Source organism: Kineococcus sp. NPDC059986 (assembly GCF_040702905.1).
In the GTDB taxonomy this organism is placed as follows: Bacteria; Actinomycetota; Actinomycetes; order Actinomycetales; family Kineococcaceae; genus Kineococcus.
In genome coordinates, this window is sequence record NZ_JBFBND010000008.1 from 57,672 (window position 1) to 160,500 (window position 102,829).

Below are 102,829 nucleotides of genomic sequence, written 5' to 3' on the forward strand. Positions count from 1 at the left end.
CTGCCGCGCCACAGGGCCTTGATGGCGTCGGCCACGGCCGCGCGGTCGACGACCTCGCCGTCGCGGACCGCACCTTCGGGGAGGGCGACCTGCCCGAACTTCTCGAGCGTGACGCCGGTCTTGTCGTAGGACAGCTCGGCGGCGCGAACGCCCGACGTCCCGATGTCGAGGCCGATGGCGGTACGTCCGGGCACGTCGCCTCCTTCTGGTCTGTCCGGCGTCCGCCGGATGGTGGTGTGGTCGACTTGCGTCGAAGTCCCTGGTGTGTGGATCGGACCCTCGGTGATCCGCCTTGAGCCGTTGGAGAGCGGGTCCTGGGGCTGTCACTCAGACAGCCGCAGAGAGCCCGACCACTCCGAGGTACCACTGGGCCACCGGGGTGGCGACGGCGAGCGCCAGGAGCGCCGCCGCGAGCATGAACGGGCCGAACGGGATCCTCGTCTTGCGGCCGGCGCGGCCGACGAGGAGGAACGGCAGGGTGACCACACCGCCCAGGACGAAGGCGGCGAACGCCCCGACGACCAGGGCGTCCCAGCCCCACCACCCCAGGTACAGGCCGAGGACACCGGCGAGCTTCACGTCGCCCAGCCCCATCCCCGTGGGGTAGAGGAAGGCCAGGACCCGGTACAGCAGGTAGAGGGCCGCACCGCCGACGGCCGCCCTGAGGAGGCGCGACCAGTCGCCGTCGCCGGCGCTCGCGACGGCGAGCAGCACCACCGCGACGGGGTAGGACGGCAGCACGATGGCGTCGGGGAGGCGGTGGACGTCGAGGTCGATGAGGCTCAGGGCCACGGAGATGGCCGCGAGGTAGAGGTAGGCCGGCAGGGCCCACGTCGGCCCCACGACCCAGGTGACCGCAGCGAAGAGCAGACCGGTCGCCGCTTCGACGGCGGGGTAGCGCCAGGAGATGGGGGCCGAGCAGTCGCGACACCGGGCCCGCAGGACGACCCACGAGAGCACGGGGACGTTGTCGTGCCACCGGATCGGGTGCCCGCAGCGGGGACACGCCGATGCGGGCCGCACGACGGATTCCCGCCGGGGGACCCGGTGGGCGACGACGTTCAGGAACGACCCGATGAGCAGCCCCACCACGCCGGACAGGACGCTGACGAACGGTCCCCAGGGGACCGTGTCGAGGCCCGTCACGGCGTCGTGGTGTCGTAGGTCGACTCACGGATGCCCGTCACGGCCGCCACCCGCTTCTCCGGGGGCGCGTTCCACTTCTGCGAGGAACCGCCGTTGCAGGTCTGCATGACGATGGTCGTGAAGGGCTCCTCGTTCCCCTGCCCGGCCATGTAGTTCGGGCCGATCCCGATGCAGCGGCCGTAGGTGTCCTTGAAGGTGTAGCTCTTCGCGTAGTCCGGGTCGTCGTACGTGCGGACGAACTTCTGGTTCGCCGCGCCGGTGCACGAAGCGAAGGTCACGAAGGCCGGGGAGGCCGTGGCGGCCGGTGCCTGCAGGCAGTAGGTGGCTCCCGGACGGACCGTGATCGTCTGGGGAGTCGACATCTCCTCCGTGTAGTACCACTTGTGGTTCCAGTTCAGCAGGGAACCACCGCTGGGGTCCTGCTTGCAGGTGTAGGTGATCATCTGCGGCTCGTTGACGTTGCCGTGGGTGACGTCCATGCACCGGCCGAACTGGAGGTAGTTGACGATCTGGTTCGTCTCGTATCTCGCGGCCCCGGCGCCCACGGCCGGCTCCGGGTTGAAGCCGCCGAGGTCGCTGTTCCCCTGGCAGTCCCAGGTCTTCAAGGGAGCGTTCGGCAGCGAGCTGGTGCTGCCCAGTCCCGAACCGAAGCAGTAGGAGCCGTAGTTCGTGTTCGCGGAGTTCTGGCCCCGGAACTGCGCGCCCCCCTCGTAGCTCCACTTCTGGTTGGTGTTGCTGCCGACGCACTGCTGCAGCGTGATCGGAGTGCCCTTCGAGGCCTGGTTGCCGGTGAGGCAGAGCGAGGTCGTGGGATCGGTCGTGATGGACGTGGACAGCTTGATCGCGTAGTCCTTGTCGTAGATCCACATCTGCAGCGGGTTGCGGTTGCTGGTCGGGCAGTTGGCGTTGGCGACGTAGCGCACGCCGGCGCCGGCGGTCGCGCTGGCCGCCTGCAGGCAGTAGGCACCGGAGTACGAACTCATGAGCCCGCCCGGGATGTTCCCGTTGTTGAGCTGGAACGTGTAGATCGACTGCAGCGTGCGGTTGCCGGAGGTCGCCGACCGGCCGGGGGCGCTGGCCGCGATCCCCTGCGACGTGATGATGGCGTTCGAGGGGACGACGGCCGTCGCGAGCGGCACCGTCGACGGGCACGGGACCTCGCGGGTCCGGCGCTCCGCGGCGCTCATCCCCGTCGGATCGGTGTTGTAGTAGGTGACCGTGACCTCGTAGCGGACGCCGCGGGACAGCCCGCCGCCGGCGTCCACCGAACCGGTCAGCGTGCACGGCAGCTTGGACTTGTCCCCCCACACGAGCCCGGTGGCCGCGGTGTAGCGGGCGCTGCGCAACTGCGAGAGCGCGGAGTCCATGCCGGCCTGCGCCGCCGCGAGCGTGGTGGTCCGCTTCTGCAGCTGCTGCGTCGGAGCCACCTGGCTCACGACCACCCCCAGGAGCAGCAGCCCCAGGGCTCCCGTGACGAGGATGGTCATGATGACCAGCAGCATCGCGATGCCCTCGTCGGAGGAGGGATTGCGACGGCCGGACGGAAGGGCACGGGCCACGAGCTTGATCATCGGGTCCTCAGTTCCGGGATTGGGCAGGAGAGCAGACGGGGCTGGAACTGCCCGCAGCTTGGGAGCCCCGGTTCCCGTAGGACGTGGGGCCGGAGTTCATCGCGGTCCAGCGCGCGGACAGCTGCAGGTTGGAGGCACCACCGTCCGCGGCGCCGGTCGCGGCGGAGGTCGCGCCCTGCAGCAGGACGGAGATCGCCTGACGCTGCGTACCGTTGGGGTTGGCCAGGTTGCCGTTCGCGAGGACCGTCGCGTCGTAGGTGGCCGGCGACATCGAAAAGGGTCGACGGGTGGCGTCCGTCAACAGGGCGGCATCGGACGACAGGTCGGTCGCGAGCCGCTGCCAGGTGCCGCCGGGGGCGCCGGTGGCGATCCACTCGCGGACGTCCACGCGACCGCCGTCCACGTCGTACCGCCACTGGTGGCACATCGGCGGTTGGTCCTCGGTGCCGGGCGTCCGGAGCTCGATGAACCAGTCCCGGTTCACTACCCCGGGGAAGTTCACGGCGTCGGCGTACGTGGCCTGCAGTTCGAGCTGGGACGCGGCGCGCCGGGACTCGTCCGAGGCGTCCGCGACGGCCTGGGCGCGGTTCGCACTGCGGAACATGAGCATGAGACCGCTGCCCACGATGGCGAAGCAGGTCGCGAGGATGCCCATGGCCACGATGAGCTCAATGAGGGAGAAGCCGGCATCGCGGTCGCCGGCGTCGCGGCGCTGGCGGAGGAACCGTCGCATCAGAAGTTCACCGTCGCTGTGCCGGAGGAAGCGAGGGTCGAGTCGTCGCCGACCCCGCGCAGGACGTAGGACCAGGTGCAGCTGCCCCCGCCGCCACCGCTGGGGCGCGAAGGTGTGGTGTAGGTCAACACACCGCTGGAGGCGTCGAGGGTCCCCGAGCAGCTCCCCGTGGTGAGGTTGAGATCGGTGACCTGGATGCTCGGGCCGGGAGCGTTCGGGACGTCATTCTGGAGGAGGTTGCGCGTCTGGCCGGAGCGGTTGGGGGTCCCGCTCCAGGTGTCGGCGGACGCCACGGGGAGGACCGGCACCGAGAGCGTCACCGTGCGCGACGCCTGGCCGTCGGCGTTGCGGATGAAGTACCGGGCGCTGAAGGTGCCGACCGTGTTGGCGGGGACCGCGAAGCCGAGCGTGCGGCCGGTCGTGTTCGTCGAGGAGTAGGGCACCCCGTCGACGAGGAAGCGTCCGGTGCCGGTGACCACCGAGGTCACCACCACCCGGGAGAAGGTGTCCGTGTTGCCTGCGTCCTCGAGGATCCGCAGCGCCGTCCCGGTGGAAGGGGACGTGACCTGGGCGTTGAGGGGCTGACGGCTCGGGGACGTGACGGGGGCTGGCGTGACGCTCCACTGCTGGTCGTCCGTCGGGTCGATGAGTGCGGTGGTGCGGTACCGGCACGCGCCGTTGGCGCAGCCGCTCCCCTGGCCCACGCCGCTCCAGGCCACCTCCACCGCCACGCGGTACAGCGGCACGTACCCGACGACAGGGCCGACGTTGTACGCGAGCCCGCCGAGCGGTCCGCGGTTGCACGGTCCGTTCGCCAGCACGGTGGTCGAGCGGTAGCACTGGCCGACCACGGTGGTGACGGTGTAGGTCGATCCCGACACCCGCACGGTCTGGGAGAAGGGCAGCGGCCGCACCGTGGTCGGGTCGACGTTCGCGGCGATCACCGGTGCCGGACCGGGGTAGGCGGGGTCGTACGTCGGCAGCGTGATGCTCTTGTCGGGGCCAGTCCAGGCCGCCCACTGCGCGTCGACCTCCGACTTCGACCGGCCGATGGCCAACCGGGCCGGGTCCACGGCCTGGGCCGCGTCCATCGCGGCCGAGGCCAGCTCGACGGCCGCCTGCTTGCGCTGCATCTGACTCGCACCGTTGACGCCACGGAGGAAGAAGACGAGGGCACCGCTCGCCACGATGGCCAGCAGCGTGAGGGCGACGATCACCTCGATGAGCGTGAACCCCTCATCGTCGCGGCGGGTCCAGCAGCGGTTGCGCACGCGTTCTCCTCGGCGGTCGGCGCAGCGGCGGCCGGTCGGCACGCCTCTGGTGGTGATCGGCGGTGGCGGGCGCGCCCTTGAGCGGGTCGGTCACGCGCTCACCCCCCCGGCCCAACGGCGGCGTCGCCGTCCCGGAACGACGAACGGCCCGTGAGCGCCGAAGCACTCACGGGCCGTCACCACGTCAGACGCGGCAGGGCGGAAGGATCAGAACGTCCCGCACCCAGCCGTGTTGGCCGGCTGGAGACCGCCCTTGTTGGAGACGTAGACCAGGCCGTTCACCGTGTCCGAAGCCTTGGCGTTCTTGCCGACGATGCAGTACGCCGTGCCGTCGCTGTTCAGCGTGATGGTGAAGCTGTTGTCCTTGGAGATCTTCACGGTGTCCGAGGCGCTGGGCACCGGGACGGGCGCGTTGGCCGCGGTGGTCGCCTGCACGTACGTCTGGGTGTCGGTGTACGCGGTCTCCTCGGCCTGGGCGATGGTGCGCAGGTCGGACTTCAGGCTGGAGTCCACGGCCTTCTTGCGCTGGTTCAGGAACACCGGGATCGCGATCGCGGCGAGGATGCCGATGATGATCATGACCACGAGGAGCTCGATCAGGGTGAAGCCCTGGTCCTTCTCCTCGATCGACTTGCGGATGCGAGCGAGCATGCTGCTCCCCTTCGGGTTGGGTGTTCAGAGCCGCCCGCTGTTGTCGCGCACCGACTTCGGTGCTGCGGCTCCGTTGACCAGAACATCGACCCCGCACACCGCGACCTTGAACACCCCGTCGCCACATCACCCGCCCGGAGCAGCCCCACAAGAGCCGTCCCCACGAACGCAGAACGGCCCGTGAGCGCCGAAGCACTCACGGGCCGTTCAGGTCAGCAGACGAGGACCTCAGAAGCTGCAGGCGCTGGTTCCGGAGGGCTGCAGGCCACCCTTGTTGCTGATGTAGTACCAGTCACCGGAGGCCTTGGCGTTGGTGCCCTTGATGCAGTAGGCCGAACCAGCCGCCAGACCGGTGGCCGCCGGGTTCAGCGTGACCGTGATGGCGTTGTCCTTGCTGACCTTGACCGGGTCGCCGGCGCCGGTGAAGTCCTGCCCGGCAGCGGTCTGCGCGCCGGCCGTGTAGGTCTGCGAGTCGGTGAAGTAGGTCTCCTCCGCCTGGGCAACGGTCCGCAGGTCGGACTTCAGGCTGGAGTCCACGGCCTTCTTGCGCTGGTTCAGGAACACCGGGATCGCGATCGCGGCGAGGATGCCGATGATGATCATGACCACGAGGAGCTCGATCAGGGTGAAGCCCTGGTCCTTCTCCTCGATCGACTTGCGGATGCGAGCGAGCATGCTGCTCCCCTTCGGGTTGGGTGTTCAGAGCCGCCCGCTGTTGTCGCGCACCGACTTCGGTGCTGCGGCTCCGTTGACCAGAACATCGACCCCGCACACCGCGACCTTGAACACTCCGTCCGCGCATCACTCGCACAGACCAATCCCGTGACCGCCCATCCCCGGGACGCAGAACGGCCCGTGAGCGCCGAAGCACTCCCGGGCCGTTCTGGGACTCAGAACCCGCTGGGACAGGCGGTGACACCCTTGGACTGCTGGCCGCCGGCGTCGCTGACGTGGACCCAGACGTTGGACGTCCGGGTGCTGCTGCCGATGATGCAGTAGCTCGAGCCGGCCGCGTTGAGCTTGACCTGCACGGAGACGTCCGGCGAGAGGCGGATCGGGTCGATGATCGTCGGGGAGCTCGTCGTCGAGACCGCCAGGTAGCGCTCGTAGTCGGTGAAGTAGGTCTCCTCCGACTGCGCGATGGTCCGCAGATCGGTCTTGACCGCGGCGTCGGCTGCCTTGCTCTTCTGGGCGATGAAGACGGGCACGGCGATGGCCGCGAGGATCCCGACGACGATCATCACCACGAGGAGCTCGACGAGGGTGAACCCGTCGTCGGCCCGCGACCGGACGCCCGGCATCAGTTGATGAGGTTGAAGACGCCGAAGATCGGCATGTACATGGCGACGATCATCGCGCCGATGATGCCGCCGAGCACCGCGATCATCAGCGGTTCGATGAGGCTGGTGAGCGCCTCGGTCGTGGCTTCGACCTCCTGGTCGTAGAAGTCGGAGATCTTGTGCAGCATGGCGTCCAGCGCGCCGGTGTCCTCACCGACGCTCATCATCTGCACCACCATGGCGGGGAAGATGGCGTGCTCGGCCAGCGGGGCGGCGAGGGCCTTGCCCCCACGGACGCTCTCGATGACGTCCTTCGACGCTCGTTCGATGACCACGTTCCCCGACGCGTCGCCTACGATCTCGAGGCTCTGCAGGATCGGAACCCCCGACCGGAGCATGGTCCCGAGGTTGCGCGTGAACCGGCTGAGGGCGATCTTCTGCGTCAGGAGACCGAAGATGGGCATCTTGAGCTTGAGGGGGTCGACCACGTTGCGCACCTGCGGCTTGTTCTTCACCTTGCGCCACACGACGGGGAAGACGACGGCGGCGACCACCATCACGGGGGCCGCGTAGCGGAGGGCGTGCGACAGCGCCACGAGGATCTTGGTGGGCAGGGGCAGTTCGCCGCCGAGGGAGGAGAACATGCCGGCGAAGATCGGGACGATGAAGAGCAGCATCCCCGCCACCGCGAGGATGGCGATGATGAAGACCACGACGGGGTAGGTCATCGCCGACTTGACCTTGGCCTTGAGCTTCACCTCGGCCTCGAAGTTCTCGGCGAGCTGCACGAGCACCTGGTCGAGGAAACCTCCGACCTCACCGGCCCGGATCATGTTGACCATCAGGGGCGGGAAGACGTCGTGGTGCTTCGCCATCGCGCTCGAGAGCGAGATGCCCGTCTCCACCTCGGAGCGGACCACCCCGAGGACCTCGGCGAGCTTCTTGCTCTCGGTCTGCTCGGCCAGGATGGACAGGGCCTTCAGGAGGGACAGACCCGAAGAGACCATCGTGGCGAACTGCCGCGACATCAGGGCGAGGTCCTTCAGCTTGACGCGGTTGCCGCCGGGCAGGCTGATCTCCATCTGCATGCCCCGGCCGGCCTTGGACGCGGTCACCGAGATCGGAGCCATTCCCTGCGACAGCAGTCGCTGGGCGACCTGGGACGCGTCGTTGGCCTCCAGCGTCCCCTTGACGAGCTTGCCCGTCCGGTCGCGCGCGGAGTACTCGAACGTCGCGTGCTGCGCACGGCCGGCCGGCTTCGCCGGCGCCTTGGTCATCGTGGCCATGGATCGTCCTTCCTCAGCGCCCGGTCAGGCGACGGAACTCGTCAGCGGCGGAGCACTTCTCCAGGCCGTGTTCGAACGTGATCTGGCGGGTGCGCACGAGTTCGGCCAGGTGCTGGTCGAGCGTGTGCATGCCGAACTGCGCACCGGCCTGCATGGCCGTGCCGATCTGGTGGGTCTTGCCCTCGCGGATGAGGTTCCGGATGGCGGGGGTGGCGACCATGACCTCGGTGGCGACGACGCGCCCGCGGCCGTCGGCGCGCTTGCACAACGTCTGACAGACGACGCCCTGGATGGCGCCGGCGAGCTGGGTGCGGATCTGGGTCTGCTGGTGCGGCGGGAAGACGTCGATGACGCGGTCGATGGTCGAGGCGGCGCTCGAAGTGTGCAGGGTGCCGAAGACGAGGTGGCCGGTCTCGGCGGCGGTGAGGGCGACGGAGATCGTCTCGAGGTCGCGCATCTCGCCGACGAGGATGATGTCGGGGTCCTGGCGCAGCACGTGCTTGAGCGCGTTGGCGAAGGACTTGGTGTCCTCCCCCACCTCGCGCTGGTTGACGATGCAGCTCTTGTGGCGGTGGAGGAACTCGATGGGGTCCTCGACCGTCATGATGTGGTCCTTGCGGGTCCGGTTCGCGAGGTCGACGATCGAGGCGAGCGTCGTCGACTTCCCGGAACCGGTCGGCCCGGTCACGAGGACGAAACCGCGCTGCAGGCCGGCGAACGACCCGACGACGGGCGGGACGCCGAGGTCCTCGAGGGGTTTGATCTCGAACGGGATGCGGCGGAACGCGACACCGACGGACTCGCGCTGGCGGTAGACGTTCACGCGGAAGCGCGAGTGCCCCGGCACCTGGTAGGCGAAGTCGAGTTCGAGGTTGGCCTCGAAGACCTCGCGCTGCTTCTGCGTGAGGATGGCGTAGATCGCCTCCTGCAGCGTCTTGGACACCATCTTCGGGAACTCGTCCATCGCCGTCATCTCACCGGACAGGCGCACCGTCGGGTGGGCGCCGGAGGTCAGGTGGACGTCGGAGGCCCCCAGCTCCAGGGCCCGGACGAGGACGTCGTTCACGCGGATGGGGAGGTCGACGTCGTCACCGCCGCTCGTCACGAGCCCCTGGACGGCGTACTCCTCGACCGGCGGGGCGAGCTGGGTCACCACGGGCTCCACCGGAGCCGCCTGCACCGGCACGTGCGGGGCGGCGGGCGGGGCGGCGGGCGGGGCGGGGGGCGGGGACGAGTGCCGCGGCCGCTCCTCGGCGACGGGGGCCAGCGCGAACCCCTCGGGCGCGGCGGACTCGGCCTGGGCGATGACGGCCTGGTCGCTCTCCAGCTGCTTGAGCAGCGCGCTGATGTTCGGCCGGGCCGACGGGACGCCGTCCCCGACCGAGCGCATGTTCGTCGGGACGTACGGCTCCACGGGCTGACCGCCCTGACCAGCGTTGTCCATCTCGCTCCCCACAGCCCGACCCCGAGCACCACGGAACGCACGGCCGTCTGCCGGCGCTCTGTTGTGCTCATCGGTCGGGCTCAGGGGCCGCTTGAGGCGGGCGATCACCGCTTCGCCCGTTCGGGTGGCGCCTCCTCAGCCGCGGTCGGGCGAGGAGGCCCCGCTCCCCCGGACGTCGACCGCGGCGGCCCCCGCCCCGGCACCGAACACGGCCCCCCGCCGCTCGGTCCCGACGGCGGCGAGCCCCGCGACGCACAGCAGCACGGGCACCAGCGTCCAGACGAGGGCCGCGGGGTAGCCGTGGCCGGCGGCGATGTCCTCCTGCAGGTACAGGTTGAGCGAGGCGAAGAGGTTGCCCAGCTGGTAGGTGACCCCCGGGTAGAAGCCGCGGATCTCGTCCGGGCTCAGCTCGGTGAGGTGCGCGGGGATCACGCCCCAGGCCCCCTGGACGAGGAACTGCATGAGGAACGAGCCGAGGGCGATCATCCCGAACGTCGTGGACTGGGTGAACAGGTAGAGCACGGGCAGGCCGAGCAGCGAGCAGCCGACGATCGTCCACCGCCGGCCGATCCGCTGGGACGCGGCGCCCAGCAGGGTGCCGCCGATGATCGCCCCGACGTTGTAGATGACGGCGATGCCGATGGCGGAGTCGGCGCTGAAGCCGAGCCCCTCCTTGAGGAAGGTCGGGTAGACGTCCTGGGTGCCGTGGCTCATCCAGTTGAAGGCCGTCATGAGCAGCACGAGGTAGACGAAGCGGCGCAGCACGAGCGGGTTGCGGAAGACCTGCCCCGGGGTCGTCCTCGTCAGGGCGACCCGCTCCCGCGTCTGCTCCCAGGCGGCGGACTCCCGCACCCGGGTCCGGACGAAGAGCGCCAGCAGTCCCGGGACGATGGAGACGGCGAACATGCCGCGCCAGCCCAGGTGCGGGTCGATGAGGTAGTAGGCCACCGCGGCCAGCAGGTACCCGGTGGAGTACCCCTGCTGCAGCACACCGGAGAAGAAGCCGCGCCGGGACGCGGGCACCTTCTCCATGGCCAGGGCCGCCCCCAGCCCCCACTCCCCGCCCATGCCGATCCCGTAGAGCAGCCGCAGGACGAACAGGACCGTGAAGTTCGGCGCGAACGCGCAGAGGAAGCCGACGACGGAGTAGAAGAGCACGTCCACGACGAGCGGGGTGCGCCGGCCGACGCGGTCGGCCCACAGCCCGAACACGAGCGCCCCGACCGGGCGCATGACGAGCGTCGCCGTCGTCAGCAACGCCATCGTCGTGAGGGAGACGCCGAGGTCCTTGCCGACCTCGGCGTAGACGAGGACGACGATGAAGTAGTCGAACGCGTCCATCGTCCAGCCCAGGAACGCGCCCGTGAACGCGTTCCGCTGGTCGGGGGTGAGGCGTTCTCGCACAGCCGGGGTCGAGGACACGTCGAACCGCCTTCCACGAGGGGGTCACCGTTGACGACCGAGGACGTTACCCCGAGCAAGCACCATCGGCACCCCCCGGAGGCGCGCTCCCAGGAAGAGTTGCGACAGTGGGGCCGTGACCGACCAGCACCTGCTCACCCCCACGACCCCCTCCAAGGCTCCCGGCAGCTGGCTGGGCTGGGTGGCGGCGGTCGTCGGGCTCGGCGCCGTGGCCGTGCTCGTCTACATCGCCACTCTCCTCGTCGGCTCGGCCAAGGACGCCCGCGCCATCGACGTCGCCGAGAAGCACCTGCCCGCCGTGGGCACCTACGGGCTCGCCGGCTCCGTCCCGGCCCAGGACCTCACCCAGCAGCCGTCGGAGCAGTGGTCCCTCACCGCGACGCAGGCCGAGGTCGGCGAGCAGGAGGTCCGCGTGCACCTCACGTGGACGAACCTGTCGAAGCAGGCCGTCACCTGGGCGTGCCCGGGGCCCGTCGACCTCTCCAAGTGGCAGAGCACGTCGGTGAAGCTGTCGGGTGCCGGCGCCGGGGCCAGCAGCGCGCACTGCACCCGGGACCAGCCGGCCGCGCAGGACGTCGCGCCGGGCGGCAGCGTCCAGGACTGGGAGGCCTTCCCCCGCGACAGCGCGTTCGGGGCCGGACCGGCGAAGATCACCGCCCAGATCGTCCGGCCCTCGGACGACAGCGACTACGGCACGACGGACGACACCCCGGACGTCACCTTCGTCCTCGACCTGGCGAAGGCCTCCTTCACCGCCGGCTGACGACGGCGGGCGCCGCGGGCCTCAGGCCCGGGCGCGGTCGGCGAGCGCCGCGAGTCCGGCGGCGCGCATGGCCTCCACCGGACCCTCGCGGCCGGTCATGAGCTCGACCTGGGCGACGGCCTGGTGCAGCAGCATCTCGAACCCGCCGACGACGGGTCCGCCCCACCGTTGCGCGAGCGGCGTCGGCCACGGGGCGTAGACGACGTCCAGCAGCAGGGGCCACCACACGGGCCGGAACGCCCCGAGGAGCGCGTCGGCCATGGCCTCCGAGGCCCCGATGGGGACGGTGGAGACGACGACCTCGGCGCTCAGGGCGACCGCGAGCTCGGACCAGTCGCGGATCTCGACCTCCCCGCCGAGCCGGGCCGCGACGCCGCGCAGCTCGGCCGCGCGGTCCGGGGACCGGACGACGGCGACGGGTCGGGGGCAGCCGGCCTGCAGCAGCGCGACGACGGCCGAGCGGGCCGTGGCGCCGCCCCCGAGGACGACCCCGCGGGAGACGCGCTCGGCCCCCGCCTCCGCCAGGGCCGTGACGAGGCCGATGACGTCGGTGTTCTCGGCACGCAGCCGGACACCCCGCCGTCCCGGGGTGTTGCGCCGGTCCAGGCGCGGGGTGACGACGACGGTGTTGACCGAGCCGACGGCGCGCGCGAAGTCGCTGACCTCGTCGACGAGAGGGACGACGGCCTGCTTGAGCGGCATCGTCAGGCTCAACCCGGCCCAGTCGGCGTCGAGCGCGCCGACGACGGCCGGCAACCGTTCCTCGTCGACCTCGAGGAGGTCGTAGCTCCAGCCGGTCAGGCCGAGCGCCGAGTACGCGGCGCGGTGCAGCGCCGGTGAGAGCGAGTGCGCGATGGGCGACCCGCAGACCGCTGCCCTCACTGCCCCGGGTGGTCCTTGAGCCAGGCCTGGAACAGGGCGACGTTCGCGTTGTGCTCGGCGATCGTCGTCGCGAAGCGCGTCTCGCCCGTCTCCGGGTTGACCGTGACGAAGAAGAGCCACGGCCCGTCGGCGGGGTTGAGGGCGGCGTTCAGCGCGTCCTGGCCGGGGTTGCTGATGGGCCCGGCGGGCAGCCCGGGGTGCAGGTAGGTGTTGTACGGCGAGTCCGTCGCCCGCTGCTCGGCCGTCGTCGTCACCTTGCCCGTCGCTCCGACGGCGTAGCTGACGGTCGAGTCGAGCTGCAGCGGCATCCCGATCGCGATCCGGTTGTCCAGGACGCGCGCCACCTTCGCCATGTCCTCGGGGCTGCGCGCCTCCTTCTGGGCGATGCTCGCCTCGACGACGACGTCGTGCATGCGCTCGGGCGGCACCCCGAGGTTCGCCATGACGGTGTTGGTCTGCGTGACCATGGCCTTCAGGACGTCCGCGGCGCTCTCCCCCGGGTTCACCGAGTACGTCGCCGGGAAGAGGTAGCCCTCGGCGTTGCCGTTCGCGGCGGCCGGGAGTCCCAGCGCGGCGGGGTCGGCGAGCGCCTTCTCGAGGTCGGCAGCCGGCAGCCCGACGGTCTTCTCCACGAGCGCGAGGACCTGCTTGACCGTGAGCCCCTCCGGCACCGTGAGCCGGGTGGTGACCTTCGCGGCCGGGTCGAGGAGGAGCGCGACGGCCGCGGCGGCCGACATGTGCTCCTTGAGGCGGTAGGTGCCGGGCTGGATGCCGGCCATCTTCGGCTGCGTCCTGGAGGCGGCGACGAAGGCGCTGCTGGTCTTGACGACGCCGGCCTTGGCGAGGCTCTGACCGATGGTGCGGCCGCTGTCGCCCGCGGCGATGCGGACGTCGACGGATCCGGTCCCGGCCCCGTCCCAGTCGTCGCTCTCGGTGAAGCGGGCCACGACGGGCCCGAGGGTCCCCCAGGCCGCCCAGGTGCCGCCGCCGATGACGGCGAGGGCGGCGACGATGGCGACGAGCGCGCGACGACGGCGCAGGCCGCGCCGACGGCGTGAGTCCCCGCTGTGCGTGCCGGGAAGATCCATCAGGTCCATCATCAGCCCCTGCCCTCCGTGGCGCCGGGTTCCGACGTCCGTGCCCCACCCTGCCCGCGGTGCCGCGGTTTGCGGCGTGCCTTCGGTTCCTCCACCACCCGTCCGGGGGTGTGTCCTGCACGCTCTGCGTCGAGCGCTGCCTGCAGCAGGACCACGGCGGCCGCTTGGTCGACGACCGCCCGGAACTGCTTCTCCGTCTTGCCCGCCGCGTGCAGCGCCCGGTGGGCGTCGACCGTGCTGAGGCGCTCGTCGACGAGCCGGACGGACACCCCGGGGACGGCCCGCCTGATCTTGTCGGCGTACTCGACGGCGCGCAAGGCTGCCGGGCCCTCGGATCCGTCCAGCGACAACGGCCACCCGACGACGACCTCGACGGCCCCGCGCTCGCGCGCCTCGGCGGCCACGTCGGCCACGTCGGTTTCGTGCGCGGCGTCGCGGACGAGCGTTCGCAGCGGTGAGGCGATCACGCCAGCAGGGTCGCACGCCGCCAGACCCACCCGGACGCTCCCGACGTCCACGGCGAGTCGTACGCCCGCTCTCACCGCGAGGTCACCACCGGCTCGTCACACCCGACGGACCGAGGGTGCCTCACAACGATCCCGTGACCCGCGCACCGACGAAGTCGCTGATGGCCGCGAGCGCCGCGCCGACCTTGGACGCGTCCTGGCCGCCGCCCTGGGCGAGGTCGTCCTTGCCGCCGCCGCCGCCGCCGAGGGTCTGGGCGGCGGTGCGGACGAGCTCACCGGCCTTGACGCCCCAGCGGCGCGCCTCGGCGTTGGTGGCCACGACGACGACGGGACGGTCCTTGGCCACCCCGGTGATCGCGACCACGACGGGCCGCTCGTCGCCGAGGCGGGAGCGGACGTCGAGGACGAGCGTGCGCACGTCGTCGGCCGCGGCCGCGCCGGCGTCGTGGGTGACGACCTGGACGCCGAACTTGTCGGTCGGGTTCGCGGCGATCGTCGGCGCGAGGGCGAGGACCTGCCCGGCGCGCAACTTGGCGATCTCCTTCTCGGCGTCGGACAGGCGCGTCAGCAGCGAGCCGATGCGGTCGGGCAGCTCCTCGGGGCGCGCCTTGACGACGTCGGTGAGCTGGTTGACGAGGAGGTGCTCACGCGTGAGGAAGTCGAACGCGTCGGCGCCGACGAGGGCCTCGATGCGGCGGGCGCCGGACCCGATGGAGCTCTCGGACAGGATCGAGACGAGCCCGACCTGCTGGGACGTCAGCGTGTGCGTGCCCCCGCACAGCTCCTTGGACCAGTCCTCGCCGATGGAGACGACGCGCACGCGGTCGCCGTACTTCTCCCCGAACAGGGCCATCGCGCCGGAGTTCAGGGCCGACTCGCGGTCCATGACCTCGGCCGAGACGGGCAGGTCGTCGTGGATGCGCTCGTTGACGACGCCCTCGATGTCGCGGACGACCTGGTTCGCCACCTGCGTGGTGGAGGAGTAGTCGAAGCGCAGCCGGCCCGGCGCGTTCTGCGACCCGGCCTGGGTCGCGGTGTCGCCGAGGTGCTCGCGCAGGACCTGGTGCACGAGGTGGGTGGCGGTGTGCGCGCGGCTGATCGAGCGGCGGCGCGCGGCGTCGACGACGGCGTGCACGGTGTCGCCGGCGACGAGCTCCCCGCTCGTGACGGAGCCCTTGTGCACGTACAGGCCGCGGACGGGCTGCTGGACGTCGCTGACCGTGACGACGGCGCCGCCGGAGGTCGTCAGCGTGCCGTGGTCGGCGAGCTGCCCGCCGCCCTCGGCGTAGAACGGCGTGCGGTCCAGGACGACCTCGACGTCGGTGCCGACGGGTGCGGACGGCGTGCTGACGCCGCCCTGCAGGACGACGGCCACCCGCGCCTCACCGGAGGCGACCTCGTAGCCGGTGAAGGTGACCGGTGCGGGCAGGCTCTCCAGCGTCGAGCGGTAGACGGTGAGGTCCACCCCGCCCGTCTTCTTCGCCTTGGCGTCGGCCTTCGCGCGGCCGACCTGCTCGGCCATGAGGGTGCGGAAACCCGCCTCGTCGACGCTGACCCCGGCCTCGGAGGCCATCTCCAGGGTCAGGTCGATGGGGAACCCGTAGGTGTCGTGCAGCGCGAACGCGCGCTCCCCCGACAGGGTCGAGCCGCCCGCCGACTTCGTCTGCGCGACAGCCGTCTCGAAGATCGCCGTCCCCGAGACGAGGGTGCGGCGGAACGCCTCCTCCTCGGCGTAGGCGACCCTCGCGATGCGGTCGAAGTCGGTGCGCAGCTCGGGGTAGGAGGCGCTCATGACCTCCATCGAGGCGGGCAGCAGGATCGGCAGCGCCTCGTCCTCGAACCCGAGCAGGCGCATGGCGCGCACCGCACGGCGGATGAGACGGCGCAGGACGTAGCCCGCGCCCTCGTTGCCGGGGGTGACGCCGTCGCCGATGAGCATGAGCGCGCTGCGGACGTGGTCGGCGACGACGCGCATGCGGACGTCGTCGTCCCGGTTGGCGCCGTACTCCTTCTCGGCCGCGAGCGCCGCGTAGTCCAGGACGGGCCGGACCTCGTCGATCTCGTACATGTTGTCGACGCCCTGCTTGAGGAAGGCGACGCGTTCCAGGCCCATGCCGGTGTCGATGTTCTTGGCGGGCAGCTCACCGGCGACGTCGAAGTCCGTCTTCGAGCGCACCGCGGAGAGCTGGTACTGCATGAAGACGAGGTTCCAGATCTCGATGTACCGGTCCTCGTCGGCCTCCGGGCCGCCCTCGGCGCCGAACTCCGGTCCGCGGTCGTAGTAGATCTCCGAGCAGGGGCCGCCGGGGCCCGGCTGACCCGTGTTCCAGTAGTTGTCCTTCTTGCCGCGGCGCTGGATGCGCTCGGCGGGCACGCCCTGCTCGCGCCACAGCTGGAAGGCCTCGTCGTCGTCGAGGTAGACGGTCGTCCAGAGGCGCTCGGGGTCGAAGCCGAGGCCGCCGTCGGCCTCGGGCGTCGTCAGCAGCTCCCAGGCGAACGCCACGGCGTCGCGCTTGAAGTAGTCGCCGAAGGAGAAGTTGCCGTTCATCTGGAAGAACGTGCCGTGCCGCGTGGTCTTGCCGACCTCCTCGATGTCGAGGGTCCGCAGGCACTTCTGCACGCTGGTGGCCCGCTTGTACGGGGCCGGCACCTGCGCGGTGAGGTACGGGATGAAGGGCACCATCCCGGCGACGGTGAACATGAGGCTGGGGTCGGTCGAGACGAGCGAGGCGCTCGGCACGACGGTGTGACCCTTGCGCTCGAAGAAGTCGAGCCACCGGCGACGGATCTCTGCCGTCTGCATCGGACGTGCCTCCTGCTGTGGTTGCTGCCGGACCTGCCGTGCCCACGTCGCGCGTGCAACGGGACGTACGACCGTCGACCCTACCCGTCCGGGGTCCAGGCCCCCCTCACCAGCCGTGCAGCTGGCAGGCCCGCTCGGCGACCTCCTCGAACCGGGCGCGGTCCAGGGCGGCGCCCTCGCGGCGGACGTCCCGGGGGGAGACCCGCAGGACCCGGTCGAGGCGGACCTCGCTGGGGCGGCCCTGCCGGTCCCAGGCGCCGGTGCCGACGTCGACCCAGACCCTCCCGTCGGCACCGCGGTCACCGGCGGACCGGTCCGGCCCGACGTGGTCCTTGCTCGTCATCATGAAGGCGACGAGCTCGGCGCCGTCGCGGCCGACGACCAGGACGGGGCGGTCCTTGCCGCGGCCGTCGTGCTCCTCGTAGGGGACCCACGCCCAGACGACCTCGCCGGGGTCGGGGCGGCCGTCGGCGCGCGGGACGTACTCGAGCCGGACGCGCCCGGTGCCGGCGTCGCGGGCGCCGCGCCCCCGGCGGGGGCGTGGCCGGTCGGGGGCGTGCTCGGGGGTGGGCGGGACGGTCCGCGGAGCGGCGAGCTGCCGTTGCAGCTCGCGGGTGAGCGCGCGGACCCCGGCCCGCAGGAGCCTCTCGAACATCAACGCCCCCTGATGATCCGGCGCAGCCGGGCGAGCCGTTCCCGCACGTTGGCCTCGTAGCCGCGGTCGGTCGGGACGTAGTAGTCCTTGCCGACGAGGGCGTCCGGGGCGTACTGCTGCTCGGCCACACCCGCGGGCACGTCGTGCGTGTAGACGTACCCCTTGCCGTGGCCGAGCTTGCCCGCCCCGGAGTAGTGCGCGTCCCGCAGGTGGGGCGGGACGGACCCGCCGAGACCGGCCCGGACGTCGGCGATGGCGGCGTTGATGCCGTTGTAGGCCGCGTTGGACTTCGGTGCGGTCGCGTTGTGGACCACCGCCTGCGCCAGGATGATCCGCGCCTCCGGCATCCCGATCTGGGCGACGGCGTGCAGGGCTGCGACCGCGGTCTGCAAGGCCGACGGGTCGGCCATGCCGACGTCCTCGCTGGCGGCGATGACGATGCGCCGGGCGATGAACCGGGGGTCCTCCCCCGCCTCGATCATGCGGGCGAGGTAGTGCAGCGCGGCGTCGACGTCGGAACCGCGCATCGACTTGATGAACGCGCTGGCCACGTCGTAGTGCTGGTCGCCCTGCCGGTCGTAGCGGACCGCGGCCCGGTCCAGCGCCCGCTCGGCGTCGGCGAGGGTGATGACCGCGTCCCCGTCGCCGTCGAGGGCTGCGCCGGCAGCCGCCTCCAGCGCCGTCAGCGCACGCCGGGCGTCACCGTCGGCCACCCGGACGAGGTGCTCGAGGGCGTCGTCCTCGACGCGCACCTCCCCCGCGAGCCCGCGCGGGTCCTCGATGGCGCGGCGCACCAGCCCGCGCACGTCGTCGGCCGTCAGCGGCTGCAACGTCAGCAGCAGCGACCGGGACAGCAGCGGTGTGACGACCGAGAAGTTCGGGTTCTCCGTGGTCGCCGCGACGAGCACGACCCAGCGGTTCTCCACCCCGGGCAGCAGCGCGTCCTGCTGGGCCTTGGTGAAGCGGTGGATCTCGTCGAGGAAGAGGACGGTCTGGCGGCCGTAGAGGTCGCGGTCGGTGCGGGCGCCCTCGACGACCGTCCGCACGTCCTTCACGCCCGCCGTGACGGCCGAGAGCTCGGCGAACTTCCGGCCGCCGGAGGAGGCGATGACGGTCGCCAGCGTCGTCTTCCCCGTCCCGGGCGGGCCCCAGAGGATGACCGAGGCGGGCCCGGCCCGGCCGAGGTCGCCGTCGGTGGCGAGCCGGCGCAGCGGGGACCCCGGGCCGAGCAGGTGCTGCTGCCCGACGACCTCGTCGATCGAGCGCGGGCGCATGCGGACCGCGAGCGGCGCGCCGGCCAGCACGCGGGGGCGGCGGTCGCCGGTGCCGGTGTCGTCGTCGGAGGTGAACAGGTCGGCCACCGGGGCACCGTACGTGCTCCCGACGACACCGGGGTCCCCCGGCGCCCGACCACGCAGCTCAACCACAGCTCCGTCCGCGCTCGCACCCACGAACGGCACCGAGAGTGACGACATGCACCAGACCACCGACACTCCTCCGGTCCCCACCACTGCGTCCCCGCACGTCCGCGTCGTGCATGTCGCCGGGGCGGGCACCCTGCACGGCGCCGAGCTCCCGCTCCTGGCCGACGCGGGCGCGGCGGCCGAGCACCCCCCGACCCCTGCGCACGTGACGACGCGCCGCGAGGGCGACCGGCTGGACGTCGTGCTGGCCGGGGACGTGGACCCGGCGCTGGCCTCCGACCTCGGGCTGGCGCTCGCGTTCGTGCGCAGCACGGTGCGCGACGGCGGACCCCAGCGCGTCCGGCGCGTCCACCTCGACGTCGCCGCGGTCACGGCCCTGGACACCACCGCCCTGCGCTGGGTCGAGGACCTGCGCGGCGCCTGCGCGCAGGCCGCCGTGGCGTGCTCGACGTCACCGGCCCGCCCCGCCGTCCAGCGCGTCCTCGACCTGGTGCGCGCGCTGCCCGACGGCGAGCTGGCCGCGTCGTGATTCCGGGACCCGGGGCCATCACCGGCGCCTATCACTCCTGCTGAGGTACCAGGTGACGCTGGGCCACCGGTGGCCATGTCCAGTGAGCACACACAGGTTGAACTCAGGGTTTCCCAGGACATCTGGCAGGGACGAGTCCCACGATGGATCCATGACCGCGACCACCACCTCCCGGCGTTCGGACCTCACCCGCCCCGACGGGACCGCGCTGCGGGTCCTCGTCGTCGACGACGAGTCGACCCTGTCCGAACTGCTCAGCATGACCCTGCGCTACGAGGGGTGGGAGGTGCAGACGGCCGCCAACGGTCTGGAGGCGGTCCGCGCCGCCCGCACCTTCCGTCCCGACGCCGTGATCCTCGACATCATGCTGCCGGACATCGACGGCCTCGAGGTCCTGCGCCGCCTGCGCGCCGACGCGACCGACGTCCCCGTCCTGTTCCTCACGGCCAAGGACGCCGTCGAGGACCGCGTCAACGGCCTGACCGCGGGCGGCGACGACTACGTCACCAAGCCGTTCAGCCTCGAGGAGGTCGTGGCCCGGCTGCGCAGCCTCCTGCGCCGCTCCGGCCTCGCGGCCGCCAAGCAGGAGCCCGTCCTCTCGGTCGGCGACCTCGTCCTCGACGAGGACAGCCACGAGGTGACCCGCGCCGGTGAGGAGATCCGCCTCACGGCCACCGAGTTCGAGCTGCTCCGTTACCTCATGCGCAACCCGCGCCGCGTGCTGTCCAAGGCGCAGATCCTCGACCGCGTCTGGAACTACGACTTCGGGGGCCAGGCGAACATCGTCGAGCTCTACATCTCCTACCTGCGCCGCAAGCTGGACGCCGGCCGCAACCCGATGATCCACACCGTCCGCGGTGCGGGGTACGTCCTCAAGCCCGCCGACGGCGTCGTCGCCGCGGCCAGCTGACCCACCCGCACGACACCTCGGAGGAGCTGAACCACCGGTGGTCCCCTCCTCCCGGCTGCGCAGCCGGTCGCTGCGCAGCCGCCTGGTCCTGACGACCAGCGCACTCCTCGTCGCCGTCGCCCTCGTCATCGGGGTCGTGACCACGGTGGCGTTGTACCTGTCGCTCATGCACCAGGCCGAGGACAGGTTGCAGCAGACGGCGCACCTGACGTCACGGTTCTCCAACCGGGACGGGGACGAGGGCTCCCAGCAGCGTCGGCCTCCGGAGTCGGTGCCGGACGTCTGCGGTGACGGCTCCGGTTTCGGTGGTCCCGGTCAGATCGACGGCTCGCTCAACGCCGTCTTCGTGTCGGGCCAGCTCACCGGACCCTCCGGCGTCCTGGACGTCAGCCGGTCCAACCCAGACTTCTCCTGCATCCGGTCCCTGACGACGGCGCAGACGGCGGACCTGTCGACGATCACCCCGGGCGGGACCCACCGCCGTGACCTCCCGGGGCTCGGCCGGTACCTCCTGGAGGCCACGGTCGTCGGCGACGGGGTCGTGCGGGTCTCCGGTGTCCCCCTCGCGGACGTCAACCGCACCCTGCTCACGGTCGTCGGCGTGGAGGCCGCGGCCGTGCTCGGCGGGGTCGCCCTCGCCGCGGTGGCCGGCTCGCTCCTCGTGCGCCGCGACCTCGCTCCGCTGCAACGGGTCGCGACGACCGCGGCCCGCGTCTCCGAACTCGAGCTCGACCGCGGCGAGGTGGACCTGACGCTGCGCGTCCCGGACACCGACGAGACGACCGAGGTCGGCAAGGTCGGCGCGGCGCTCAACCGGATGCTCGACAACGTCGGGTCGGCGCTGGAGGCGCGGCACGCCTCCGAGCAGCGCGTCCGGCAGTTCGTGGCGGACGCCTCCCACGAGCTGCGCACGCCGCTGGCCGCCATCCGCGGCTACGCCGAGCTGACCCGCCGCAGCGGTGGGGAGGTGCCCGAGGACCTCCGGCACGCCCTCGGTCGCGTGGAGTCGGAGGCCGTGCGCATGACGGGCCTGGTCGAGGACCTGCTGCTGCTCGCGCGACTGGACTCCGGGCGCCCCCTGGACCGCGAACACGTCGACCTCACGATGACCGTCCTGGACGCCGTGAGCGACGCCCAGGTCGCGGGCCGCGACCACACCTGGCGCCTGGACCTGCCCGAGGAGGCCGTCGAGGTCGTCGGCGACCCCGGCCGGTTGCACCAGGTGCTGACGAACCTGCTCGCCAACGCCCGCACCCACACCCCGCCCGGGACGACCGTGACGGTCGGGATCGTGACCGACGGCGCGCGGGCCCACGTCGACGTCGTCGACGACGGTCCCGGGATCCCGGCGGACCTGCTGCCGAACGTCTTCGAGCGCTTCGCCCGCGGCGACTCCTCCCGGTCCCGCGCCGCGGGCAGCACGGGGCTGGGCCTGGCGATCGTCCAGGCCGTCGTCACCTCCCACCACGGCGCCGTGAGCGTCGACAGCCGTCCGGGCCGCACGGCGTTCCGCGTCACGCTGCCGACGGCGTGAACGCCCACCCTCACAGGGCGACCACAGCGCCACCTCACCCGGGGCGGAGGTCCCCGGCCGACGGTGGGGACATGACAGCGACCACCTCCGGACCCACGGAGCTCACCCCGCTGCGGCCGCCGGCCCCGCGCCCGGCCGCCGACGTCTGGACGTCCTCCAGCACCGCCCCCGTCCTGGACGTCGTGGTCCCGGTCTTCAACGAGGAGGTCGACCTCGAGCCCTGCGTTCGCCGGTTGCACGCGCACCTGGCGACCTTCCCCTTCCGCACCCGCATCACCGTCGCCGACAACGCCAGCACCGACGCGACCCCCCAGGTCGCGGCCGCCCTGGCGGACGAACTCGGTGACGTCGTGCACGTCCGGCTCGAGGAGAAGGGTCGCGGCCGCGCGCTCAAGCAGGTCTGGTCGGCCTCCGACGCCCGGGTGCTGGCCTACATGGACGTCGACCTGTCGACCGACCTCGCCGCGCTGCTGCCGCTCGTGGCGGGGTTGCTGTCCGGGCACTCCGACGTGGCGATCGGCTCCCGGCTCGCCCGCGGCGCGCACGTCGTCCGCGGCGCCAAGCGCGAGGTCATCTCCCGCTGCTACAACCTCCTGCTGCACGGCACGTTGCGCGTCCGCTTCACCGACGCCCAGTGCGGTTTCAAGGCGATCCGCGCCGACGTGGCCGCGCAGCTCCTGCCGCTCGTCGAGGACACCGGCTGGTTCTTCGACACCGAGGTGCTCGTCCTGGCCGAACGAGCCGGTCTGCGCATCCAGGAGATCCCCGTCGACTGGGTCGACGACCCCGACAGCACCGTCGACATCGTCGCGACCGCGCTGGCCGACCTGCGCGGCATCCGGCGGCTCGCGGGGGCGATGGCCTCGGGACGGCTGCCGCTCAAGGAGGTCCGGGCGAGTCTGGGCCGCGGGCCGCAACCCGCGCAGGTCGCCGGGGTCCCGACCTCCCTCGCGGGACAGCTGACCCGGTTCGTCGGCGTCGGGGTCGCGAGCACGCTCGCGTACGCCCTGCTCTACCTGGGGTTCCAGGAGGTCACCGGCGCCCAGGTCGCGAACTTCCTCGCCCTGCTGGTGACGGCCGTGGGAAACACCGCCCTCAACCGGCGGCTGACGTTCGGGGTCCGCGGCAGCGAGGGGGCCGCGCGCCACCAGGCCCAGGGTTTCGCCGTCTTCCTGCTCGGCTGGGGCATCACCTCGGGAAGCCTCGTCGCGCTGCACAGCGTCCGGCCCGACGCGCACCAGGGCGTGGAGCTCGCCGTCCTGACCGCGGCGAACCTCGCCGCGACGGTGGTCCGGTTCCTCCTGCTGCGCTCGTGGGTGTTCCGCAACCGCCGGCACCACCAGCCGGGGAACACGACGACGGGGAACACGACGACAGGGAACACCAGCGGGGAGGTGGCGGCGTGAGTTCGACGTCCGACGCCCTCGGCTGGGCCCGCAGCGCGGGTACCGGCACGCCGGACCGGTTGCGGCACTGGACGAGGACCGCGTGGCGGGGCCGCGCGCAGGACCCGCGCTGGGTCCGGCCCGCCCTGCTCGGGCTGCTGGCGGCCACGGCCGTCCTCTACCTCGTCGGGTTGTCGGCCTCGGGGTGGGCGAACCCGTTCTACGCGGCCGCCGCCCAGGCCGGTTCGCGGTCCTGGGAGGCGTGGTTCTTCGGGTCCTCCGACGCCTCGAACGCCATCACCGTCGACAAACCCCCCGCGGCCCTGTGGGTCACCGGGTTGTCGGTGCGCCTCTTCGGGTTGTCGTCGTGGTCGGTCCTCGTCCCGCAGGCCCTCGAAGGCGTGGCGACGGTGGCGCTGCTGTACGCGACCGTCCGTCGCCGCACGAGCCCCTTGACCGGGTTGATCGCCGGGTTCCTGCTGGCCACCACGCCCGTCGCGGTGCTGATGTTCCGGTTCAACAACCCGGACGCCCTGCTCGTGCTGCTCATGGTGGCGGCCACCTGGGCGACCCTGAAGGCCGTCGACACCGGCCGCGCGCGGTTCCTCGTCGGGGCCGGGGTGTTCATCGGGTTCGGGTTCCTCACCAAGCAGTTGCAGGTGTTCCTCGTGCTGCCCGGGCTGGGTCTGACCTACCTCTGGTCGGCACCGCACCCGCTGGGCCGACGGGTGCGCCACCTGCTCCTCGCCGCGGCCGCGGTCCTCGTCTCCGCGGGCTGGTGGGTGGCCCTCGTGGAACTCCTGCCGGCCTCCTGGCGGCCCTGGGTCGGCGGGTCGCAGGACGACTCGTTCCTGTCCCTGACGTTCGGCTACAACGGGTTCGGCCGGCTCACCGGCGACGAGACCGGGAGCGTCGGCGCCGGCCACGGGTGGGGCGAGACGGGCATCGCCCGGATGTTCGACAGCGAGTTCGGCGGGAACATCGCCTGGTTGCTGCCGGCGGCGTTCGCGCTCGCCGCGACCGGTCTGGTCCTCACGCGGCGCGCAGCGCGCAGCGACGCCCGCCGGGCCGCCTACGTGGCCTGGAGCGGCTGGCTCGTCGTCACGTTCCTGGCGTTCAGCTTCATGTCCGGGATCATCCACCCCTACTACACCGTCGCGCTGGCCCCCGCGGTCGCGGCGCTCGCGGCCCTGGGGACCGTCGACGTCTGGCGCCGCCGGAACTCCCGCTGGGCGCTGCCGTTCCTGGCGGTGCTCGTCGCCGGGACCGCCGGCTGGGCGTTCGTCCTGCTGGGGCGCAGCACCGACTTCCTGCCGTGGCTGCGGTGGGTCGTCCTCGTGACGGGGGTGCTCGGGACCGCCGGGCTCGTCGCCGCGGCCGTGGTTCGGACCCCGCGGACCGCGCAGGCGCTGCGCCGGGCGGGTGCGGTGACCGCGGCCGTCGCCGTCCTGGCCGGTCCGTTGTCGTACGCCGGGCAGACGGCCGCCACGGCCCACACGGGCGCCATCGTCGCCGCCGGACCGAGTTCCACGGGGTCCTTCGCGATGGGCGGCGGGCGCGGCGGGCCCGGCGGCGGTGCGTTCGCCGGGATGTTCACGCAGGGCCGGACCCCCGGGTCGACGTTCGGCGGTCAGCCGGGGACGGGTTTCCCGGGGGCGGGGCAGAGTCCCTGGGGCACGACGGGCCGTTCCCGGTCCGGTAGGGCCGGTGGTCTCGCCGGTGGCCGTGGTGGCGGCGGCGGACTGCTGGGGGCGACGACACCCGGCAGCGCGCTGGTCGCCCTCCTGGAGGCCGACGCGTCGCAGTACCGCTGGGTCGCCGCGACGACCGGGTCCAACAACGCCGCCGGGTACCAGCTCGCGACCCAGGACCCGGTGATGGCGGTCGGCGGGTTCAACGGCACCGACCCGGCCCCCACCCTGGCGCAGTTCCAGTCGTACGTCGCGGCCGGGGACGTCCACTACTACGTCGTCAGCCGGTCGATGGCCTCCACCCGCACGGGCGGCAGCGACACGGCCGCGCAGATCGCCGCGTGGGTGGAGGAGAACTTCACGGCGCAGACGGTCGACGGCACCACCGTGTACGACCTGACGCAGGGCGCCGGATCGGCGACGACCTGACCCCACGCTCCGGTGCGACCGGCCCCCGACGTCCTGACGTCGGGGGCCGGTCGCGTCGTGGACGCACAGGGAGCCCACCGACCGCGGACAGCGTCGGCGTCCAGGCTTCGTCCCGTGACGACGCGAGACCTCTCCAACCCGACCCCGGCGAACCCTCCGAGCGGGGCCCGACGGCACCGCCGCCTCCTGGCGCTCGGCCTGCTCGCTGGCCTCGGCACCGCGGGGACGGCGGGGGCGCTCGCCGCGCACCCCGCGGGCGGGGCCGTCGCCGCCGACGCCCCTCCCGGGACGTCACGCGGTGACGTGCCCACCGGTGCGCGGACCGTGGTCGAGAGCGTGGCGGTCTCCCCCGCAGCCCTACCGGCGGTGTGGCAGACCGGTGGCACCCGGCGCACGACGACGGTGAGCCTGCTGCTCTGAACGCCCGGCCCACCACACGGCCGTCCCCACGAGAGCTCCGGCCAGGAGCCAGGCCCCGAGCACGTCGCTCGGGAAGTGCGCCCCCAGCCAGACGCGGTCGACGGAGACGACGGCGAGCTCGACCGCCCCGACGACGGCCACCAGCCGCCGACGGCCCGGGGGCGCCAGCAGCAGGACGGCGGCGAGCACCACGGTGGTGGAGGCCAGGGCGTGGCCGGAGGGGAACGAGCCGCCGTGGGCCGTCGTGAGCCCGGCCTCCAGCGCGGGACGTCCGCGGTCGGTGAGCGCCTTGAACGCCGGTGAGGCGACCGAGGCGAGCGCACCCGCCGCGAGGGCGGCCACGGCCTGCCGACGTCGACCCGCCCGGTGGGCGAGCACCACCCCGACGAGCCCCGCGAGGTACACCCACGCGGGCTGCGTGACGGCCTCGACCACCTGGGCGACCCGGGTCGCACCGGCGCTCGCGCGGGCGGCGTCGACCGCGGCCGCCGAGACGGCCGCGTCGCCGGGCACCGCCCCCGCCGTCACCACGACGGCGAGGGCGACGAACGCCACGGCGCACGCAAGGGCGGCCCCCAGACTGCGGCTCACCCCTGAGCGGGGCCCTCGTCAGCGTCGGGCTTGGCGTCGGGCTTCGCGTCGACGCCGGCCTCCTTGCGCTGCTGCGCCGTGATGGGCGCGGGCGCCGCCGTCAGCGGGTCGTAACCGCCGCCGGACTTGGGGAAGGCGATGACCTCGCGGATGGACTCCGCCCCGGCGAGCAGGGCGACCACGCGGTCCCAGCCGAACGCGATCCCGCCGTGCGGCGGGGCGCCGAAGGAGAACGCGTCGAGGAGGAACCCGAACTTCTCGCGGGCGTCCTCGGGGGAGATCCCCATGACCGCGAAGACGCGCTCCTGCACGTCGCGGCGGTGGATGCGGAGGGAACCCCCGCCGATCTCGTTGCCGTTGCAGACGATGTCGTACGCGTTGGACAGCGCGGAACCGGGGTCGGTGTCGAACGTGTCGACGACCTCGGGCTTGGGGGCCGTGAACGCGTGGTGCACGGCGTTCCAGGCGCCACCGCCGATCGACACGTCGTCGTCCTCGGCCGCGGACTTGAACATCGGGGCGTCGACGACCCACAGGAACGACCAGGCGCCCTCGTCGACGGCGCCGGTGCGGCGGGCGATCTCGCTGCGCGCCGCGCCCAGCAGCGCCCGCGAGGGGTTCACGGCGCCGGCGGCGAAGAAGATGCAGTCGCCGGGGTTCGCCCCGACGTGCGCCGCGATGCCGGCCTTCTCGGTGTCGGACAGGTTCTTCGCGACGGGCCCGGACAGTTCCCCGTCCTCGCCGACGAGGATGTAGGCGAGCCCGCGGGCGCCGCGCTGCTTGGCCCAGTCCTGCCAGGCGTCGAGGACCTTGCGCGGCTGGGAGGCCCCGCCGGGCATGACGACGGCGCCGACGTAGGGCGACTGGAACACGCGGAAGCTCGTGTCCGCGAAGAACTCGGCGCACTCGACGAGCTCGATGCCGAAGCGCAGGTCGGGCTTGTCGGAGCCGTACCGGCGCATGGCCTCCTCGTACGTCATGCGCGGCAGCGGCAGCGGCACGTCGTACCCGACGAGCTTCCACAGCGCGGCGACGATCTGCTCGCCGAGCGCGATGACGTCGTCCTGCTCGACGAAGCTCATCTCGATGTCGAGCTGGGTGAACTCCGGCTGCCGGTCGGCGCGGAAGTCCTCGTCGCGGTAGCAGCGGGCGATCTGGTAGTACCGCTCGACACCGCCGACCATGAGGAGCTGCTTGAACAGCTGCGGGCTCTGCGGCAGCGCGTACCAGGACCCCGGCGCGAGGCGGGCGGGGACGAGGAAGTCGCGGGCCCCCTCGGGCGTGGACCGCGTGAGGGTCGGCGTCTCGACCTCGGTGAACGCGTTCTGCTCCAGCACCTCGCGGGCGGCCCGGTTCGCGGCCGAGCGCAGCCGGATCGCCAGGGCCGGGCCGGTCCGGCGCAGGTCGAGGTAGCGGTACTTCAACCGCGCCTCTTCGCCGACGGTGAGGTGGTCGTCGATCTGGAACGGCAGCGGGGCGGCCTCGGACAGGACCTCGAGGGTCGTGGTGTCGACCTCGACGGCGCCCGTGGGGATGGCCGTGTTCTCGTTGCCCTCCGGGCGCAGCCGGACGTCGCCGGTGATGCGGACGCAGTACTCGTTGCGCAGGTCGTGCGCGCCGCCGGCGTCGAGGATCTCGTCGCGGGCGACGACCTGCACGACGCCCGAGGCGTCGCGCAGGTCGAGGAAGGCCACTCCCCCGTGGTCCCGACGACGTGCCACCCATCCGGTGAGCGACACGGTCTGTCCGGCGTGACCGGCGCGCAGGCTGCCGGCCTCGTGGGTGCGGAGCACGGGGTTGTCCTCTCGATCGTCAGTGCGCGGTGGTGCGCACGGACGATCCTACGGACTCCGCGCCGGGACTCCCCCGGGCTCCGTCCCGGGGGTTCAGCGGGCGCGGGCCGGCGCACCCGCCTCGGTGCCGGCGAGGTCGGCCACGAGCCGCAGGGCCAGCCGGTCGAGGAGCACGAGGTTGACCGAGGGGTCGGTCACCACGGCCAGCACGTGCCCGTCGTTGATCCCGTAGACGACGAGGCAACCGTCGGTGCCCTTGACGGTGGTCTGCTTGAACGCGCCGAGCGCGTTGGCGGCCGAGGCGCGCTGGGCGATGCCGAGGACGGTCGCGACGATGGCGGCCGCCGACTCGTGGTCGCGTTCGGGGCCGTCGTCGTGGAAGGCCAGCCCGTCGGTGCGGGCGATGAGGATCCGGCGAAGGCCCTCGATGTCGCGCTTGAGGGCGCCACTCACGCGCAGGGCGTGCTGCTTCACGATCATGCGTCTGCTCCAGCGGGAACGACCGGTACGCCCAGGTTCTCGAGCGTGTGGACTCCGTCGAGCAGGAGGCGCAGGACGGTGGTGGCCTGGTCCAGGTCGCGGGGGTCGCACGGGACGAGGGCCGAGGGCGAGGTGCCCAGCAGGTAGGCGAGCTGGTCGCGGGTGCCTGCGGGGTCGGCCCAGCGGCTGACCGCGACGAGCCGCGGGCTGCGCGGGGCGATCCGCGCGAACGCGGCGACGATGCCGGCGGCCTGGGCGATGCTCACGGACCGGCTGGCGTCCACGAGCACGAGGTAGCCGTGCATGTTCTGGGCCAGCATCTCCCACATGAAGGCGAAGCGGTCCTGACCGGGGGTGCCGAAGAGGTTGACGCGCGTGGCCGCCCACACGCTGCCCGGTCCCGGCGGGACGAGGAAGCTCGTGTGGTCGAGGGCGACCGTCGTGGAGGCCTTGAGCGCCGCGGTCTCGTCGCTGACGCCCGTCTCGGTGGTCGTGAGGGTCCCGCCGCCCAGCCCCTGCGTGACGGTGGCGGCGAAGGTGGTCTTGCCGGCCCCGAAGGGCCCGGTGACGACGACTTTGCGGACTGGCGTGCTCACGGGGCTCCTGGCGGCGGGGACGGGTGGGGCCGGCGCGGCCCGGCGCACGGCGGCGGCCGGACGGACGCGGGTGCGTCCGCCCGGCCGCCGACGGTGCGGTGCAGGTGGTACCGGATGGTGCTGGCGGAACGGCTCAGATGGCCAGGTCGCGCTCGAGGATCGTCAGCTGGCGACGCGCCATGGCGAGGTTGGAGGACTCCTTCTTGAGGACCAGGTAGAGGAACAGGCCCTGGCCGGACTGGGACTGGATGAGGCGGATCAGGTGGATCTGGCTGCCGAGGGTGATGAGGATGTCCTCGATCTGCTCGTTCAGGCCGAGGCGCTGCATCGTGCGGAGCTTGGCGCGGACGACGTCGGTGTTGCCGGCGGCGGCGACGTCGAGGTCGAGGGCCCCGCCACCGGCCTGGCCGAGCGACATGCCCGACTCGTAGTCGACCAGGGCGGCGGCGGTGGCGCCGTCGATCTCGAGGCAGGCCTTGAGGGTGGCGTCGACGTTGGTCACGTCTTTCCTTCCGGTTGTGAGGGCGCGGACCGCGGTCGTTCCGCCGCCCGGTGCTGTCCTCTACTGGATCGGCCCCGACGGCGCCGGTCTGAACGTCCGCAGGGTCGTCCAGACGGGTGATTCCGGGGCCGGCGTCCACACCGAACCGCCTGCACCACAGCGTTTCGCGGAAGTCAAGAGTCGAAGAGGGCGGGTTGCTCCACCGGGGGCGGCGCGGCGACGGGGGTCGGCATCGACCCCAGGGGGAACTCCCCCTCCTGCCCGCGCACGACGGTGCCGCTGCCCGCCGGAGCGAACCCGTGCCGGCGCAGCAGCGGCTCCACCCGGTCGGCCAGGAACTCCCGGTAGGCGGCCGGCACGTAGGCCCCGCGGCCGTACAGCTCGGCGTACCGGCCCACGAGGTCGGGGCGTTCCCGACGCAGCCACTGCGCGAACCACTCCTTCGCCCCCGGGCGCAGGTGCAGCGGCAGCACGGTCACCCCCGTCGCCCCGGCGGCCGAGAGCCGGGCCAGCGCGTCGTCGAGCGCGGGCACGGAGTCGGTGAGCCAGGGCAGGACGGGCGCGAGCATGACCCCGCACGGCAGGTCCGCGTCCCGCACGGCCCGCACGAGCGCGAGCCGGGCCGCCGCGGTGGGCGTCCCGGGTTCCAGGGCCTGCTGCAGGTCGTCGTCGTACACCGCGAGGGAGACGCCGAGCCCCAGGCGCACCCGCCGGGCCGCCTCGACGAACAGCGGCAGGTCCCGCCGCAGCAGCGTCCCCTTCGTCAGGACGCTGAACTCGGTGCGCGTGCTGGTGAGGGCGTCGACGATCCCCGGCATCAACCGGTACCGGCCCTCCGCCCGCTGGTACGGGTCGGTGTTCGTGCCGAGGGCGACGTGCTCACCGCGCCAGGAGGGTCGGGACAGGTCGCGCCGCAACGCCTCCCCGGCGTTGACCTTCACGACGACGTCGCGGTCGAAACCCTCGCCGGTGTCGAGGTCGAGGTAGGAGTGGGTGTTGCGGGCGTAGCAGTAGACGCACGCGTGGGTGCAGCCGCGGTAGGGGTTCACGGTCCAGCGGAACGGCATCGCCGAGTCGGCCGGAACCCTGTTGAGGACGGTCTTCGAGGCGACCTCGTGGAAGCGGACACCCGCGAACTCCGGGGTGGTGACCGTGCGCAGGAACCCGCGCACCGACGCCATCCCGGGCAGCGCCGCCCGCCCCGCGGGACCGGACCCGTCCAGCACCTGCTCAGACCACCGCACCCCGCGAGTCGAACACGAGTTCGAACGAGCGTCAAGCGACGCACCGGCGAGCGTGTGCGGTGGCGTCAGGACACCGACGGCGTCAGCTCCTGCGCGGTGACGCCGTAGACGGCCAAGGACACCCGCACCCCCGCCGGTGCTGACACCGTCACCGACCGGGGCAGGTGGCCGGGGTCCAGCGGCGGCGTCGTGTACGCCCCGACGATCCCGGCGCAGTCAGTGCTGCTGCTGCTGTAGCTGCCGGCCTGACCGAGGTCACCGATCTCGACGCTCACCGCCACGTCCGCATCGCAGGTGAAGCCGACGGTGAGGGCCGCGTCCTCCTGCACGTCGGGGAGGGCGTACGTGACGGGCCCGACCCGCGTCTCGTCGACCAGCGGCGGACCGTCTGCCCCCGGAGGCTTCCCGGCGCCGGTGGTGGCGGAGGCGTAGAACTGCGCCACCGACTGCAGCGGCTGCACGGCCGGGAGCGGGGGACGGCCCGTCTCCGACGGCGTGGGCGAACTCGACGCGGGGGTCGTCGGCCCTGCGTCAGCTCGCCGCTCGGGAGTCGACGAGCAACCGACCCCGAGGAGCAGCAGGGGAACCAGCACCACTGCGGCACGAGCACGCATCGACCGACCTCCCGCCCGCGCAGCGGCGCTGCGTCCGGTGATCACCGTAGGACCGCGGTGGCCGGCGCGGTGGGACAACGACGCGATCACCCGCCCTGCGCGGGTGGCCGGCCACCCGGGCCGGCGACGCGTGGACCACGACGACTCGTGCGACCAGCGACACCCAGGTTCAGCTTCCAGCGACCTCGAGCGTGAAGGACCCCTACGCTGTCGTGACGGTTGATCACACACGGTGAAGGAGGCGGGTGGTGGGTCCCTGGTCGCTCTTCGTCGCGCAGATCCTGCTGTACTCCGCGTTCCCCTTCGCCTTCACGCTCTTCCGCAAGCCCCAGCGCCTCCTGCTGTCCTACGTCTTCATCGCCGTGGTGCTCGGCTTCGGGGGCTTCATGGGCTCGATCTACGCCCTCCCGCTCGCCGACGGCCTGATCGTCTCGGCCGGCAGCATCCTGTACGGGGCGCTGGTGCTCGCCAGCCTGCTCGCGGTCGTCACGGCCCGCGACAGCAACGTGGTGCGCAACATCATCAAGGTCGTCATCGCGGTCAACGTGTTCAAGGTGGGGGTCCTGGCGGTCACCTCGACCGCACTGCGCAACCCCGTCGTCATCAACCGCTTCGACACCTCACCCGACGTCTTCGACGTGTCCCTGCTCGTCGTCGCCCTCGGCGGCGTGCTCATCATCGCCGAGCTGGTCCTGCTGCTCATGACGTTCGAGGCCTTGAAGACGCACGTGCGCAGCGGCCTCACGCTCGCTCTCGCCTGCGTCGCCTTCTACATCGCGGTGCTGTGCCTCGACGGCGTCCTGTTCCCGCTGCTCGCAGCGCCGACCTCACCGGACCCCTCGCCGGCGATCAGTGCGGGCCTGAAGTCCAAGCTCGTGATCGCCACGGCGTTCAGCGGGCCACTCCTGCTGTACCTGCTCGTCTTCCGGCGCGACCTGGCCGCCTACCGCGAGGTCCCGCTGCGGCTGCAGGAACTGTTCTTCGCGCCGCGCACCGACCTCGTGGAGGAGCTGGAGCGGCAGAGCCACGTCATCGCTCAGAGCGCCGAGCGCTACCGCCAGCTCGTCGAGTCCACGGCCGACGCAGTGACGTCCTTGACCGTCGACGGCGTGGTCACGGGGTGGAACCGGGCCGCCGCCGAGCTCTACGGCTACTCCACCGAGGGCGCCACCGGCCGCCCGATCACCGACCTGGTGCCCGCGGACCGCGTCGAGGAGGTCCAGGGCCTCATCTCCGCCGTCGCCAGCGACGGGGTCGTCCTGTCGTTGGAGATGACGGCGGCACGACCGGACGGGTCCACCGTCGACGTCGCCTTGACCATCTCCCCCGTGCTCGACTCCCAGGGGCGGGTGGTCGCCGTCTCGACCATCGGTCGCGACGTCAGCGAGCGACGCCGGTTCCAGCGACGGCTCGAGCACCAGGCACAGCACGACCCGCTGACGGGGCTGCCGAACCGCGCGCTGCTGCTGGAGCGCCTCCAGCGGCTCGACCACACCCCGCAGGAGGGGACGGCGCTCGAGCACGCCGTGGCGGTGCTGTTCATCGACCTCGACCAGTTCAAGATGGTGAACGACGCCTCGGGGCACCACGCCGGCGACCTGCTGCTCGTCCAGGTGGCGCACCGGCTGTCGCACCTGGCGCGCTCCGGTGACACCGTCGCACGCTTCGGGGGCGACGAGTACGTGGTCCTGTGCACCGATACCGGCATCGAGCAGGCGCTCACCCTCGCCCGCGACGTGCTCACCGTGCTGTCCGAGCCGTTCGAGGTCGTCGGGCGTCGGGCGTACGTGTCCGCCTCGGTGGGCGTGGCGGTGTCGGCGCCGAACCGCAGCGGCGACCTCCTGCGGCAGGCCGACGTGGCGATGTACGAGGCCAAGGCGCGGGGCCGCGGACGCGTGCAGCTCTTCGACGACAGCCTGGACGAACGCGCACAGGGCAAGCTCGCGCTGGCGGGTGACCTCCAGGACGCCCTGGCCGCCGGCGCCCTCGCTCTGCACTACCAGCCCGTCGTCGACCTGCGCACCGGAACGGTGACAGGCGTCGAAGCCCTCATCCGCTGGGCCCACCACGAGCGGGGCATGGTCCCGCCCAACGTCTTCATCCCCTTGGCCGAGGACACCGGCCTCATCACCGCGATCGACCAGTGGGCGCTCGCGCGCGGCTGCCACGACGGCGCCCGGCTGCTCTCGGCAGGCGTCCTGCCCGCCGACGCGCACATCGCCGTCAACCTCTCGGCGCACGACATCGCCGACTCCGCGGTGGAGCAGACGATCGACGCGGCCATCCGCGACGCCGGTCCGGCGATGACGTACCGCAACCTCATGGTGGAGGTCACCGAGACCGTCGTGATCCGCGACCTCGCGCACTCCCGGCGGGTCCTGAACGCCATCCGCGCGCTGGGATCGGACATCGCCATCGACGACTTCGGCACCGGGCACTCGTCCCTGACCTACCTCCGCCTCTTCCCCGCTCAGCACGTGAAGATCGACCGCAGCTTCATCCGCGGCATCGCCGAGAACCCCCAGGACCTGGCCATCGTGCGGTCCGTGGTGGAACTGGCCCACGCGATCGGCCTGGAGACCATCGCCGAAGGGGTCGAGACCCTGGAGCAGTGCACCCTGCTGACGCGCCTGGGATGCGATGCGGCGCAGGGCTACCTGTGGAGCCCGGCCCTGCCGATCGACGAGTTCTGCACTCTGGTGGCAGAACTCCCGGGCGGTCAGTTCTCCACGATCGTCCCGTCGTGACGGGTGGAGCAGACGTGGCGGCCACGACGAGGTCGTGACGTCGAGGACGTCCGGTTCGGGGTGCTCCGAGCGGTGCTAGGCGTCCAGGAACGCTGCACCCATCGGCCGACACGCCGAGGACCGGACCTCGGACGCGGGCACGGCGGGCGATGGGTGCAGCGTTCCTGCACGCCCCCGGTGACGGCCCGGTCGTCGCGCCGGCCGGGACGTCGGCAGTGCGTCGGGTCAGCGGGCCCCGGCCGCCAGCACGCGCGCCCGGTCGTCCTCGCTCAGCTCCGGCAGGCGCACCTCACCACCCTCGCGCAGACGCACCCGCAGCAGGCGCGGACCACCGGGGGGATCCACCACCACCTGCGCGACGTCCGCCCACGCCAGGTGCCGGTCCCGCACACCACCGGTGTTCACGACCAGGCCGTCGTGCAGGAGCACCACCCTGGCCCGGCGCAGCAGCACCCCGCGCACGACGTGGCCCACCCCCAGCAGCGCCATCGGTGAGACCTGCCAGCGACCGCTGACGGCGATGAGGAGCCCGACCGCGACGACCACGACCACCCCCACCACCACGAACACCGTCCCGGCCCGCAGGGAGGAGGGCACCGGGCGCAGCAGCATGCAGCCAACCTCACCCAGCCACGGGGAGCGCGGGGCCGTCCCGCCGTGCACGAGCTCGCCGTTCGCAAGACGTCTCGCGGGCAGGGCATCGCCCGCACGTGCCTGTACGAGGTCCTCCGTGACCGCGTCGAGGACCAGGTGTTCATCGGGGGTCCACCAGAGCGCCACGGACGCAGTCGCCGTGTACCGACGGTGGGGCCCGGCCCGGGTCGGCGCGTTCCGCGGCCCGGACAGCGAGGTGGACCTGCTCGTGCTCACACGCCCCACCCTGGCGCTGCGCACCCGGCTCCGGCCCACTCCGAGCGGGCAGTCGTGATCGGTGGTGACGTCGCACCGGCACGTCGTCGTGGCGCGAACCCGGTCGGTCAGGTCGTGGCCAGGTCGGCGGGGAGCGTCGTCATCGCCCCCAGGACACGCCGGGCGGTGTCGAGCGCCTCCTGTCCACCGACGACCTCGACGAGGGCGGCGTCGGTGCGGCGGCCGCACGTCTCGACGAGGTCGGCGACCTGCGCTCCCCGGTCGGTCAGCGTGAGGAGCACGCGACGCCGGTCCTGCGGGTCCGGTGCCCGTTCGACGTACCCGCGCAGCACGAGGGCGTCGACCAGTTGGCTGAAGGCCTGCTTGGTCACCCCGAGCGCCGACGGCAACTGCTGGATCGTGAGCGAACCCTTGGCGGTGGCGCCGAGGACGTACGCGCCGTTGCGGGGCAGGTCGTCGAAGCCGGCCGCGGCCAGCGCGGAACGGACGACGTCGCCGTAGCTGCGGAACCCGGCCCTCAGCAGGGCGGAGGTCGAGACGGTCCGCCACCAGTCGTCGTGCGGTGCAGTGGTCATGTCCCCAGGATGTCCGTCATGCATCTGGACTGTCAAGGAAGTTGACGGAGTTTCCGGAACACGCCGCCGGCCCCGGACGCGACCCCCCGGGCGGTGTCCGGGAAGCTCGACCCGTGAACGTCCACGACACCGGCGCCCGGGGTTTCACGTTCAGGCTGGTCAGCTCGCTGGAGAAGGTGTTCCCCGACCAGGCGCCCCCACGTGCCGGCGCCGAGCCGTTGCGGGCCTTCACCGGAGAGACGGTGTCCTTCCAGCTGGCCTGGCGCCCGCCGGCGGTGCGGGACCTCAGCGACCTGCCGCGGCTGCGCCTGGACGTGGACCCCGGACCGGGGGCCCGCGCCGAGGTGTTCCGGGTGGGACTGCTGCCGGTGCTCGTCCCCGCCTTCGAGGACTCCGACGAGGTGTTCCTGCGCAAGGCGCCCGGCCTGTTCCCCGACCCGCTGCACCCGACGGTGGACGGCGAGCTGAGTTCGTCCGTCCTCGGCGCCTGGTCGGCGTGGTGGGTCGACGTCGTCGTGGACGACCCGGCCTCTCCCCCGCGCCGGGACGTGACGGTGCGGGTGCACGCGCAGGACGGTCGCCTCCTGCACGAGGAGGCGGTGGCCCTGCGGCTGCACCCGTGGACGTTGCCGCCGGTCGACATCACCATCGCCCAGTGGCTGCACGCCGACTGCCTGGCCGACCACTACGACGCCGCCCCCTTCACCGAACGGCACTGGCGGCTGCTGGAGGCCTACCTGCCGTCCCTGCGCCGGGCCGGGGGGAACTGCCTGCTCACCCCCGTGTGGACCCCGCCGCTGGACACCGAGGTCGGCGGGCGGCGGACCACCACCCAACTCCTCGACGTGCGTCGCGACGCCTCGGGCTGGACGTTCGGCTTCGACCGCCTGGACCAGTGGGTGGCGATGGCCCTCCGACAGGGTTTCGACCTGCTGGAGGTGCCGCACCTGTTCACCCAGTGGGGAGCCGCGGCGACCCCGTCGATCCGGGTCGACGGACCCGACGGGCGCCGGGAGGCGTTCGGCTGGCACGTGCCGGCGACGGACCCCTCCTACCGCGAGTTCCTGCAGGCGCTGCTGCCACGCCTGCGGGCCCACCTGGCCACCCGCTGGCCGACCGTCCGCACGGTGTGGCACGTCAGCGACGAACCGGGCCACGACGAGCTGGCCGGCTACCAGGCCGCGCGGGCGGTGGTCGGGGACCTGCTGCGCGAGGAGACCGTCATCGACGCGCTGAGCGACCGGTCGTTCCTCACCAGCGGCGCCGTCGACGTGCCCGTCGTCGCGGCCGACGCGGCGGCACCGTTCGCCGCCGCCGGCGACGAGTTCTGGGTCTACCACTGCAACGTCCAGGACCGCGGCGTGTCCAACCGCTTCGTGGCGATGCCCAGCTGGCGCACCCGCGCGATCGGCGAACAGCTGTTCGCCGTCGGCGCCCGGGGGTTCCTGCACTGGGGGTTCAACTTCTGGAACAGCCGGCTCTCCCGGGGGCGCGTCGACCCCTGGCAGGACGCCAGCGCCGGACACGCCTTCCCGGCCGGCGACCCGTTCCTCGTCTACCCCGGACGCGACGGGAAACCGGTCGAGTCCTTGCGGCACCGCGCCTTCGCGCAGGGTGTCGACGACCACCGGGCGCTGCAGCTGGTGCGCGACCTCACCGGTCGGGACCTGACGGCGACCCCGGGCGCTGAGAACCGGGTCCACGCCCTGGAGTGCGCGGGACGACGCCCGGAGGACTGGCTGCGCAGCCGGCCCGCGGTGGACGCCGTCCTCGACGAGGTGGACGCGGGGGCCTCACGCGCCCGGTCGTGACGCGATCCACGCGCCGACCATGTCGCTGAACAGTTCCAGGACGGCGTCGCCGGGAGTTCCCTCGGGGTCGGCGAGCTCGCTGAGCGCCAGGCCGTCGAAGAACGCGACGACGAGCGCGGACAGGGCGTCGAGACGACCGTCGTCGAGACCGGCGTCGGCGAGGGCCTGCGGACCGTGCGCCCGCACCCACGGTTCGCACAGGGACCGCGCGGCCTCGCGCATGGCCCGGTACTGGTCCCGCGCCGTCCCGGCCTGACCCTCGGTCCGCAGCGCCCAGGTCGTCAGCTCGTACAACGACAACCGGCGGCCGGTGTCGAGGGACTCCTCCGCCGCGAGCGCCGCGCGCAGCCGGGCGAGCGCCTCCTCGGCCGCCCCGCCCTGACCGTCGGTGCCGACGGGGGCGACCTCGACGTCGTGGCCGGCGGCCTGCACCTGCGCCAGGTGGGCGGCCGCCACCTCCCGGACGAGCTCGTCCTTGGTGGCGAACCAGTAGTGCACGGTCCCCAGCGGGACGGCGGCCTCCTCGGCGATGCGCCGGGTCGTGGTGGCGGCCACGCCCTCACGGCTCATGACGCGGGCCGCGGCGGCGATCAGCTCGTCCCGCTTCGCGCCGGGGTTCCTGCGGGCTCGGGGCGGTGCCATGGCGCGATCGTCGCACACGGCGGGGGTCGTGTGGACATTTTCTGGTCAATCGACCAAGACACTTGACCAGAAGCTCTCGTGGCCACATCGTGGGACGCAGGCAACCGCTCGACCCGCCGTCAGACACCCCCACACCTGGAGGTCTCCGTGTCCGGAAACGTCACGCCCCTCACCCCCCGCCCGACCGAGCAGGTCGAGGACCGCGGCGACGCCGTCCTCGTCGTCGGCGCCGGCCCCGCCGGCCTGGCCGCAGCACGGGCCCTGCGCGCCCGGGACCTGCCCTACGACCACGTCGAACGCCACGGCGTCGGCGGCATCTGGGACATCGACGCACCCGGTTCCCCGATGTACGAGGCGGCGCACTTCATCTCGAGCAAGACGACGTCGGGCTTCGAGGGCTTCCCCATGCCCGACGAGTTCCCCGACTACCCCAACCACCGGCAGGTGCTGGGTTTCCTGCGCGACTTCGCCGACGCCTACGACCTCACCGACCGCATCGAGACCGGTGTCACCGTCACCGACGTGGCGAAGGAACCGAGCGGCCGATGGCTCGTCAGCACCGCCGACGGCCGCCGGCGCCGCTACGCGGGTGTCATCTGCTGCACGGGGGCCCAGTGGTTCCCGGCCATGCCCGAACTGCCCGGGGAGTTCACCGGGACGTTCGTGCACAGCAACACCTACCGCAACGCCGACGACCTGCGCGGTCAGCGCGTCCTCGTCATCGGCGGCGGCAACAGCGCCTGCGACATCGCCGTGGACTCCGCCCGCACCGCAGACCGCGTCCTCATCAGCATGCGCCGCGGCTACTGGTTCATCCCCAAGCACGTCCTCGGCCGCCCCTCGGACGTCTTCGCCTCCGGCGGCCCGCACCTGCCGATGCGCGTGCAGCAGTTCCTCTTCGGTCGCGCCCTGACGCTGCTGCACGGCAAGCCGAGCCGCTGGGGCCTGCAGGACCCCGACCACAAGCTCTTCGAGACGCACCCCGTCCTCAACAGCAACCTGTTCCTGGCCCTGCAGCACGGCGACGTCGAACCCCGCCCGGGCATCCAGGCCGTCGAGGGCCGCACGGTGACGTTCACCGACGGGCGCACCGCCGAGGTCGACACGATCATCGCCGCGACGGGCTACCGCCACCGGGTCCCCTACGCGCAGCGCTACTTCGGCGACGAGCAGCACCCCGACCTCTACCTGACCGCGTTCTCCCGCGAGCACGAGGGTCTGTACGGCATCGGGTTCACCGAGACGAACTCCGGCGCGTTCAAGCACTTCGACGCGTTCGCGCAGATGATCGCCAGTCACCTCCTCGACAAGCGCACGAACCCCGGGCGGTACGCGGAGTTCCTGCAGTTCCTGCGCAGCGACCGTCCGGACCTGTCCGGTGGCATCCGGTTCGACGGCTCCCCGCGCCACCGGGGCTACGTCGACGCCGACGCCCTGACGGCCTACCGCGCCAAGGTCGGCCGGAAGTTCGGCTGGCACCTGCAGACGGGGACCCGGCGCAGCCTCACCGGCGCCCCGACCGGTGCGCGCGTCCTCACCGGGACCGCGTCGTGATCGGGCAGTTCACCCACGCCCTGCGCGACCTCGTCCGCGGGCGGGGTTTCGACCCGGCCGGCAAGGTCGTCGTCATCACGGGTGGCGCCGGTGGCATCGGCAGCGCGCTGGCCGACCGGCTGGCTCGCGCCGGGGCCAGCATCGCCGTCGTGGACCGCGACGCCCCGCGCGCCCGAGCGGTCGCGGCGACCCTCCCGGTGCGGGGCGGCGCCCGGCACCAGGCCTTCGTCACCGACCTCACGGACCCGGCGCAGGTCAGCGAGGTCGCCGACGACATCGGCAGCACCTACGCCGTCGTCGACGTCCTCGTGAACAACGCCGCCATGACGAGTTCGGAACGGTTCGCCACCCGGTCGATGGCGTCGATCGACCAGGAGATCACGGTCAACCTGACCTCCCCGCTGTACGTGACGCGGGCCGTCATCCCGCTGCTGCGCCGGTCCCCGGACCCGCGGATCATCACGACCGTTTCGCTCGCGGCGCTCATGCCGCAGGCCGAGACGCCGGTCTACTGCGCCTCCAAGTTCGGGCTGCGGGGCGCCATGATGTCGATCGCCCTCGACCTCGCCCCCGACATCGCGGTGTCCTCGGTCCTGCCCTCGGCCACCGACACCCGCATGCTGCGGCAGGAGGCGATCGACGGCGGGAACACGCTGCAGTTCCAGACCCCCCCGCAGACGACGGCCGACGTCGTCGACGCCGTGTTCAGCCTCCTGGACCGGCCGCGTCTGGAGGCCTACCCCAAACCGCGCGAGGCACGTCTCGTGCGGGCCGCGACGGTGTTCCCGAACCTGCTGCCGGCGCTCATGGTCTTCTTCCGCGGCAAGGGCGAACGGGGCATGCAGGAGTACCTCGAGGAACTCCTGCAGCGCGGGGACGTCGTCCGCGTCGACGGGCGACTGGAGCTCGCCCCGTGACCGCGTCGGGCACCACGACTCAGGACGCGACTCAGGACACGACGAGGGAGCTGCCGCTGGTCGACCCCGCGACCGGGGAGGTCGTCGGCCACAGCCGGATCCACGACGCCCGGGACGTGGACGCGGCGGTCGCGCGGGCCCGCGCGGTGTTCACCGCGGGGACCTGGTCCCAGCGGCCCGTCCGGGAACGGGCCGCCGTCCTGCGCCGGCTCGCCGACCTCGTCGAGGCCGCCGCCGACGAGCTCGCGGGCCTGGACTCGCGGCAGTCGGGCCGGGCCGTCACCGAGGTGCGCGAGAACGACCTGCCGGGGGCGGTGGAGTCGCTGCGGTGGTTCGCCGACGCGGCCGACAAGCTCGCCTCCACGGTGACCGGCGGCCCCGTGGGCGGGACGGCGCACGCGCTGTCGATGACCCTGCTGGAACCCGTCGGGGTCGGCGCGGCCGTGCTGCCGTGGAACTACCCGCTGGCGATGACCGCGTGGAAGGTGGGCCCGGCCCTGGCGGCCGGGAACAGCCTGCTGCTCAAACCCGCCGACGCCACCCCGGCCTCGGCGCTGCGGCTGGCCGAGCTCGCGCAGCAGGCGGGGCTGCCCGCGGGGGTCCTCACGGTCCTCACCGGGACCGGGGCCGTCACGGGCGCCGCCCTCGCGGCGCACCCGGGCGTGGACGCCCTGTCCTTCACGGGCTCGACGGCCTCGGGTCGCGCGGTCCTGCACGCCGCCACCGACAGCAACCTCAAGCGGGTCGCCCTGGAGATGGGCGGCAAGAGCCCGCAGGTCGTGTTCGCCGACGCCCTCGACGGCGCCGGCCCGGCGGAGGTGGAGCGGCTGCTGGACGCCGTCGCCGAGGCGGCGTTCCTGTCCGCCGGCCAGAACTGCACGGCGGGTTCACGCGTCCTCGTGCAGGCCGACGTCGCCGAGCAGTTGCTCGACGGCCTGGTCGAACGGGCGGCCGCGCTCGTCGTGGGCGACCCGGCCGACCCGGCCACGCAGATCGGACCGCTCGTCAGCGCCGCGGCCCGCGACCGCGTCACCGGGCTCGTGGACCGGGCCCGGGCGGCCGGGGCCGTCGTGCACACCGGCGGCCGGCCGCTGCCCGGTCCCGGGTTCTTCTACCCGCCGACGGTCCTGGCCGGGCTGCCGGCCGACGCCGAGGTCGAGCAGGAGGAGGTGTTCGGCCCCGTCGTCACCGTCTCGACGTTCTGCAGCGAGACCGAGGCGGTGCAGCGGGCGAACGACACCCGCTACGGGCTGGCCGCCTCGCTGTGGACCCGTGACGGCGACCGGGCGCTGCGGGTGGCCCGCGCCCTGGACGCCGGCGTGGTGTCGGTGAACTCCTACAGCGAGGGCGACATCACCACGCGGTTCGGCGGGTTCAAGCAGTCCGGTTTCGGGTCCCCCGAGAAGTCGCTGGAAGCCTTCGACCTGTGGACGCGGCGGAAGGCGCTCTGGTGGCACGTCTCCCCCGGCGCGCGCTGAGCGTCGTCCCCGTGGACCCGTCCGCCGCACCGGCGGACGGGTCCACGGGGGGTGCCGGGGAACCCTGGAAGCGGTGGTCCGGCGCCCTCGTCCTGGCGTGGCTGGGTCTGTGGGTCGCGCAGTTCGCGCCGCTGCAGGTCCTGCTGCCCGGGCTCACCGCGCGCCTGGACTCCGGCCGCGACTGGCTGGGGGTCGTGCGCGACTTCGGCCTCGTGGCCGGGGCCGGGGGCGTGGTCTCCGCGCTCGCCCTGCCGCTGGTGGGGCGGGCGCTGGACCGCACCTCGACCGGGGCCCGCCACCGCGGCTGGTACGCCGGTGCGGTGGCGCTGTGCGCCGGGGGGCTCGTCCTGCTCGGCGGGCAGACCTCGCTGGTCGGCGCGGCCGTCGCGTGGAGCCTGGCCCTGCTGGGGTTGTGCACGGCGGGGACCGTCCTGACGGTGGCCGTGACCCGGCGCGTGCCGCCCGAGCAGCGCGGTGCCGTGTCCACCGGCGTGGCGGCCGCCAACGCCGTCGGCATCGTCCTGGGGACGGCGCTGGCCGCCTCGACGGGTGACGACCTCGCCGCCGGCGGGTGGCTGCTCGCGGGCGCGGTCGTCGCGAGCTGCGTGCCCTACGCCGTGGCCCGCCCGCCGCGCCCCCTCGCAGCCCCGGAGGTGCCGCCGGCGTTCCCCGGCGCGCTGGTGGTGGACGGGACGCACCACCACTCCGGACGGCACCTGCTGGCCGGGATCGGGGTGCGCGGGATGCTCGTGCTGGGCAACGCGCTCGGCACGACGCTGCTGCTCTTCTTCTTCACGTACCGCCTCGGGATGCCCGACGCGGAGGCCTTCCTCGTCCAGGTCGTCCTGGTCTACGTCGTCGCGAGCGTCGTGACGGCGGCCGTCTGCGGGCCGCTGTCGGACCGGCTGCGGGCCCGACGGCGCTTCCTCGTGGCCTCGACCGTCCTGCAGGCCGGGGCGGCGCTGCTGCTCGCGGCCGTGCCGGACCGCACGGTGGTCCTCCTCGCCGCGGTGGTGCTCGGGGTGGGCTGGGGCAGCTTCATGGCCGTCGACCAGGCCGTCGTCGCGGCCGTCGCGGGACGCACACGTCGCCCGGCCGCCGCCGTCGCCTCGCTGAGCATCGCGGCGCAGCTGCCGCAGAACCTCGGACCGCTCGCCGCCGCGCTCGTGGTGACCGCGACGGGCGGCTTCACCCCGCTCTACGTCGTGGCGGCCGCGGTCGTCGCGCTCGCCGGGGTCCTCGTCACCGCCCTCCCCACCGAGCGGCCCACCGAACGGGTCACCTCGTCGTGACCCGTCCGGCACGGGGCGTCAGGCGCTCGCGGGCCGCCACATCGACGAGGGCGTGACCCCGGCGCCCAGTCCGCCGATGGCGGCGAGGTGCCGGAACCCGAACGTCTCGTACAGCGCCCGGCTGCGCGGGGTCGACGCCTCGAGGTAGGCGGCGTCGCCCCGCGCGTCGAGCTCGGCCAGCCGCGCGCGGAGCAGCCGCGACCCGACCCCGAGCCCGCGAGCGCCGTCGCCGACCCCGATGGCGGTGAGGTACCAGTGGGCGGGTCGCGGCCGGTGACCGGCCAGGACGGACTGGTTGCGCAGGGCGCGCCGGATCCCGCGCAGGCCCAGGCTGGCGAGGAACAGCGGGAGCCGGCGGGCCTGGGCCAGCAGGTGCCCGGCGCCACCGGGGGCCTCCCACGCCGCGGCGCCCAGGACCCGGCCGTCGGGGGCGACGGCGACGTCGACGGCCCCGTGCCGCGCGGGCCCGGCGAGCAGGACGGCCCGGAAGAACCCCTCGAGGCGGGGGCGGCGGTCCCCCGCGCCGGTGACGAACGTCGCCATCACCGGGTCGGCGGCGAAGGCCGTGGCGAGGACGGCGCTGACGGCCGGCAGGTCCGCCGGGGTCGCGGGGCGGACGACAACCGCCGTCGGAGCGCCACCGGTCGTCGTCTCGACGGGGGTCTCGGCGTGTGTCTCGACGGGGGTCTCGGCGTGTGTCTCGGTGGGGGTCTCGCTGAGGGTGGCGGTGGGGACCGTCGGCGGCTGGGTCACGGGGACTCCCTGGGGTTCGGTGGGGCTGCTGGCACGAGCCTAGCGCGCAATTTGGTCAAGTGACCAGATCGCGTCACCCGACCGGCGGGGTCCGCTGCGGCGCTGGAGTTGTCACAGCACGTGGGCCACGGTTCACTGCTGGGAGCGCTCCCACACCGCCCACGCGGACTGCGGACGCGACCGCGGTCAGGGCGTCCAGCACGGGCGCCGGCGAAGGGGGTCGGTGGTGGCGGACGCAGTGAGCCGGGAGCACCACCTCCGGCGCCGGGCCGAACGGGTGCGCGACGCGCTCGAGACGCTGTGGGGCGACGAGCTCCCCGACGCCCCCGACCCCGTCCTGACCGTGCTCGTGGACGCCGTCGCGGTGGACGACCAGCACGGCGCCGACGACCGGCTCGTCGTGCAGGCCGACGGACTCGGCTACGAGGCCCTCGCCCGACTGCTCGCCGACGTCCGCTCCGTCGCGACCCTGAACCTCGTGCCGCCTGCGCTGCGGGCGCGGGTCGCGGGCGTGCTGCCCGGCGCCGGACGCGTCGTGGACCTGCGCGCCGCCGGCGAGGCGGCACTGCCGAGCGAGGCGACCGGCGCGTGGGAGTACGACGTCGCCGAGGACACCGTCGCCTGGGACGCGCGCAGCGGCGTGCTCCACGGCCTCGGGCAGCAGCCCGGACACGCGTCCCTGCCGGAGTGGTTGCAGCGCAGCGTGCACGTCGAGGACCGCGCACTGGTGTCCGCGGCCCTGCGCTCCTCGGCCACCACGGGACAGCCCTACGACGTGCGGTTCCGGGTCGCCCCACCGCGGCAGGGCGTCGTCGTGGCCCGCGGCCGTGTCCTCGCCGCCGCCGACGGGCGCGTCCGCGTCCTCGGCTTCGTCGCGGAGGACGTCGCGGTCCGCTGAGGCCCGGGGGGCCCTGATCCCTGCTGAGGCCCGGAGGGGCCCAGCGGACCCCTGTGCGAGGCTGCGGCCGTGCCGACGTCGCGTGAGGCCCTCCCCGCCCTGCCCGTCCCCGACCTGCCCGCCGACGAGGACGCGCTGGTGCGCCAGGACGCACCGCCCCGGGCGGGCGGGGACCACGACGGTGAGCTCTTCCCCGCCGACCTCGACCTGACGGGGGTGGACGCCCACGACAGCCGGCTGCTCGGCTGCGTCGTGCGCTCCACCCGCGCCGACGGGTTCCGCCTGGCGGGCGCCCGCCTCGTCGACTGCCGGGTGGCCGGCCTCGGCGCGACGGAAGCCCTGTGGCGCAACGGGACCTGGCGGGACACGATCGTGCAGGGCTGCCGTGTCGGCGCGCTGGACCTGTCCGGCGCCTCGTGGAACCGCGTCCTCGTGCAGGGCGGACGCGTGGACTTCGCCAACCTGCGCGCCACCGAGCTCGTCGACGTCACCTTCGACGGCGTGGACCTGCGCGACCTGGACCTCGGCGCGGCCCGGCTCGTGCGCGTGCGGTTCGTGGACTGCCGCATCGGTCACCTCGACGTGACCGGTGCGCGACTGCAGGCCGTGGACCTCAGCGGCAGCGAACTGACCGAGGGCCTCGACGGTGTCGGCGACCTGCGCGGCGCCGTCGTCAGCTCGGGCCAGCTGCTGCAGCTCGGCCCGTTGTTCGCCGAGCACCTCGGCGTCCGCGTCCGCGACTGAGGACCGGTCTCCTCAGCGCAGCCCGACGAGGTGCGGGTTCGTCGCGCGCTCGTGCCCGACCGTCGTCGCCGGCCCGTGCCCGGGCAGGACGTCGACGTCGTCGGGGAGGGTCAGCACCTTCTCGAGGAGGCTGCGGCGCATGGCGACCGGGTCACCCCCGGGCAGGTCGGTGCGGCCGATGGAACCCGCGAACAGGACGTCTCCGGACAGGACCAGGTCGGCGGCGCCGGGGCGCTGGACGGCGAAGAGCACCGACCCCTCGGTGTGGCCGGGGGCGTGCGCCACCGTCAGCTCCAACCCGGCTCCCGACCAGCGCTCCGCGTCCTGGACGGTGACGACGTCGTCGGGGTCGCGCCACCGGACGGGACCGGTGGTCGCCTCCAGGGCCGCACGCAACGGCCCCCCGAGGTGCGGCACCGGGTCGTGCAGCCGGTACGCGTCGTCGGCGTGGATCGTCGCGGCGACGCCGTGGGCGCCGCAGACCGGGGTGACCGACCACGTGTGGTCGACGTGACCGTGGGTCAGCAGGACGGCCACCGGTTTGAGGCGGCGCCGGCGCAGGACGTCCGCGAGCCGGTCCTCCACGCCCACCCCCGGGTCGACGACGACGCACTCGGCGCCCTCCTGCGGGGCGAGCACGTAGCAGTTGGTCCCGAAGACGCTCGCCTCGATGCGGTCGACGATCACGGGGTCAGCGTAGTGACCGGCAGCGACGACGGCACGGCTCGCGGTCACGGCCCGCGCCGTTCGGGGGGTCGGGGACCTAGAATGAGGCAGGTGACCGAGCAGCCCCAGGAGCCGGCGTCCCCCCAGGACGTGGCGGACACCCCCCAGACCCCCGACAGCACCCCCGCCGCGACGGGTGAGGCCCCCGCGCACGACGCCGCGGTGGCCCCCGAACCGGCCGCCGAGCAGGCGCCGGAGCAGGCGCCGGAGCAGGCGCCGGAGCAGGCGCCGGAGCAGGCGCCGGAGCAGGCTGAGGAGACCGCCGCGGAGCCCGCTGCGGAAGCCCCTGTGGAACCGGTCGGAGAGGTCCCCACCGAGGAGGCCCCCGCCGAGGAGGCGCCCGTCCAGGAGGCACCGTCGACGGAGGCTCCTGCGCCGGCTCCCACCCCGGCACCGCGCCCGACGCCCGCCGCGGTCCGTCCCACCCCGCGCCCGGTGCAGCCGCCGGCCGCGTCCGTGACCCCGGTCGCCGTCGCCCCCGACGCGGGCCCGCCCGAGGTCGGGCACCTGACCGCGGTGGACCGCGAGGCCGCCGCCGCGTTCGGTCGCGTCGACGAGAACGGCACGGTCTGGGTGCGACGCGCCGACGGCGAGCACGAGGTCGGCGCCTACCCGGACGCCACCCCCGAGGAGGCCGTCGCCTACTTCGTGCGCAAGTACGAGGAGCTCGTGGCCCAGGTCGACCTCTTCGACCAGCGCCTGCGCAGCACCGAACTCGGCGGCAAGGACATCGTCGCGGGGGTCTCGGGCCTGCGCACCGCGCTGGCCGAGACGCGCGCCGTGGGCGACCTCGACGCGCTGGCCGCGCGGGTGGAAGCCCTGGCCACCGTCGCCGACGAGGCCCGCGCCGCCGCCGACCGGGCCCGAGCGGCGCACCGCGAGGAGCTGCGCGCGGCGCGGCTGGCCGTCGTGGAGGAGGCCGAGGGCATCGCCGGGCAGGACCCGGAGAAGGTCCAGTGGCGCGCCTCCGGCGAGCGACTGCGGACGCTGTTCGAGGAGTGGAAGACCGCCCAGCGCGAGGGGCGCCTCGACAAGCGCTCCGAGGACGAGCTGTGGAAGCGGTTCAGCCACGCGCGCAGCGCCTTCGACAAGATGCGGCGCCACCACTTCGCGGCCCTCGGTGAGCAGCGGAACTCGATCCGCTCCGACAAGGAGAAGCTCGTCGAGGAGGCCGAGGCGCTGTCCACCTCCACGGACTGGCGCGGCACGACCAACGCCTACCGCGCCCTGATGGACCGGTGGAAGACCGCCGGCCGGCTCGGACGCAAGGACGACGACGCGCTGTGGGACCGCTTCCGCGCCGCCCAGGACGTCTTCTTCGCCGCCCGGACCGCCGCCAACGAGGCCGTCGACGAGGAGTTCAAGGACAACCTCGTCGTCAAGGAGCAGCTGCTCGTCGAGGCCGAGGCGCTCCTGCCCATCAAGGACCTCGCGGCGACCAAGAGGGCGCTCGCGGGCATCCAGGACCGGTGGGACGCGGCCGGGAAGGTGCCCCGCGGCGACCTCGGCCGCATCGAGGGCCGCCTGCGCGCCGTCGAGACGGCGATCCGCGACGCCGAGCAGGCGCGCTGGTCGCGCACCAACCCCGAGGCGCAAGCCCGGGCGGGTGGGCTGGCCAGCCAGCTCGAGAACGCGATCCGCGACCTCGAGGCCGACGTCGAGAAGGCTCGTGCGTCCGGTGACGCCCGTGCCCTCTCCCGCGCCGAGGAGGCCCTCCGGGCTCGTCGCGCGTGGCTCGACGCCGCGCAGGCCACGCTCCGCGAGGTGCGCTGACCCAGGGTCCGCCCGGTCCGGGACCCCCGTCCACAGTCGTGGGCGGGGGTCTTCCGCGTCCGGGGCAGGGCTGGTGGGCTGAACGCGTGCGCACCCCCTGGCTCGACGGCGTCCTCACCCGCGGCACCCCCGCCGACCCCGGCGACCCGTGGCGACCCGGTCCGGCCGAGACCTGGGACGCCGAGCTGCGCGCCGGGCTGGTGCAGCGGGTGGTGGGGGACGTCATCGTCGCGGCCGACGTCACCGTCGACGGGGTCGACGCGGCCGGGCTGCGGGGCCGCGCCCTGGCGCTGCTCGTCCCGGGGGACGTCGTCGTGCTCGGCGCTGCGGCGGTGTGGGTGCACCTCGGCTCCCCCGTCCCGACGCCACGCGAGGTCCACGTCGCCGGGCGCCGGAGCCCGGAACCGGGCGGCGGGATCGTCGTCGTGCCGAGCCGCGTCCGGCCGGCGGCGTTCGACGTCGCGCTCGTCGGGCCGCTGCGGGTCAGCTGTCCGGCCAGGGCCCTCCTGGAGGCGGCGACCACGCACCCGCACCGCGCGGCCCGGTGGGGCTCGGCCCTCACCGCGGCGGGACTCCTCGACGCGGACGCGGTCGCAGGGGCCAGCGACGCCGCCCGCGGCCGCGCCGGCGTGCGGGTCGCCCGGCGCGCGTTGTCGTTGCCGCGCAGCGCGAGCCCGCGGCGGGTCAGCCCTTCTGCGGCCGCGAGGCCATGACGCGGTAGGCGTCGAACACCCCGTCGACCTTGCGGACGGCCCCGAGCACCTGGTTGAGGTGGCTCGGCTCGGCCATCTCGAAGGAGAACTTCGACAGCGCGACCCGGTCCCGGCTCGTGCTGACCGTGGCCGACAGGATGTTCACGTGGTTGTCCGACAGGACCCGCGTGACGTCCGAGAGCAACCGTGCCCGGTCGAGGGCCTCCACCTGGATCTGCACGAGGAACAGCCGCGTCTGACCCGTCGGCATGGCCGAGGCCCACTCGACGTCGACGATCCGCTCGGGCTCCTGCTGGAGGGTCGCGACGTTCTCGCAGTCGCCCCGGTGGACGGAGACGCCCGCGCCGCGGGTGACAAACCCGACGATCGGGTCGTTCGGCACCGGGGTGCAGCACTTGGCGAGCTTGACCCACACGTCCTCGGCGCCGGCCACGACGACGCCGGCCTCGCCGCTGCTGCGGCTGGGACGGTTGCGTCCGGGGGTGGTCGCCTCCGCGAGATCCTCCTCGACGGCGGCCTCCCCGCCGACGGCCGCGATGAGCTTCTCGACGACGTGCTGGGCCGAGACGTGCCGCTCCCCCACGGCCGCGTAGAGCGCGGAGACGTCGGGGTGGTTCAGCTCGCGGGCGACGACGAGCAGGGAGTCGTGCGAGAGCAGGCGCTGCAGCGGCAGGTGCTGCTTGCGCATGGCGCGCGCGATCTCGTCCTTGCCCTCCTCGATCGCCTCCTCGCGGCGTTCCTTGGAGAAGTGCTGCTTGATCTTGTTGCGCGCCCGCGGGCTCTTGACGAACGTGAGCCAGTCGCGGCTGGGCGCGGCGCCGTCGGCCTTGGAGGTGAACACCTCGACGAGGTCGCCGTTGTCGAGCGTGGAGTCCAGCGGGACGAGCCGGCCGTTGACGCGGGCGCCCATCGTGCGGTGCCCGACCTCGGTGTGCACGGCGTAGGCGAAGTCCACGGGCGTCGACCCGGCGGGCAGCTGCTGCACGTCGCCCTTGGGGGTGAAGACGAAGACCTGGTTGGCGCCGATCTCCCAGCGCAGGTCGTCGAGGAAGTCCCCGGTCGCCGACTCGCGCTGCCAGTCGATGACGGACTTCAGCCAGTCCATCTCCGTCTGCGGGCGCGTCCCCGCCGCCACCGCGTTCGGGTCGTCCTTGTACTTCCAGTGCGCCGCAACGCCGTACTCGGCGCGCTGGTGCATCGTGTACGTCCGGATCTGGATCTCGACGGGTTTGCCCTCGGGCCCGATGACCGTCGTGTGCAACGACTGGTACATGTTGAACTTGGGCATCGCGATGTAGTCCTTGAACCGGCCGGGGACCGGGTTCCAGCGCGCGTGCAGCGCACCGAGGACGGCGTAGCAGTCGCGGACGGAGTCCACCAGGACGCGGATCCCGACGAGGTCGTAGATCTCGGCGAAGTCGCGGCCCCGCACGATCATCTTCTGGTAGATCGAGTAGTAGTGCTTCGGCCGGCCGGTGACGGTCGCCTTGACCCGCGCGTCCTTGAGGTCGTCCTCGATCTGGGCGCGCACGCCCTGCAGGTACTCCTCGCGCGCCGGGGCCCGGTCGGCCACGAGCCGCACGATCTCGTCGAACACCTTGGGGTAGACCGTCGCGAACGACAGGTCCTCCAGCTCCCACTTGATGGTGTTCATCCCGAGGCGGTGCGCCAGCGGGGCGTAGATCTCGAGCGTCTCGCGGGCCTTCTTCTCCGCCGAGGACGCCGAGACGTAGCGCCACGTGCGCGCGTTGTGCAGCCGGTCGGCCAGCTTGATGACGAGGACCCGGATGTCCTTGGCCATCGCGACGACCATCTTGCGGACCGTCTCGGCCTGCGCCGCGTCGCCGTACGTGACCTTGTCGAGCTTGGTCACCCCGTCGACGAGGAGCGCGATCTCGTCGCCGAACTCCGCGCGCAGGGAGGCGAGCGTGTAGTCGGTGTCCTCCACCGTGTCGTGCAGCAGCGCGGCCGCCAGCGTGGACGGCGTCATCCCCAGCTCGGCCAGGATGGTCGCCACCGCGACGGGGTGCGTGATGTACGGGTCACCGCTCTTGCGCCGCTGGCCGTCGTGGGCGCGCTCGGCGCGGTCGAAGGCCTTCTCCACGACCGACAGGTCGGCCTTGGGGTGCGTGGAGCGGACGGTGCGCAGCAGGGGTTCCAGGACCGGGGACACGGTGCTCTGGCGCTGCTGCCCGAAGCGGGCCAGCCGGGACAGCATGCGCCCGGCGGTCACCGGACCGGTGTAGGTCTCCTGGCCGCGGCGGCGCTCCGGGCCGTTCGGGCGCACGGCGCCGGCCGGGCGCTGCCCGGGCTCGGCCGCCGGGACCGGGACCACGGCTCCCTGAGCGGCCGGCGCCGCCGCGGAGGCCGCGTCGCGCGCCGTGTCGGGAGCTTCGTCGGGCGTGGCCGGGGCGCTGCTGGCGTGGGTGTCCGTGCCGTCTGCCATGGCGTCCTCCGTCTTCGTCCGGACAGCCAGTCTAGGTTGAGAGCGGACCGACCGTGCGCCACCTCACCGCACTCGGTCAGTCCTGGGTGCGCAGCGCGACGACGGGACGCCCGCCCAGACCGGCGCGGCCGCCGAGGAAGGCGAGCTCCAGGAGCACGACGAGCCCCACCACCTCGGCCCCGGCCTCCTCCAGGAGCTCGCAGGCCGCGCGCGCCGTCCCGCCCGTGGCCAGGACGTCGTCGACCACGAGGACCTTGGCACCGGGCCGGACGGCCGAGGCGGCCAGTTCCAGCGAGGCGCTGCCGTACTCGAGGTCGTAGTCGCGGCGCAGCACCGGCGGCGGCAGCTTGCCGGCCTTGCGCACGGGCCAGAAGCCGACGCCGGCGCGTTCGGCGGCGGGCGCCGCGAGCATGAACCCGCGCGCCTCGATGCCGGCGACGGCGTCCGCCCCCGCGGCCAGCGCGAGGTCGGCGAGGACCCGTGTGAGCGCCCCGAAGGCCGACGGGTCGGCCAGCAACGGGGTGAGGTCCTTGAACACCACGCCCGGTTCGGGGAAGTCGGGGACGTCGCGGAACCCCTTGAGGACCAGGTCCGCCGCGAACTCCGCCGTCCGGTCGTCCAGCGCCAGGGTCACGCCTGCGACTCCTGGGCCTGCGCCGTGGCGGGCGCGGGACCGGCGGCCACCTCGGAGTCCAGCGTCTTCACGCGCGCCTCCCGCTGACGCAGGACGACCAGCAGCGGCGTGGCGACAAAGATCGAGGAGTACGCCCCCACGAGCATCCCGACGAACAGCGCGAGGCTGATGTCGCGCAGGGTCCCGGCCCCCAGCAGCAGGTCCCCGATGAAGAGGATCGCCGCGACGGGCAGCAGCGCGACGACCGTCGTGTTCACCGACCGGACGACCGTCTGGTTGATGGCGAGGTTGGCCGCGTCGGCGAAGCTCCGGTCCCGCTTGAGGAACGCCTCCGTCGTGTTCTCCCGCACCTTGTCGAAGACCACGACGGTGTCGTAGAGGGAGTACCCGAGGATCGTGAGGAACCCGATGACGGACGCGGGCGTGACCTCGAACCCGACGGCCGCGTAGACGCCGGCCGTGATGAGGAGGTCGTGGAACAGCGCCACGAGCGAGGCCAGTGCCATCGTCCAGGCCCGGAAGTACAGCGTCATGACGATCGAGACGAGGACGAGGAACACGACCAGACCCGTCAGGGCCTTGTTCGTGACGTCCGCCCCCCAGCTCGGGCCGACGGTGGAGGTCGTCACGTTCGACTCGGAGACGCGCAGCCGCTGGGCGAGCTCGCCGCGGATGCTGTCGAGCTGCCCGCTCGTCAGCGTCTCGGTCTGCACACGGACACCGTTCTGCCCCACGCTCGTGACCGTCGGCTCCGTGCCCGGGACCACGGCCTGGACCGCCTCGCGGGCGGCGTCCTGGTTGGCCGAACCCGTGACCCGGAACTCCGAGCCCCCCTCGAACTCGATGCCGAAGGTCAGACCCGGCTTCCACAGCAGCACCGCGGAGATGAGCACGAGGGCTGCGGCGATGAGGAACCACAGCTTCCTGCGGCCGACGAAGTCGAAGGAGGACTCACCGGTGTAGAGCCGGTTGCCCAGTTGTGCCATGCCCATCAGGACTCGTCCCCGTTCGCGTCGTCGCGGTCCTCGCGGGAGTTCTCGCCCGCTCCCCCGCCGCTGCGGGCCTTCTCACGTTCGGCGCGTCGCAGTTCGGCGACCGTCGGCCGGTGCTCCCCGCGGTGCAGGGCGTGCCGGGCCACGACCGAGCCGAGGTGCTCGGGGTCGAACCCGGACAGCTTGTGCCCGCCGCCGAAGAACTTCGTCTTCGCCAGCACGGCCACCACCGGGTGCGTGAACAGCACGACGATGACGAGGTCGATGATCGTCGTGATGCCCAGGGTGTACGCGAACCCGCGGACGTTGCCCACCGCGAGGATGTAGAGCACGACGGCCGACAGCAGGCTGACGGCGTCGGAGACGATGATCGTGCGCCGGGCGCGGCGCCAACCGGCCTCGACCGCCGAGGACAGGATCCGCCCGTCGCGGATCTCGTCCCGGACGCGTTCGAAGAACAGGATGAACGAGTCGGCCGTGACGCCGATGGCCACGATGAGCCCGGCCACCCCGGCGAGGCTGAGGCGGAAGCCCTGCAGCCAGCTGAGCAGCAGGATGACGCCGTAGGTCAGCGCACCGGACAGGACGAGGCTGGCGATCGTCACGAGGCCCAGGGCCCGGTACTGGACGAGCATGTACGCCACGACGAGGACGAGACCGACGACGCCGGCGATGAGGCCGTTGCGCAGCTGGTCCGAGCCGAGCGTCGCGGACACCTGGTCCAGCGTCTGCACGGTGAACGACACCGGCAGCGCTCCGAACTGCAGCTGCTGGGCGAGCGCGTCCGCGGAGGCCTGGGTGAAGTTGCCCTCGATGTCGACGTCGGCGCCGAAGCGCTGGCTCACGGTCGGAGCGGTGACGACGAGGCCGTCGAGCACGGCCGCGAACTGGTTGCGGGGCGGCTCGAGCGTCGAGATGCGGGTCGTCAGGGCGGAGAACCGCTCGGCGCCGGCGGAGTCGAACTTGATCCGGACGACCCACGCGCCGGTGGTGAAGCCCTGGTTGTTCGTCGCCTGGGCCGCGGTGGCGCTGACGAGGTCGGTGCCCTCGAGCTCGGCCGGGCCGAGGACGTACTTGTACGTGCCGTCCTGGTCGCACGTGACGAGCGGCTTGGTCGGGTCGTCGACGATGCCGCCCTGCCGCTGGGCGGGGTCGGAGCAGTCGAGCGCGAGGAAGCGCTGCTGGAGGTCGGGGATCGACAGCCACGCCTGGTCGCTCGCGTCGGTGGGCGAGGCCGTGGGCGTCCCGGTGGGCTGCCCCGGACCCGGCGTCGGCGTTGGGGTGGCGATCTCGGCGAGCGTGGGCGGCGTGGTCGCCGCCGCGGAGGGCTCGGCGGGCGCGGTCGTCGCGGCCTGCAGGGCGGCGGGCGCGGCCGCACCGTCCGCGCTCTGGGTCGGGGCGGGAGTCGTCGGGGCGGGCGTGGTGGCGGTCCCGCTGGGGGTGCCGCTGGGCGTCGCCTCGCCCGACGGGGTCGCGCTCGGCGTCGGCGTGGGCGCGGCGGCGGGCTGCACGGCCTCGGCGTAGAGCACGACGCGCATCCGCAGCTGCGCGGACTGGGAGATGAGGTCGAGCTGCTGACGCGTCGCCTCACCCGGGATCGAGACGGAGATGTTCTGCCCGCCCTGGACCTGCACCTCGGTCTCGGACAGACCCGTCGCGTCGACGCGCTGCCGGATGATCTCGGCGGCCCGCTGGACCTGGTCGGCCGGCACGGCCTCGCCGGAGGTGGACCGCGGCGTCAGGACGACCTGCGTCCCGCCCTCGAGGTCGAGCGCCAGCCCGGGCGACCACTTCGCCGAGCTCCAGATCGAACCGGCCCCCACCGCCGCGAAGACGGCGACGACGACGAGCACCAGGGCCACCAGCGTGCGGCCGGGGTGGGGTCGACGGATCGGTGCGCCGCGGCGCACGCGTGGGGGGCCGGTGGGCCGGTCGTTGGACACTCAACACCTCGGGACAGGCGCCAGCCGGGTGGCGGGATTGCCACCCGGTCAGCGCAAGCTTGTCACTGCTCGTGGACGACTGCTGTCATACCAGTAGTCGCTATGCGCGCGGGGGACCGCCCGCGGTCCCGTCGCCGGGCGTGTCCCCGTCCCGCTTGGTGAGGTCGAGGCCCTCGAGCGAGTCGGGAGCGCGGTCGGCCTCGCTCAGCGGAGCCTCCTCGACGGGGGCGACGGGGGTGACCACGCGCGCCACGGCACGCGGCGTCCACCGGGTGAGCAGGCCCGGCGCGATCTCGATGACGACGTGCTCGTCGGTGCGCTCGACCACCGTCCCGAACATGCCCGAGGTCGTCATGACCTCGGCCCCCGGGCCGATGTTGCTCTGCATCTGCTGCTGCGCCTTCTGCTGCTTGCGCGTCCGGCTGAACATGAACACCAGCAGGGCAGCCATGATCAGCAGGAAGAACAAGGAGCTGCTGCTACCACCCACGACAATCCCTCTCCGCACCGGTGGGATCGACGACTCACCGGTGCCAGCGTCGGCCTCGTGCCGACACGGCCGACCCAACGCCACAGGGACCTGCCAGGTTCCGCAGGGCGGGACAGGACAGCGGCGCGGGACCGGCTCGCCCGGGCAGTCTAGGGGTTCACCCGGTCGGCTCTTGCGGCTCGACACCCGCGGGGTCGGCGTCCAGCGGGAGCTGCCAGGCGGCCCCGACGGGTGCGTCGCGCGGCGGGGTCAGCCCCAGGTGCGCCCACGTGTCGGGCAGCGCGATCCGGCCGCGCGGGGTGCGGCCCAGCAGTCCCTCGCGCACGAGGAAGGGCTCGGCGACGGTCTCGACGGTCTCGGCCTCCTCCCCCACGACGACGGCCAGCGTCGACAACCCGACGGGCCCACCGCCGAAGCGGCGGCACAGCGCGTCGAGGACGGCGCGGTCGAGGCGGTCCAGCCCGCGTTCGTCGACCTCGTAGACCTCCAGCGCCGCGCGCGCCGCGTTCCGGTCGACGATCCCGGACCCGCGGACCTGCGCCCAGTCGCGCACCCGTCGCAGGAGGCGGTTGGCGATGCGCGGGGTGCCGCGGGAGCGGCCGCCGATCTCGGCGGCCCCCTCCGCGGTCAGCTGCACGCCCAGCAGGGACGCGCTGCGCCGCAGCACCTGCACGAGCTCCTCGGGCGTGTAGAAGTCGAGGTACCCCGTGAACCCGAACCGGTCCCGCAGCGGTGCCGGCAGCAGCCCGGCCCGCGTCGTCGCCCCGACGAGCGTGAACTTCGGCAGCTCCAGCGGGATGGCCGTCGCGCCCGCGCCCTTGCCGACGACGACGTCGACGCGGAAGTCCTCCATCGCGATGTAGAGCATCTCCTCGGCCGGACGCGCCATCCGGTGGATCTCGTCGAGGAAGAGCACCTCCCCCTCGTCGAGGGAGCTGAGGACGGCCGCCAGGTCGCCGGCGTGCTGGATCGCGGGACCGCTGGACTGCCGCAGCGGCGCGCCCATCTCGGAGGCGACGATCATCGCCAGCGTCGTCTTGCCCAGCCCGGGCGGCCCGGAGAAGAGGACGTGGTCGCTGGGCGCCTGCCGCGCCTTGGCGGCGTCGAGGACGAGCGAGAGCTGCTCGCGCACGACCTTCTGCCCGACGAACTCGTCGAGCCCGTGCGGCCGCAGGGCCGACTCGGCGGCCCGCTCGCGCTCGTCGGCGCCCGTGGTCACGAGCCGCTCGCTCATCCGCGGCCCGACAGGTGGCGCAGGGCGGCCCTCAGGGCACCCGGCACGTCGCTCTCGGCAGCTGCGCCTTCGGAACGGTCGGCGAGGACGACGTCCACCGCGTCCCCGGCCTGCTTGACCGGGTACCCCAGCCCGACGAGCGCCTCGACGACCCGGTCCTTGCGCGGGTCGCCGCTGCCGGCGGCCGGCGTCGGGGCGGGCGCGCCGGCGGGCGGGCCGAGGCGGTCCCCCAGCTCCAGGCAGATGCGCTGCGCCGTCTTCTTCCCGATGCCGGGGACGCGCACGAGGGCCGCGTGGTCGTCGGCGGCGACCGCCGCGCGGATCCCGTCGGGGCGGTGCACGGCGAGCATGGCGAGCGCCATCTTGGGGCCCACCCCCGAGGCGGTCTGGACGACCTCGAAGACCTCCTTCTCGTCGGCGTCGGCGAAGCCGAAGAGGGTGAGGGAGTCCTCGCGCACCACGAGCGTCGTGTGCAGCAGTGCCTCCTCCCCCACGCGCAGCCCGGCGAGCGTCGCGGGCGCGGCCAGGACGAACATCCCGACACCCCCCACCTCGACGACCGCCGAGTCCAGCCGCACCGCGAGCACCCGCCCGCGCACCGACGCGATCACACGACCTCCAGACCCTCAGACGACAGCAGACGAACATCTGTACGAGAGGCTAGACGGACCCTCCGACACGACCGCCCAGGCGCGCCGTCACCGGTCGGCTCGTGCTGCCGCACACAGGTCCCGGGGGCAGAGTGCTGCCGTGAGCCACGAGCAGAACGCCAACGCCCTGCAGAACGTCACCTTCGACAGCGCCACGGAGTCCGGCCACGCGCACGGATACCTGCGCGTCCCCGAGTCCGGCAGCGGCCCGGGCGTCATCGTCATCCAGGAGTGGTGGGGCCTGACCGACCACATCGCCGCGATCGTCGACCGCTACGCCCGCGAGGGCTTCGTCGCGCTGGCCCCTGACCTCTACGGCGGACGGACGACGCACGACTCCGCCGAGGCGGCGCAGCTCATGACCGACCTGCCCGCCGAACAGGCCGTCCAGGACCTCGCCGGCGCCGTCACCTACCTCCTGGAGCGGCCGGAGGTCACGTCGAGCACCGTCGGCGCCGTCGGGTTCTGCATGGGCGGCGGCTTCGTGCTGCGCCTGGCGGCCCGGCAGGGTGAGCGCGTCGGTGCGGCTGTGCCCTGGTACGGCCTGCCCGGTGAGGAGACGGACTTCTCGGGGCTGCGCGCCGCCGTCCTCGGCCACTACGGCGAGGAGGACACGTCGGTGCCGCTGGAGGCCGTCCGCGCGACGGCGCAGCGCATCGGCGAGCAGGCCGGTGTCGAGGTGACCCTGCACGAGTACCCCGCGCCGCACGCCTTCTACAACGACGAACGCCCCAACTACCGCCGCGAGTCGGCGGAGCTGGCCTGGGAGCGGACGACGAGCTTCTTGCGCGAGCGGCTGGCCTGAGCTTCAGCCTCGGCGTAGGCGTTGCGCCGGCCCGTCACGAGGGCGGTGTGCGCGGCGGCCTCCAGCCGGGAGGTCGCCCCACCCCGCCACAGGTGGCACAGCGCCAGCGCGAGCGCGTCGGCGGCGTCGGCCGGTCGCGGGGGGCTGTCGAGCCCGAGGATGCGGGTGACCATCGTCGTCACCTGCTCCTTCTCGGCGCGGCCGTCCCCCGTCACCGCGGCCTTGACCTCGCTGGGGGTGTGCATCGCGACGGGCAGCCCCCGGCGGGCGGCGGCGACGAGCACGAGCCCCGCCGCCTGCGCGGTCCCCATGACCGACCGGACGTTGGCCTGGGCGAAGACGCGTTCGACGGCGACGACGTCGGGCCGGTGGGCGTCCAGCCAGGTCTCCAGCCCCTCGCTGATGGCGAGCAACCGGGCCTCGACGGGGTCCGTGGCCGGGGTGCGGACGACGCCGACCCCGACCATCGCGGCCCGCCGGCCCGTGCGGACCGCGTCGACCACCCCGATCCCGCACCGGGTCAGGCCGGGGTCCACCGCCAGCACGCGCACGACCCCCACGATCGCACGGAGTGATCGCGGGGGCCGTCAGGTGCGGTGAGCCGGGTGTGTCAGGCGTCCTCGAGGGCCGCCATGACGTCGTCGGAGACGTCGTAGTTGGCGAAGACGTTCTGGACGTCGTCGCAGTCGTCGAGGACGTCGACGAGCTTGAAGACCTTGGCCGCGCCGTCGGCGTCCAACGGCACCTCGACGCTGGGGACGAAGCTGTTCTCGGCCGAGTCGTAGTCGATCCCGGCGGCCTGCAGCGCCTCGCGGACGGCGACGAGGTCGGTCGCCTCGCAGACGACCTCGAACGTGTCGCCCTGGTCGGTGACCTCCTCGGCGCCGGCCTCGAGGACGGCCAGCAGGACGTCGTCCTCGGTGAGGTCGGTGCCCTCCTTGCCGATGACGATGACGCCCTTGCGGCTGAACATGTACGACACGCTGCCCGGGTCGGCCATCGAGCCGCCGTTGCGGGTCATCGCCGTCCGGACCTCCATGGCGGCCCGGTTCTTGTTGTCCGTCAGGCACTCGATGAGCAGCGCGACACCGTTGGGTCCGTAGCCCTCGTACATGATCGTCTGCCAGTCGGCGCCGCCGGCCTCGGCCCCGGACCCGCGCTTGACGGCGCGGTCGATGTTGTCGGCGGGCACCGACGTCTTCTTCGCCTTCTGGATGGCGTCGAAGAGCGTCGGGTTGCCCGCCGGGTCGCCGCCGCCCGTGCGGGCCGCGACCTCGATGTTCTTGATGAGTCGAGCGAAGCTCTTGGCGCGCTTGGCGTCGACGACGGCCTTCTTGTGCTTCGTCGTCGCCCACTTGGAGTGGCCGGACATCGTGTTCCCTCCGCCTCGCTTGAACTGCTCCGCTGGTCCTGCCGAAATCCCGTGCGCGTCAGTCCCGCTGCCGCACCATCGCCACGAAGTGGCGGTGCACCCGGTCGTCCCCGGTGATCTCCGGGTGGAACGCCGTGGCGAGCAGAGCGCCCTGCCGCACGGCGACGATCCTACCCGCGGCGGGCCCGGCGCCCACCCGGCCGAGCACCTCGACCCCCGGCCCTGCCTCCTCCACCCACGGCGCGCGGATGAAGACGGCGTCGGTCGGCGGTCCGCCGTCGGTGATGCCGGCCAGCGGCAGGTGCTCCTCCCAGGAGTCCACCTGACGCCCGAAGGCGTTGCGCCGCACGGTGACGTCGAGACCCCCGAGGGTCTGCTGGTCCTGTGCACCGTCGAGGAGCCGGTCGGCCAGCAGGATCATGCCCGCGCAGGAGCCGTAGACGGGCAGACCGTCCGCGACGCGCTCGCGCAGCAGCTCCCGCAGCTCGAAGACCCGCAGCAGCCGGTCGATCGTCGTCGACTCCCCGCCGGGCAGGACGAGGCCGTCGACGGCGTCCAGCTCGGACGGCCGTCGGACGGTGACGGCCCGCGCTCCGCCGGCCTCCAGCGCGGCGGCGTGCTCGCGCACGTCGCCCTGCAGGGCCAGGACGCCGATCGTGGGGGTGGTGCTGCTCACCCGCGCAGCGTAGGGGGGTCCACCGACCGTCCCGGAGGCGGCCGGGACGGGACCCGGGAGCGCTCGTGGGACCCTGCCCCGACCACCCGTCCCCCCGCGAGGAGAGTTGACACGATGCTCGACCCCGACGCGCTCGCCCACTCCTTCACGATCGCCCTGCCCGCCTGGGTGGACGAGGAGCTGTCCGGCACCCCGGCCGTCCTGCCGACCCGCGAGGACCGGATGGCGCTGGTCCACCGCCTCGCCGGCCGGAACTTCCTGGAGGGCAACGGCGGCCCGTTCGCGGCCGTGGTCGTCGACTCGTTCAGCGGCGAGCTGGTGAGCGTGGGGGTGAACGTCGTGCTGTCCACGGGGATCTCCTCGGGCCACGCCGAGGTCACCGCACTCGGTCTGGCGCAGGCGCGCACGGGGTCGTGGGACCTCGGGGCCGACGGGGCCCGCCGCGAGCTCGTCGTGAACTGGCGCCCCTGCGCCCAGTGCTACGGCGCGACGCTGTGGTCGGGGGTGCGCACGCTCGTCGTGGCCGGGTCCGGACCGGAGCTGGAGGAGATCACCGGGTTCGACGAGGGACCGGTCCGCGACGACTGGGCCGAGCAGTTCGAGGCCCGGGGCATCGCGGTCGTCACCGACGTCCTGCGGGAGGAGGCGCTGGACGTCTACCGCGCCTACGCCGCGCACGTGGCGGCCACGGGAGCGGTCGTCTACAACGCCCGCACCGACGGCTGAGCCCTCACACGACGGGGATCGGGTCCCCCGACCAGACCGGCGGGAGGTCGGCGAGGAGCCGGGGGAGGTCGACGGGGTAGACGACGTCTCCCGACGCGGCGAGCTCGGCGGGGTCCCACCAGCGCAGCTCCGTCACCGACGCCTGTTCCAGCGGGGTCCACCCCGACCGGTCCGGCTCGAAGCCCTCCGCGACGCGGTGGACGAAGAACTCCTCCGTCTGCCGGCACTGCGCCCCGAGGAAGGGGAAGTCGGCCGTCCGGGCCCAGACCGGCCCGTCCAGCACCCCGGGGTCGACGGTGAGACCGGTCTCCTCGCGCAGTTCCCGGGCCGCGGCGGACCGGGCGTCCTCCCCCGGGTCCCGCCCACCACCGACCGTGAACCACCAGTCCGTGCCGGGGCGGGCGGGGTCGGACCCGCGCAGCAGCAGCACCCGGCCCGCGTCGTCGAGCACGACGACGCGGGAGGCGCTGCGGGTGCGGACGCCGTCGGCGCCGACGCCCCACTCGGGGCCGAGGGGGTCCTGCGCCGGAGCGTTCACCAGCCGCGCTGGGCCAGGCGGTGCGGTTCGGGGATCTGGTCCACGTTGAGGCCGACCATGGCCTCGCCCAGACCGCGGGAGACCTTGGCGATGACGTCGGGGTCGTCGAAGAACGTCGTCGCCTTGACGATGGCCTCGGCGCGCTGCGCGGGGTTGCCCGACTTGAAGATGCCGGAGCCGACGAAGACGCCGTCCGCGCCGAGCTGCATCATCATCGCGGCGTCGGCGGGCGTGGCGATGCCCCCGGCGGTGAAGAGGACGACGGGCAGCTTGCCCGTCTCGGCGACCTCCTTGACGAGGTCGTAGGGCGCGCCCATCTCCTTGGCCGCGACGTAGACCTCGTCCGGGGACATGGACCGCAGGCGGTTCACCTCGGCGCGGATGGTCCGCATGTGCGTCACGGCGTTGGAGACGTCGCCCGTGCCGGCCTCGCCCTTGGAGCGGATCATCGCGGCCCCCTCGGTGATGCGCCGCAACGCTTCGCCGAGGTTGGTCGCCCCGCAGACGAAGGGGACGGTGAAGTGGTGCTTGTCGATGTGGTGGGCGTAGTCGGCCGGGGTGAGGACCTCGGACTCGTCGATGTAGTCCACACCCAGGGACTGCAGCACCTGCGCCTCGACGAAGTGCCCGATGCGGGCCTTGGCCATGACGGGGATCGAGACCGCGGAGACGATCGAGTCGATCATGTCGGGGTCGGACATCCGGGACACGCCGCCCTCGGCGCGGATGTCGGCGGGGACGCGTTCGAGGGCCATGACGGCGACCGCGCCGGCGTCGGCCGCGATGCGGGCCTGCTCGGCCGTGACGACGTCCATGATGACGCCGCCCTTGAGCATCTCGGCCATGCCGCGCTTGACGCGGCTCGTGCCGACGACGGGCCCGCTGCTGGTGCTCACTTCGCTGCTCACGGGCGCATCCTACGACCCGGTGCCGTCGCCCTCGCCGTCGAGGAAGTCGGCCGTCTCGGGCAGCCGCGCACGGCCCGCGAGGTGTCCCCACCGCACGATCCGCTTGCCGCGCAACCGGCGCGTCTGGACGACGGCGTCGTTGTGGAAGCGCCGCGCCAGCCGCACCCGGTGGGACGCGTCCAGGACCCGGGCCAGACCCGCCCCGTCGTGCCCCGTCCCGTCGTGCCCCGTCCCGTCCGGCCCCGTCCCGTCCGGCACGGGCAGGGCGACGGCGAGGGCCCGCGTGAGGTCGGACTCGACGCGCCAGCGGTGCGCGTCGTCGGCGTCGTTCACCTCGCGCAGGGCGGCGGGGGTGCGCGGCGCGTCCAGGCTCGTCGTCGCGGCGTCGGCGAGCAGCAGCGCCGACGCCGGGTCGAGGTGGTCGGAGCTCTCCAGCGCGAACTCCAGGGCCGCGCTGGCCCGCCGTGTCAGCTCGGCGTCGAGAGCGGCGCGGCTGGTCTCCACCCGCCGGTGCAGCCGGTCGACCCGCTGGGCCGTCGCCGACAGCCAGCCCGCGAGCGCCACGAGGACGAGGACGACCGTGAGGACCCACGCGACGGCGGTCACCGGGCCCCCCGCGCGTGTCCCCGCCCGTGTCCCCGCCCGTGCCCGAGGACGGTCTCGTAGACCGTGAGGACCTCCCCCGCGACGACCGACCAGTCGTAGCGCGCCGCGGCGGCCTGCCCCGCGGCCGCGAGCGCCGCGCGGCGCGCCGGGTCGGCGAGGAGGCCGAGCACCGCGCGGGCGGCGGCGTCCGGGTCTCCGACGGTGAAGAGCTCCCCGTGCGCGCCGTCCCCGAGGACCCGCCGGAAGGCTCCGAGGTCGGCGGCCGCGACGGCGACCCCGGCGGCCATGGCCTCGACGAGGACGATGCCGAAGCTCTCGCCCCCGGTGTGCGGGGCGAGGTAGACGTCCGCGCTGGCCAGCAGCGACTCCTTGGCCCGGTCGTCGACCGACCCGAGGAACTCGACGGCGTCGCGGTCGGCGGGTCCGAGCAGCTCGCGGGCCGCGGCGACGTCACCGCGGCCGGCGACGAGGAACCGCGCCCCCGGCACGACGGCCCGGACCAGCGGCACCGCCTGGCACAGCAGCGGCAGTCCCTTGCGGGGTTCGTCGAGCCGGCCGACGAAGGCCACGACGGGGCGTTCTGCGGTCCCGGTCCACTCCGCGCGCCGCGGCGCCTGTGCGAAGGCCCGCGTCACGACGCCGTTGGGCACGACGACGGCGTCGCCCCCGACGTGCTCGACGACGGTCCGGCGGGCGTCCTCGCTGACGGCGATGCGGGCCGAGATCTTCTCCAGGCTCGGACGCAGCAGGGGGAAGGCCGCCTGCATCGCCCGCGAGCGCAGGTTGGCGGTGTGGAACGTCGCCACGAGCGGGCCCGTGGTGGCCGGGGTCGCGGCCCACAGCGCGAGCAGCGAGGTGCTCGGGGACAGCGGTTCGTGCACGTGCAGGACGTCGAAGGCGCCCTCGGCCAGCCACCGCCGGACGCGGCCGGCGGTGACGGGCCCGAAGGACAGGCGTGCGACGGAGCCGTTGTAGGGCACGGCCACGACGTTCCCGCCGGGGTCGGCGAAGGGCGGCAGGGTCGACTCGTCGTCGGCGGGAGCGAGCACGCGCACGTGGTGCCCGAGGCCGAGCAGGTGCTCGGCGAGGTCGCGGACGTGGAACTGCACTCCCCCGGGCACGTCGAAGGAGTACGGGCAGACGATGCCGATGCGCACGTCTCAGCGCTCCGGGAAGACCGGCTGGAGGACGTGCCACTCGTCGGGGTGGGCGCGGACGGCGGCGGCGAGGGCGTCCGCGCAGGCCTGCGTCATCTGCGCGACGGCCCGGCGGCGGTGCTCGCGGGCCGGCTCACCCGGTGCCCGGGGCGGGACGGGGACCTGCGGGGCGACATCGAGGACGAGCGTGCGGCGGCCACCGAAGACCTCGTGGTGCAGGCCGAAGGGGAAGAGCGGGGCGCCGGTGGCCAGGGCCAGGGCGGCGGGTCCCTGCGCCATCCGTACGCGGGCGCCGAGGAAGTCGACCTCGACGCCGTTCGCCGTCAGGTCGCGGTCGGCCAGCAGCGGGACGAAGGCGCCGGCGCGGACCCGGCGCACGAGCGTCGGGAAGGTGCCGGGGTCCCCCAACGGCAGGACGTCCACGCCCAGGGAGCGGCGGAAGGCGAGGAACTGCTCGAAGACGGCCTCGGGCCGCAGCCGTTCGGCGACGGTGACGACGGGGGCCAGTTCGGTGGCCGACCACGCGGCGGCGTGGTCCCAGTTCGCGAGGTGGCCGAGGAAGACGACGACGCCCCGACCCTGCGCCAGGGCCGCGCGGACCTCCTCGCCGTGGTCGAGCCGGACGCCGGCCACGGTCCGTTCCCGGCTCCAGCCGGGCAGCCGGAAGACGTCGAGCCAGTACCTCGCGTAGCTGCGCAGGCCGTCGCGGACGAGGGCGTCGAGCTCGGCGGGCCCGGCGTCCGGGCGGGCGTGCGCGAGGTTGCGCCGCAGCTGCGCGGTGCGGGCCCCGCCCCGGCGGGCGACGGCGTCGGCCACGCGGCGGCTGGCGCTGACGGCGACGTCCTCGGGCACGGCCCGGGCGAAGCGCCAGCCGAGCCGGAACCCGCCGGCGACGAGCTGGTCGCGCAGTCTCACGCGTCGGCGGGCGGCACGGCCAGCGCCTGGCGCCGGACCGTGGCCATCCGCTGCACGACGGTGACGGCGCTCGCGACGGCGAGCAGTGCGAGGACGACCTGCAGGAAGACGAGGGGCACGCCGAGTCCGACGAACCCGGCCCCGACGAGGACGGCGACGAGCCGCTCACCGCGTTCGGCGAGCCCGACGTTGGCGGTGAAGCCGAGCCCCTCGGCCCGCGCCTTGACGTAGGAGACGGTGCTGCCGAGGACGAGGCACACGAGCGCCAGCCCGGCCGTCACCTCGGAGTCCCCCCCGCGGGCGAACCAGACGACGAGACCACCGAACAGGGCCGCGTCGGCGATCCGGTCGAGGGAGGAGTCCAGGTAGGCGCCCCACTTGCCGGAGCTGCCCCGGAGGCGGGCCATCGTCCCGTCGATGGTGTCCGACAGGACGAACACGGTGGCCCCGAAGGAGCCCCAGAACAGGTGGCCCGTGGGGTACAGGACGAGCGCGCAGGCCACGACCCCGATGGTCCCGGTGATCGTGACCATGTCGGGTGTGATCCCGCGGCGCAGCAGGAAGCGCGCGACGGGAGTGAAGATCTTCGTGGCGAACGCGCGGCCGTAGGTGTTGAGCATCGTGTCGAAGGGTAGGGCGCTCAGCCGGTCGCGTCGGTGACCCACGCGGCGGCCAGGCGCGCCCGCGTGTCCTCGAGCAGTTCCGGCATCGCCTTCGTCCGCCCCACGACGGGCAGGAAGTTGGCGTCGCCCTGCCAGCGGGGCACGACGTGCTGGTGCAGGTGCGCGGCGATGCCGGCCCCCGCCACCTCGCCCTGGTTCATGCCGAGGTTGAAGCCGGCCGGCGCGGAGGCCGCCGTCAGCGTCCGGACGGCGGCCCGGGTGAACGCCGTGAACTCCGCCAGTTCGGCGGCGTCGAGGTCGACGTAGGCGGACACGTGCCGGTAGGGGCACACCATGAGGTGCCCGGGGTTGTACGGGAAGAGGTTGAGCACGGCGAAGACGTGCTCACCCCGTCGCACGACGAGACCGTCGGCGTCCGAGCGGCCGGGCGCGCGGCAGAACGGGCAGCTCCCGGCCTCGGCGTCGGCGGGTTTGTGCTCGCCCTGGACGTAGGCCATCCGGTGCGGCGTCCACAGCCGGCCGAACCCGTCGGGGTCCCCCGCGAACCCCTCGGCGGGTTCGACGGGGGACGCCTCGGCGGGGGGCTCGGCGGGGGGCTGGGTCACACCTGCACCCGGTCGCGGACGGCGGCCGCGATGCGCTCGACGGCGTCGGCGACGGGCACGCCGTTCTCCTGGCTGCCGTCGCGGAAGCGGAAGGAGACCGCGCCGTTCTCGACGTCCTCGGCCCCGGCGATGAGCAGGAAGGGGACCTTCTGCTTCGTCCAGGTGCGGATCTTCTTCGGCATGCGGTCGTCGGTGTCGTCGACCTCGACGCGGATCCCCGCGGCCCGCAGCCGGTCGGCGACCTCGAGCAGGTGCGGGACGTGGGCGTCGGCGACGGGGATCCCGACGACCTGGACGGGCGCGAGCCACGGGGGGAAGGCGCCGGCGTAGTGCTCGACGAGGACGCCGAAGAACCGTTCGAGGGACCCGAACTTGGCGGAGTGGATCATCACGGGCTGCTGCTTGGTGCCGTCCGCGGCCGTGTACTCCAGCCCGAACCGGGCGGGCTGGTTGAAGTCGTACTGGATGGTCGACATCTGCCACGTGCGGCCGATGGCGTCACGGGCCTGCACGGAGATCTTCGGGCCGTAGAACGCGGCGCCCCCCGGGTCCGGCACGAGGTCCAGACCGGTCGCGACGGCGGCGTCCTCGAGCACCTTCGTCGCGGCGGCCCACTGCTCGTCGGAGCCGATGAACTTCTCCGAGTCCCCGCGGGTCGACAGCTCGAGGTAGTAGTCGTCGAGACCGAAGTCCTTGAGCAGGCCGAGGACGAAGTCGAGCAGGTGGGTGATCTCGCGCGGCGCCTGCTCGGCCGTCACGTAGCTGTGCGAGTCGTCCTGGGTCAGCCCGCGCACGCGGGTCAGGCCGTGGACGACCCCGGACTTCTCGTACCGGTACACCGAGCCGAACTCGAAGAACCGCAGCGGCAGCTCCCGGTAGGACCGCCCCCGCGACCGGAAGATGAGGTTGTGCATGGGGCAGTTCATGGCCTTGAGGTAGTACGTCGAGTTCTCCAGCTCCATGCCGGGGAACATCGTGTCCTCGTAGTACGGCAGGTGCCCGGACGTCTCGAAGAGCCCGCCCTTGGAGATGTGCGGGGTGCCGACGTAGGAGAACCCCTCCTCGATGTGCCGGCGGCGGACGTAGTCCTCCATCTCGCGCTTGACCACCCCGCCCTTGGGGTGGAACACGACGAGGCCGGACCCGATCTCGTCGGGGAAGGAGAACAGGTCCAGCTCGGCCCCGAGGCGGCGGTGGTCGCGGCGCTCGGCCTCGGCCACGCGCTCCTGGTAGGCCTTCAGCTCGTCCTTGGACGGCCAGGCCGTGCCGTAGATGCGCTGCAGCTGGGGGTTCTTCTCGCTGCCGCGCCAGTAGGCGGCCGCGCTGCGCAGCAGGCTGAACCCGTTGCCCACGAGGCGGGTCGTCGGGATGTGCGGCCCGCGGCACAGGTCGCGGAAGGCGACGGAGTCGTCGCGACGGACGTTGTCGTAGATCGACAGACCACCCTCGCCGACCTCGGCGGACGCGCCCTCGGCGGCCTGGTCGGCGGTGGACTTCAGGCCGATGAGCTCGAGCTTGTACGGCTCGGCGGCCATCGCCTCGCGGGCCGCGTCGTCGGAGACCTCGCGCCGCACGAACCGCTGCCCCTCCTTCACGAGGCGCTGCATCGTCTTCTCGATCGTCTTGAGGTCCTCGGGCGTGAAGGGCCGCTCGACGTCGAAGTCGAAGTAGAACCCGTCGCGGATGGGCGGGCCGATGCCGAGCTTGGCCTCGGGGAAGTGCTGCTGGACGGCCTGGGCCATGACGTGCGCGGTGGAGTGGCGCAGCACGGCGAGCCCGTCCTCGGAGGAGACGAGCACCCCCTCGACGACGTCCCCGTCGGCCAGCACGTGGGACAGGTCGCGCAGTTCGCCGTTGACGCGCGCGACGACGACGTCGCGGTCCTCGCTGAACAGCTCGGCCGCCGTCGTGCCCGCGGGGACCTGCCGCGTCTCCTCGTCCCCGACGCCGGTACGGGTGATGGACAGCTGGGCGGACACCGCGGGCCTCCGGGGGTCGGGGGGAAGGACTCCCGCGACTCTAGTCGGGCACTCCCGCACCCAGTCGCACCGCGTCGCCCACGGTGACCGGGCCCGGGTCCACGACCCGCGCGAACACCCCACCGCAGTGCCGCGGGACGCCCGTCACCTCCAGGACGGCGGCCCCGACGTGCAGACGCCGGCCCACCGGCAGGTCCGCCACCAGGTCGAGGACGAGGTTCGCCCGCGAGGTGTCCCCCGACGAGGGGTCCGCGCGCTCGGCGAGGGTGACGACGTGCACGGCCTCCACCTGGCGCGCCCCGCCGGGGACGGCCTCGAGCCGCGCTCCGGGGACACCGAGGAAGGCGGCGAGGTCCTGCCCACCGGGGACGAGGACGACGGGCGGCTGCTCGTCGGCGAGCCGCAGGTCGCGCAGGCGGGGGACGCGCTTGGCCGCGAGCACGGCGCCGGTGGCGTCGACGACGGCGTGGGAGCGGTCCCCTTCGAGGCCGGCGGCGCCGACGAACGCGGTGGAGGGGGAGGTTCCCCCGGCGGACTTCACGGGGAAGAGGTGGATCTCGCGCAGGGCACCGGTGACGGACACCCCACGAGTGTGCTGGGTGGGCGATACTGGGTTCGAACCAGTGACCCCTTCGGTGTGAACGAAGTGCTCTACCACTGAGCTAATCGCCCGGTCGTCGCGCTGGACGCGACCGGCTCCAGAACCATACCGGACCTGCGGGGCAGGTCACGACCACCCTCGGCCGCGCAGCCCTCGTCGTCACTGCCGTCAGCCGCGCTCCAGACCCGGCACCCACTGCAGCTGGGCCGTGACGACCTCGGGCGTCCAGGCCGGCAGGCCCTGCCACGCGAGGTACCCCCAGGCCACCGCGGCGACGGCGAACGCCGTCCCGGCGCCGAGGGCGGCACGGGTGGCCAACGAGCGGTCGGAGATCCACCGGACCCACCGGTGCAGCTGCCGTTCCCCGAAGTGCTTCACGCGCTGCGCGGAGGAGAACTCGCTGCCGAGCACGGCCAGCCCCATGAAGACGACGAGCCAGCCCGGACCCGGCAGGGGCACGAGCGCCAGGCCCACGACGACGACCACCGTCCCCACGGCGCCCACGGCGGCGCGGTAGAGCCTGTTGCGCCGGGCGTCGGCGCGGACGACCTCGCGCCGTGCGTGCAGGGCGGCGCGCAGGCGTCGGACCCGGTGCTGGTGGGCACTGCGCGGGTGGGTGCTGCGAGCCTCCGCCTCCCCACCCGCCACCCGGCCGTCGACGGGTCGCCCGACCGCCTCGGTGGCGCGCGGCGGGTCTGGCAGCCGGGGTCCGGGCGGCCGGGGTCCCCGCATGTCGTCCTCGTCGGACCCGGCTCCCGCTCCCTGGCCTTGCGTGTGCACCGCGCCCACCCGTGCCTCCCGTGCCCTCGGACGACCTGCCCTCCCGGCCTGCTGCCGTGCCCAACGACCGGACCGCCCCGGGCGCTCCCGGAGCCTGGGGAGGATCTGTGGATCCACCCGTGAGCTGCGTCACACGACGCCGTCCAGGGCTGCCGGTGGACGGCCGGGGAACCGGCGGCGACGCGCCGACGTCCCAGTTGCGTCGTTCGGGTGTTTCAACGGGACATTTGGTGGGAAACTCGTCAGCACGGTCGCTGGAGCCCGTCAGCGGCCATGAGCACACGGAGGTCGACGTGCCTGCACTGCCGCACCGCAAGACCGAGGTCGACGTCGACGTCTCCTTGCGGCTCCGCACCACCAGCGGTCCCGGGCTGCCCGTTCCGGCCAGCCTCCACTACGGCGCCGACGACCCGTACGCGATCCACGCCGTCTTCCGCGGCGGAGACGCCGACGTCGAGTGGGTCTTCGCGCGGGACCTGCTCCGCGAGGGACTGAGCGAGCCGTCGGGTGCCGGAGACGTCCAGGTCCGACCCTGCACCGAGTCGGCCGACGGCCGGCCGCGGATCGTCCTGCGCCTGTCCTCGCCCGACGGCAACGCCGAGCTCGAGGCCGACGAGGCCGACGTGCGTCGTTTCCTGCGGCGGGCCGACGCCCTCGTCCCGCCGGGACGCGAGGGCCGCCACCTGGACCTGGACGACCTGATCGCCCGCCTGGTGTCCTGACATCCACTGCCGCACAACGCATCCCCCCGTCCGGGCCACGCCGCGACGGGGGTGATTTGGACCAGCCCGCGATGTCGGCTAGTGTTTTCAACGCCACGGGGAACCGGCCGGGAACGGCGGGAAAACCTGAAGCACGCGGACGTAGCGCAGTTGGTAGCGCATAACCTTGCCAAGGTTAGGGTCGCCGGTTCGAGTCCGGTCGTCCGCTCGGGGTTCGGCTTGCGGGGCGCGAGCCTCACGGTGGAGTGGCCGAGAGGTTAGGCAGCGGCCTGCAAAGCCGTCCACACGGGTTCGAATCCCGTCTCCACCTCCACTCGGCACCGGGTAGCTCCCGGGGCGGAGCACGAGGGCGATTGGCGCAGCGGTAGCGCGCTTCCCTGACACGGAAGAGGTCACTGGTTCGATCCCAGTATCGCCCACCACCACGAAGGCCCGGAACCACTGGTTCCGGGCCTTCGTCGTGTCCGGACACCTCCCCGTCACCGCGATGTCGCGCAGCGTCACGGGATGTCACTCAAATGGACTGATCGGCTGCGGCAGAACGGGTTAACAAATCCGTAACTCCCCCGCAACACGGCTGTCCGGTCCGTACCGTGGACGCCATGCCCCTCGTCCCGACCCCGCACCCCCGGCGACGAGGCCCCCTGCGCGTCCTCTTCGTGCAGGGCCACCTCCGTGAGAACGGGGGGCTGCGCGTCGTCAACGCCCTCGCCGAGCGCTTCGTGGCCGACGGGGTCAGGACCTCGCTCTTCGCCCTCGAGGACGTCGGCTGCAGCGAGCCGGTGGCCCTGCCCGGCCCCGGGGTCCGCCTGCACCTGGGGGCGAGCGCCGACCTGCCGGCCGCCCGCCGCCTGCCGACCGCGCTCGCGCGCCTCCTGCGGGTGGCCCGCGACCACGACGTGGTCGTGTCCGGCTCGGAGATCGGCCACGGGCTCCTCGCGGCCTCGCTGACGGCCCGGGCGCTCGGCAAGCCGTTCGTCGTCCTGGCTCAGGGCGACCTCGACGCGGCCCTGGAGGCCTGGGTCCCGCCGAAGCTGCGCGCGCCGACGCGCTGGGTGCACCGGCACGCCGACGCCGCCGTCGCGGTCTCCCCCGGCCTGGTCCCGGGGCTGGTGGCCAACGGCATCCCGGCCGACCGGGTCCACGTGGTCGTCAACGGCGTCGACGTCGACGCCCTCACCGAACGGGCCACCGAGCCGAGCCCGGTCGCCCTCGACCCGGACCGGCCGACGGTGCTCGCCGTCGGCCGCCTCACGGGGCACAAGGGCTTCGACCTGCTGCTGCGCGCGTCCGCCCGGGTGCGCGGCGCCGGGCACGACCACGAACTCGTCGTCCTGGGCGAGGGACCGGACCGGCCGGCGCTGGAGGCCCTGCGCACCGAGCTCGGCGCCGACCACGTCCGCCTGCCCGGCTTCGTCGACAACCCGGCGGCCCTGCTCGCCCGCGCGGACCTGCTCGTGTCCTCCTCGCGCACCGAGGCCATGCCGCTGACGCTGCTGGAGGCGCTCGCGCTGGCCGTGCCGGTCGTGGCCACGGACTGCTGCGAGGGCTCCCGGCTGCTGCTGGACGACGGACGCCACGGGGCGCTGGTCGCCCCGGAGTCCGTCGACGCCCTCGCCGACGCGCTGACCGCGCACCTCACCGACCAGCGCCCCCTGCGGCACGCCGCCGCCGGTGGCCCGTCCTTCGCCCGCGGCTTCGAACCCCGGCGGCTCGCCCGCCGGCACCTCGAGCTGCTCTCGGCGGTCGCCCACCGGCCGCTGCCCGCCTTCGCTCCGCTGCCGGTGGGGACGGTCGACCCGCGCACGCGGACCGGCCGTGGCCCCTCGCTCGGCACGAACGCCTGACCGTCCGCACCACCGATCCGAGGAGTTGCCTGCTGTGCGCGCGCTCGACCTGCTCCGCCTGTCCACCACGAGCTCCCCGCAGCGGGTCCGTCCCTCGGGACCGCAGCGGGGTCGTGCCCTCGCGCGCCGTGTGCGCGGTGCGGCCGCGACCGCACGGACCGAGGTGCCGCGACGCGTCGGGGAGCGCACGACGGAGGCCGCCCTGGCGGGCTTCCTCACCGACTACGTCTCCGACCGCGAGGAGCACGCCGCGGACGGCAGCGGGCACGCCCTGCGCTTCGCGGCCCGCAACCCCGTCTCGACCGCGGCCGCCGTCGTCGCCGTCCTGCGCCTGCCCCTGCTGCCGGCCCGGCTGGGCAGCGGTCCGGCCGCGGACGTCCTGCGGAGCACGCTGCGCACGCGCCACCTCGGCGGGCTGCCCGTCGCCTCGACGGGTGTCGCGGTCCTCGACGTGCCCGCCGACCCGGCGGAGTACGTGCTGGGCGCGCACCGGCAGACCCTGCGCCGCAAGGTCCGGGCCGCGCAGAAGAAGGGCGTCGGCTGGCGGACCGTCGACGACCCCGCCGAACGACGGGCCCTCGTCGAGCGCGCGAACGCGGCCGAGCAGGCGCACGAGGACACCCAGTACCGCGTCGACGCCCCGGACAACGCCGACCTTCTCGCGCACGACCTGTGGCTCGTGGCCACGGACGCCGACGGGGAGCCGATCATGCTGTCCGTGACACCCGTGGACGGCGAGTGGGGCCTGCTGCGCTACTTCCGCACCCTCGGCTCGTCCCCGGCCCACAGCGACGCGCGGTACCTGCTCATGCCGGTCCTCGTCGAGCAGCTCGCCGCCCGCGGGGTCCGGCACCTCACGGACTCGACCCCGCCGCCGCAGCTGTCCAACGGCCTGCGCCACTTCCAGCGCATGGTCGGGTACCGCTACGCGCGGGTGAAGGTCACCGACCGGTCCTGAACCTCGTCCGCGGCGGAGCGCTGGGTCAGGGGACCCAGCGCCGCCGCTCGGCGGCCTGCGAGCGGGCCCTCTCCCGGGCCGCGGCCTTCGTCGGGTCCGGCCAGACGCGGTCGACGGCGGAGTTCAGGGCGGCCCCGATGAGGACCGTGATGGCCAGGAAGTAGAACCAGATGAGCACGACGATCGGTGCGGCCAGCGGGCCGTAGATCGACGTGGAGGCCCCCGCCACGGAGAAGGACAGCGCCCGCCGCAGGACCCACGAGATCGCCAGCCAGCCCAGCAGGGCCAGCAGCGCCCCCGGCACGTCCCGCCACCAGCGCGAGCGCACGGGCGTGGCCAGGTGGTAGAGCGTGGCCAGGCAGAAGACGGACAGGACGAGGACGACCGGCCAGTACAGGGTCGTCAGCCAGCGCAGGTTGGCCGGGAGCCACTCCCCCAGCAGCTGCGGCCCGATGAGCACGAGCGGGACGACGACGACCCCCACCAGCAGCGCCACGAGGTACGTCGACAGCGACAGCAGGCGCGTGCGGACGATCCCGCGGTGCCCGCCGAGGCCGTACATGATCGCGATCGTGTCGACGTAGACGTTGAGGGCCCGCGACCCCGACCAGACGCTCACGGCGAAGGCCAGCACGGTGAGGTCCGCCCGCCCGCCCGTCGTCACGGAGTCGAACGTCGGCAGGATGACGTCGGCGATGGCCTGGGAGGTGAAGAAGGCCTCGGTGACGCGCGTCAGCTGCTCGCGGGCGGCGTCGACGTCCTCGGCGCCCAGCCAGCGGCCGAGGTAGCCCAGGCTCGCGACGAGCCCGAAGACCAGCGGCGGCAGCGACAGGAGGGCGAAGAAGCCCCCCTCGGCGGCCAGCCCCGTGACCCGGAAGCGCATGCAGGCCTCGACGGTCCCGGTCGCCAGGGCGCGCAGGTCGCGCCAGACCTGCCGGAGGAGCTGCACGAGCCTGAGGGGGCTCGGGCGCGCCGGCGTGGAGGGCGGCACGCGCACGGTGACCTCGTCCCGCGTCCCGGTCGCGTCCTGCGGGCCGGCCACGTCCATGGTCTCCTCGTCGCTCTGCGCGTCCCCGGGGCGCCCACCCGGACGGGAGGGGTCCTCAGGCACCCGCCCACCGTATCGGGCGCGCCCGGGCGGGGGCGGGAGCCACTCCGGGCGTCCCGGGAGGTGCCGGGGGGCGTCTACCGACATGATGTCGGGGCACGACCGCCCACCGACCACCCCGACCTCGAGACCGCTGGAGGGACCACCCCGATGCAGATCTGGCCCGGACGGCCCTACCCCCTGGGCGCCACGTACGACGGCGCCGGGACGAACTTCGCCCTCTTCTCCGAGGTCGCCGAACGGGTCGAGCTGTGCCTCATCGCCGCGGACGGGACGGAGAGCCGGCTCGACCTCCCCGAGGTCGACGGCTTCGTCTGGCACGCCTACCTGCCGGGCGTGCAGCCCGGACAGCGCTACGGCTACCGCGTGCACGGCCCGTTCCACCCCGAGAGCGGAGCCCGGTGCCAGCCGCACAAGCTGCTGCTGGACCCGTACGCCAAGGCCATCGAGGGGCAGGTCGACGGGGACGAGTCCCTCTTCAGCTACCACTTCGACCGGCCGGGCGAGGTCAACGACGACGACTCCCTCGGGCACACGATGCTCTCGGTCGTCGTCAACCCGTACTTCGACTGGGGCAACGACCGGCGGCCGGGGCACGAGTACCACGAGTCGGTGATCTACGAGGCCCACGTCAAGGGTCTGACGATGCTGCACCCCGACATCCCCGAGGAGATCCGCGGGACGTACGCCGCCATGGCGCACCCCGCGGTCATCGAGCACCTGTCGTCGCTGGGCATCACGGCCGTCGAGCTCATGCCCGTGCACCAGTTCGTGCAGGACACCCACCTCGTGGACAAGGGCCTGACGAACTACTGGGGCTACAACACGATCGGGTTCTTCGCCCCGCACAACGCCTACTCCTCGACCGGTCAGCAGGGCCAGCAGGTCCAGGAGTTCAAGTCGATGGTGCGTGCGCTGCACGAGGCGAACATCGAGGTGATCCTCGACGTGGTCTACAACCACACCGCCGAGGGCAACCACATGGGCCCGACGCTGTGCTTCCGCGGCATCGACAACCAGGCGTACTACCGCCTCGTCGACGACGACAAGAAGCACTACTTCGACACCACGGGCACGGGGAACTCGCTGCTCATGCGCTCCCCGCACGTCCTGCAGCTCATCATGGACTCGCTGCGGTACTGGGTGACCGAGATGCACGTGGACGGCTTCCGCTTCGACCTCGCCTCGACCCTGGCCCGGCAGTTCCACGAGGTGGACCGGCTGAGCGCCTTCTTCGACCTCGTCCAGCAGGACCCGATCGTCAGCCAGGTCAAGCTCATCGCCGAGCCCTGGGACGTGGGCGACGGCGGGTACCAGGTCGGCGGCTTCCCCCCGCTGTGGACGGAGTGGAACGGGAAGTACCGCGACACCGTGCGCGACTTCTGGCGCGGTGAGCCCAAGACGCTGGGCGAGTTCGCCAGCCGCGTCAGCGGCTCCTCGGACCTCTACGAGCACTCGGGCCGCAAACCCATCGCCAGCATCAACTTCGTCACCGCGCACGATGGCTTCACGATGCGCGACCTGGTGTCGTACAACGACAAGCACAACGACGCCAACGGCGAGGGCGGGGCGGACGGCGAGAGCCACAACCGCTCGTGGAACTGCGGGGTCGAGGGCGAGACGAAGGACGCGGAGGTCATCGCCCTGCGCGCGCGCCAGCACCGCAACCTCCTGACGACGCTGCTGCTGTCCCAGGGCGTGCCGATGATCCTGCACGGCGACGAGCTCGGCCGCACCCAGCAGGGGAACAACAACGTCTACTGCCAGGACAACGAGACCTCCTGGATCGACTGGAAGCTGACGGCGCCGCAGCGCGAGCTGCTCGAGTTCAGCCGCCGCATCGTCGCCCTGCGCCGCAGCGAACCGGTCTTCCAACGCCGCCGCTTCTTCGCCGGTGAGGCCGGCCACGGCGGGGAGTCCGAGGTCGGGGACATCGAGTGGTTCTCCAACGAGGGCCACGAGATGACGGACGCGGACTGGGGCGACGCCTCCAACCGCACGGTCATGGTCTTCCTCAACGGGGAGGCCATCCCCGAACCGGACCGCCGCGGCGAGCGGATCGTGGGCGACTCCTTCCTCGTGCTCTACAACCCCTGGCACGAGACGGTCGAGTTCACCCTGCCCGAGAAGGCCTACGGCGACGACTGGCGCCCGCGCCTGGACACCGCCGACGACCAGGTCGGCATCGTCTCCATCTTCACCGAGGAATCGGCGTTCTCGCCGGGCGCCAAGCTGCCCGTCGCCGCCCGCTCCGTGCTCGTGCTCGCCCGTGAACCGCTGGGAGACAAGTGACCTACCGTCCGTCGGTGGTGCCCACGGGCACCTACCGCCTGCAGATCCAGCCCGCGTTCACGTTCGACGACGCGGCCGAGCAGGCGGAGCACCTCGCCGCCCTCGGGGTCTCGCACGCCTACCTCTCCCCCGTGCTGGCGCCCGCGACGGGGTCGACCCACGGGTACGACGTCGTCGACCACTCGCAGCTGAACCCCGAGGCGGGCGGGCGCCCGGCCTTCGACCGGCTCTCGGCGCGGCTGCGCGGGGCCGGGTTGGGGGCGGTGGCCGACGTGGTGCCGAACCACGTCGCCGTCCCGACCCCGGCGAGCGACAACGCCCAGCTCTGGTCGGTCCTGCGCGAGGGCCCCGGCTCACCGTTCGCCTCGTGGTTCGACGTCGACTGGTCGGTCCCGGACCGCGCGATCCTCATGGCCGTCCTCGGCCAGCGGATCGGGCAGGTCCTGGCCGCCGGTGAGCTGTCCCTGGACCGCTCCGGCGAGGAACCCGTCCTGCGGTACTACGACCACGTGTTCCCGGTGCGGCCGGGCACCGAGGACCTCCCGCTCGAGCAGCTCGTCGACCGGCAGTGGTACCGGCTGGCGCACTGGCGGGTGGCGGACGAGGAGCTGAACTACCGGCGCTTCTTCGACGTCGACACCCTCGCCGCCGTGCGCGTGGAGGACCCCGCCGTCTTCGACGCCACGCACCGGCTCCTGCTGGAGCTCGTGCACGACGGGTCGCTGCAGGGGCTGCGGATCGACCACCCGGACGGGCTCGCCGACCCGCGCGGGTACCTGGAGCGGCTGGCCGCCGCCACCCGCGAGGGCGACGGTCCCAGCGCGTGGGTCGTCGTGGAGAAGATCCTCGAGGGCGACGAACTGCTCCCCACCGACTGGGCCTGCGCCGGCACCACCGGGTACGACGCCCTGCAGCGCATCGGCGGGGTGTTCCTGGACCCCGCGGGCGCCGAACCGCTCTCGACGTCCTACGCGGCGCTCACCGGGACGGCCGTGCCGTTCGCCTCGGTCGTCGAGGAGGCCAAGCGCGAGGTCGTCGAGAACGGCCTGTACGCCGAGGTGCACCGCCTCGTCGAACTCCTGGCCGGCATCTGCCACGACGACGTCAACCTGCGCGACCACACCCGCCGCGGTCTGCACGAGGCCGTGGTCGAACTGCTCGTCGCGGTCGACCAGTACCGCGCGTACGTCGTCCCCGGGGAGACCGCTCCCGAGGACGCCGTCGCGGTCCTGGACCACGCGGCCGCCGGGGCGCGCACGCGCCTGCCCGCCGAACGCCACGACACCCTCGCGGTCGTCGTGGACCTCGCCCTCGGGCGGGTCGGGGGCGAGGACCCGCGCGCGGCCGAGTTCGTCGTGCGCTTCCAGCAGACCTGCGGACCGGTCATGGCCAAGGGCATCGAGGACACGGCGTTCTACCGCTGGTTCCGGCTGAGCTCGCTCAACGAGGTCGGCGGTGACCCCACGCGCTTCGGCATCTCCCCCGAGGAGTTCCACGCGTTCGCCGCCCGCCTCGCCCGGGACTGGCCCGCCACCATGACGACGCTGTCCACGCACGACACCAAGCGCAGCGAGGACGTCCGGGCGCGGTTGTCCGTCCTGTCGGAGTTCGGTGAGGAGTGGGCCGGGGCCGTCGCGTCCTGGCGGGACCTGGCCGCCGAGCACCGGGACGCCGAACTCGACGCGCGGACCGAACTGCTCGTGTGGCAGACGGTCTTCGGGACCTGGGGGGCCGAGGGCCCCCTGGCGGTCGACCGGCTGCTGGCCTACCTGCAGAAGGCGACCCGCGAGGCCAAGGACCACACGACGTGGACCTCGCCGGACGAGGCGTACGAAACCGCGGTGGAGAAGTTCGCCCGTGGGGTGCTGGCCGACGACGCGGTGCTCGCCGCGGTCGCGGAGTTCGTCGAGCTCACGGCGTCCGCGGCCCGGGTGGCGGTGCTCGGACAGAAGTTCGTCCAGCTGCTCATGCCGGGGGTCCCGGACGTCTACCAGGGCACCGAGGTCGTGGACCTGTCCCTCGTGGACCCGGACAACCGCCGGCCCGTCGACTACGCCGACCGCCGCCGTCGGCTGACGTCCCTGGACTCCGGGTCAGCACCCTCGGACCTGCACGACGAGAAGCTGCTCGTGGTCTCGCGGGCGCTGCGGGTGCGCCGGGACCGCCCCGCGGCCTTCGTCGGGGGCGACTACTCCCCCGTGCCCACCTCCAGCGGCAACGCCCTGGCGTTCTCCCGCGGTCCGGCCGACGCCCCCGAGGTGGTGGCCGTGGCGACTCGTCTGCCGGTGTCGTTGCACCGCAACGGTGGCTGGGGCGAGCACACGCTGACGCTGCCCGAGGGGCGGTGGCGCAACCTCGTCGACGTGACGGGTTCCGGCCCCGTCGTCGACGGTGGTTCGGTGCGCATCGCCGACCTGCTGACCGACCTCCCGGTGGCGCTGCTGGTCCGCGCCGGCTGAGGGGGGCGGCTCCGGTCGCCGCGCGCCCGCACTTCGGACAGGCTGTGGCCATGCAGTTCGGAGTGTGGGCGCCGCGCGCGCAAGAGGTGGAACTCGTCCTCGACGGGGCGGCGGTGGCCATGGAGCCCACCGGGTCCCCGCGGGAGGGCTGGTGGTCGGTCGAGGCCGACGCGGCCCACGGAGCGCGGTACGCGTTCCGCCTCGACGGCGGCGACGAACGTCCCGACCCGCGCACGGGGTGGCAGCCCGACGGCGTGCACGCCGCCAGCGCCGTGGTGGACCCGGCCACGTTCTCCTGGACCGACGGCGACTGGGCCGGCCGCGACGTCCGCGGCGCCGTCGTCTACGAGCTGCACGTCGGGACGTTCACCCCCGAGGGGACGTTCGCAGCCGCTGTCCAGAAGCTGGACCACCTCGTCGACCTCGGCGTCGACGTCGTCGAGGTCCTGCCCGTCTCGGCGTGGGACGGCCCCTGGAACTGGGGGTACGACGGTGTCGCGCCGTACGCGGTGCAGCACGAGTACGGGGGTCCCGAGGGTCTCGCGGCCTTCGTCGACGCCTGCCACGCACGGGGTCTGGCCGTGGCGCTCGACTGCGTCTACAACCACCTGGGTCCGAGCGGGAACTACCTGGGCGAGTTCGGCCCGTACTTCACCGAGAAGCACGACACCCCGTGGGGCGCCGCGGTGAACCTCGACGACACGGGGTCGGTCGAGGTGCGGCGGTGGATCTGCGACAACGCGCTGCGCTGGTTCCGGGACTTCCACGTCGACGCCCTGCGCCTGGACGCCGTCCACGCCCTGGTCGACGACTCCGACCGGCACGTGCTGCAGCAGCTGGCGGACGAGACCGCGGCCCTGTCCGCCGACCTCGGGCGTCCCCTGGGCCTCGTCGCCGAGTCCGACCTCAACGACGCCGTCATGGTGACGCCGACGGCGCAGGGTGGTCGCGGGATGACCGCGCAGTGGGACGACGACGTCCACCACGCCCTGCACGCCTGGCTCACCGGGGAACGTCAGGGGTACTACGCCGACTTCGGCGACGCCGAGGTCGTGGCGACGACGTTCGAGGAGGCGTTCTTCCACGCCGAGCGGTTCTCCACGTTCCGCGGGGAGGTGTGGGGGAAGGAGGTCGACCGGTCCGTCGTCCCGGGCACCGCGTTCCTGGGGTACCTGCAGACCCACGACCAGGTGGGCAACCGCGCGGTGGGCGACCGCATCGGGCACCTGCTCACGCCCGCCCGGCAGGCCGCCGGCGCCGCGCTGTACCTGCTCGGGCCGTTCACCCCCATGGTGTTCATGGGCGAGGAGTGGAACGCCTCGACCAAGTGGCAGTTCTTCACGAGCTTCCCCGACCCCGAGCTCGGCAAGGCCGTCAGCGAGGGCCGTCGCGGCGAGTTCGGTCAGCACGGCTGGGACGCCGAGGACGTGCCCGACCCGCAGGACCCGGCGACGCGCGAGGCCTCCGTCCTGGACTGGGACGAGGTGGAGCACGACGGCCACGCCCGGATGCTGGCCTGGTACCGGACGTTGACCGGTCTGCGGCGGTCCGTCCCCGCCCTCGCGGACGCGGACCTGAGCGCGGTGCGGGTGGACGTGCAGGGCGACGGCCGGAGGGGCTCGCTGGTCCTGCACCGCGGCGACCACCGTGTCGTCGTCACCCTCGGGGCCGGCGCGGACGTCGACGTGGCGGGGACGCCCGTCGAGGTCGTCGCGGCCTGGTCGGAGGGCGCTGCACCGGAGCTGCTCGGCGACGGGGTCCGGACGGCGTCCGAGGGCGTCGTCGTGGTCCGCGTCGCGTGACGGAGCCCGCCGACCTGGTCCGCCAGGCCGCGGTCCGCATCGCCGCGCTGGCGCAGGACGGGCTGACGTACGCGGTCGGGGACCCGGCGAAGGACTACGACGCGGCGCGGTACCGCGAGCTCACCGAGCTCGCGGCCGACCTCCTGGCGGCGGTCTCGACGACCCCGCGCGACGTCCTGCGGGCCGTCCTGGACGCTGACACCGGCTACGCGACGCCGAAGGTCGACGTCCGGGCGGGTGTGCTCGACGAGCGCGAGCGGTTCCTGCTGCTGCGCGAGCGCAGCGACGGGTTGTGGTCGCTGCCCGGCGGGTGGGCCGACCCCGGGGACCGCCCGGGCCCCGCGGCCGAGCGCGAGGTGCTGGAGGAGACGGGCTGGCCCGTGGAGGCCGTCAAGGTCGTCGGGGTGTGGGAGCGGGACGCGCGCGGCAAGCAGCCGCCCATGCCGGTGAGCGTCTTCCACCTCTACTTCCTGTGCCGCGTCACCGGTGAACGGGTGCCGCCGAGCGAGCTGGAGACGCTGGAGGTGGGGTGGTTCGGCCTCGACGAGCTGCCCGCGCTGTCCGAGCGCCGGATCAGCCGCTGGGAGCTGGAGCGGCTGCTCGCCCACCACCGCGAGCCCACGCTGCCGACCGAGTGGGACTAGGCGGGGTCTAGTCTCGGCTGTTGCAAGTGAACCGCAACAGGCTGGAGCCCCTCCCGTGCGCTGGACCCGCGACGACTCGCGCCGACTGCTGCGACTGCTGGGGGTCGTGCTGGCGCTGCACGTCGTCGGCTGGGGCGTGCTCGGGCTCTTCGTCGTGCCGCACGGATACTCGGTGGGCCAGCAGGTCTTCGGCTGGGGCCTGGGCCTGACGGCGTACGTCTTCGGGGTCCGGCACGCCTTCGACGCCGACCACATCGCGGTCATCGACGGCACGACGCGCAAGCTCACGGGTGACGGGCAGCGGCCGCTGTCGGTCGGGTTCTGGTTCTCCCTGGGCCACTCCAGCGTGGTGTTCGCGATGGCCGTCGTCGTCGCGACGGGGGCCCGGTTCGCCTCCTCCCTCGTCAGCGACGGCTCCACCGCGCACGACGCGCTGGGCGTCTTCGGCACGTCGGCGGCCGGCGTCTTCCTGTGGGTGATCGGCCTCGTCAACCTCGTCTCCCTCGCCGGGATCCTGCGCACCGCGCGCCGTCGCCGACGCGGCGAGCTCGACGACGCCGCGCTGCAGCAGCGCCTCGCCCTCGACGGGGCGGTCGCGCGCGTCCTGCGCCGGTTCACGAGCCGGATCCGGTCCCCGCGCCAGGTCTACCCCGCCGGGCTCCTCATGGGGCTCGGGTTCGACACCGCCACCGAGGTCGCCCTGCTCGTGCTGGCCGGCACGGCCGCGGTGACGCTGCCCTGGTACGCCGTCCTCGTCCTGCCCGTGCTGTTCACCGCGGGGATGAGCCTGTTCGACACCCTCGACGGGGCGTTCATGAACCTCGCCTACGACTGGGCGCTGGCGAACCCGTTGCGGCGCCTGGCCTACAACGGGGTCGTGACGGGCGTCTCGGTGGCCGTCGCGCTCGGGATCGGCACCGTGCAGCTGACGACGGTGCTGCACGAGGAGCTGGGCCTGCACGACGGTCCGACGACGTGGGTGTCGGGTCTGGACACCGAGCACGTCGGGTACGCCGTGGCGGGCCTGTTCGTCGTGGTGTGGGTCGCCGCGCTCGTGTGGTGGCGGGCGACCCAGCGGTCGTCACCGGCCCGCCGCGCCTCGCACGAACCGGCCTGAGGCGCCTACCCCGCGAGCGCCGCGCCGTCGCGGGCCAGGGCGGACAACCGCGACACCGCACGCAGGTACTTCTTGCGGTAGCCGCCGCCGAGGAGCTCCTCGGTGAAGACGGAGTCGAAGGGCACGCCGGAGGCCACGACGGGGATGTCCCGGTCGTAGAGCCGGTCGGCGAGCACGACGAGGCGCAGCCCCACCATCTGGTCGCTGACGGTCCCGACCCCCTGCAGGCACACGGCGCTCGTGGAACCCACCATGGCGCCGTAGCGGCTGGGGTGGACCTCGGCCAGGTGCGCCAGCACTCGCCCGAACGGGTCGAACGTCGCCCCCGGCCGGGCGGCCGCGACGCGACGGACGTCGTCGTCGGACAGGGGGGCGGGGGCGGCCGGCAGACCGCGGTGGCGGTAGTCCTCGCCGTCGACGCGCTGGACGGCGAACTGCCCGGCGAGGGCCTGGATCTCGCGCTGGAAGTCCTGCGCGGCGAAGCGGCCCTCCCCCAGCGCGCCCGGCAGCGTGTTGGACGTGGCGGCGAGCTTGACCCCGCGGTCGACGAGCTCGCGCATGAGCCGGGACATGAGCACCGTGTCACCGGGGTCGTCGAGCTCGAACTCGTCGATGCAGACGAGGTGGTGCGGGGCCAGCGCCTCCACCGCGGGCAGGAACCCGAGTGCGCCGACGAGGTTCGTGTACTCGACGAAGGTGCCGTAGGCGGCCCGCCGGCCGCCCTCGGTGACCACCTGGTGGTACAGCGAGGACAGCAGGTGCGTCTTGCCGACGCCGAACCCGCCGTCGAGGTACATCCCCGGCGGGCCGGACGGCGCGCTGCGGCGCCGGAACAGGCCCTTGCGGCCGGAGTCGCCGGCGACGACGGAGGCCCCGAAGGCGGACATCCCGGCCACGGCCTCGGCCTGGGACGGGTGCTCGGGCGAGGGCACGTAGGTGGAGAAGCGCACGTCGGCGAAGCGGGGCGGCGGCACCAGCTCGGCGACGAGCTGTTCCGGGGGGACCCGCGGGTTGCGGTCGGCCAGGGAGTCCAGTCCGGCCTCGGGCCGCGGGAGGGATCCGGTCACGACCGACCAGACTAGTGAACGCGGACTGGCGGTGTCGGAGGGGTCTGGCAGGATCGCGGACGGCGGGAACGAAGCCAGCGACTCCCGGGTTGGACGGGGTGTCGCGGTGGCCCGACCGCCACCGCCCGCCGATCGCTGGAGGACCGACCGTGAGCACGCCGCTGGACACCGACGCCAAGCTCGCCGCGTACGCGCACCCCGAGAAGCTCGTGACGACGGCCTGGCTGGCCGAGCACCTCGGGGACTCCGGGCTCGTCGTCGTCGAGAGCGACGAGGACGTCCTGCTGTGGGACACGGGTCACGTCCCCGGTTCGGTGAAGGTCGACTGGCACACCGAGCTCAACGACGCCGTGACCCGCGACTACGTCGACGGCGAGGGGTTCGCGCGCCTCATGGCGGCCAAGGGGATCTCCCGCGACGACACCGTCGTCGTCTACGGCGACAAGAACAACTGGTGGGCCGCCTACGCCCTGTGGGTGTTCACCCTCTTCGGCCACCCGGACGTGCGCCTGCTCGACGGTGGTCGCGCCAAGTGGATCGCCGAGGGCCGCGAGACGACGACGGACGCCCCGCAGCGCCCCACGACGGACTACCCCGTCGTCGAGCGCGACGACTCCGCGATCCGCGCGTTCAAGGAGGACGTCCTCGCCCACGTCCAGGCACCCGGCGGCGGCAAGCTCGTCGACGTCCGCTCCCCGCAGGAGTACACGGGTGAGCGCACGCACATGCCCGACTACCCCGAGGAGGGGACGGTCCGCGGTGGTCACATCCCCGGCGCCGACAGCGTCCCGTGGGCCCGGGCGGCCGCCGAGGACGGCACGTTCAAAGCGCGCGCGGACCTCGAGGCGATCTACCAGGGCGAGAAGGGCCTGTCCCCCGACGACGACGTGATCGCCTACTGCCGCATCGGGGAACGGTCGAGCCACACGTGGTTCGTGCTGTCGCAGCTGCTGGGCTTCGGATCGGTCCGGAACTACGACGGGTCCTGGACCGAGTGGGGCAACGCCGTCCGGGTGCCCATCGCGAAGGGCCCGGAGAAGGGTTCCGTCGCGGGGACGTCCGCGTGAGCGACGTCGTGACGGACGGTCTGGACGACTCCCCCACCGCCGGTTTGCCCCCGGCGATGGCCGAGATCGTCGAGGACTTCCAGGCCCTGCCCGAACGCGAACGGCTGCAGCTCCTCCTGGAGTTCAGCCAGGGGCTGCGCCCGTTGCCGCCGGAGTTCGAGGGTCACCTCGAGAAGATGGAACGGGTCGACGAGTGCCAGTCACCCGTCTTCCTCACCGTCGACGTCGACGGTTCCTCGGCGGTCCACCTGCACGTCTCCGCACCGCCGGAGGCACCCACGACGCGGGGTTTCGCGGGCGTGCTGCAGGAGGGTCTCGAGGGTCTGCCCGCGCAGGTCGTGCTGGACCTGCCGGCGGACGTGTGCCACCGGCTGGGGCTGGAACGAGCGGTCAGCCCGCTCCGGATGCGGGGCATGACCGGGATGCTGGCGCGTGTGAAGCGCCAAGTGAGGGTCGCGACCGCGACCTGACGGAGGGAACGCACGTGACAGATCTCCAGGAGTCGAACAGTGAGCTGCTGGGGCACCACCCGTCCCTGCCCGTGGTCCGGGTCGGTGAGGCGCAGTTGCCCACCACCTCCGGGACCTTCCGGGCCGTGGCGTACCGCCAGGCCGACGGCCCCGAGCACCTCGCTCTCGTGACCGGGGAGGTCGGTGACGGGCACGAGGTGCTCGTGCGGATGCACTCCGAGTGCATGACCGGGGACGTGCTCGGGTCGTTGCGCTGCGACTGCGGTCCGCAGCTGCACGCCGCCCTCGACGCGATCAGCGCCGAGGGGCGCGGGATCGTGCTCTACCTGCGGGGCCAGGAGGGCCGCGGCATCGGGTTGGCCGAGAAGATCGCGGCCTACGCCCTGCAGGAGCGCGGGCGCGACACCGTCGAGGCCAACCTCGACCTCGGCCTGCCCGTCGACGCCCGCGACTACACCGGTGCCGCGGCCGTCCTGCGCGACCTCGGGGTGCGCGACGTCGAGCTCATGACGCACAACCCCGTGAAGGTGCAGGCGCTGGAGGCGCACGGCGTACCGGTGGTGCGTCGCCGCGACCTGCCCGTGGCCGCGACGAGCGAGAACCTGCGGTACCTGCGCACCAAGCGCGACCGGATGGGGCACCGCCTGCCCGGGATGGGCTGACCCGTGCGGACGGACACCGTCTCCCCGGCTCCTGCGACGGGGCTGGGCGACTGGGCGGCGCTGCTCGAGCTCGCCCGGGAGGAGGACCCGGTCCTCGTGGCCGCCGGGCTGCGCGCCCGGGCCGGGGGTGAGCTCGTCGACCGCTACGCGCCGCTGCTGCTCGCCGGCCGCCGCGGGGTCGTCGCCCAGCTGGGGCAGAGCCTGGACGGCTGCATCGCGACGGCGTCTGGCGACTCGAACTTCGTGACGGGCGACGCCGACCGCGAGCACCTGCACCGGTTGCGGGCCCTCGTCGACGCCGTCGTCGTGGGGCCGGGGACGGTGGACGCCGACGACCCGCAGCTCACGGTGCGGGCCGTGACGGGCCCGAACCCCGTGCGCGTGGTCCTGGACCCGCGCGACAGCCTGGCCGACCGCGCCGTCCTCGCGGACCCGGCCACCGTCCACGTGCGCGGTGACGTGGCCCGGGACCCGGCGGCGGTGCTCGGGGTGCTGCGCGAGCGCGGGTTGCGCCGCGTCCTCGTCGAGGGCGGCGGCTGCACGGTGAGCCAGTGGGTCGACGCGGGGCTCGTCGACCGGTTGTTCCTCACCATCGCCCCGCTCGTCGTCGGGCGCGGCGGGCGACGCGGCCTGGCCCTGACCGACGTCGGGCCGTTGCGGAACTGCCTGCGGCCCCCGGCGCGCCGGCACCTGTTCGGAGACGACGTCTGCTTCGAACTGGACCTGCGCGCGGGGTGAGGAGGGGCGGGCCGCTCAGCCCGTGACGGTGAGGGCGACCCCGATGCGCCGGCCCGTCATCCGGCCCCGGCGCTGCATGAGCGACTCGACCTTGCCGAACAGCTGGAACTGCAGGCCGTACTTGTCGGCGAGGACGCGCTCGACCTCGGGCAGCAGGTCGTCCGGCAGCACCTCGGCGGTCCCGTCGACGGGGCGTCCCAGGGGTTTCCCGCGGCGGCTGCAGGGGGCGAGCAGGACGTGCGGATCGCGGCGCAGGCGCTTGACCTTCCCCGTGGTGTCCTGGGTGACGAACACCAGGCGGCCGTCGCCCAGCGGCGCCGACCAGACCGGGGTCGGGACGAGCCGACCGTCCTTGCGGAACGTCGTCACGAGGACGAAGGACGTGCGCGCGAGCAGGTCCGTCACCCGCTGTCCCTTGTCGACCTCGGTCACGGCGGACCACTCCCTCTCTCGGACTCCTGGTGCAGCACGCCCTCGAGGTCGCGCAGCCGGTCCAGGCCCCGCAGGGCCTGGGTCATGCGGCGGTTGCCCTCGAGCTGCTCGCGGTGGCCCGCGAGGAAGTTCCAGTACCCGGCGGTGAAGGGACACGCGTTCTCCCCGACCCGCACCTTGGGATCGTAGCGACACCCCCCGCAGAAGTCGCTCATCCGGTCGATGTACGCGCCCCCGGAGGCGTACGGCTTGGTGGCCAGGACGCCGTGGTCGGCGTGCTGCGACATGCCGACGACGTTCGTCGTCATGACCCAGTCGTAGCCGTCGACGAAGTTGCGCCAGAACCAGTCGGCCAGGTCCGCCGGCTGGTACCCGCGCTGCAGGGCCCAGTTCCCCAGGACCATCAACCGGGGGATGTGGTGCACCCACCCCTCGTCCCGCACCCCGGCCAGGACGTGCTTCAGGCAGTTCGCCTCCACCGCGTCCGCGTCGAGGTCGGCGAACCAGCGGGGCAGCTCCGTCGTGGCCCCCAACGCGTTGCGGCGCTTGTAGTCCTCCCCGAGGTGCCAGTGGAGGTGCCAGGTGTAGGAGCGCCAGCCGACGACCTGGCGCACGAAACCCTCGACCGACGCGAGCCGGACGTCGTTCTTCCGGCCGTGCTCCTCGGCCTTGTGCGCGACCTCGACGGGGTCGAGCAGGCCGAGGTTCAGCGGCACGGACAACAACGAGTGCGACATCCACGGGTCCTGCGCCATCATCGCGTCCTCGTAGACGCCGAACAGCTCGAGCCGGTCGGAGAGGAACCGCCGCAACCCGCTGAGCGCCTCACGGCGGGTCACCGCGAACCGGCGCGGCCCGTCGTTCCCCGTGAACTCCACGCCCTCGTCGCGTTCCCAGCGGTCGAGGTCGGCGCGGACCTCCTCGTCGATCTCGTCCTCGGTGGGCCACCACGGTTCGCGGACGTCGAGCGCCGTCCGCTTCTTCGGCGGTCCCTCGCGGTTGTCGTGGTCGTAGTTCCACGACCCGCCGACGGGCTTGTCGCCGTCCATGAGCAGACCGTGGTGACGGCGGACGTCGCGGTAGAAGTCCTCCATGAGCAGCCGCTTCTCGCCGCGCTGCTCGGCCCAGTGTGCGAACTGCCCCTCGGAGACGACGAAGCCCCGGGACGCGAGGACCTCGACGTCGTCCAGGCGCCGGACGAAGCGGCGCGCGACGTACGACGTCGGGTCGCAGACGCTCACGGGTTCCCCGCACTCCGCGAGCCCCTCGCGGTAGGTGCGCGCACGGACGAAGACGGCCTGGTCCCCCAGTTCCGCGGCCCGGTGGCGCAGCGCCGAGAGGATGAGGTGCGCCTTGCGGCGGTGGAAGCGGCCGCGGCGGAACACGTCGACGGACTCCAGCAGCAGCACCGGTTGACGGGGCACGTCGAGGAAGTGCGGGCCGAGCTGGTCGGCGAACAGCCAGCGCCGCGTGTCCGGGGACCGCTCCGGCAGCGCGATCGGCTCGTCAGGGGTCGGCACGACCTCACTCTGACGAGGAACCCGCGCCTCGGCACGTCGGGAGCGGGACCGCCTCGCGAACCGACACCCGCGTCGGCCGACGCCCGCACCCACGGGGACACCCCACCGGGTGCCCCGCGGGCTGTCAGTCCTCCTTGGTCAGCCGCGTCGCGCCCTCGGCGTCGCGGGCGGCGCCGGCGGCCTCCTCGCGGGCGCGCTTGAGCGCCTCGGCGGGGTCCTCCAGGACGACATCGGGCAGCCCCGTGTCGTGACCGTCCCCGCCGTCCTGGGCGTCGCGGCGGCGCGGGGCCTCGGCCGCGGGGCCGCCGTGGGCCGCGAACATCGACCCGAAACCCTTGAGGGCGTCGTTGAGTTCGCTCGGCACGATCCACACCTTGTTCGCGTCGCCCTTGGCGATCTGCGGCAGCGTCTGCAGGTACTGGTAGGCCAGCAGCTTCGGGTCGGGGTCGCCGCGGTGGATGGCGTCGAACACCGTCGTGATCGCCTTCGCCTCACCCTGGGACCGCAGGATCGCGGCCTGCGCGGCACCCTCGGCCCGCAGGATCGAGGACTGCTTCTCGCCCTCGGCCGTGAGGATCTGGGACTGCTTTGACCCCTCGGCGTTGAGGATCGCGGCGCGCCGGTCGCGTTCGGCGCGCATCTGCTTCTCCATCGAGTCCTGCACGCTGGCGGGCGGGTCGATCGCCTTGAGCTCCACGCGGTTCACGCGGATCCCCCAGCGTCCGGTGGCCTCGTCGAGGACCCCGCGCAACTGCCCGTTGATCTGGTCGCGACTGGTCAGCGTCTGCTCGAGGTCGAGGGACCCGATGACGTTGCGCAGCGTCGTGACGGTGAGCTGCTCGATGCCCTGGATGTAGTTCGCGATCTCGTACGTCGCGGACTTCGGGTCGGTCGGCTGGTAGTAGATGACCGTGTCGATGCTCACGACGAGGTTGTCGGACGTGATGACCGGCTGCGGCGGGAACGACACGACCTGTTCGCGCAGGTCGACGTTCGCTCGGACCTTGTCGATGAACGGCACGAGGAAGTGCAGCCCGGCGTCCAGGGTCCGGGAGTACCGGCCGAGGCGTTCGACGATCACGGCCGTGGCCTGCGGGACGATCCGGATCGTCCGCACGACCACCGTCACCGCGAACAGGACGACGAGCAGCAGGACGATCAGGGTCACGACGTTGTCCATCAGCGTGCCTCTCGGTCCATCAGGGTTCCTCCGGGATCGCCGTCGGCGGTGGAGCTGCGGGCAGGGGGCCGACGACGGCCGTCGCGCCGTCGATGGCCGTGACCACCACGTCGTCACCGGCCGTGAACGCCGGACCGGCCGACCGCGCCGACCACGTCTCACCGGCGAGCTTGACCTGGCCGCCGCGGACGGTCACGTCGGCGAGGACGAGCGCGGGGCGCCCGACGAGCGCGGCCGCGTTCGTGGTGCCGACCGGCGGCATCCGCAACCGCCTCAGCAGGACGGGCCGGATGGTCCCGATGAGCAGGGCCGCGACGACGGCGGCCAGGAGCACCTGCCAGACGAAACCGAGCCCGAACGCGTCGGCGGCGGCGCCCGCGAGGGCGCCGCCGGCGAGCATGGCGAAGACCAGGTCGATCGCGGTGATCTCCAGGATTCCCAGGACGAGCGCGGCCGCGATCCACAGCAACCAGCTGCGGTCGAGCAAGGCGTCCAGGAACTCCACGGTGATCACCCCCTGGCGGTGATCCTACGCATCCGTCAGTACTCCGACAGCGGCGGGCAGGAGCAGACGAGGTTGCGGTCCCCCGCCGCACCGTCGATGCGGCGCACCGGCGGCCAGTACTTCCCGCGCGGGTCCATCCCGGCCGGGTAGACCGCCTCGGCCCGCGTGTACGGGTGGTTCCACTCCCCCACGAGCGAGGCCGCCGTGTGCGGGGCGTGCCGCAGGGGGGAGTCCTCCACGGCCCAGCGGCCGTCGGCGATCTCCTGCACCTCGGCGGCGATGGCGAGCACGGCGTCGCAGAACCGGTCGAGCTCGGCGAGGTCCTCGCTCTCGGTCGGTTCGACCATGAGCGTGCCGACGACGGGGAACGACATCGTCGGGGCGTGGAACCCGTGGTCGATCAGGCGCTTGGCGACGTCGTCGACCGTGACGCCGGTGGCCTTCGTCATCGGCCGCAGGTCGAGGATGCACTCGTGGGCGACCAGCCCGCCCGGGCCCCGGTACAGGACGGGGAACGCGGCCGAGAGCCGCGCCGCCACGTAGTTCGCCGACAGCACAGCCTGGACGGTGGCCGCACGCAGGCCGTCCGGGCCCATGAGCCGCAGGTACGCCCACGGGATCGGCAGGATCCCCGCGGAACCGAACGGCGCGGCCGACACCATCCCGACCCCGTCGGAGTCGGGGCTGGTCGAGGGCAGGAACGGGGCGAGGTGCGAGCGGACCGCGACGGGGCCGACGCCCGGTCCACCGCCGCCGTGGGGGATGCAGAACGTCTTGTGCAGGTTCAGGTGCGAGACGTCCGCACCGAACTTCCCGGGACGGGCCAGGCCCACGAGGGCGTTGAGGTTCGCGCCGTCGACGTACACCTGGCCGCCGGCGCCGTGGACGAGGGCGCAGACCTCGCGGATCGACTCCTCGTACACACCGTGCGTGGACGGGTAGGTCACCATCAGGGCCGCGAGGTCGTCCTGGTGCAGGCTGATCTTGGCGCGCAGGTCGTCCAGGTCCACGTTGCCGGCCTCGTCGCACGCGACGACGACGACCTTGAGCCCGGCCATGACCGCGCTGGCGGCGTTCGTGCCGTGGGCGGAGCTGGGGATGAGGCAGACCGTGCGCTCCCCGTGCCCCTGGGCGACGTGGAAGGCGCGGATCGCCAGCAGGCCCGCGAACTCACCCTGGGACCCGGCGTTGGGCTGCAGCGAGACGGCGTCGTAGCCGGTGACCTCCGCGAGCCAGCGCTCGAGGTCGGCGACGAGCTCCGCGGTCCCGGCGAGCTGGTCGGCCGGGGCGTAGGGGTGCAGGTCGGCGAACTCCGGCCAGGAGATCGGCTCCAGCTCGGTCGTCGCGTTGAGCTTCATCGTGCACGACCCCAGCGGGATCGCGCCGCGGTCGAGCGCGTAGTCGGCGTCGGACAACCGGCTCAGGTAGCGCAGCATGGCCGTCTCGGAGCGGTGCTGGGAGAACACCGGGTGGGTGAGGAACTCCGACGTGCGGCGCAGGTGCGCGGGCAGGGCCGGTTCGGCAGCGACCTCGACCGGCTCGAGGCCGAACCCGCGCAGGGCGGCCTCGACGTGCGCCTCCGACGTCGTCTCGTCGAGGCTCATCCCGACGTGGTCGGCGTCGACGCGGCGCAGGTTCACCCCGGCCTCCAGGGCCGCGGCCACGACGGCGTCCGCACGGCCGGGCACGCGGGCCAGGACCGTGTCGAAGAACTCCGCGTGCACGACCTCGACGCCGCCGTCGCGCAACTGCTGCGCGAGCGCCGCGGCGCGCCGGGCGACCTGCAGACCGATGGCGCGCAGGCCGTCCGGCCCGTGCCAGACGGCGTAGCAGCCGGCCATGACGGCCAGGAGCACCTGGGCGGTGCAGATGTTCGACGTCGCCTTGTCGCGGCGGATGTGCTGCTCGCGCGTCTGCAGCGCCAGCCGGTAGGCCTTGTTCCCGTCCGCGTCGACCGAGACGCCCACGAGGCGGCCCGGCAGCGAGCGCTCGAGGCCCTTGCGGACGGCCATGTACGCGGCGTGCGGGCCGCCGGCGCCCATGGGGACGCCGAAGCGCTGGCTGGACCCGACGGCCACGTCGACGCCGAACTCGGCCGGCGGGACGAGGACGGTGAGGGCCAGCAGGTCGGCGGCGGCGACCGCGACGGCGCCGCGGGCCTTGGCGTCGGCGACGACGGCCGCCAGGTCGCGGACCCGGCCCGACGTGCCCGGGTACTGCACGAGGAGACCGAAGACGTCACCGACCTGCGCGAGCGGGTCCGGCGCGTCGAGGTCGACCACGACCAGGTCGAGCCCGAGCGGCACGGCGCGGGTGCGCAGGACCGCCAGGGTCTGCGGCAGGACGTCGGCGTCGACCGCGAAGACGGCGCCCTTCGGCGCCTTGGAGGTGCGGCGCGCCAGCGTCATCGCCTCGGCCGCCGCGGTGCCCTCGTCGAGCAGCGAGGCGTTGGCGATGTCCAGACCGGTGAGGTCGGTGACGGCGGTCTGGAAGTTCAGCAGCGCCTCGAGCCGGCCCTGGGAGATCTCCGGCTGGTAGGGCGTGTAGGCCGTGTACCAGGCCGGGTCCTCCAGGACGTTGCGGCGCACGACGGCCGGGGTGCGGGTGCCGTGGTACCCGAGGCCGATGAGGGACGGCACGACGCGGTTGCGGCCGGCGAGGGCGCGCAGGGCCGCCGTCACCGAGGTCTCGTCGAGGGCCTCGGGCAGGTCCAGGACGCCGTCGCGGATGCCGGCGGGGACGGCGCGGTCGACGAGCTCGTCCAGGGAGGACAGCCCGACGACGTCGAGCATGCGGGCCACGGCTGCCGCGTCGGGGCCGATGTGGCGGGCGCTGAACGGCAGGGCGGTGGGTTCGGGCGTGAACTCGGGGAGTTCGGTGGCCACGGGGACGGACGGCGTGGTCGGCACAGAGGGGGTCATGACGCTCCGGAGGTCTGGCGTTGCGCGGACGGACCTCCCCGTCTGTCACGCACCACGAAAGGGCACGTTCCAGAGCGGCCTGCCCCACGAAGTCCTTCCGCCTGAGAGGTTCCGGGGATGTTGCCCCTTCGGCGCCCCGGCCCGCAGGGGTCGGAGTCTCTCCCTCGCGGGGTGAACGGCTCGCCTGCAGTCTACCGTCCGGTCCCGCCGCGTCCCGGGCGTGGGGCACCGCCGGCGCCCCGACGCTAGGTTGTGCCCGTGATCACCCTCGCCGTCTGCAGCGCCAAGGGCGGTGTGGGCAAGACCTCGGTCGTGCTCGGGCTCGCCTCGGCCGCCCTGGCCCGCGGGACCAGCACCCTCGTCGTCGACCTCGACCCGCAGGCGGACGCGACCTCGGGCCTCGACGTCACCGCGCAGCGCCCGCACGACCTCGCCGCCGTCCTCGCCTCACCCAAGCGCAGCGTCGCCGAGGACGCCGTCGCGCCCAGCGGCTGGGTCGACGACCACCCGGGACTGCTCGACGTCGTCGGCGGGTCCGCCGCGTCCGCCCGCCGGGACACCCCCGACGCCGACGAGGAGGAGCTCAAGGCGTTGCGGCGCGCGCTGCGCAAGCTCGACGACCACGACCTGGCGATCCTCGACACACCCCCCTCGCTCAACGGCCTGACCCGTTCGGCCTGGCGGGCCGCCGACGCGGTGCTCGTCGTCTCGGACGCGAGCCGGTTCTCGGTCGCGGCGGTCGACCGCACCGTGCGCGAGGTCCGTGCGCTGCGCTCCGGTCCGCGCATCGTGGGGATCGTCGTGAACCGCTTCACGCAGCGCTCGGGCGAACAGCGCTTCCGGTTCGAGGAGCTGCGGGGCCTGTTCGGCAACCTCGTCCTGGAGCCGTTGCCCGACCGCGTGTCCGTCCCTCAGTCCCAGGGGGCCGGCGTCCCCCTGCACACGCTCAAGACCCGCACAGCCAAAACCCTTGCGGCGCAGTTCGACACGTTGCTCGACGCGGTCCTGGCCGGTCCGGGCGGAACCGGGCCGCAGTTCTAGACGTCAGAACGTGCAGGAAGATCGCTCTCCGTCTACCGTCGAACGACGGGCTGTGCGTTCGATCGTCCTGTTGGTGCCGCCCCCGCTCTCCCCGCGCACGCTGCGGGTCCAAGGAGGTCTCGTGACGTCGTCCAACACCCCCCTCTCCGGGTCCGCTCCCGCCGACGCGCGCGTCGTCCGCCCCGCCCGCGCCGCGGCACCGCCGGCGTCCGGCCGTCTCGCCGTTCCCGTCGACCCCGAAGCCGACCGGATCACGGCGCTCGTGCAGCGGCTGCGCGCCCACTGGACCCGGTCCGGCGCCGACATCGCGACGCGGTTGCGCCCCGGCGTGGACGACGCCCAGCTCGACGCGGTGGAACGGCAGATGGGTCTGCTCATCCCCCGTGCCGCTCGCGCCTGGTGGCGCGCCGTCGACGGGGTCGACCCCGTGCGGACGACGTTCCGGACCAGCTCGCCCACGGTCGGCCCCGGCGGCTGGGTGCCCCTCCGGCTCGACGACTCCGTCGCCCGGGCGTCGGGTCAGGGTCCGGGCATCGCGGCCCCGCCGGCGCTGCTCCCGCTGTTCGCCCGCGACGAGGAGCTCATCGCCGTCCGGCTCGGATCCAGCCGCGCCGTCGTCGAGCAGCTCATGCTCATGGAGGACGGGGAGAGCTACCAGCACGCCTGGCGCGTGGGGCTGGACGAGCTGCTCAGCACGTGGGCGGACTCACTGATGGCGGCGGTGATGTGGCTGCCCGACGCGCACGACTGGGTGACGGACCCCTTCGCACTGCAGGCGCTCCCCCGCGCCGAACTGCTCGACTGAGGCGGCGGGCCCACCCGTCCCCGGGAGGCCCGCCCCTCACCCTGCGACGCGTCCTCCTCAGCCGCGTCCGTGGTGACGGAGCGTGAGGATGGCGCGGGTCGGAACGGGTGGGTCAGCCGGCTTCGCGGGCGGCGCGGCGACGGGAGAGCTCGTCGGCCAGGACGACGGCGGGGTCCGTCGCGGCGGTCTCGGCCGGTTCGCGGTCGGTGGGACGTTCGCTCGGCAACGACGCCAGCTCACCCTCCACCTCGCGCCACACGCGCCCGACGGCGATGCCGAAGACGCCCTGACCGCCCTGGACGAGGTCGATGACCTCGTCGGCGGAGGTGCACTCGTAGACGCTGGCCCCGTCGGACATCAGCGTGATCTGGGCGAGGTCGTCGACACCGCGCTCGCGCAGGTGCGTGACGGCCGTGCGGATCTGGTGCAGCGAGACGCCGGTGTCCAGGAGCCGCTTCACGACCTTCAGGACGAGGATGTCGCGGAAGCCGTAGAGGCGCTGGGAGCCGGAGCCGGAGGCACCGCGCACGCTGGGCTCCACGAGCCCGGTCCGCGCCCAGTAGTCGAGCTGACGGTAGGTGATGCCGGCGGCCTTGCACGCCGTCTGACCGCGGTACCCGACCTCCTCGTCGAGGTCCGGCAGGTCCTCGGCGAAGAGCAGCCCCTGTGCACGCACGGGTCGGGACACCTTCCGCGACGACCCCGCGACTGCGTCGCCACTGCTCACGCCGGCCTCCTCGTCATCGCCACCCGACGAGGATTCGTCCGGGAGCGTCCTGCACACCGACCGTAGAAGAGCACCCCCGGAGCGTCAACGAGGCGCGCGGCGTGGCGCGGTCCGTGACCCTTCTGTGACCGCTCCCCCGCGGAGACCCTCAGCGCTCCTCCGACCCGGACCCGGACTCGAAGTCCTCCGGCGTGATCTGGTCGAGGAACTCGCGGAACTTCTCCACCTCGTCCTCGTCCTCGTCGGGGACGGGCACACCGCTGGAGTCCAGGACGCCCTCGGCGCCCACGATGGGGCAGCCCACGCGCAGCGCCAGGGCGATGGCGTCGGAGGTCCGGGAGCTGACGGTCAGTCCGCCGTCGAAGGCCAGCTCGGCGTAGTAGACGTTGTCCTTGACCGCGACGATCCGGACCTCCTCCACACGCCGGCCGACGGCCTCGATGACGTCCTTGAGGAGGTCGTGCGTCAGCGGCCGCGGCGGGACGACGCCCTGCTGGGCGAAGGCGATCGCACTGGCCTCGGGCGCGCCGATCCAGATGGGCAGGTAGCGGTCACCGTCCCGCTCCCGCAGCAGGACGATGGGGTTGTTCGAGGGCATCTCGACCCTCACACCGACGACATCGAGCGCTCGCACCCGTTCACCGTACCCCCCGCCCGGGCCGACCACCGGCCCGGAACCGTCGGGGTCAGCGGACGGTGCGCCCCAGGGCCCCCGCGACGAGGGCGGTGTGCAGCCGCAGGCCGGCGGCGGCGATCTCACGGGCGACCTGGTCGCGCTGCCCGGTCCGCTGCAGGGGCGCGGCGACCTGGTCGGCGAGGGCGACCTCGCGGTCGGCGGCCGTGCGGAACATGCGCAGGTGACGGGCCTCGATGCCGTGCGCGGCCAGCGCCGCCGCGGCGCGCAGCACCTCGAGGGCCTCGCCGTCGTACCAGGGACCACCCGGGGCGGGCGAGAGGACGCCGTACCCCTCGAGGGCGTCGAGGAGCTCGACGTCGACACCGGACTCGCGCAGCAGCTCCCCGCGCGTGAGGCGCAGCCCCGCGGCCCGACCGTCGAAGCGGTCGACCCCGGCCGTGGCCGGCGGTTCGGTGCCCGGCACGCGCGGCGCCACCCGCTCGGACACCTCGACGGGGTCCGGCACCTCCAGGCCGCGGTCGAGGGCCTCGAGGTGCTCGCGGATGACCTTCAGCGGCAGGTAGTGGTCGCGCTGCGCGGACAGGACGTACCGCAACCGGTCGACGTCGTCGGAGGAGAACTTCCGGTAGCCCGACGGCGTGCGACCGGGTTCGACGAGCCCCTGCTCCTCGAGGAAGCGGATCTTGGAGATCGTGAGGTCGGAGAACTCCGGCGACAGGATCGCCATGACCTCCCCGATGGTCATCCGCGGCTGGCTCGGGTCCAGGGACCGCGCGCCCGCTGCGCTCACGGGTGCACCCGCGGGCTCGGGTGGTACTCGAGCCGGTACTTGCCGATCTGGACCTCGTCGCCCGCGGCGAGCAGGACGTCGTCGATCCGCTCGCGGTTGACGTACGTGCCGTTGAGGCTGCCGACGTCGCGGACCCGGAACCCGGGACCCGTCTGCGGGTCCGGGGCGCGCACGAACTCGGCGTGCTTGCGGGAGACGGTGACGTCGTCGAGGAAGATGTCGCTCGTCTGGTGCCGTCCGGCGGACGTCCGCTCGGCGTCGAGCAGGAAGCGCGACCCCGCGTTCGGACCGCGGCGCACGACGAGGAGCGCGGACCCGGCGGGCAGCGCGTCGATCGCCTCGGTGTCGTCGGCGGTCAGGCCCCGTTCGGCGCTCTCGTGCACCTCCGGCACGGCGAGGCCGGCGAAGGACATCGTGGAGTCCACGGGCCGCTCCTGGCCCGGACGTCCGGGTGGCGCACCCTCCTCCGAACCCGTCGGCCCGTTGGTCGACTCAGAGCCCGGCGCGGACATCGACACCACCTCTCACTGGCAGAGCACGCGACCACCGACGGCAGGTGGGCGGTCGCGTTCGGATCTTCGAGGTCCACAGTAGCCGGGCCCGACCCCGCAGGTCAGCCCGCGTGTCGGCCGGCCCGGCGACCGGGTCCCCGGCGGGGACGGGTGGGGTCAGCCCGCGTGGGCGGTGTACGCCTCGGCGTCGAGCAGCGCGTCGAGCTCGGCCGGGTCGGTGGGCGTGATCGTGAACATCCAGCCCTCGCCGTACGGGTCGCTGTTCACGAGGTCCGGACGCGTCTCCAGGCCGGGGTTGTGGCCGGTGACCGAGCCCGAGACGGGGGCCGTGATCTCGCTGACGCTCTTGGTCGACTCGACCTCGCCGACGGCACCGCCGGCGGAGACCTGCTCACCCTCGGCGGGCAGGGACACGTAGACGACGTCGCCGAGCTGGTCCTGCGCGTGGTCGGTGATGCCGACCCGGACGGAACCGTCGGCCTCGACGCGCACCCACTCGTGCTCGCTGGTGTAGCGCAGGTCGGCGGGGACGTTCGACATGGGGCGCAGGACTCCTCACAGGACGGGGACGCGTCCGCGGATCACTGCTGCGGCGACGCCGGGCGAGCGTACTGAGGCGCCGAGACGGCGTGCAAGGCGGTCACCGACACGCCGTCCTCACCCGGGCGCTGGTCCACGACGAGGTCGGCCCCGGCCGAGCGCAGCGTCTCCCGGACCCCGCCCGGGATGTCCAGCGCCGTGGCCAGCGTGGAGGGGTCGCCGATGACCGTCACGACGTACGGGGAGGCCTCCAGGCGCCCGTCGACGAGGACGCCGCCGGAGCCGTCGGCGAACGCCGTCTGCGCGACGACCCGGGTCTGCCCGATCTGGATCCCCTCGGCACCGGAGTCGCGCAGCTCCTGGACGAGCTGGATGAGGTTCGTCGAGCGCAGCGCGGCGCGGGGGTCGGTGATGGTCGCCACGATCCCCGGTCCGTGCGCCGGCAGCGTGCCCGCGAGGAGGCCGTACTCCTGGGCACGGGCGGCCGCGGCCTGCTGGGCGGCGGCGGCGCGGTCGGACCCCTCGGTCAGGTCCCGCCGGGTCGCCTCGAGGTCCTGGACCTCCCCGGCGAGACGGTCACCGCGGTCGGTCGTGTCGTCCAGGATGCGCACGAGGTCGCTCTCGCGCAGGTCCGCCAGTCCCGAGGTGTCGGTCTGCCGCACCTGCACGACGACCCCGAAACCCAGTGCGGCGCAGAGGACCCCGGCCAGCAGCTGCCCCCGGGTCGCGCGTGGGGAGGCGGCGCGCCACAACCGGCGCCAGGGGCTGCGGCGGCCGTCGGCCGGAGGGCTCACCAGGGGTGTGCCCATCAGGCGTTGAACAGGTGGCGGCGGATCGCGGCCACGTTGGAGAAGATCCGGACGCCGAGGACGACGACGACCCCGGTGGAGAGCTGCGAACCGACCCCGAGCTGGTCGCCGAGGTAGACGATGAGCGCCGCGACGACCGCGTTGGACAGGAACGAGACGACGAAGACCTTGTCGTCGAAGATGCCGTCGAGGACGGCGCGCAACCCGCCGAACACGGCGTCGAGCGCGGCGACGACGGCGATCGGCAGGTACGGCTGCAGCACGACGGGCACCTCGGGGTGCAGGAGCACCCCGACGACGACGCCCACGACGAGTCCGACGGCTGCGATCACGTGGCCGAACCCTACTTCCCCGCCGCGCCGGCCCGGGCGAACCGCAGGTCCAGGCGCGCGGCGGGCAGGTCGAGCCGGTCGGCGGTGGCCACCTGCGTGCGGATGCCGTAGTTGTCGCGCAGCACCTGCAGGTAGCGGCCGGCGACCAAGCTCGCGAACGCGGTCTGCATCGCCGTCGGGTCGCCCACGGCCGAGACGGTGTACGGCGGGGTGAGCGGGCGGTAGTCCACGAGGACGGCCTCGCCCGCGGCCCGGATGGAGGACAGGGCCCCGAGCCGCTGGCCGTTGACGGCGACGGCCTCGGCACCGGCGGCCCACAGCCCGTTGACGACGAGCTGGACGTCGCGGTCGACCACGCGCCCCGACGTCGCGGCGGTGCCCGTCGTGCCGTCGGGGGTCGCGGCGTCGTCGAGGACGACCTGCAGCCCCGGTCCCGTCACCGGGGTCGCCGCGGCCGCGACCTGCAGCCCGGACGCCGCCGCGTCGGCGGAGGCGACGGGGGCCCCACCCAGGGAGGCGGCGAGGCGGGCGTTGTCGGCCTGCAGGGTGCTCGCCCGGGTGGCGAGGTCGTCGGCGCGGGCCGTGCCGTCCTCGATGCGCTGGGCGAGCTGGGTGCGGCCGCGGTCGGCGGCGGGTTCAGCGGCCGCGGCGCGCAGCCCGGCCGCGGCGAAGAGCACGCCGACGGCCAGGAGCGCGACGACGGTCGCGGTGCGGGCCGAGCGGGTGGGGGGCGTCCCGGTCTCCGCGCGGCGACGGGCGGCCGCGGCGTACCCCGGGTCGAGCGGTCGCTCCATGACCTCGGTGAGCAACCGCGTGCTGGCGGCCGGGTCCCGGTGCGGGTCGACGGGGCGCGTCGGCGGGTGCAGCAGCGAGCGCCCCAGGGAACGCAGGGAGGTCACCGGTGCTCGGCCCGCCAGAGCTGGACCACCTGCTGGACGTAGAGGATCCCCGCCCACCAGTACAGGCCCGTCCCCCACAGGGCGAAGGCCCAGCCGAGAGCACCGGCGGGCAGGGCGAGCGTCGTGGACACCTGCCCGAGCAGCAGCAGCGGGAAGGCGTAGAGGAGGCAGAACGTGCCGGCCTTGCCGAGGAAGTGCACGGGCAGGGCGCTGTGGCCGAGGCGGGCCAGGACGGGCAGGGTCGCGACCATCGTCAGGTCGCGTGCGACGAGGACGACCACGAGCCACCACGGGACGAGCCCGCGGTACCCCAGGCCCAGCAGCGTCGTGAGGATGTAGAGCCGGTCGGCGAAGGGGTCGAGCACCTGGCCGAGCCGCGTGACCTGGTTCCACCGGCGGGCGAGGTTGCCGTCGAGGTAGTCGCTCGCGCCGCTGACCGCGAGGACGAGCAGGGCCCAGCCGTCCTGGCGCTGGACGATGAGCACCGCGAAGACGGGGACGAGGAGGAGCCGCAGGAAGCTCAGCGCGTTCGGGACGGTGAGGACGCGGTTGCTGACGACCTGTCCCTGCGCCGTCGCCACCCTCTGGTCCCGCCCCTCGATCACCCGCTGTTCCGGCCCCCGCTGTTCCGGTTCGCGGGGGGACCTGCAGCCTACGGCCCCCCACGCGGCGGTCCGGCCGACCGGCGTATCGTCGGAGCGTTGTCCGACACCTGTAGTTCACTGATCCGAGGAGATCCCCGTGCCCACCTACGACCTGGCCGACCGTTCCGCTCTCGTGACGGGGGCGGGGTCCGGCATCGGCCGCGCCGTCGCGCTCGAACTGGCCCGCAACGGCGCCGCCGTCCTCGTGGCGGACCTGTCCGCCGACGCGGCGCAGCGCGTCACCGACGAGATCACCGCCGCGGGCGGGACGGCCGCCGCCGCCGTGGCCGACGTCGCCGACCCGGCCGTGCACGCCGAGCTCGTCGCCGCCGCCGGCCGGATGGGTCCCCTCAAGGTCGCCGTGAACAACGCCGGCATCGGCGGGGAGGCGGCCGCGGTCGCCGACTGCTCCACCGAGGGCTGGCTCCGCGTCGTCGACGTCAACCTCAACGCGGTCTTCCACGGGCTGAAGGCCCAGATCCCCGCCATGGTCGCCGCCGGCGGCGGCGCGATCGTCAACATGGCCTCGGTGCTGGGCAGCGTCGGCATCGCGCAGTCGTCGGCCTACGTCGCGACGAAGCACGCCGTCGTCGGGCTGACGAAGACGGCGGCCCTGGAGTACTCCGCCCAGGGGGTCCGCGTGAACGCGGTCGGCCCGGGGTTCATCAGCACGCCGCTCGTCGAACGGTCCCTGGACGCGGCGACCCTCGACGCCCTCGCCGCCCAGCACGCGACCGGGCGGCTCGGGACGTCGGAGGAGGTCGCCGCGCTGACCGCGTTCCTCGTCAGCGACGCGGCCTCGTTCGTCACGGGCTCCTACCACCTCGTCGACGGCGGGTACTCGGCGCACTGAACCTCGCGCGGAGCCCGCGGCTGACCGGCCGGGGGCGAGCGCTCCCGGCCGGTGGGCCGCCGGACCACCGGCCGCCACCGCCCCGCCGGATCGCGGCGGCCGCGCGGGGTGGGCGGGAACCCACCCCGGCGGTGGCAGCGCGTCAGGCAGCCGGCGAGGCCGCGGGCCGGGGTGCCGCCCGTCGACTCCAGTTCGGCGACGATGGCCCAGAACTCGGCGTCCCAGTCGACCGGGAGCTCCGCAGCCCGGGCCGAGACCGCCGCGGGGACGACCGCCTCCACGGTCAGGCCCCGATCGCCTGCTGCTGGTCGGACGTCTCGACCGTGATCCGGCGCGGTTTCGCCCGCTCCGCCACGGGGACGCGCACGGTGAGCACCCCGCTGGCGTAGTTCGCGGAGATCCGCTCGGTGTCGAGGTTGTCGCCGAGGATGAGCTGGCGGCTGAAGACCCCGCGGGGGCGTTCGGCCGCGATCATCTCCTCGGTGCCCTCGTGGACGGGGCGGTGCGCCCGGACCGTCAGGACGTTCCGTTCCACGTCGAGCTCGACGGTCGAGGGGTCCACGCCGGGGAGGTCGAACTCCACGACGAACTCGTCACCGCTGCGCCAGGCGTCCATCGCCATGACCGCCGGCCGAGCCGTCGTCCCGAGGACCTGCTGCGTGAGCCGGTCGAGCTCGCGGAAGGGATCAGTGCGCATCAACATGGCCACCACCTCCAGTGCGAGAGAAGGAGATGCGCTACCGGTCGGGAACCGGACCGGGCCGGTTCCCACACCACTGATGTAGCACTCCGCCCCCGCGAGCGCAAGAGGGTCTAGTGTCGTGAGTCGTTAATTCCTTGTCGGCTTAGTAAGCTGGGGCGATGGCACGCGTACGCGGACCGAAACCACCAGAGATCCAGCTCACCGAGGCCGAGCGGGACCAGCTGCAGTCCTGGTCTCGCC

The 102,829-nt window shown here is 73.3% G+C and carries 101 protein-coding genes, 4 tRNA genes, 1 pseudogene and 1 riboswitch (1 of these 107 running past the window's edge); of the genes and pseudogenes, 38 read left to right on the forward strand and 68 right to left on the reverse strand.

Annotated features, from left to right (window positions below):
• The 11 genes from pilM to AB0637_RS08305 form a co-directional block, all read right to left on the reverse strand.
• Positions 1-194: the start of a type IV pilus assembly protein PilM gene (pilM, locus tag AB0637_RS08255; RefSeq protein ID WP_366171204.1), read on the reverse strand. It extends 853 nt beyond the left edge of the window; the window shows 194 of its 1,047 coding nt (coding positions 1-194); its start codon is at positions 192-194; the stop codon falls past the left edge of the window.
• A 133-nt stretch (positions 195-327) separates the two neighbouring features.
• Positions 328-1,146, reverse strand: a complete 819-nt coding sequence (locus AB0637_RS08260; RefSeq protein ID WP_366171206.1) for a prepilin peptidase — start codon at positions 1,144-1,146, stop codon at positions 328-330.
• Entirely contained in the window at positions 1,143-2,717 is a 1,575-nt protein-coding gene (locus tag AB0637_RS08265) for an RICIN domain-containing protein (protein ID WP_366171208.1), read from the reverse strand. The genes AB0637_RS08260 and AB0637_RS08265 overlap by 4 nt, the downstream gene beginning before the upstream one ends.
• A 7-nt stretch (positions 2,718-2,724) precedes the next feature.
• Entirely contained in the window at positions 2,725-3,450 is a 726-nt protein-coding gene (locus AB0637_RS08270; RefSeq protein WP_366171210.1) for a type II secretion system protein, read from the reverse strand.
• Positions 3,450-4,721: a prepilin-type N-terminal cleavage/methylation domain-containing protein gene (locus AB0637_RS08275; protein ID WP_366171212.1), complete on the reverse strand. Its 1,272-nt coding sequence runs from the start codon at positions 4,719-4,721 to the stop codon at positions 3,450-3,452. The genes AB0637_RS08270 and AB0637_RS08275 overlap by 1 nt, the downstream gene beginning before the upstream one ends.
• A gap of 207 nt (positions 4,722-4,928) precedes the next feature.
• Positions 4,929-5,372: a prepilin-type N-terminal cleavage/methylation domain-containing protein gene (locus AB0637_RS08280; protein WP_366171214.1), complete on the reverse strand. Its 444-nt coding sequence runs from the start codon at positions 5,370-5,372 to the stop codon at positions 4,929-4,931.
• A 228-nt stretch (positions 5,373-5,600) separates the two neighbouring features.
• Positions 5,601-6,047: a type II secretion system protein gene (locus tag AB0637_RS08285; RefSeq protein WP_366171216.1), complete on the reverse strand. Its 447-nt coding sequence runs from the start codon at positions 6,045-6,047 to the stop codon at positions 5,601-5,603.
• 215 nt (positions 6,048-6,262) lie between these two features.
• Positions 6,263-6,673 (reverse strand): prepilin-type N-terminal cleavage/methylation domain-containing protein, encoded by a 411-nt coding sequence (locus AB0637_RS08290; protein ID WP_366171218.1) that lies wholly within the window; start codon positions 6,671-6,673, stop codon positions 6,263-6,265.
• A complete protein-coding gene (locus AB0637_RS08295) occupies positions 6,673-7,938 on the reverse strand; it encodes a type II secretion system F family protein (RefSeq protein ID WP_366171220.1) in 1,266 nt (421 codons plus the stop codon). The genes AB0637_RS08290 and AB0637_RS08295 overlap by 1 nt, the downstream gene beginning before the upstream one ends.
• 13 nt (positions 7,939-7,951) lie before the next feature.
• Positions 7,952-9,382, reverse strand: a complete 1,431-nt coding sequence (locus AB0637_RS08300; RefSeq protein ID WP_366171222.1) for a type IV pilus twitching motility protein PilT — start codon at positions 9,380-9,382, stop codon at positions 7,952-7,954.
• 135 nt (positions 9,383-9,517) lie between these two features.
• Complete coding sequence (locus tag AB0637_RS08305; RefSeq protein WP_366171224.1) at positions 9,518-10,804, reverse strand: MFS transporter; 1,287 nt, start codon at positions 10,802-10,804, stop codon at positions 9,518-9,520.
• Positions 10,805-10,919: 115 nt separating this feature from the next.
• On the opposite strand from AB0637_RS08305, the gene AB0637_RS08310 reads away from it, so the two are divergent.
• On the forward strand, positions 10,920-11,567 hold the full coding sequence (locus AB0637_RS08310) for a hypothetical protein (RefSeq protein WP_366171226.1): 648 nt from the start codon (positions 10,920-10,922) through the stop codon (positions 11,565-11,567).
• A 21-nt stretch (positions 11,568-11,588) separates the two neighbouring features.
• Here the strand turns inward: AB0637_RS08310 and AB0637_RS08315 are convergent, their stop codons facing one another.
• The 6 genes from AB0637_RS08315 to AB0637_RS08340 all read right to left on the reverse strand — a co-directional run bounded on the left by AB0637_RS08315 (position 11,589) and on the right by AB0637_RS08340 (position 18,823).
• The gene (locus AB0637_RS08315) at positions 11,589-12,449 is read right to left on the reverse strand and encodes a shikimate dehydrogenase (protein WP_366171228.1); all 861 of its coding nucleotides are present in this window, start codon (positions 12,447-12,449) and stop codon (positions 11,589-11,591) included.
• Positions 12,446-13,537, reverse strand: coding sequence for an endolytic transglycosylase MltG (gene mltG, locus AB0637_RS08320; protein WP_366171230.1), 1,092 nt, complete (start codon positions 13,535-13,537; stop codon positions 12,446-12,448). The genes AB0637_RS08315 and mltG overlap by 4 nt, the downstream gene beginning before the upstream one ends.
• Positions 13,538-13,548: 11 nt before the next feature.
• Positions 13,549-14,088, reverse strand: coding sequence for a Holliday junction resolvase RuvX (gene ruvX / locus AB0637_RS08325; protein ID WP_366171232.1), 540 nt, complete (start codon positions 14,086-14,088; stop codon positions 13,549-13,551).
• Between the two features lie 46 nt (positions 14,089-14,134).
• Entirely contained in the window at positions 14,135-16,816 is a 2,682-nt protein-coding gene (alaS, locus tag AB0637_RS08330; protein ID WP_366171234.1) for an alanine--tRNA ligase, read from the reverse strand.
• Between the two features lie 106 nt (positions 16,817-16,922).
• The gene (locus AB0637_RS08335; protein WP_366171236.1) at positions 16,923-17,471 is read right to left on the reverse strand and encodes a type II toxin-antitoxin system PemK/MazF family toxin; all 549 of its coding nucleotides are present in this window, start codon (positions 17,469-17,471) and stop codon (positions 16,923-16,925) included.
• A complete protein-coding gene (locus AB0637_RS08340; RefSeq protein ID WP_366171354.1) occupies positions 17,471-18,823 on the reverse strand; it encodes a replication-associated recombination protein A in 1,353 nt (450 codons plus the stop codon). The genes AB0637_RS08335 and AB0637_RS08340 overlap by 1 nt, the downstream gene beginning before the upstream one ends.
• Positions 18,824-18,944: 121 nt before the next feature.
• On the opposite strand from AB0637_RS08340, the gene AB0637_RS08345 reads away from it, so the two are divergent.
• The 6 genes from AB0637_RS08345 (at position 18,945) to AB0637_RS08370 (ending at position 25,793) form a co-directional block, all read left to right on the forward strand.
• The gene (locus AB0637_RS08345; RefSeq protein ID WP_366171238.1) at positions 18,945-19,424 is read left to right on the forward strand and encodes a hypothetical protein; all 480 of its coding nucleotides are present in this window, start codon (positions 18,945-18,947) and stop codon (positions 19,422-19,424) included.
• A 151-nt stretch (positions 19,425-19,575) separates the two neighbouring features.
• Positions 19,576-20,334 (forward strand): response regulator transcription factor, encoded by a 759-nt coding sequence (locus AB0637_RS08350; protein ID WP_366171240.1) that lies wholly within the window; start codon positions 19,576-19,578, stop codon positions 20,332-20,334.
• A 37-nt stretch (positions 20,335-20,371) separates the two neighbouring features.
• A complete protein-coding gene (locus AB0637_RS08355; protein ID WP_366171242.1) occupies positions 20,372-21,868 on the forward strand; it encodes an ATP-binding protein in 1,497 nt (498 codons plus the stop codon).
• A 71-nt stretch (positions 21,869-21,939) separates the two neighbouring features.
• Positions 21,940-23,274, forward strand: a complete 1,335-nt coding sequence (locus AB0637_RS08360) for a bifunctional glycosyltransferase family 2/GtrA family protein (protein ID WP_366171244.1) — start codon at positions 21,940-21,942, stop codon at positions 23,272-23,274.
• Positions 23,271-25,373: a glycosyltransferase family 39 protein gene (locus tag AB0637_RS08365; RefSeq protein ID WP_366171246.1), complete on the forward strand. Its 2,103-nt coding sequence runs from the start codon at positions 23,271-23,273 to the stop codon at positions 25,371-25,373. Before AB0637_RS08360 ends, AB0637_RS08365 begins: the two co-directional genes overlap by 4 nt.
• 114 nt (positions 25,374-25,487) lie before the next feature.
• Entirely contained in the window at positions 25,488-25,793 is a 306-nt protein-coding gene (locus AB0637_RS08370) for a hypothetical protein (RefSeq protein ID WP_366171248.1), read from the forward strand.
• Here AB0637_RS08370 and AB0637_RS08375 read toward each other — a convergent pair.
• The 7 genes from AB0637_RS08375 to AB0637_RS08405 form a co-directional block, all read right to left on the reverse strand.
• Entirely contained in the window at positions 25,731-26,384 is a 654-nt protein-coding gene (locus AB0637_RS08375) for a phosphatase PAP2 family protein (RefSeq protein ID WP_366171250.1), read from the reverse strand. The two genes, AB0637_RS08370 and AB0637_RS08375, sit on opposite strands and share 63 nt — an antisense overlap.
• Positions 26,381-28,177 (reverse strand): aspartate--tRNA ligase, encoded by a 1,797-nt coding sequence (gene aspS / locus AB0637_RS08380; protein WP_366171252.1) that lies wholly within the window; start codon positions 28,175-28,177, stop codon positions 26,381-26,383. The genes AB0637_RS08375 and aspS overlap by 4 nt, the downstream gene beginning before the upstream one ends.
• Before the next feature lie 93 nt (positions 28,178-28,270).
• Positions 28,271-28,657: a roadblock/LC7 domain-containing protein gene (locus tag AB0637_RS08385; protein WP_366171254.1), complete on the reverse strand. Its 387-nt coding sequence runs from the start codon at positions 28,655-28,657 to the stop codon at positions 28,271-28,273.
• Positions 28,654-29,253, reverse strand: coding sequence for a GTP-binding protein (locus tag AB0637_RS08390; RefSeq protein ID WP_366171256.1), 600 nt, complete (start codon positions 29,251-29,253; stop codon positions 28,654-28,656). The genes AB0637_RS08385 and AB0637_RS08390 overlap by 4 nt, the downstream gene beginning before the upstream one ends.
• A gap of 133 nt (positions 29,254-29,386) precedes the next feature.
• Positions 29,387-29,755 (reverse strand): hypothetical protein, encoded by a 369-nt coding sequence (locus AB0637_RS08395; protein ID WP_366171258.1) that lies wholly within the window; start codon positions 29,753-29,755, stop codon positions 29,387-29,389.
• A gap of 173 nt (positions 29,756-29,928) precedes the next feature.
• Positions 29,929-30,999: an Rv2578c family radical SAM protein gene (locus AB0637_RS08400; protein WP_366171260.1), complete on the reverse strand. Its 1,071-nt coding sequence runs from the start codon at positions 30,997-30,999 to the stop codon at positions 29,929-29,931.
• Between the two features lie 65 nt (positions 31,000-31,064).
• A complete protein-coding gene (locus AB0637_RS08405; protein WP_366171262.1) occupies positions 31,065-31,460 on the reverse strand; it encodes a hypothetical protein in 396 nt (131 codons plus the stop codon).
• A 401-nt stretch (positions 31,461-31,861) separates the two neighbouring features.
• On the opposite strand from AB0637_RS08405, the gene AB0637_RS08410 reads away from it, so the two are divergent.
• Entirely contained in the window at positions 31,862-34,360 is a 2,499-nt protein-coding gene (locus AB0637_RS08410) for an EAL domain-containing protein (protein ID WP_366171264.1), read from the forward strand.
• 225 nt (positions 34,361-34,585) lie between these two features.
• Here the strand turns inward: AB0637_RS08410 and AB0637_RS08415 are convergent, their stop codons facing one another.
• Positions 34,586-34,972, reverse strand: a complete 387-nt coding sequence (locus tag AB0637_RS08415; RefSeq protein WP_366171266.1) for a PH domain-containing protein — start codon at positions 34,970-34,972, stop codon at positions 34,586-34,588.
• 181 nt (positions 34,973-35,153) lie between these two features.
• On the opposite strand from AB0637_RS08415, the gene AB0637_RS08420 reads away from it, so the two are divergent.
• On the forward strand, positions 35,154-35,288 hold the full coding sequence (locus AB0637_RS08420) for a hypothetical protein (RefSeq protein WP_366171268.1): 135 nt from the start codon (positions 35,154-35,156) through the stop codon (positions 35,286-35,288).
• 49 nt (positions 35,289-35,337) lie between these two features.
• Here AB0637_RS08420 and AB0637_RS08425 read toward each other — a convergent pair whose 3' ends face one another.
• The gene (locus tag AB0637_RS08425; protein WP_366171270.1) at positions 35,338-35,805 is read right to left on the reverse strand and encodes a MarR family transcriptional regulator; all 468 of its coding nucleotides are present in this window, start codon (positions 35,803-35,805) and stop codon (positions 35,338-35,340) included.
• A 113-nt stretch (positions 35,806-35,918) separates the two neighbouring features.
• Between AB0637_RS08425 and AB0637_RS08430 the strand changes: the two genes are divergently transcribed.
• A complete protein-coding gene (locus AB0637_RS08430; RefSeq protein WP_366171271.1) occupies positions 35,919-37,616 on the forward strand; it encodes a DUF4091 domain-containing protein in 1,698 nt (565 codons plus the stop codon).
• Here AB0637_RS08430 and AB0637_RS08435 read toward each other — a convergent pair.
• Entirely contained in the window at positions 37,599-38,258 is a 660-nt protein-coding gene (locus tag AB0637_RS08435; protein ID WP_366171273.1) for a helix-turn-helix domain-containing protein, read from the reverse strand. The genes AB0637_RS08430 and AB0637_RS08435 overlap by 18 nt on opposite strands.
• Positions 38,259-38,405: 147 nt before the next feature.
• Between AB0637_RS08435 and AB0637_RS08440 the strand changes: the two genes are divergently transcribed.
• Genes AB0637_RS08440 through AB0637_RS08455 form a run of 4 tightly spaced genes read left to right on the forward strand, consistent with a single transcriptional unit; the run spans position 38,406 to position 43,499 of the window.
• On the forward strand, positions 38,406-39,812 hold the full coding sequence (locus AB0637_RS08440; RefSeq protein WP_366171275.1) for an NAD(P)-binding domain-containing protein: 1,407 nt from the start codon (positions 38,406-38,408) through the stop codon (positions 39,810-39,812).
• 20 nt (positions 39,813-39,832) lie between these two features.
• Complete coding sequence (locus AB0637_RS08445; RefSeq protein ID WP_366171355.1) at positions 39,833-40,729, forward strand: SDR family oxidoreductase; 897 nt, start codon at positions 39,833-39,835, stop codon at positions 40,727-40,729.
• Entirely contained in the window at positions 40,726-42,207 is a 1,482-nt protein-coding gene (locus tag AB0637_RS08450; RefSeq protein ID WP_366171277.1) for an aldehyde dehydrogenase family protein, read from the forward strand. The genes AB0637_RS08445 and AB0637_RS08450 overlap by 4 nt, the downstream gene beginning before the upstream one ends.
• Entirely contained in the window at positions 42,180-43,499 is a 1,320-nt protein-coding gene (locus AB0637_RS08455) for an MFS transporter (protein ID WP_366171279.1), read from the forward strand. Before AB0637_RS08450 ends, AB0637_RS08455 begins: the two co-directional genes overlap by 28 nt.
• An 18-nt stretch (positions 43,500-43,517) precedes the next feature.
• Here the strand turns inward: AB0637_RS08455 and AB0637_RS08460 are convergent, their stop codons facing one another.
• Positions 43,518-44,252 (reverse strand): GNAT family N-acetyltransferase, encoded by a 735-nt coding sequence (locus AB0637_RS08460; protein ID WP_366171281.1) that lies wholly within the window; start codon positions 44,250-44,252, stop codon positions 43,518-43,520.
• 226 nt (positions 44,253-44,478) lie between these two features.
• Here AB0637_RS08460 and AB0637_RS08465 point away from each other — a divergent pair, with 226 nt between their 5' ends.
• Positions 44,479-45,150 carry a hypothetical protein gene (locus AB0637_RS08465; RefSeq protein WP_366171283.1) on the forward strand — a complete coding sequence of 224 codons (672 nt, stop codon included), beginning with the start codon at positions 44,479-44,481 and terminating at the stop codon, positions 45,148-45,150.
• A gap of 69 nt (positions 45,151-45,219) precedes the next feature.
• A complete protein-coding gene (locus tag AB0637_RS08470) occupies positions 45,220-45,894 on the forward strand; it encodes a pentapeptide repeat-containing protein (protein ID WP_366171285.1) in 675 nt (224 codons plus the stop codon).
• A gap of 12 nt (positions 45,895-45,906) precedes the next feature.
• Here AB0637_RS08470 and AB0637_RS08475 read toward each other — a convergent pair whose 3' ends face one another.
• A complete protein-coding gene (locus tag AB0637_RS08475; protein WP_366171287.1) occupies positions 45,907-46,581 on the reverse strand; it encodes an MBL fold metallo-hydrolase in 675 nt (224 codons plus the stop codon).
• Positions 46,582-46,671: 90 nt separating this feature from the next.
• On the opposite strand from AB0637_RS08475, the gene AB0637_RS08480 reads away from it, so the two are divergent.
• Both AB0637_RS08480 and AB0637_RS08485 read left to right on the forward strand, forming a co-directional pair.
• On the forward strand, positions 46,672-48,393 hold the full coding sequence (locus AB0637_RS08480; protein WP_366171289.1) for a DUF349 domain-containing protein: 1,722 nt from the start codon (positions 46,672-46,674) through the stop codon (positions 48,391-48,393).
• Between the two features lie 86 nt (positions 48,394-48,479).
• The gene (locus AB0637_RS08485; RefSeq protein WP_366171291.1) at positions 48,480-49,106 is read left to right on the forward strand and encodes a hypothetical protein; all 627 of its coding nucleotides are present in this window, start codon (positions 48,480-48,482) and stop codon (positions 49,104-49,106) included.
• On the opposite strand, the gene AB0637_RS08490 is transcribed toward AB0637_RS08485, so the two are convergent.
• The 7 genes from AB0637_RS08490 to ruvA form a co-directional block, all read right to left on the reverse strand.
• Positions 49,078-51,324 (reverse strand): bifunctional (p)ppGpp synthetase/guanosine-3',5'-bis(diphosphate) 3'-pyrophosphohydrolase, encoded by a 2,247-nt coding sequence (locus AB0637_RS08490; protein WP_366171356.1) that lies wholly within the window; start codon positions 51,322-51,324, stop codon positions 49,078-49,080. The two genes, AB0637_RS08485 and AB0637_RS08490, sit on opposite strands and share 29 nt — an antisense overlap.
• 304 nt (positions 51,325-51,628) lie before the next feature.
• Positions 51,629-52,180 (reverse strand): adenine phosphoribosyltransferase, encoded by a 552-nt coding sequence (locus AB0637_RS08495; protein ID WP_366171358.1) that lies wholly within the window; start codon positions 52,178-52,180, stop codon positions 51,629-51,631.
• 2 nt (positions 52,181-52,182) lie between these two features.
• Entirely contained in the window at positions 52,183-53,178 is a 996-nt protein-coding gene (secF, locus tag AB0637_RS08500) for a protein translocase subunit SecF (RefSeq protein WP_366171293.1), read from the reverse strand.
• A complete protein-coding gene (secD, locus tag AB0637_RS08505; RefSeq protein ID WP_366171295.1) occupies positions 53,178-55,121 on the reverse strand; it encodes a protein translocase subunit SecD in 1,944 nt (647 codons plus the stop codon). Before secD ends, secF begins: the two co-directional genes overlap by 1 nt.
• A gap of 100 nt (positions 55,122-55,221) precedes the next feature.
• Positions 55,222-55,611, reverse strand: coding sequence for a preprotein translocase subunit YajC (gene yajC / locus AB0637_RS08510; protein WP_366171297.1), 390 nt, complete (start codon positions 55,609-55,611; stop codon positions 55,222-55,224).
• 157 nt (positions 55,612-55,768) lie between these two features.
• Positions 55,769-56,845 carry a Holliday junction branch migration DNA helicase RuvB gene (gene ruvB / locus AB0637_RS08515; RefSeq protein ID WP_366171299.1) on the reverse strand — a complete coding sequence of 359 codons (1,077 nt, stop codon included), beginning with the start codon at positions 56,843-56,845 and terminating at the stop codon, positions 55,769-55,771.
• Positions 56,842-57,456: a Holliday junction branch migration protein RuvA gene (gene ruvA, locus AB0637_RS08520; protein ID WP_366171301.1), complete on the reverse strand. Its 615-nt coding sequence runs from the start codon at positions 57,454-57,456 to the stop codon at positions 56,842-56,844. Before ruvA ends, ruvB begins: the two co-directional genes overlap by 4 nt.
• A 139-nt stretch (positions 57,457-57,595) precedes the next feature.
• Between ruvA and AB0637_RS08525 the strand changes: the two genes are divergently transcribed.
• On the forward strand, positions 57,596-58,300 hold the full coding sequence (locus AB0637_RS08525) for a dienelactone hydrolase family protein (protein ID WP_366171303.1): 705 nt from the start codon (positions 57,596-57,598) through the stop codon (positions 58,298-58,300).
• Here AB0637_RS08525 and ruvC read toward each other — a convergent pair.
• Genes ruvC through pdxT form a run of 3 tightly spaced genes read right to left on the reverse strand, consistent with a single transcriptional unit; the run spans position 58,231 to position 60,348 of the window.
• A complete protein-coding gene (gene ruvC / locus AB0637_RS08530; RefSeq protein ID WP_366171305.1) occupies positions 58,231-58,851 on the reverse strand; it encodes a crossover junction endodeoxyribonuclease RuvC in 621 nt (206 codons plus the stop codon). The two genes, AB0637_RS08525 and ruvC, sit on opposite strands and share 70 nt — an antisense overlap.
• A gap of 59 nt (positions 58,852-58,910) precedes the next feature.
• Entirely contained in the window at positions 58,911-59,672 is a 762-nt protein-coding gene (locus AB0637_RS08535) for a YebC/PmpR family DNA-binding transcriptional regulator (protein ID WP_366171307.1), read from the reverse strand.
• Between the two features lie 58 nt (positions 59,673-59,730).
• Positions 59,731-60,348 carry a pyridoxal 5'-phosphate synthase glutaminase subunit PdxT gene (gene pdxT / locus AB0637_RS08540; RefSeq protein ID WP_366171309.1) on the reverse strand — a complete coding sequence of 206 codons (618 nt, stop codon included), beginning with the start codon at positions 60,346-60,348 and terminating at the stop codon, positions 59,731-59,733.
• A 114-nt stretch (positions 60,349-60,462) separates the two neighbouring features.
• Here pdxT and AB0637_RS08545 point away from each other — a divergent pair, with 114 nt between their 5' ends.
• A complete protein-coding gene (locus AB0637_RS08545) occupies positions 60,463-61,074 on the forward strand; it encodes a nucleoside deaminase (protein WP_366171311.1) in 612 nt (203 codons plus the stop codon).
• Positions 61,075-61,078: 4 nt separating this feature from the next.
• Here AB0637_RS08545 and AB0637_RS08550 read toward each other — a convergent pair whose 3' ends face one another.
• The 11 genes from AB0637_RS08550 to AB0637_RS08600 all read right to left on the reverse strand — a co-directional run bounded on the left by AB0637_RS08550 (position 61,079) and on the right by AB0637_RS08600 (position 69,738).
• The gene (locus tag AB0637_RS08550) at positions 61,079-61,612 is read right to left on the reverse strand and encodes an NUDIX hydrolase (protein ID WP_366171313.1); all 534 of its coding nucleotides are present in this window, start codon (positions 61,610-61,612) and stop codon (positions 61,079-61,081) included.
• Positions 61,609-62,520 (reverse strand): pyridoxal 5'-phosphate synthase lyase subunit PdxS, encoded by a 912-nt coding sequence (gene pdxS, locus AB0637_RS08555; RefSeq protein ID WP_366171315.1) that lies wholly within the window; start codon positions 62,518-62,520, stop codon positions 61,609-61,611. Before pdxS ends, AB0637_RS08550 begins: the two co-directional genes overlap by 4 nt.
• Before the next feature lie 9 nt (positions 62,521-62,529).
• Positions 62,530-63,126: a hypothetical protein gene (locus AB0637_RS08560; protein WP_366171317.1), complete on the reverse strand. Its 597-nt coding sequence runs from the start codon at positions 63,124-63,126 to the stop codon at positions 62,530-62,532.
• Positions 63,123-64,283: a glycosyltransferase family 4 protein gene (locus tag AB0637_RS08565; RefSeq protein WP_366171319.1), complete on the reverse strand. Its 1,161-nt coding sequence runs from the start codon at positions 64,281-64,283 to the stop codon at positions 63,123-63,125. Before AB0637_RS08565 ends, AB0637_RS08560 begins: the two co-directional genes overlap by 4 nt.
• A 3-nt stretch (positions 64,284-64,286) precedes the next feature.
• Positions 64,287-65,198 (reverse strand): phosphatidylinositol mannoside acyltransferase, encoded by a 912-nt coding sequence (locus tag AB0637_RS08570; protein WP_366171320.1) that lies wholly within the window; start codon positions 65,196-65,198, stop codon positions 64,287-64,289.
• Positions 65,195-65,818, reverse strand: coding sequence for a phosphatidylinositol phosphate synthase (pgsA, locus tag AB0637_RS08575; RefSeq protein ID WP_366171321.1), 624 nt, complete (start codon positions 65,816-65,818; stop codon positions 65,195-65,197). The genes AB0637_RS08570 and pgsA overlap by 4 nt, the downstream gene beginning before the upstream one ends.
• A gap of 20 nt (positions 65,819-65,838) precedes the next feature.
• Positions 65,839-66,426, reverse strand: coding sequence for an HIT domain-containing protein (locus AB0637_RS08580; protein WP_366171322.1), 588 nt, complete (start codon positions 66,424-66,426; stop codon positions 65,839-65,841).
• Complete coding sequence (thrS, locus tag AB0637_RS08585) at positions 66,423-68,405, reverse strand: threonine--tRNA ligase (protein ID WP_366171323.1); 1,983 nt, start codon at positions 68,403-68,405, stop codon at positions 66,423-66,425. The genes AB0637_RS08580 and thrS overlap by 4 nt, the downstream gene beginning before the upstream one ends.
• Positions 68,406-68,445: 40 nt before the next feature.
• Positions 68,446-68,988 carry an MOSC N-terminal beta barrel domain-containing protein gene (locus AB0637_RS08590; RefSeq protein WP_366171324.1) on the reverse strand — a complete coding sequence of 181 codons (543 nt, stop codon included), beginning with the start codon at positions 68,986-68,988 and terminating at the stop codon, positions 68,446-68,448.
• Positions 68,989-69,005: 17 nt separating this feature from the next.
• A tRNA-Val gene (locus tag AB0637_RS08595) sits at positions 69,006-69,077 on the reverse strand.
• 97 nt (positions 69,078-69,174) lie between these two features.
• Complete coding sequence (locus tag AB0637_RS08600; protein ID WP_366171325.1) at positions 69,175-69,738, reverse strand: TIGR02611 family protein; 564 nt, start codon at positions 69,736-69,738, stop codon at positions 69,175-69,177.
• A gap of 350 nt (positions 69,739-70,088) precedes the next feature.
• On the opposite strand from AB0637_RS08600, the gene AB0637_RS08605 reads away from it, so the two are divergent.
• From AB0637_RS08605 to AB0637_RS08630, 6 genes are all read left to right on the forward strand, one after another.
• Positions 70,089-70,508: an SsgA family sporulation/cell division regulator gene (locus AB0637_RS08605; RefSeq protein ID WP_366171359.1), complete on the forward strand. Its 420-nt coding sequence runs from the start codon at positions 70,089-70,091 to the stop codon at positions 70,506-70,508.
• Positions 70,509-70,643: 135 nt separating this feature from the next.
• Positions 70,644-70,716, forward strand: a tRNA-Gly gene (locus AB0637_RS08610).
• Positions 70,717-70,747: 31 nt separating this feature from the next.
• Positions 70,748-70,821, forward strand: a tRNA-Cys gene (locus AB0637_RS08615).
• A gap of 34 nt (positions 70,822-70,855) precedes the next feature.
• A tRNA-Val gene (locus AB0637_RS08620) sits at positions 70,856-70,930 on the forward strand.
• 180 nt (positions 70,931-71,110) lie between these two features.
• A complete protein-coding gene (locus tag AB0637_RS08625; protein ID WP_366171326.1) occupies positions 71,111-72,355 on the forward strand; it encodes a glycosyltransferase in 1,245 nt (414 codons plus the stop codon).
• Between the two features lie 34 nt (positions 72,356-72,389).
• Positions 72,390-73,313 carry a hypothetical protein gene (locus tag AB0637_RS08630; protein ID WP_366171327.1) on the forward strand — a complete coding sequence of 308 codons (924 nt, stop codon included), beginning with the start codon at positions 72,390-72,392 and terminating at the stop codon, positions 73,311-73,313.
• A gap of 25 nt (positions 73,314-73,338) precedes the next feature.
• Here AB0637_RS08630 and AB0637_RS08635 read toward each other — a convergent pair whose 3' ends face one another.
• Positions 73,339-74,424, reverse strand: a complete 1,086-nt coding sequence (locus tag AB0637_RS08635; RefSeq protein ID WP_366171328.1) for a YihY/virulence factor BrkB family protein — start codon at positions 74,422-74,424, stop codon at positions 73,339-73,341.
• A gap of 147 nt (positions 74,425-74,571) precedes the next feature.
• Between AB0637_RS08635 and glgX the strand changes: the two genes are divergently transcribed.
• From glgX to AB0637_RS08660, 5 genes are read left to right on the forward strand one after another with little or no spacing between them, the layout of a single operon-like run.
• The gene (glgX, locus tag AB0637_RS08640) at positions 74,572-76,713 is read left to right on the forward strand and encodes a glycogen debranching protein GlgX (RefSeq protein ID WP_366171329.1); all 2,142 of its coding nucleotides are present in this window, start codon (positions 74,572-74,574) and stop codon (positions 76,711-76,713) included.
• A 17-nt stretch (positions 76,714-76,730) separates the two neighbouring features.
• Complete coding sequence (gene treY / locus AB0637_RS08645; protein ID WP_366171330.1) at positions 76,731-79,172, forward strand: malto-oligosyltrehalose synthase; 2,442 nt, start codon at positions 76,731-76,733, stop codon at positions 79,170-79,172.
• 50 nt (positions 79,173-79,222) lie between these two features.
• The gene (gene treZ, locus AB0637_RS08650; protein WP_366171331.1) at positions 79,223-80,974 is read left to right on the forward strand and encodes a malto-oligosyltrehalose trehalohydrolase; all 1,752 of its coding nucleotides are present in this window, start codon (positions 79,223-79,225) and stop codon (positions 80,972-80,974) included.
• Positions 80,971-81,618, forward strand: coding sequence for an NUDIX hydrolase N-terminal domain-containing protein (locus tag AB0637_RS08655; RefSeq protein WP_366171332.1), 648 nt, complete (start codon positions 80,971-80,973; stop codon positions 81,616-81,618). The genes treZ and AB0637_RS08655 overlap by 4 nt, the downstream gene beginning before the upstream one ends.
• Before the next feature lie 55 nt (positions 81,619-81,673).
• Positions 81,674-82,735: a HoxN/HupN/NixA family nickel/cobalt transporter gene (locus tag AB0637_RS08660; protein ID WP_366171333.1), complete on the forward strand. Its 1,062-nt coding sequence runs from the start codon at positions 81,674-81,676 to the stop codon at positions 82,733-82,735.
• A gap of 5 nt (positions 82,736-82,740) precedes the next feature.
• On the opposite strand, the gene zapE is transcribed toward AB0637_RS08660, so the two are convergent.
• Positions 82,741-83,802, reverse strand: a complete 1,062-nt coding sequence (zapE, locus tag AB0637_RS08665; RefSeq protein WP_366171334.1) for a cell division protein ZapE — start codon at positions 83,800-83,802, stop codon at positions 82,741-82,743.
• Positions 83,803-83,951: 149 nt separating this feature from the next.
• On the opposite strand from zapE, the gene AB0637_RS08670 reads away from it, so the two are divergent.
• The 4 genes and pseudogenes from AB0637_RS08670 (at position 83,952) to AB0637_RS08685 (ending at position 86,739) form a co-directional block, all read left to right on the forward strand.
• Positions 83,952-84,869 carry a sulfurtransferase gene (locus AB0637_RS08670; RefSeq protein WP_366171335.1) on the forward strand — a complete coding sequence of 306 codons (918 nt, stop codon included), beginning with the start codon at positions 83,952-83,954 and terminating at the stop codon, positions 84,867-84,869.
• A 56-nt stretch (positions 84,870-84,925) separates the two neighbouring features.
• Entirely contained in the window at positions 84,926-85,339 is a 414-nt protein-coding gene (locus AB0637_RS08675) for a SufE family protein (RefSeq protein WP_366171360.1), read from the forward strand.
• Positions 85,340-85,425: 86 nt separating this feature from the next.
• A pseudogene (ribA, locus tag AB0637_RS08680) lies at positions 85,426-86,001 on the forward strand (GTP cyclohydrolase II); the annotation flags it as partial.
• 3 nt (positions 86,002-86,004) lie between these two features.
• Positions 86,005-86,739, forward strand: a complete 735-nt coding sequence (locus tag AB0637_RS08685; RefSeq protein WP_366171336.1) for a RibD family protein — start codon at positions 86,005-86,007, stop codon at positions 86,737-86,739.
• Between the two features lie 15 nt (positions 86,740-86,754).
• Here the strand turns inward: AB0637_RS08685 and AB0637_RS08690 are convergent, their stop codons facing one another.
• From AB0637_RS08690 to gcvP, 5 genes are all read right to left on the reverse strand, one after another.
• Positions 86,755-87,171 (reverse strand): PPOX class F420-dependent oxidoreductase, encoded by a 417-nt coding sequence (locus tag AB0637_RS08690; RefSeq protein WP_366171337.1) that lies wholly within the window; start codon positions 87,169-87,171, stop codon positions 86,755-86,757.
• The gene (locus AB0637_RS08695; protein WP_366171338.1) at positions 87,168-88,691 is read right to left on the reverse strand and encodes a cryptochrome/photolyase family protein; all 1,524 of its coding nucleotides are present in this window, start codon (positions 88,689-88,691) and stop codon (positions 87,168-87,170) included. The genes AB0637_RS08690 and AB0637_RS08695 overlap by 4 nt, the downstream gene beginning before the upstream one ends.
• Before the next feature lie 124 nt (positions 88,692-88,815).
• Positions 88,816-89,871, reverse strand: a complete 1,056-nt coding sequence (locus AB0637_RS08700) for an SPFH domain-containing protein (protein ID WP_366171339.1) — start codon at positions 89,869-89,871, stop codon at positions 88,816-88,818.
• A gap of 19 nt (positions 89,872-89,890) precedes the next feature.
• The gene (locus tag AB0637_RS08705) at positions 89,891-90,376 is read right to left on the reverse strand and encodes an NfeD family protein (RefSeq protein WP_366171340.1); all 486 of its coding nucleotides are present in this window, start codon (positions 90,374-90,376) and stop codon (positions 89,891-89,893) included.
• A gap of 35 nt (positions 90,377-90,411) precedes the next feature.
• Positions 90,412-93,261 carry an aminomethyl-transferring glycine dehydrogenase gene (gcvP, locus tag AB0637_RS08710; protein WP_366171361.1) on the reverse strand — a complete coding sequence of 950 codons (2,850 nt, stop codon included), beginning with the start codon at positions 93,259-93,261 and terminating at the stop codon, positions 90,412-90,414.
• A 115-nt stretch (positions 93,262-93,376) separates the two neighbouring features.
• Positions 93,377-93,472: riboswitch (glycine riboswitch) on the reverse strand.
• Between the two features lie 83 nt (positions 93,473-93,555).
• Between gcvP and AB0637_RS08715 the strand changes: the two genes are divergently transcribed.
• Positions 93,556-94,338: a ParA family protein gene (locus AB0637_RS08715; protein WP_366171341.1), complete on the forward strand. Its 783-nt coding sequence runs from the start codon at positions 93,556-93,558 to the stop codon at positions 94,336-94,338.
• Between the two features lie 121 nt (positions 94,339-94,459).
• Entirely contained in the window at positions 94,460-95,143 is a 684-nt protein-coding gene (locus tag AB0637_RS08720; RefSeq protein ID WP_366171342.1) for a hypothetical protein, read from the forward strand.
• A 112-nt stretch (positions 95,144-95,255) separates the two neighbouring features.
• Here AB0637_RS08720 and AB0637_RS08725 read toward each other — a convergent pair whose 3' ends face one another.
• The 9 genes from AB0637_RS08725 to AB0637_RS08765 all read right to left on the reverse strand — a co-directional run bounded on the left by AB0637_RS08725 (position 95,256) and on the right by AB0637_RS08765 (position 100,970).
• Positions 95,256-95,870: a MerR family transcriptional regulator gene (locus AB0637_RS08725; RefSeq protein ID WP_366171343.1), complete on the reverse strand. Its 615-nt coding sequence runs from the start codon at positions 95,868-95,870 to the stop codon at positions 95,256-95,258.
• A 148-nt stretch (positions 95,871-96,018) separates the two neighbouring features.
• The gene (locus AB0637_RS08730) at positions 96,019-96,504 is read right to left on the reverse strand and encodes a bifunctional nuclease family protein (RefSeq protein WP_366171344.1); all 486 of its coding nucleotides are present in this window, start codon (positions 96,502-96,504) and stop codon (positions 96,019-96,021) included.
• 52 nt (positions 96,505-96,556) lie between these two features.
• On the reverse strand, positions 96,557-97,252 hold the full coding sequence (locus AB0637_RS08735; protein ID WP_366171362.1) for a MerR family transcriptional regulator: 696 nt from the start codon (positions 97,250-97,252) through the stop codon (positions 96,557-96,559).
• 41 nt (positions 97,253-97,293) lie between these two features.
• Positions 97,294-97,710: an FHA domain-containing protein gene (locus tag AB0637_RS08740; protein ID WP_366171364.1), complete on the reverse strand. Its 417-nt coding sequence runs from the start codon at positions 97,708-97,710 to the stop codon at positions 97,294-97,296.
• 255 nt (positions 97,711-97,965) lie between these two features.
• Positions 97,966-98,349, reverse strand: coding sequence for a glycine cleavage system protein GcvH (gene gcvH / locus AB0637_RS08745; RefSeq protein ID WP_366171345.1), 384 nt, complete (start codon positions 98,347-98,349; stop codon positions 97,966-97,968).
• A 41-nt stretch (positions 98,350-98,390) separates the two neighbouring features.
• Complete coding sequence (locus AB0637_RS08750; RefSeq protein ID WP_366171346.1) at positions 98,391-99,143, reverse strand: DUF881 domain-containing protein; 753 nt, start codon at positions 99,141-99,143, stop codon at positions 98,391-98,393.
• Positions 99,144-99,157: 14 nt separating this feature from the next.
• Complete coding sequence (locus AB0637_RS08755; RefSeq protein ID WP_366171347.1) at positions 99,158-99,490, reverse strand: small basic family protein; 333 nt, start codon at positions 99,488-99,490, stop codon at positions 99,158-99,160.
• Between the two features lie 11 nt (positions 99,491-99,501).
• Positions 99,502-100,389 (reverse strand): DUF881 domain-containing protein, encoded by an 888-nt coding sequence (locus tag AB0637_RS08760; RefSeq protein ID WP_366171348.1) that lies wholly within the window; start codon positions 100,387-100,389, stop codon positions 99,502-99,504.
• Positions 100,386-100,970, reverse strand: coding sequence for a CDP-alcohol phosphatidyltransferase family protein (locus AB0637_RS08765; protein ID WP_366171349.1), 585 nt, complete (start codon positions 100,968-100,970; stop codon positions 100,386-100,388). The genes AB0637_RS08760 and AB0637_RS08765 overlap by 4 nt, the downstream gene beginning before the upstream one ends.
• Positions 100,971-101,130: 160 nt before the next feature.
• Between AB0637_RS08765 and AB0637_RS08770 the strand changes: the two genes are divergently transcribed.
• The gene (locus AB0637_RS08770; RefSeq protein ID WP_366171350.1) at positions 101,131-101,886 is read left to right on the forward strand and encodes an SDR family NAD(P)-dependent oxidoreductase; all 756 of its coding nucleotides are present in this window, start codon (positions 101,131-101,133) and stop codon (positions 101,884-101,886) included.
• Here AB0637_RS08770 and AB0637_RS08775 read toward each other — a convergent pair.
• Positions 101,850-102,167, reverse strand: a complete 318-nt coding sequence (locus AB0637_RS08775; protein WP_366171351.1) for a hypothetical protein — start codon at positions 102,165-102,167, stop codon at positions 101,850-101,852. The two genes, AB0637_RS08770 and AB0637_RS08775, sit on opposite strands and share 37 nt — an antisense overlap.
• A 2-nt stretch (positions 102,168-102,169) precedes the next feature.
• Positions 102,170-102,589, reverse strand: a complete 420-nt coding sequence (locus AB0637_RS08780) for an Hsp20 family protein (protein WP_366171352.1) — start codon at positions 102,587-102,589, stop codon at positions 102,170-102,172.
• Between the last annotated feature and the right edge of the window lie 240 nt (positions 102,590-102,829).

Coding starts and splice junctions, on each gene's coding strand:
- AB0637_RS08265 (WP_366171208.1), bottom strand. CDS start 2,717: ATGATCAAGCTCGTGGCCCGTGCCCTTCCGTCCGGCCGTCGCAATCCC.
- AB0637_RS08270 (WP_366171210.1), bottom strand. CDS start 3,450: ATGCGACGGTTCCTCCGCCAGCGCCGCGACGCCGGCGACCGCGATGCC.
- AB0637_RS08280 (WP_366171214.1), bottom strand. CDS start 5,372: ATGCTCGCTCGCATCCGCAAGTCGATCGAGGAGAAGGACCAGGGCTTC.
- AB0637_RS08285 (WP_366171216.1), bottom strand. CDS start 6,047: ATGCTCGCTCGCATCCGCAAGTCGATCGAGGAGAAGGACCAGGGCTTC.
- AB0637_RS08290 (WP_366171218.1), bottom strand. CDS start 6,673: ATGCCGGGCGTCCGGTCGCGGGCCGACGACGGGTTCACCCTCGTCGAG.
- AB0637_RS08295 (WP_366171220.1), bottom strand. CDS start 7,938: ATGGCCACGATGACCAAGGCGCCGGCGAAGCCGGCCGGCCGTGCGCAG.
- AB0637_RS08300 (WP_366171222.1), bottom strand. CDS start 9,382: ATGGACAACGCTGGTCAGGGCGGTCAGCCCGTGGAGCCGTACGTCCCG.
- mltG (WP_366171230.1), bottom strand. CDS start 13,537: ATGGATCTTCCCGGCACGCACAGCGGGGACTCACGCCGTCGGCGCGGC.
- alaS (WP_366171234.1), bottom strand. CDS start 16,816: ATGCAGACGGCAGAGATCCGTCGCCGGTGGCTCGACTTCTTCGAGCGC.
- AB0637_RS08335 (WP_366171236.1), bottom strand. CDS start 17,471: ATGTTCGAGAGGCTCCTGCGGGCCGGGGTCCGCGCGCTCACCCGCGAG.
- AB0637_RS08345 (WP_366171238.1), top strand. CDS start 18,945: ATGCACCAGACCACCGACACTCCTCCGGTCCCCACCACTGCGTCCCCG.
- AB0637_RS08350 (WP_366171240.1), top strand. CDS start 19,576: ATGACCGCGACCACCACCTCCCGGCGTTCGGACCTCACCCGCCCCGAC.
- AB0637_RS08360 (WP_366171244.1), top strand. CDS start 21,940: ATGACAGCGACCACCTCCGGACCCACGGAGCTCACCCCGCTGCGGCCG.
- AB0637_RS08385 (WP_366171254.1), bottom strand. CDS start 28,657: ATGATCGTGAAGCAGCACGCCCTGCGCGTGAGTGGCGCCCTCAAGCGC.
- AB0637_RS08415 (WP_366171266.1), bottom strand. CDS start 34,972: ATGCTGCTGCGCCCGGTGCCCTCCTCCCTGCGGGCCGGGACGGTGTTC.
- AB0637_RS08425 (WP_366171270.1), bottom strand. CDS start 35,805: ATGACCACTGCACCGCACGACGACTGGTGGCGGACCGTCTCGACCTCC.
- AB0637_RS08435 (WP_366171273.1), bottom strand. CDS start 38,258: ATGGCACCGCCCCGAGCCCGCAGGAACCCCGGCGCGAAGCGGGACGAG.
- AB0637_RS08490 (WP_366171356.1), bottom strand. CDS start 51,324: ATGCTGTCCCGGCTGGCCCGCTTCGGGCAGCAGCGCCAGAGCACCGTG.
- secF (WP_366171293.1), bottom strand. CDS start 53,178: ATGGGCATGGCACAACTGGGCAACCGGCTCTACACCGGTGAGTCCTCC.
- ruvB (WP_366171299.1), bottom strand. CDS start 56,845: ATGAGCGAGCGGCTCGTGACCACGGGCGCCGACGAGCGCGAGCGGGCC.
- AB0637_RS08535 (WP_366171307.1), bottom strand. CDS start 59,672: ATGTCCGGCCACTCCAAGTGGGCGACGACGAAGCACAAGAAGGCCGTC.
- AB0637_RS08545 (WP_366171311.1), top strand. CDS start 60,463: ATGCTCGACCCCGACGCGCTCGCCCACTCCTTCACGATCGCCCTGCCC.
- pgsA (WP_366171321.1), bottom strand. CDS start 65,818: ATGCTCAACACCTACGGCCGCGCGTTCGCCACGAAGATCTTCACTCCC.
- AB0637_RS08600 (WP_366171325.1), bottom strand. CDS start 69,738: ATGCGGGGACCCCGGCCGCCCGGACCCCGGCTGCCAGACCCGCCGCGC.
- AB0637_RS08625 (WP_366171326.1), top strand. CDS start 71,111: ATGCCCCTCGTCCCGACCCCGCACCCCCGGCGACGAGGCCCCCTGCGC.
- glgX (WP_366171329.1), top strand. CDS start 74,572: ATGCAGATCTGGCCCGGACGGCCCTACCCCCTGGGCGCCACGTACGAC.
- treZ (WP_366171331.1), top strand. CDS start 79,223: ATGCAGTTCGGAGTGTGGGCGCCGCGCGCGCAAGAGGTGGAACTCGTC.
- AB0637_RS08675 (WP_366171360.1), top strand. CDS start 84,926: ATGGCCGAGATCGTCGAGGACTTCCAGGCCCTGCCCGAACGCGAACGG.
- AB0637_RS08700 (WP_366171339.1), bottom strand. CDS start 89,871: ATGGACAACGTCGTGACCCTGATCGTCCTGCTGCTCGTCGTCCTGTTC.
- AB0637_RS08735 (WP_366171362.1), bottom strand. CDS start 97,252: ATGACCATCGGGGAGGTCATGGCGATCCTGTCGCCGGAGTTCTCCGAC.
- AB0637_RS08740 (WP_366171364.1), bottom strand. CDS start 97,710: ATGTCCTTCGCCGGCCTCGCCGTGCCGGAGGTGCACGAGAGCGCCGAA.
- gcvH (WP_366171345.1), bottom strand. CDS start 98,349: ATGTCGAACGTCCCCGCCGACCTGCGCTACACCAGCGAGCACGAGTGG.
- AB0637_RS08780 (WP_366171352.1), bottom strand. CDS start 102,589: ATGTTGATGCGCACTGATCCCTTCCGCGAGCTCGACCGGCTCACGCAG.